This window comes from Noviherbaspirillum malthae (assembly GCF_015352985.1).
GTDB classification, from domain to species: Bacteria; Pseudomonadota; Gammaproteobacteria; order Burkholderiales; family Burkholderiaceae_D; genus Noviherbaspirillum; species Noviherbaspirillum malthae.
Genome location: NZ_JACYXF010000001.1, coordinates 613,692 through 726,864 on the forward strand (window position 1 = coordinate 613,692; position 113,173 = coordinate 726,864).

The 113,173-nt window shown below is 62.2% G+C and carries 106 protein-coding genes and 1 tRNA gene (1 of these 107 running past the window's edge); 61 read left to right on the forward strand and 46 right to left on the reverse strand.

Features of this window, described 5'->3' with window-relative positions; genetic code table 11:
- Positions 1-277: 277 nt before the first annotated feature.
- The 5 genes from IGW03_RS03105 to IGW03_RS03125 all read right to left on the reverse strand — a co-directional run bounded on the left by IGW03_RS03105 (position 278) and on the right by IGW03_RS03125 (position 2,747).
- Positions 278-418, reverse strand: coding sequence for a hypothetical protein (locus IGW03_RS03105; protein WP_194721021.1), 141 nt, complete (start codon positions 416-418; stop codon positions 278-280).
- 528 nt (positions 419-946) lie between these two features.
- Positions 947-1,258, reverse strand: coding sequence for a hypothetical protein (locus IGW03_RS03110; protein ID WP_194721022.1), 312 nt, complete (start codon positions 1,256-1,258; stop codon positions 947-949).
- Positions 1,259-1,570: 312 nt separating this feature from the next.
- Complete coding sequence (locus IGW03_RS03115) at positions 1,571-1,825, reverse strand: DUF1488 family protein (RefSeq protein ID WP_194721023.1); 255 nt, start codon at positions 1,823-1,825, stop codon at positions 1,571-1,573.
- A gap of 151 nt (positions 1,826-1,976) precedes the next feature.
- Positions 1,977-2,207, reverse strand: a complete 231-nt coding sequence (locus tag IGW03_RS03120; RefSeq protein ID WP_194721024.1) for a hypothetical protein — start codon at positions 2,205-2,207, stop codon at positions 1,977-1,979.
- 129 nt (positions 2,208-2,336) lie between these two features.
- Complete coding sequence (locus IGW03_RS03125) at positions 2,337-2,747, reverse strand: hypothetical protein (protein WP_194721025.1); 411 nt, start codon at positions 2,745-2,747, stop codon at positions 2,337-2,339.
- A gap of 258 nt (positions 2,748-3,005) precedes the next feature.
- Between IGW03_RS03125 and IGW03_RS03130 the strand changes: the two genes are divergently transcribed.
- Both IGW03_RS03130 and IGW03_RS03135 read left to right on the forward strand, forming a co-directional pair.
- Complete coding sequence (locus IGW03_RS03130) at positions 3,006-3,212, forward strand: hypothetical protein (protein ID WP_194721026.1); 207 nt, start codon at positions 3,006-3,008, stop codon at positions 3,210-3,212.
- Between the two features lie 210 nt (positions 3,213-3,422).
- Complete coding sequence (locus tag IGW03_RS03135) at positions 3,423-3,929, forward strand: glycine zipper 2TM domain-containing protein (RefSeq protein WP_194721027.1); 507 nt, start codon at positions 3,423-3,425, stop codon at positions 3,927-3,929.
- Between the two features lie 24 nt (positions 3,930-3,953).
- On the opposite strand, the gene IGW03_RS03140 is transcribed toward IGW03_RS03135, so the two are convergent.
- Complete coding sequence (locus tag IGW03_RS03140; protein WP_194721028.1) at positions 3,954-4,226, reverse strand: hypothetical protein; 273 nt, start codon at positions 4,224-4,226, stop codon at positions 3,954-3,956.
- A gap of 122 nt (positions 4,227-4,348) precedes the next feature.
- Between IGW03_RS03140 and IGW03_RS03145 the strand changes: the two genes are divergently transcribed.
- Positions 4,349-6,568 carry a family 1 glycosylhydrolase gene (locus IGW03_RS03145; protein ID WP_194721029.1) on the forward strand — a complete coding sequence of 740 codons (2,220 nt, stop codon included), beginning with the start codon at positions 4,349-4,351 and terminating at the stop codon, positions 6,566-6,568.
- A 118-nt stretch (positions 6,569-6,686) separates the two neighbouring features.
- Entirely contained in the window at positions 6,687-8,474 is a 1,788-nt protein-coding gene (locus IGW03_RS03150; protein WP_194721030.1) for a glycoside hydrolase family 2 protein, read from the forward strand.
- Positions 8,475-8,881: 407 nt separating this feature from the next.
- Here the strand turns inward: IGW03_RS03150 and IGW03_RS03155 are convergent, their stop codons facing one another.
- Positions 8,882-9,577: a UPF0149 family protein gene (locus tag IGW03_RS03155; protein WP_194721031.1), complete on the reverse strand. Its 696-nt coding sequence runs from the start codon at positions 9,575-9,577 to the stop codon at positions 8,882-8,884.
- Between the two features lie 126 nt (positions 9,578-9,703).
- On the opposite strand from IGW03_RS03155, the gene IGW03_RS03160 reads away from it, so the two are divergent.
- Entirely contained in the window at positions 9,704-10,729 is a 1,026-nt protein-coding gene (locus tag IGW03_RS03160; RefSeq protein ID WP_228534925.1) for a serine/threonine protein kinase, read from the forward strand.
- Between the two features lie 12 nt (positions 10,730-10,741).
- Here IGW03_RS03160 and IGW03_RS03165 read toward each other — a convergent pair whose 3' ends face one another.
- Together IGW03_RS03165 and IGW03_RS03170 are read right to left on the reverse strand one after the other, a co-directional pair.
- Entirely contained in the window at positions 10,742-11,080 is a 339-nt protein-coding gene (locus IGW03_RS03165) for a hypothetical protein (protein ID WP_194721032.1), read from the reverse strand.
- Between the two features lie 76 nt (positions 11,081-11,156).
- The gene (locus tag IGW03_RS03170; protein WP_194721033.1) at positions 11,157-11,603 is read right to left on the reverse strand and encodes an Lrp/AsnC family transcriptional regulator; all 447 of its coding nucleotides are present in this window, start codon (positions 11,601-11,603) and stop codon (positions 11,157-11,159) included.
- Between the two features lie 184 nt (positions 11,604-11,787).
- Between IGW03_RS03170 and IGW03_RS03175 the strand changes: the two genes are divergently transcribed.
- The 7 genes from IGW03_RS03175 (at position 11,788) to IGW03_RS03205 (ending at position 20,952) form a co-directional block, all read left to right on the forward strand.
- Positions 11,788-12,879 carry a saccharopine dehydrogenase family protein gene (locus IGW03_RS03175; RefSeq protein ID WP_194721034.1) on the forward strand — a complete coding sequence of 364 codons (1,092 nt, stop codon included), beginning with the start codon at positions 11,788-11,790 and terminating at the stop codon, positions 12,877-12,879.
- 20 nt (positions 12,880-12,899) lie between these two features.
- Entirely contained in the window at positions 12,900-14,405 is a 1,506-nt protein-coding gene (gene amaB / locus IGW03_RS03180; RefSeq protein WP_228535002.1) for an L-piperidine-6-carboxylate dehydrogenase, read from the forward strand.
- 615 nt (positions 14,406-15,020) lie between these two features.
- Entirely contained in the window at positions 15,021-16,040 is a 1,020-nt protein-coding gene (locus IGW03_RS03185; RefSeq protein WP_194721036.1) for an arginine N-succinyltransferase, read from the forward strand.
- Positions 16,041-16,048: 8 nt separating this feature from the next.
- Positions 16,049-17,089, forward strand: coding sequence for an arginine N-succinyltransferase (gene astA, locus IGW03_RS03190; protein WP_194721037.1), 1,041 nt, complete (start codon positions 16,049-16,051; stop codon positions 17,087-17,089).
- A complete protein-coding gene (gene astD / locus IGW03_RS03195; RefSeq protein ID WP_194721038.1) occupies positions 17,082-18,545 on the forward strand; it encodes a succinylglutamate-semialdehyde dehydrogenase in 1,464 nt (487 codons plus the stop codon). The genes astA and astD overlap by 8 nt, the downstream gene beginning before the upstream one ends.
- A 33-nt stretch (positions 18,546-18,578) precedes the next feature.
- Positions 18,579-19,919, forward strand: coding sequence for an N-succinylarginine dihydrolase (gene astB, locus IGW03_RS03200; RefSeq protein WP_194721039.1), 1,341 nt, complete (start codon positions 18,579-18,581; stop codon positions 19,917-19,919).
- 19 nt (positions 19,920-19,938) lie between these two features.
- Positions 19,939-20,952: a succinylglutamate desuccinylase gene (locus IGW03_RS03205; protein WP_194721040.1), complete on the forward strand. Its 1,014-nt coding sequence runs from the start codon at positions 19,939-19,941 to the stop codon at positions 20,950-20,952.
- A 274-nt stretch (positions 20,953-21,226) separates the two neighbouring features.
- Here the strand turns inward: IGW03_RS03205 and IGW03_RS03210 are convergent, their stop codons facing one another.
- Genes IGW03_RS03210 through IGW03_RS03220 form a run of 3 tightly spaced genes read right to left on the reverse strand, consistent with a single transcriptional unit; the run spans position 21,227 to position 24,250 of the window.
- The gene (locus IGW03_RS03210; protein ID WP_194721041.1) at positions 21,227-21,892 is read right to left on the reverse strand and encodes an endonuclease III domain-containing protein; all 666 of its coding nucleotides are present in this window, start codon (positions 21,890-21,892) and stop codon (positions 21,227-21,229) included.
- A 36-nt stretch (positions 21,893-21,928) separates the two neighbouring features.
- Positions 21,929-22,321 (reverse strand): response regulator transcription factor, encoded by a 393-nt coding sequence (locus IGW03_RS03215; protein ID WP_194721042.1) that lies wholly within the window; start codon positions 22,319-22,321, stop codon positions 21,929-21,931.
- A gap of 6 nt (positions 22,322-22,327) precedes the next feature.
- Positions 22,328-24,250: a response regulator gene (locus IGW03_RS03220; RefSeq protein WP_194721043.1), complete on the reverse strand. Its 1,923-nt coding sequence runs from the start codon at positions 24,248-24,250 to the stop codon at positions 22,328-22,330.
- A 294-nt stretch (positions 24,251-24,544) separates the two neighbouring features.
- Between IGW03_RS03220 and IGW03_RS03225 the strand changes: the two genes are divergently transcribed.
- From IGW03_RS03225 to IGW03_RS03260, 8 genes are all read left to right on the forward strand, one after another.
- Positions 24,545-27,886 carry a hypothetical protein gene (locus tag IGW03_RS03225; protein ID WP_194721044.1) on the forward strand — a complete coding sequence of 1,114 codons (3,342 nt, stop codon included), beginning with the start codon at positions 24,545-24,547 and terminating at the stop codon, positions 27,884-27,886.
- A 305-nt stretch (positions 27,887-28,191) separates the two neighbouring features.
- Positions 28,192-29,325, forward strand: a complete 1,134-nt coding sequence (locus IGW03_RS03230) for a nuclear transport factor 2 family protein (protein WP_228534928.1) — start codon at positions 28,192-28,194, stop codon at positions 29,323-29,325.
- Positions 29,292-30,572, forward strand: a complete 1,281-nt coding sequence (locus IGW03_RS03235; protein ID WP_228534929.1) for a L,D-transpeptidase family protein — start codon at positions 29,292-29,294, stop codon at positions 30,570-30,572. Before IGW03_RS03230 ends, IGW03_RS03235 begins: the two co-directional genes overlap by 34 nt.
- Positions 30,573-31,078: 506 nt before the next feature.
- On the forward strand, positions 31,079-32,221 hold the full coding sequence (locus tag IGW03_RS03240) for a hypothetical protein (RefSeq protein WP_194721046.1): 1,143 nt from the start codon (positions 31,079-31,081) through the stop codon (positions 32,219-32,221).
- Positions 32,222-32,531: 310 nt separating this feature from the next.
- A complete protein-coding gene (locus tag IGW03_RS03245) occupies positions 32,532-32,786 on the forward strand; it encodes an AbrB/MazE/SpoVT family DNA-binding domain-containing protein (RefSeq protein WP_194721047.1) in 255 nt (84 codons plus the stop codon).
- Positions 32,780-33,100 (forward strand): type II toxin-antitoxin system PemK/MazF family toxin, encoded by a 321-nt coding sequence (locus IGW03_RS03250; protein ID WP_194721048.1) that lies wholly within the window; start codon positions 32,780-32,782, stop codon positions 33,098-33,100. The genes IGW03_RS03245 and IGW03_RS03250 overlap by 7 nt, the downstream gene beginning before the upstream one ends.
- A 16-nt stretch (positions 33,101-33,116) precedes the next feature.
- Complete coding sequence (gene flhD, locus IGW03_RS03255; protein WP_194721049.1) at positions 33,117-33,431, forward strand: flagellar transcriptional regulator FlhD; 315 nt, start codon at positions 33,117-33,119, stop codon at positions 33,429-33,431.
- A 154-nt stretch (positions 33,432-33,585) separates the two neighbouring features.
- Positions 33,586-34,680, forward strand: coding sequence for a hypothetical protein (locus tag IGW03_RS03260; RefSeq protein ID WP_194721050.1), 1,095 nt, complete (start codon positions 33,586-33,588; stop codon positions 34,678-34,680).
- A 254-nt stretch (positions 34,681-34,934) separates the two neighbouring features.
- Here IGW03_RS03260 and IGW03_RS03265 read toward each other — a convergent pair.
- The 4 genes from IGW03_RS03265 to IGW03_RS03280 form a co-directional block, all read right to left on the reverse strand.
- Positions 34,935-35,010: transfer RNA gene (locus tag IGW03_RS03265), tRNA-Lys, on the reverse strand.
- 314 nt (positions 35,011-35,324) lie between these two features.
- Positions 35,325-37,139, reverse strand: a complete 1,815-nt coding sequence (tfpB, locus tag IGW03_RS03270) for a type IV pilus assembly ATPase TfpB (protein ID WP_194721051.1) — start codon at positions 37,137-37,139, stop codon at positions 35,325-35,327.
- A complete protein-coding gene (locus IGW03_RS03275) occupies positions 37,136-37,993 on the reverse strand; it encodes a spermine/spermidine synthase domain-containing protein (protein ID WP_194721052.1) in 858 nt (285 codons plus the stop codon). Before IGW03_RS03275 ends, tfpB begins: the two co-directional genes overlap by 4 nt.
- Before the next feature lie 60 nt (positions 37,994-38,053).
- Positions 38,054-38,527 (reverse strand): DNA-deoxyinosine glycosylase, encoded by a 474-nt coding sequence (locus IGW03_RS03280; protein WP_194721210.1) that lies wholly within the window; start codon positions 38,525-38,527, stop codon positions 38,054-38,056.
- A gap of 129 nt (positions 38,528-38,656) precedes the next feature.
- Here IGW03_RS03280 and IGW03_RS03285 point away from each other — a divergent pair, with 129 nt between their 5' ends.
- The 4 genes from IGW03_RS03285 to IGW03_RS03300 all read left to right on the forward strand — a co-directional run bounded on the left by IGW03_RS03285 (position 38,657) and on the right by IGW03_RS03300 (position 41,762).
- Entirely contained in the window at positions 38,657-39,406 is a 750-nt protein-coding gene (locus IGW03_RS03285; RefSeq protein ID WP_194721053.1) for an SDR family oxidoreductase, read from the forward strand.
- Positions 39,407-39,443: 37 nt separating this feature from the next.
- Positions 39,444-40,190: an AraC family transcriptional regulator gene (locus IGW03_RS03290; RefSeq protein WP_194721054.1), complete on the forward strand. Its 747-nt coding sequence runs from the start codon at positions 39,444-39,446 to the stop codon at positions 40,188-40,190.
- Between the two features lie 62 nt (positions 40,191-40,252).
- Positions 40,253-40,696, forward strand: a complete 444-nt coding sequence (locus IGW03_RS03295; RefSeq protein WP_194721055.1) for an Mpo1 family 2-hydroxy fatty acid dioxygenase — start codon at positions 40,253-40,255, stop codon at positions 40,694-40,696.
- A 22-nt stretch (positions 40,697-40,718) separates the two neighbouring features.
- Positions 40,719-41,762: a 2-dehydropantoate 2-reductase gene (locus IGW03_RS03300; protein ID WP_194721056.1), complete on the forward strand. Its 1,044-nt coding sequence runs from the start codon at positions 40,719-40,721 to the stop codon at positions 41,760-41,762.
- 12 nt (positions 41,763-41,774) lie between these two features.
- Here the strand turns inward: IGW03_RS03300 and IGW03_RS03305 are convergent, their stop codons facing one another.
- Positions 41,775-42,362 carry a TetR/AcrR family transcriptional regulator gene (locus IGW03_RS03305; protein ID WP_194721057.1) on the reverse strand — a complete coding sequence of 196 codons (588 nt, stop codon included), beginning with the start codon at positions 42,360-42,362 and terminating at the stop codon, positions 41,775-41,777.
- A gap of 159 nt (positions 42,363-42,521) precedes the next feature.
- Between IGW03_RS03305 and IGW03_RS03310 the strand changes: the two genes are divergently transcribed.
- Together IGW03_RS03310 and IGW03_RS03315 are read left to right on the forward strand one after the other, a co-directional pair.
- Positions 42,522-42,956 carry a hotdog fold domain-containing protein gene (locus tag IGW03_RS03310; RefSeq protein WP_194721058.1) on the forward strand — a complete coding sequence of 145 codons (435 nt, stop codon included), beginning with the start codon at positions 42,522-42,524 and terminating at the stop codon, positions 42,954-42,956.
- 22 nt (positions 42,957-42,978) lie between these two features.
- Positions 42,979-43,458: an acyl-CoA thioesterase gene (locus tag IGW03_RS03315; RefSeq protein WP_194721059.1), complete on the forward strand. Its 480-nt coding sequence runs from the start codon at positions 42,979-42,981 to the stop codon at positions 43,456-43,458.
- A gap of 120 nt (positions 43,459-43,578) precedes the next feature.
- Here the strand turns inward: IGW03_RS03315 and htpG are convergent, their stop codons facing one another.
- Both htpG and IGW03_RS03325 read right to left on the reverse strand, forming a co-directional pair.
- Positions 43,579-45,492 (reverse strand): molecular chaperone HtpG, encoded by a 1,914-nt coding sequence (gene htpG / locus IGW03_RS03320; RefSeq protein ID WP_194721060.1) that lies wholly within the window; start codon positions 45,490-45,492, stop codon positions 43,579-43,581.
- A 529-nt stretch (positions 45,493-46,021) separates the two neighbouring features.
- Complete coding sequence (locus tag IGW03_RS03325; RefSeq protein ID WP_194721061.1) at positions 46,022-47,488, reverse strand: aminotransferase-like domain-containing protein; 1,467 nt, start codon at positions 47,486-47,488, stop codon at positions 46,022-46,024.
- 108 nt (positions 47,489-47,596) lie between these two features.
- Here IGW03_RS03325 and IGW03_RS03330 point away from each other — a divergent pair, with 108 nt between their 5' ends.
- The 6 genes from IGW03_RS03330 (at position 47,597) to IGW03_RS03355 (ending at position 52,861) form a co-directional block, all read left to right on the forward strand.
- Positions 47,597-48,586: a threonine dehydratase gene (locus tag IGW03_RS03330; protein WP_194721062.1), complete on the forward strand. Its 990-nt coding sequence runs from the start codon at positions 47,597-47,599 to the stop codon at positions 48,584-48,586.
- A gap of 17 nt (positions 48,587-48,603) precedes the next feature.
- Positions 48,604-49,194 carry a LysE family translocator gene (locus IGW03_RS03335; RefSeq protein ID WP_194721063.1) on the forward strand — a complete coding sequence of 197 codons (591 nt, stop codon included), beginning with the start codon at positions 48,604-48,606 and terminating at the stop codon, positions 49,192-49,194.
- 9 nt (positions 49,195-49,203) lie between these two features.
- Positions 49,204-50,097, forward strand: a complete 894-nt coding sequence (locus IGW03_RS03340; protein ID WP_228534930.1) for a DMT family transporter — start codon at positions 49,204-49,206, stop codon at positions 50,095-50,097.
- Between the two features lie 51 nt (positions 50,098-50,148).
- Entirely contained in the window at positions 50,149-50,607 is a 459-nt protein-coding gene (locus tag IGW03_RS03345) for a RidA family protein (RefSeq protein ID WP_194721064.1), read from the forward strand.
- A 21-nt stretch (positions 50,608-50,628) separates the two neighbouring features.
- Positions 50,629-51,462: a PhzF family phenazine biosynthesis protein gene (locus IGW03_RS03350; protein WP_228534933.1), complete on the forward strand. Its 834-nt coding sequence runs from the start codon at positions 50,629-50,631 to the stop codon at positions 51,460-51,462.
- 205 nt (positions 51,463-51,667) lie between these two features.
- Positions 51,668-52,861: an aminotransferase-like domain-containing protein gene (locus IGW03_RS03355; protein WP_194721065.1), complete on the forward strand. Its 1,194-nt coding sequence runs from the start codon at positions 51,668-51,670 to the stop codon at positions 52,859-52,861.
- A gap of 179 nt (positions 52,862-53,040) precedes the next feature.
- Here the strand turns inward: IGW03_RS03355 and parC are convergent, their stop codons facing one another.
- Genes parC through IGW03_RS03370 form a run of 3 tightly spaced genes read right to left on the reverse strand, consistent with a single transcriptional unit; the run spans position 53,041 to position 58,157 of the window.
- On the reverse strand, positions 53,041-55,356 hold the full coding sequence (gene parC / locus IGW03_RS03360) for a DNA topoisomerase IV subunit A (protein ID WP_194721066.1): 2,316 nt from the start codon (positions 55,354-55,356) through the stop codon (positions 53,041-53,043).
- Between the two features lie 13 nt (positions 55,357-55,369).
- Positions 55,370-56,158, reverse strand: coding sequence for a lytic transglycosylase domain-containing protein (locus IGW03_RS03365; RefSeq protein ID WP_194721067.1), 789 nt, complete (start codon positions 56,156-56,158; stop codon positions 55,370-55,372).
- 10 nt (positions 56,159-56,168) lie between these two features.
- Positions 56,169-58,157 (reverse strand): DNA topoisomerase IV subunit B, encoded by a 1,989-nt coding sequence (locus tag IGW03_RS03370; RefSeq protein ID WP_194721068.1) that lies wholly within the window; start codon positions 58,155-58,157, stop codon positions 56,169-56,171.
- A 328-nt stretch (positions 58,158-58,485) separates the two neighbouring features.
- On the opposite strand from IGW03_RS03370, the gene IGW03_RS03375 reads away from it, so the two are divergent.
- Positions 58,486-59,316 (forward strand): response regulator, encoded by an 831-nt coding sequence (locus IGW03_RS03375; protein WP_194721069.1) that lies wholly within the window; start codon positions 58,486-58,488, stop codon positions 59,314-59,316.
- Positions 59,317-59,356: 40 nt separating this feature from the next.
- Here the strand turns inward: IGW03_RS03375 and IGW03_RS03380 are convergent, their stop codons facing one another.
- Genes IGW03_RS03380 through IGW03_RS03390 form a run of 3 tightly spaced genes read right to left on the reverse strand, consistent with a single transcriptional unit; the run spans position 59,357 to position 62,057 of the window.
- The gene (locus tag IGW03_RS03380; protein ID WP_194721070.1) at positions 59,357-60,526 is read right to left on the reverse strand and encodes a vWA domain-containing protein; all 1,170 of its coding nucleotides are present in this window, start codon (positions 60,524-60,526) and stop codon (positions 59,357-59,359) included.
- Positions 60,516-61,163: a GNAT family N-acetyltransferase gene (locus IGW03_RS03385; RefSeq protein ID WP_194721071.1), complete on the reverse strand. Its 648-nt coding sequence runs from the start codon at positions 61,161-61,163 to the stop codon at positions 60,516-60,518. The genes IGW03_RS03380 and IGW03_RS03385 overlap by 11 nt, the downstream gene beginning before the upstream one ends.
- A gap of 39 nt (positions 61,164-61,202) precedes the next feature.
- Positions 61,203-62,057, reverse strand: coding sequence for an AAA family ATPase (locus IGW03_RS03390; protein WP_194721072.1), 855 nt, complete (start codon positions 62,055-62,057; stop codon positions 61,203-61,205).
- 128 nt (positions 62,058-62,185) lie between these two features.
- Here IGW03_RS03390 and IGW03_RS03395 point away from each other — a divergent pair, with 128 nt between their 5' ends.
- The 6 genes from IGW03_RS03395 (at position 62,186) to IGW03_RS03420 (ending at position 67,089) form a co-directional block, all read left to right on the forward strand.
- Complete coding sequence (locus IGW03_RS03395; RefSeq protein WP_228534936.1) at positions 62,186-64,348, forward strand: transporter-like protein; 2,163 nt, start codon at positions 62,186-62,188, stop codon at positions 64,346-64,348.
- 287 nt (positions 64,349-64,635) lie between these two features.
- On the forward strand, positions 64,636-64,956 hold the full coding sequence (locus IGW03_RS03400; protein ID WP_194721074.1) for a c-type cytochrome: 321 nt from the start codon (positions 64,636-64,638) through the stop codon (positions 64,954-64,956).
- Positions 64,957-64,968: 12 nt separating this feature from the next.
- Complete coding sequence (locus IGW03_RS03405) at positions 64,969-65,310, forward strand: c-type cytochrome (protein ID WP_194721075.1); 342 nt, start codon at positions 64,969-64,971, stop codon at positions 65,308-65,310.
- 323 nt (positions 65,311-65,633) lie between these two features.
- Positions 65,634-66,074 carry an Hsp20/alpha crystallin family protein gene (locus IGW03_RS03410; RefSeq protein WP_194721076.1) on the forward strand — a complete coding sequence of 147 codons (441 nt, stop codon included), beginning with the start codon at positions 65,634-65,636 and terminating at the stop codon, positions 66,072-66,074.
- 26 nt (positions 66,075-66,100) lie between these two features.
- Complete coding sequence (locus IGW03_RS03415) at positions 66,101-66,484, forward strand: Hsp20/alpha crystallin family protein (RefSeq protein ID WP_194721077.1); 384 nt, start codon at positions 66,101-66,103, stop codon at positions 66,482-66,484.
- Between the two features lie 98 nt (positions 66,485-66,582).
- A complete protein-coding gene (locus tag IGW03_RS03420; protein ID WP_194721078.1) occupies positions 66,583-67,089 on the forward strand; it encodes an Hsp20/alpha crystallin family protein in 507 nt (168 codons plus the stop codon).
- Between the two features lie 22 nt (positions 67,090-67,111).
- On the opposite strand, the gene IGW03_RS03425 is transcribed toward IGW03_RS03420, so the two are convergent.
- From IGW03_RS03425 to IGW03_RS03445, 5 genes are all read right to left on the reverse strand, one after another.
- Complete coding sequence (locus IGW03_RS03425) at positions 67,112-67,534, reverse strand: DUF1841 family protein (protein WP_194721079.1); 423 nt, start codon at positions 67,532-67,534, stop codon at positions 67,112-67,114.
- A gap of 125 nt (positions 67,535-67,659) precedes the next feature.
- Entirely contained in the window at positions 67,660-68,310 is a 651-nt protein-coding gene (gene nth, locus IGW03_RS03430) for an endonuclease III (RefSeq protein WP_194721080.1), read from the reverse strand.
- Complete coding sequence (rsxB, locus tag IGW03_RS03435; RefSeq protein WP_438943618.1) at positions 68,307-69,140, reverse strand: electron transport complex subunit RsxB; 834 nt, start codon at positions 69,138-69,140, stop codon at positions 68,307-68,309. The genes nth and rsxB overlap by 4 nt, the downstream gene beginning before the upstream one ends.
- A 107-nt stretch (positions 69,141-69,247) precedes the next feature.
- On the reverse strand, positions 69,248-70,483 hold the full coding sequence (locus tag IGW03_RS03440; RefSeq protein ID WP_194721082.1) for a polyhydroxyalkanoate depolymerase: 1,236 nt from the start codon (positions 70,481-70,483) through the stop codon (positions 69,248-69,250).
- A gap of 158 nt (positions 70,484-70,641) precedes the next feature.
- Positions 70,642-70,878, reverse strand: coding sequence for a hypothetical protein (locus IGW03_RS03445; RefSeq protein ID WP_194721083.1), 237 nt, complete (start codon positions 70,876-70,878; stop codon positions 70,642-70,644).
- A 467-nt stretch (positions 70,879-71,345) separates the two neighbouring features.
- On the opposite strand from IGW03_RS03445, the gene IGW03_RS03450 reads away from it, so the two are divergent.
- Positions 71,346-71,834 (forward strand): redoxin domain-containing protein, encoded by a 489-nt coding sequence (locus IGW03_RS03450; protein WP_194721084.1) that lies wholly within the window; start codon positions 71,346-71,348, stop codon positions 71,832-71,834.
- Here the strand turns inward: IGW03_RS03450 and IGW03_RS03455 are convergent.
- Positions 71,797-72,168 carry a hypothetical protein gene (locus IGW03_RS03455; RefSeq protein WP_194721085.1) on the reverse strand — a complete coding sequence of 124 codons (372 nt, stop codon included), beginning with the start codon at positions 72,166-72,168 and terminating at the stop codon, positions 71,797-71,799. The genes IGW03_RS03450 and IGW03_RS03455 overlap by 38 nt on opposite strands.
- On the opposite strand from IGW03_RS03455, the gene aroG reads away from it, so the two are divergent.
- Positions 72,167-73,231: a 3-deoxy-7-phosphoheptulonate synthase AroG gene (aroG, locus tag IGW03_RS03460; RefSeq protein WP_194721086.1), complete on the forward strand. Its 1,065-nt coding sequence runs from the start codon at positions 72,167-72,169 to the stop codon at positions 73,229-73,231. The genes IGW03_RS03455 and aroG overlap by 2 nt on opposite strands.
- 396 nt (positions 73,232-73,627) lie before the next feature.
- Here the strand turns inward: aroG and IGW03_RS03465 are convergent, their stop codons facing one another.
- Both IGW03_RS03465 and IGW03_RS03470 read right to left on the reverse strand, forming a co-directional pair.
- The gene (locus IGW03_RS03465) at positions 73,628-74,305 is read right to left on the reverse strand and encodes a retropepsin-like aspartic protease family protein (protein WP_228534938.1); all 678 of its coding nucleotides are present in this window, start codon (positions 74,303-74,305) and stop codon (positions 73,628-73,630) included.
- A gap of 7 nt (positions 74,306-74,312) precedes the next feature.
- Complete coding sequence (locus IGW03_RS03470) at positions 74,313-74,798, reverse strand: YajQ family cyclic di-GMP-binding protein (RefSeq protein WP_194721087.1); 486 nt, start codon at positions 74,796-74,798, stop codon at positions 74,313-74,315.
- Positions 74,799-74,941: 143 nt separating this feature from the next.
- Here IGW03_RS03470 and murB point away from each other — a divergent pair, with 143 nt between their 5' ends.
- Positions 74,942-75,970, forward strand: a complete 1,029-nt coding sequence (gene murB / locus IGW03_RS03475; RefSeq protein ID WP_194721088.1) for a UDP-N-acetylmuramate dehydrogenase — start codon at positions 74,942-74,944, stop codon at positions 75,968-75,970.
- Between the two features lie 271 nt (positions 75,971-76,241).
- On the opposite strand, the gene ppnP is transcribed toward murB, so the two are convergent.
- From ppnP to IGW03_RS03500, 5 genes are all read right to left on the reverse strand, one after another.
- On the reverse strand, positions 76,242-76,562 hold the full coding sequence (gene ppnP, locus IGW03_RS03480; protein WP_194721089.1) for a pyrimidine/purine nucleoside phosphorylase: 321 nt from the start codon (positions 76,560-76,562) through the stop codon (positions 76,242-76,244).
- A gap of 25 nt (positions 76,563-76,587) precedes the next feature.
- A complete protein-coding gene (gene argG, locus IGW03_RS03485; RefSeq protein ID WP_194721090.1) occupies positions 76,588-77,925 on the reverse strand; it encodes an argininosuccinate synthase in 1,338 nt (445 codons plus the stop codon).
- A gap of 80 nt (positions 77,926-78,005) precedes the next feature.
- A complete protein-coding gene (gene argF / locus IGW03_RS03490; protein WP_194721091.1) occupies positions 78,006-78,920 on the reverse strand; it encodes an ornithine carbamoyltransferase in 915 nt (304 codons plus the stop codon).
- Positions 78,921-79,034: 114 nt separating this feature from the next.
- On the reverse strand, positions 79,035-79,925 hold the full coding sequence (rsgA, locus tag IGW03_RS03495; RefSeq protein ID WP_194721092.1) for a ribosome small subunit-dependent GTPase A: 891 nt from the start codon (positions 79,923-79,925) through the stop codon (positions 79,035-79,037).
- A gap of 8 nt (positions 79,926-79,933) precedes the next feature.
- Positions 79,934-81,193: a M48 family metallopeptidase gene (locus tag IGW03_RS03500; RefSeq protein ID WP_194721093.1), complete on the reverse strand. Its 1,260-nt coding sequence runs from the start codon at positions 81,191-81,193 to the stop codon at positions 79,934-79,936.
- 44 nt (positions 81,194-81,237) lie between these two features.
- Here IGW03_RS03500 and orn point away from each other — a divergent pair, with 44 nt between their 5' ends.
- The 4 genes from orn to IGW03_RS03520 all read left to right on the forward strand — a co-directional run bounded on the left by orn (position 81,238) and on the right by IGW03_RS03520 (position 86,175).
- The gene (gene orn / locus IGW03_RS03505) at positions 81,238-81,825 is read left to right on the forward strand and encodes an oligoribonuclease (RefSeq protein ID WP_194721094.1); all 588 of its coding nucleotides are present in this window, start codon (positions 81,238-81,240) and stop codon (positions 81,823-81,825) included.
- Between the two features lie 98 nt (positions 81,826-81,923).
- Complete coding sequence (locus tag IGW03_RS03510; RefSeq protein WP_194721095.1) at positions 81,924-83,591, forward strand: peptide chain release factor 3; 1,668 nt, start codon at positions 81,924-81,926, stop codon at positions 83,589-83,591.
- A 459-nt stretch (positions 83,592-84,050) separates the two neighbouring features.
- A complete protein-coding gene (locus tag IGW03_RS03515; RefSeq protein WP_194721096.1) occupies positions 84,051-84,620 on the forward strand; it encodes a hypothetical protein in 570 nt (189 codons plus the stop codon).
- A 175-nt stretch (positions 84,621-84,795) separates the two neighbouring features.
- Positions 84,796-86,175, forward strand: a complete 1,380-nt coding sequence (locus IGW03_RS03520) for a TAXI family TRAP transporter solute-binding subunit (RefSeq protein ID WP_194721214.1) — start codon at positions 84,796-84,798, stop codon at positions 86,173-86,175.
- Between the two features lie 19 nt (positions 86,176-86,194).
- On the opposite strand, the gene IGW03_RS03525 is transcribed toward IGW03_RS03520, so the two are convergent.
- On the reverse strand, positions 86,195-86,647 hold the full coding sequence (locus tag IGW03_RS03525; protein WP_194721097.1) for a rhodanese-like domain-containing protein: 453 nt from the start codon (positions 86,645-86,647) through the stop codon (positions 86,195-86,197).
- A 412-nt stretch (positions 86,648-87,059) separates the two neighbouring features.
- Between IGW03_RS03525 and glnA the strand changes: the two genes are divergently transcribed.
- From glnA to cls, 5 genes are all read left to right on the forward strand, one after another.
- A complete protein-coding gene (gene glnA / locus IGW03_RS03530) occupies positions 87,060-88,475 on the forward strand; it encodes a type I glutamate--ammonia ligase (RefSeq protein ID WP_194721098.1) in 1,416 nt (471 codons plus the stop codon).
- A 183-nt stretch (positions 88,476-88,658) separates the two neighbouring features.
- Complete coding sequence (locus tag IGW03_RS03535; RefSeq protein WP_194721215.1) at positions 88,659-89,186, forward strand: DUF4124 domain-containing protein; 528 nt, start codon at positions 88,659-88,661, stop codon at positions 89,184-89,186.
- Positions 89,187-89,263: 77 nt separating this feature from the next.
- Positions 89,264-90,346 carry a nitrogen regulation protein NR(II) gene (gene glnL / locus IGW03_RS03540; RefSeq protein WP_194721099.1) on the forward strand — a complete coding sequence of 361 codons (1,083 nt, stop codon included), beginning with the start codon at positions 89,264-89,266 and terminating at the stop codon, positions 90,344-90,346.
- 60 nt (positions 90,347-90,406) lie between these two features.
- Positions 90,407-92,014: a nitrogen regulation protein NR(I) gene (ntrC, locus tag IGW03_RS03545; protein ID WP_194721100.1), complete on the forward strand. Its 1,608-nt coding sequence runs from the start codon at positions 90,407-90,409 to the stop codon at positions 92,012-92,014.
- 337 nt (positions 92,015-92,351) lie between these two features.
- Entirely contained in the window at positions 92,352-93,632 is a 1,281-nt protein-coding gene (cls, locus tag IGW03_RS03550) for a cardiolipin synthase (RefSeq protein ID WP_323744919.1), read from the forward strand.
- A gap of 38 nt (positions 93,633-93,670) precedes the next feature.
- Here the strand turns inward: cls and IGW03_RS03555 are convergent, their stop codons facing one another.
- The gene (locus IGW03_RS03555; protein ID WP_194721102.1) at positions 93,671-93,856 is read right to left on the reverse strand and encodes a DUF1289 domain-containing protein; all 186 of its coding nucleotides are present in this window, start codon (positions 93,854-93,856) and stop codon (positions 93,671-93,673) included.
- A 123-nt stretch (positions 93,857-93,979) separates the two neighbouring features.
- Complete coding sequence (prpR, locus tag IGW03_RS03560) at positions 93,980-95,599, reverse strand: propionate catabolism operon regulatory protein PrpR (protein ID WP_194721103.1); 1,620 nt, start codon at positions 95,597-95,599, stop codon at positions 93,980-93,982.
- A 5-nt stretch (positions 95,600-95,604) separates the two neighbouring features.
- On the opposite strand from prpR, the gene IGW03_RS03565 reads away from it, so the two are divergent.
- The 7 genes from IGW03_RS03565 to IGW03_RS03595 all read left to right on the forward strand — a co-directional run bounded on the left by IGW03_RS03565 (position 95,605) and on the right by IGW03_RS03595 (position 105,118).
- Positions 95,605-95,787 carry a hypothetical protein gene (locus IGW03_RS03565; protein WP_194721104.1) on the forward strand — a complete coding sequence of 61 codons (183 nt, stop codon included), beginning with the start codon at positions 95,605-95,607 and terminating at the stop codon, positions 95,785-95,787.
- A gap of 20 nt (positions 95,788-95,807) precedes the next feature.
- Positions 95,808-96,698, forward strand: coding sequence for a methylisocitrate lyase (gene prpB, locus IGW03_RS03570; protein ID WP_194721105.1), 891 nt, complete (start codon positions 95,808-95,810; stop codon positions 96,696-96,698).
- Between the two features lie 72 nt (positions 96,699-96,770).
- Positions 96,771-97,925 (forward strand): bifunctional 2-methylcitrate synthase/citrate synthase, encoded by a 1,155-nt coding sequence (gene prpC, locus IGW03_RS03575; protein WP_194721106.1) that lies wholly within the window; start codon positions 96,771-96,773, stop codon positions 97,923-97,925.
- Positions 97,926-98,001: 76 nt separating this feature from the next.
- Positions 98,002-100,617 (forward strand): Fe/S-dependent 2-methylisocitrate dehydratase AcnD, encoded by a 2,616-nt coding sequence (gene acnD, locus IGW03_RS03580; RefSeq protein WP_194721107.1) that lies wholly within the window; start codon positions 98,002-98,004, stop codon positions 100,615-100,617.
- Between the two features lie 244 nt (positions 100,618-100,861).
- The gene (prpF, locus tag IGW03_RS03585) at positions 100,862-102,052 is read left to right on the forward strand and encodes a 2-methylaconitate cis-trans isomerase PrpF (protein ID WP_194721108.1); all 1,191 of its coding nucleotides are present in this window, start codon (positions 100,862-100,864) and stop codon (positions 102,050-102,052) included.
- A 279-nt stretch (positions 102,053-102,331) separates the two neighbouring features.
- Entirely contained in the window at positions 102,332-103,033 is a 702-nt protein-coding gene (locus IGW03_RS03590) for a hypothetical protein (RefSeq protein ID WP_194721109.1), read from the forward strand.
- Positions 103,034-103,231: 198 nt separating this feature from the next.
- On the forward strand, positions 103,232-105,118 hold the full coding sequence (locus IGW03_RS03595; protein WP_194721110.1) for a propionate--CoA ligase: 1,887 nt from the start codon (positions 103,232-103,234) through the stop codon (positions 105,116-105,118).
- A gap of 92 nt (positions 105,119-105,210) precedes the next feature.
- On the opposite strand, the gene xth is transcribed toward IGW03_RS03595, so the two are convergent.
- Positions 105,211-105,975: an exodeoxyribonuclease III gene (gene xth / locus IGW03_RS03600; RefSeq protein WP_194721111.1), complete on the reverse strand. Its 765-nt coding sequence runs from the start codon at positions 105,973-105,975 to the stop codon at positions 105,211-105,213.
- A 107-nt stretch (positions 105,976-106,082) separates the two neighbouring features.
- Positions 106,083-107,591: a leucyl aminopeptidase gene (locus tag IGW03_RS03605; RefSeq protein ID WP_194721112.1), complete on the reverse strand. Its 1,509-nt coding sequence runs from the start codon at positions 107,589-107,591 to the stop codon at positions 106,083-106,085.
- 39 nt (positions 107,592-107,630) lie between these two features.
- Here IGW03_RS03605 and lptF point away from each other — a divergent pair, with 39 nt between their 5' ends.
- Genes lptF through IGW03_RS03620 form a run of 3 tightly spaced genes read left to right on the forward strand, consistent with a single transcriptional unit; the run spans position 107,631 to position 110,308 of the window.
- Positions 107,631-108,779 carry an LPS export ABC transporter permease LptF gene (gene lptF, locus IGW03_RS03610; protein WP_194721113.1) on the forward strand — a complete coding sequence of 383 codons (1,149 nt, stop codon included), beginning with the start codon at positions 107,631-107,633 and terminating at the stop codon, positions 108,777-108,779.
- Positions 108,776-109,903, forward strand: coding sequence for an LPS export ABC transporter permease LptG (gene lptG / locus IGW03_RS03615; RefSeq protein ID WP_194721114.1), 1,128 nt, complete (start codon positions 108,776-108,778; stop codon positions 109,901-109,903). The genes lptF and lptG overlap by 4 nt, the downstream gene beginning before the upstream one ends.
- Before the next feature lie 27 nt (positions 109,904-109,930).
- Positions 109,931-110,308 (forward strand): sirohydrochlorin chelatase, encoded by a 378-nt coding sequence (locus IGW03_RS03620; RefSeq protein WP_194721115.1) that lies wholly within the window; start codon positions 109,931-109,933, stop codon positions 110,306-110,308.
- Positions 110,309-110,794: 486 nt separating this feature from the next.
- Here the strand turns inward: IGW03_RS03620 and cobA are convergent, their stop codons facing one another.
- The 3 genes in view from cobA to cysD are tightly spaced (at most 12 nt apart) and all read right to left on the reverse strand, a layout consistent with a single transcriptional unit that may run on beyond the window.
- Positions 110,795-111,523, reverse strand: coding sequence for a uroporphyrinogen-III C-methyltransferase (cobA, locus tag IGW03_RS03625; RefSeq protein ID WP_194721116.1), 729 nt, complete (start codon positions 111,521-111,523; stop codon positions 110,795-110,797).
- A 12-nt stretch (positions 111,524-111,535) separates the two neighbouring features.
- On the reverse strand, positions 111,536-112,861 hold the full coding sequence (locus tag IGW03_RS03630; RefSeq protein ID WP_194721117.1) for a sulfate adenylyltransferase subunit 1: 1,326 nt from the start codon (positions 112,859-112,861) through the stop codon (positions 111,536-111,538).
- Positions 112,861-113,173, reverse strand: partial view of a sulfate adenylyltransferase subunit CysD gene (gene cysD / locus IGW03_RS03635; protein ID WP_194721118.1) — the 3' portion only. The gene runs 623 nt beyond the window's last position; only the last 313 of its 936 coding nucleotides appear in the window; its start codon lies off the right edge, out of view — the gene reads right to left on this strand; its stop codon occupies positions 112,861-112,863. The genes IGW03_RS03630 and cysD overlap by 1 nt, the downstream gene beginning before the upstream one ends.

Consider the following 113,173-nt stretch of genomic DNA (forward strand, 5'->3'; position numbering starts at 1 on the left):
GTTATTGCCGTGAAGCGTTCGGGAATATCGAAGGTGAAGGGCGCAGGCCGTTGCCGTTGCTGGTATCTGGCCGCGGTTGTGCAGGCGGTAGTGGAATCGGTATGCGCAATGCCGGCCGAGTCGAGCGGCGCGGCTCGCCTTGAATCAAGGATGATCACCCAAGCGGGCAGGGCCGTTCAGGCGACAGGCATTTCAAACTGACAGGTTGAAACAAAGGCGCGCAGTACAGGACTGTGCACCCGAGGTGAGCGCTGCGGCGCTGCGCGCAATAGCCGGATCAATCCTTTTGCTTGTCCGGAGCGCTAACCGGATTATGATCGGGAACCGGATTCTGGTCCGGCGTCGGGCTCTGGTCCGGCGTCGGAACGTCGCCCGGGACTGGATCGGGTGGTACCTGGTGGTCGTCTAACAGTGACATGTCGGGCTCCCATGCGAATAGGCAGATGCTACACCGCCTCGTCCGGTCGAATTTGAGCGAAGTCAGCGACCAATGAAACGGCCAGGATGACCGAGAGGGGGAATGTGGAAAATGGCGAGATGAACTGTGAAGACAGTCATATAAGTTGAAGACATATCAGTCATAAGAAAAATAAAGCGGACTGATAAGGAGGCTTTCGCTATAGTGCTCCTGTCTCCTCCAACTCTTCTTGAATTGGATTCGCCCGCTACCGAAAGGTCCGCGGGCTTTTTTTCGTCCAATGAGACGGGTGCGGCTCAGCGTCATCGCACGGGCGATGAAGCAACACCCCCTCTGGCGGCAGCTTCGCTGCCGGCATGACCGGCATTGTGTGCCTGAAACGGGTGCCGCTGCAGCGCAGCCAATGAAGCAGCAGCGTTTTTGCGTTGCGAATCAACGACTTCCGGCGTCATGCACAACCTTATCCACACGGTTGACCACAGAAGATGTGGGTAAGTGCTGCCGGTGTCGGCAGAAGCAGCTTCAGCTTCAGGATGCGGGATTGCTTGCCTTCGGCTTGAACTGCTTGTCGCTGATCCTGAACTTGTTGCGGCGATCGCCCATCAGCTGGCGCAGGTCGCGGATGCTCAGATCGGAGACTTCATGCATGCGGATCAGCAGCGATGCACCGACAGGCAGACGGCGATGGCGGATCTTGCTGATCAGCGGCGGGGCGACTTCCAGTGCGCGTGAAAGAGCAGCGTCATTCTTCAGATTCAGCTTCTCGATCAAGGACTCCAACAGATTGTTGGGATCGTATTGGAACTGCTCTGTCGCGTTGGTTTCTTTGGCTTGGCTCATGTGGATTTATCCCCGTGTCTTTGGTTCAATCTGGGTTTTATTCTGACCAATCGCCCAGATGTATTTTTGATAATTCTCAGAGGTGCTTAGTTCTGAGTTCTGCGATGGACCTTCATTGAACTGCTGCTGCGGTGATGCGTGATGAATGCTTCTCGATGCATGTTTGCGACGTGCATCAAGCCGCGGTGAATGCGCAGTGAGTTGTTGCGCATTCACCGCCGCCTCATGCGGAGATGGCGGAAATGATGGAAGCGCCAGGAGTGACGAAACAAGAGACACGCGCAAGCGTGTCTCTTGTTTCGTCAAACTTTGTCAGACGAAGTAGGCCGCTCCCAATACCAGCGGCGTGCCGCTGACGCCGGCCACGACGAGGCGCCGGGCCACGCTGTGAATCTGGTCTTCGAACGCGCGGTAGATTTCCATGTAATCCTGCTGTCCGCCTTTCATGCGGCGCAAATGCGCAAGCGCGTTTTTCGACACCAGGCATTCGCGGTCAGCGAAGCCGACTTCCACTGTGAACGTAACGCCGTCTTCGGCTACGCGCGGTTCCGACATGGTTTTGTGCATGCTTGTCTCCGATGTTGAATTTGCAGGGTCGAACATTGATGTGCTTGATGGTAATGAGTCAAAACGGCAATGTCTTGACAGCACTCAATGGTTGCGATGTGCCGCATCGAGATGGCGCAGGCAATGCATGCATAGGCAGAACCGCTGCACTTCAGGGCTGCTCCGGGGCCTTGTAAAGCTTCATTTGCCACTCGCGCGAGGCGCCGGCATAGCGGAGGATGTAGGTTGCGCCGTCCGACGCGGCGACTTTGAAATAGCTGTGTTCGAGGGCGAGCCAGCGGTCCAGGATATCGATGACGTCCACTCTGCGCGAGCCCAGCAGGAAGGCGCGCGGCTCGATGTCGCCGTGCAGTCCCGGTGTGCTTTCAACCTGCAGCTCCATGTCGTGTTGTCCAACGATCTCGCTAGTCAGGCGCCTCTGGCGCCGATACCGGATTGGGCACGGGATTCCTCATTCCGTTCACGGCACCGGGCATCGTCCCGGCGATGGCGTCGTTCGGCAGGATCCCGATTATCTTGCCGCCGGCACCAGCGTGATGACATTGGTGGTCGAAATCTGGTCCTGAATCAGTTCGATTTCGGCAAGCAGATTCATCAGGGTGCGCAGCCATGGATAGCGCGCATAGCGCGCGGCGCGGTTGCTTGATTCCAGATCGGCGATGAACTGCGGGGTCATGATATGCGGATGGCGGTTGCTGCAAACGCCGCCATGAAGCTGCGCGCGGCGGCCGAGATAGGCGAGGGCGCAGGCGCGCTGGTAGGCCGCGATGCTGCCGTACTGCTCAAGGATGAGCGTCTTCTTGTCCTTGCATTGGCCTATGCTTTGGAGATAAGCCTTCCAGTCTCCCTCGCGTATCTGAATCGTGCCCGGGGCCGGGCTCTCTTGGGATGCTGCTTCATTGGATTCAAGTACGGCTGACACACTACCTCCCGGGCGTCGCTAGCGGGGGTTGACCCCTGAAATTTAACAGCTCGGTTTGACGCAGATGACTCGCCAAAAGTTCATCAGGGAAACATCGAGTTTTTCATGCCGCAGCGAGGGCGCATTGCGGCGACCTGTTGCCGGCGGAGGGAGTGAAAAAGAAATTTTAAAGCAGTGCGAGCACGCTTTTCCGATAAGGCTATACTGGATCGAGATTGGCACCACGGCAACCGTTGTAAGAAGAAGGGCGGCGGAATCATGCATGATGCGAACCACAACGAGGAACAGGGCGACCCTCCCGGTCGGATCGAGGTTGTCGGGAGAACCGCGATGGCGGCGCTCAAGCCCAAGGGAGCGTGCTGGTATTGCAATCAGCCGCTGGACAATGTCCGGCGCTTCTGCAGCAAGACCTGCGCCGACGATTACCGCGTCGAAGAAGAAGTGTTCAGCAATCCTTCCCCTTGAATGCCGGTTACCGGCGGGCGCTGCCAGTGCCCGGCGAGGCCTTGTTTGCCATCTATCCGGAGTAAAGGCGTGGCGCGCAGGCAGGTGCGGAAACTGGAAATCCGCGCATGTTGCTCCTGATACACGCCGATACATATGTCTGTATGACATTTATTTGCTTCAAGCGTTGAACGACGTAATATCTGACGTCGTCTTGTTTGGAGGCAATCCATGTCCGCATTTCGCATCCCCGTTTTCCTCGCCTTAGTTGCCGTCACCGCCGTGCCTGCGGTGCAGGCGGCCGATTTCGATGACTTTGCCCGGGTTGTCAGCGTGGCGCCCCAGCTGGAGCAGGTCAATTATCCCCAGCAGGAATGCCGGACCGAGTATGTGCCGGTGCAGCGCCAGCAGCAGCGCGGCGTCGGCGGGTCCATTGTCGGCGGGCTCGCCGGCGGCATTCTCGGCAACCAGGTGGGCGGCGGCAACGGCCGCACCGTGGCCACGGCGGCCGGCGCGATCGCCGGCGCCATCGTCGGCGACCGGATGGAAAACAGCAATGCCGGCGCAGTGGTCGAGCAGCAGCCGGTGCGCCAGTGCCGCACGATCGACAATTGGCAGACCCGCACCAACGGCTATGCGGTCACTTATGAATACCACGGTCATACCTATACCAGCGTCATGCCCTACGATCCGGGCGAGCGCATGCGCGTGCGCGTTTCCGTGATGCCGCGTCCGTAAGCTGCTCTCGGCTTCGCCGCATCGTCATTGCTCCCTCAACCCGGCAGCCTGCCGGGAATGCCGCTTTTCCATCGGGAAGGCGGCATTTTTCCATCCGCAATCAAACCGCTCACTTGGCCCGCCCTGCAGCCGGACGGCTAGGCGAAGATCAAGAAATCCGTCAATCGGCGCTCCTTGTCGAAATATAAAGGGAACATTTTCTTTTGTTGCCCGGTCACGGTAGTAAGTCAACCGATAAGACGCTACGACGTCGCCTAAAAGCCTGATGGATAGGCGTTCCCATTGCGTTTCCATCATTCATTCGAGATTGATCCGTTCCGCGCGAAGGGGCACAGCCCTTCGTGACTTTGACCGTTGTCACAACGCCTTGCAGGCGGGACCGGATCATGTCACCGATTTCTCTTCCACGACTTCCAGCGATGACTTCATCTACTACGAGCAGCAATTCTTCCACTCTTCCTGAACAGCCTTCCCTCACGCCCCTCGAAGTATGGGGCGGCATCGAATGCACGATCGTGCGCATTCAGGACAAATTCCGCAACCAGAGCGAAGAAACCGGGCATTCCCGGCGTCCCGATGATCTCGATGCCATTGCAAAACTGGGCATACGCACCCTGCGTTACCCCGTGCTGTGGGAGACCATTTCTCCCGAGCATCCCGACGAGTGCGACTGGTCTTGGCATGATGAAAGAATGGAGCGCATGCGCCGGCTCGGCATCGCGCCGATTGCGGGCCTGGTGCACCATGGCAGCGGTCCGCACTACACCAGCCTGATCGATCCGAAATTCCCCGAAATGCTTGCCGTGCATGCCGAGCGTGTCGCACGGCGCTATCCATGGGTCAAGCTGTTCACTCCGGTCAACGAGCCGCTGACGACCGCGCGCTTCTCCGGGCTTTACGGTCACTGGTTTCCGCATGGACGCAGTCAGGAGACCATGCTCAAGGCCCTGTACTATGAATGCCTCGGCGTACTGCTTTCCATGCGCGCCATCCGGCGCGTCATTCCGGATGCCAAGCTGGTGCAGACCGAGGACATGGGCAAGACCTTCAGCCTGCCGCGCCTGCAGCACCAGGCCGATTATGAAAACGAAAGGCGCTGGCTGTCGTTCGATCTGCTGTGCGGACGTATCGTGCCGGGACATGCCTGGTATCAGGGCTTCCTCGATGCCGGCATCGGCAAGGAAAAGCTCGCCGTGTTCATCGACGAGCCCTGCGTTCCGGACATCATCGGCATCAACCACTACGTGACGAGCGAGCGCTTCCTCGACAATCGAGCGCGCGACTATCCGTCTGTGTTTCATACCAGCGAAGTGCCTTACGTCGACGTGCATGCGACGCGCGTGCCCCACGCGCATGGCCTGCTGGGCCCGGAGGCGCGCCTGCGCGAAGTTTGGGAGCGCTACCGGCTGCCGATGGCCATTACCGAAGCCCACCTCGGCGGCACCCGCGACGATCAGCTGCGCTGGCTGAACCAGATGTGGCAGGCTGCGCAGAACCTGCGCGCAGAGGGCGCCGACATCCGCGCGCTGACGGTATGGTCGCTGTTCGGCTGCGTCGACTGGAACACGCTGCTCACCCAGGAGCACGGCTTCTATGAGAGCGGCGTGTTCGATGTGCGCGGCGGCACCATCCGGCCGACCGCGCTGGCCAAGGCGGTCGAGGGGCTGGCCGGCGAAGGCCGCTTCGACCATCCGGTGCTCGACGGGCATGGCTGGTGGCATCGTCCCGACCGCTTCTTCACGCCGCCCACCAAGCCCATCGTCATGCCCGCGCTGGTCGAGTCGCCGCGCAAGCTGGTGATCACCGGCGGCAGGGGCACGCTGGGGCGGGCACTGGCCCGGGTCTGCGAGCAGCGCGGCATGGCGCACGATCTGCTGACGCGCGACGAAATGGACATCGCCGACCAGGCTTCCGTGGAGGCGGCCTTGAGCCGTCACCGTCCCTGGGCCGTCGTCAATGCCGCCGGCTATGTCAGGGTAGCGGATGCGGCGCGGGAATCCGACCGCTGCTTCCGCGAAAACTCGGCCGGCGCGGAAATGCTGGCGCGCGCCTGTGCCCATCTCGGCATTCCCTACGTGACCTTTTCATCCGACCTGGTCTTCGACGGCAGCCTCGGCCGCGCCTATGTCGAGAGCGACGCGGTGTCGCCGCTGTGCGTCTACGGCAGCAGCAAGGCCGAAGCCGAGAAGCGGGTGCTGGAAGCGTTTCCAGACGCGCTGGTGGTGCGCACCAGCGCCTTCTTCGGACCGTGGGACCGCTACAACTTCGTGTATGCGGTACTGCGCGACCTGTCCGCGGGAAGAACCGTGCATGCGAGCGACGCCCTGCATGTCTCGCCCACTTATGTGCCCGACCTCGCCAATGCCACGATCGACCTGCTGATCGACCGTGCCGGCGGCATCTGGCATCTCGCCAACCAGGGCATGGTGTCGTGGTACGAGTTCGCCGAGCGTGTTGCACGCCAGGCCGGCATCGATGCGTCGTCGCTGGTAAAGATCGACGACAGCGGGCGCGGCATCACCGCGCTGACCAGCGAGCGCGGACTGATCTTGCCCAGCTTCACCAGCGCCATCGAGCGCTACATGCATGAGAACACCATGGCATGGAATGACGGACCCGAGGATAGGGAAGCCGCCTGAGGCAGAGCAGGTGCGCCAGCTGCGGCAGCGCGGGGCAGTGTCGGCAGGGCATTTCGGGGAACAGCCTCGTTCGGATTTACTCCAAGCGGGGTAACGCCGATCAATTAAAGGAAAAAGAATGTCTGATACTGCATACCCGCGCCCGCAGCTGGTGCGAGAGCATTGGCAATCGCTGAACGGCCAGTGGAAATTTACATTCGACAACGAGAGAAAATACGAACATCCATCGGATGCCATCCAGTGGACGCATGAGATCAAGGTGCCTTTCCCGCCGGAATCGGAGGCCAGCGGCGTGGGTGATCGCGGCTTCCACCGCGGCTGCTGGTATCAGCGCGAATTCGACATCACGCCGGAAGGCGGCCGCGTTCTCCTGCACTTCGGCGCGGTCGACTACCACGCGACGGTCTGGGTGAACGGCCACCGCGTGACCGAGCATGAAGGCGGGCACAGCTCTTTCTATGCGGACATCACCAATGCGCTGGGCGAGCAGAGCCGCCATGTGGTGACCGTCCATGTGGAAGACGATCCGCAGGATCTGGGCAAGCCGCGCGGCAAGCAGGACTGGCAGCTCGAACCGCATTCCATCTGGTACCCCCGCACCACCGGCATCTGGCAGGCGGTCTGGCTGGAAAGGGTGCCGCACACCTATATCCGCAAGCTGCGCTGGACGCCGCATTTCGAAGGCTTCGAAATCGGCTGCGAAGCCTTGGTGGCGGGCGAACTCGAGGAAGACCTGTCGGTGGAAGTGAAGATCAGGCATGGCAGCAAGATGCTGGCCGACGATCATTACAAGGTCATCGGCGGCGAGGCGCATCGCAAGATTGCGCTGTCGGACCCGGGCATTGATGACTCGCGCAATGAACTGCTGTGGAGCCCCGAGCATCCGACGCTGCTCGATGTCGACGTCACGCTGTGGCACAAGGACCAGGTGATCGACAAGGTCAAGTCCTACACCGCGCTGCGCTCGGTGAACATCAACCGCGACCGCTTCATGCTCAACGGCCGCCCCTATCATTTGAGGCTGGTGCTCGACCAGGGCTACTGGCCCGATACGCTGCTGTCGGCGCCGTCGGACGATGCGCTGCGCCGCGACGTGGAACTCGCCAAGGCGATGGGCTTCAACGGCGTGCGCAAGCACCAGAAGATCGAAGACCCGCGCTACCTGTACTGGGCCGACCGCCTCGGCCTGCTGGTGTGGGAAGAGATGCCGTCGTCCTACCGCTTCACGCCGCAGGCGATCCAGCGCATGGTGAAGGAGTGGAGCGAAGTGATCGACCGCGATTACAGCCATCCCTGCATCATCGTCTGGGTAGCGTTCAATGAATCGTGGGGCGTGCCGAATCTGACATCGATGCAGGCGCACCGCAACGCGGTCGAGGCGCTGTATCACCTGACGCGCACCCTGGATTCCACGCGCCCGGTGATCGGCAACGACGGCTGGGAGGCATCGGCGACCGACCTGCTTGGCATTCATGATTACGACGGCGACCCTGAGCGTCTGGCGGCCCGCTATTCAACCGCGGCATCGCAGGAACTGTTCGACCGCCGGCGTCCCGGCGGCCGCATCCTGACGCTCGACGGCTATCCGCATCGCGGACAGCCCATCATCCTGACGGAGTTCGGCGGCATCACCTATGCGAAGGTGCCGGAGCCGGGCGTCAAGAATGTATGGGGTTATTCGATGGCCGACAGCGACCAGGAATTCTTCAACAGCTATCGGCGCCTGCTGGAAGTAGTGAACGAGACGCCGATGTTCAGCGGCTTCTGCTATACGCAGTTTGCCGATACCTTCCAGGAGGCGAATGGTTTGCTGCGGGCCGATCGGTCGCCAAAGCTGCCGCTGGAGGATATCTATGCGGCGACGCGGAATATCAAGCCGAATGCGAAGGCGCAGTATGGGGTTTGAGGGTAGGGGATGATGCGGCGTTTTTACAGGCGGTGAGGTCAGAGAAAAATGCCGCATGAGGTCTTGGCGCGCCCCCTCACCCCCGGCCCCTCTCCCGCTTGCGGGAGAGGGGAGTGGCCAAGCTTGCGCATAGAGGCTGTTGAAAATCCCCTCTAACGACGCCAAAAGAGCGGGCGGCAAAGCGGATAAAGAAGCGCAGACTGTCTGAGCCGAAGGCGAGTTTCTGCGCTTCCCGCTTTGCCGCCCGCTCTTTTGGGAACCCCGCAGGGGCGGCGATAGGGGTGTCGCCTTTTTTGCCTACTTTTTTGGCGAAGCAAAAAAGTAGGTGGCTCGCCGGGGCCAGACCCGGCAAAGCAAGCCTCTGCGGAGAGACAACCGTGTAGGCAAAGCGGCTAGAATTTCTTGCTTCACTCCCCCTGATCCGCCCCGCAACACTTCTTGTACTTCTTCCCGCTCCCGCAAGGACAAGGATCATTCCTCCCCACCTTAGGCGCATCCCGCTGCACCTGCTGCACCGCAGACTTCCGAAGCGGCTTCCAATACCGATGAATATGCGGAATCGCAGCCTCAACCTCGATCGCCATCTTGTGCCGCTTGACCGGATCATCCACCAGCTGCATCTCCTCTTCCTCGATCTCTTCCGCGCCCAGCAGGTAGATCTTCTCCGCAAACTCGCCCACCTCCGACGACCAGATCGGCTCCCAGGCCTCGGCGCGCAGCTCGATGCCTTCCCAGAAACCCCAGGCCCAGGCCTCGCCGTCGATCAGCGTACGGCCGTCGACTTCGTGTTCGCAGTACAGCGGTTCGAATTCCTTGGGCGCCACATCGAAAGTCATCGCCACTTCATTCATGAAGCGGGCGATCAGTCCGGTGATGCGCTCGGCTTCCTTCTGGTTCTTGAACTCCGGCCCCTTGGCGCCGTGCGAGCCCCAGACCTTGGGCAGCCATTCCGCCATGAGCACTTCTTCCGGGCCGATGGCCAGCGCGGTCAGGTAGCCGTGAAGCGAGTCCATCGTCATGCCGTCCTCGGCACAGCGGTCGGAGAGAAGGAACTGATCCAGTTCCTGGAATTCCTTGTCGGAAAGCGGTTCGTCGAGATGCATCGAAATGAATGGTATGAACGTCGAAAGGCGACAGTGTAACCCGAGGCACCCGCGTTGGCATCGGTATGCTGGCGGGCAGACATTCGAAGCAGGGCCGGTATACTGGCTGCTTGCGCCGGCGCGCCGATGTGCCATCGTTCACTGTTTCCCTATCCCATGACCATGCATGCCTTCCAGCCCGAATCCTTCGCCGGCCTGACTCCCGATATCGTGATTGCCGCGCTGGAGGAGTGCGGCTTCTATTCCGACGGCCGCCTGCTCGCGCTCAACAGCTACGAAAACCGCGTCTACCAGGTCGGCATGGAAGAGGGGCCGCCGCTGGTCGTGAAGTTCTACCGCCCGCGCCGCTGGAGCGACGAGGCGATCCTCGAGGAACACCGTTTCGTCGGTGCGCTGGCGGAACAGGAAATTCCCGCCGTGCCGGCCCTGAAGCTGGGCGAAGGCACGCTGCGTGAACATGCGGGCTTCCGTTTCGCAGTATTTCCGCGGCATGGCGGCCGCGCGCCGGAAGTGGATGACAGCCAAACCCTGGAATGGCTGGGCCGCTTCATCGGCCGCATCCACGCGGTCGGCGCCGCGCAGTCCTATGCGCATCGGCCGGTGCTGGACCTGGATTCATTCGGAGAAACGCCGTACCGCTACCTTCTGGAGCAGGGTTTCATTCCGGGTGATCTGGTGGAAGCCTACCGCAGCGTCGCCAAGCAGGCGCTGGAAGGCGTGCAGCGCTGCTATGAGCGGGCCGGCGATGTCGCCATGCTGCGCCTGCACGGCGACTGCCATGTGGGCAATGTGCTGTGGACCGATGCCGGCCCGCATTTCGTCGATTTCGACGACAGCCGGACCGGGCCGGCGATCCAGGACCTGTGGATGCTGCTCTCGGGCGAACGGCAGGACATGGTGCGGCAGCTGTCCGATCTGCTGGCGGGCTATGAAGATTTCTGCGAATTCAACGAGCGCGAACTGCACCTGATCGAAGCGCTGCGCACTCTGCGGCTGATTCACTACTCTGCCTGGCTGGCCAGCCGCTGGCACGATCCCGCATTCCCGGCGGCGTTCCCCTGGTTCAACACCCAGCGCTACTGGCAGGACCGCGTGCTGGAATTGCGCGAGCAGGTGGCGCTGATGCAGGAGCCGCCGCTCTGGCCGCTGTGAACTTCAGAAATTTCAGATTTTTTGTCCGGCCGCCGCAAGCTTGTCGAGGTTTTCAATGATCCTGTCCATGGAAGGATCGCTGTTGGCAATCAGCACCGCCCGCTCGATCGCATCGTCGCGCGCGGTCTTGGCGAAGTAATTCAGCAAGTAGTCGGCATTTTCCACGCCCGGCACGCCGCGGCTGTCATCCCTGGCCAGCTTGCGCACGTACCAGACCGCATAACCGTTGGACTCTTCGCTGCAATACACCTCGACGGAATGGTAGGGGCCGAGCGGATGCTCGTCGGGATCGGTGTACCAGACCACCTTGCGCCACAAATGATTTTTCTTGGATTCCGGAATGGTATGCATGGGTTTCTCCCTGAAGCCGCCGCGCCGAAGCCTAACCGTGGCGCCGCGTAGCGAAGCTTAGAATATTTCGTTCCGATCAGACCGGACTTCTATCAATTCTCCTGGTGAGGATGATGGAGGTCGACGTCTGCCGCACGCCGTCGATGGAACCGACCTGGTCGAGCAGGCGGTCGAGTTCGCCGGTGGACTGGCAGCGTAGCGTCAGCATGTAATCGACCGGGCCGCTGACCGCGCACAGGGTTTCGACCTCCGGCATCTTCTGCAGCAGTTTCACCAGCGCCGCCGCCTTGCCCGGATCGACCGCGATGCCGACGTAGGCGCGCACGGCAGGCTGATAAAGCTCCTGGTTCAGGCGCACTCCGTAGCCGGCGATCACACCGCGCTTTTCCAGGCCGGCGATGCGTGCAATCGCAGTGGTGCGCGCGATATCGACCTTTTTCGCAATGGTCGCCACCGGCATGCGCGCGTCATCCATCAGCAGCGCAAGAATCTTGTTGTCGATGTCGTCGAGTACCGGTTTCATGTCGGTCGCCTGGTCGATTTGTCTCGTTGCTTCGTCATTATGTCGCGCAATCATACAATGTGACGACGCTTTGCTCTCTATTTTCTGACAGTCAAGGGACTTACACTTTTTGTACCGCCGCCGGCAGCGTGCAAGACGTGTTCAAGACGCATCCACAAGACCAGAACAGAAAAAGGAGGGCATCATGCAAACCAGAGTCATTCTCCTCGGCGCCGGCAAGATCGGCGACGCCATCCTCAACCTCCTGTCCCACAGCGGCGATTACCGCCTGACCGTGGCCGACCGCGATCCGCAGCGGCTGGCCCATGTGCAGGCGATGCAGTTCCCCGGCGTGACCACGGTCGAAGCCGACATCGCCGACGGCGGCGTGGTAACCAATCTGATCGACGGCCATGAGGTCGCGCTCTCGGCCTGCCCATATTTCCTGACGCCGGTCATCGCCGGCGCCGCGAAGAAGGCCGGCGCGCATTATTTCGACCTCACCGAAGACGTGGAAAGCACGCGCATCGTCAAGCAGCTGGCCGAGGATGCAGCTACGGCCTTCGTGCCGCAGTGCGGACTGGCGCCGGGTTTCATTTCCATCGTCGCCAACGATCTCGCCGGCCGCTTCGATGCGCTGCGCGACGTCAACATGCGCGTCGGCGCCTTGCCGACGTTCCCCAGCAATGCGCTGAAGTACAACCTGACCTGGAGCACCGACGGCCTCATCAATGAATACTGCAACCCCTGCGAAGCCATCGTCGACGGCCACCTGCGCGAAGTCTCGCCGCTGGAAGAGGTCGAGCATTTCTCGCTCGACGGCATCGATTATGAAGCCTTCAACACCTCCGGCGGCCTGGGTACGCTATGCGAAAGCCTCGGCGGCAAGGTGCGCAACCTGAACTACAAGACGGTGCGCTACCCGGGGCACCGCGACATCGTCAAGATGCTGGTGCGCGACCTGCAGCTCGGCCAGCTTGAGCGCCGTCCCATCCTCAAGGAAGTGCTCGAGGCCGCCATTCCGATAACGAGGCAGGATGTGGTGCTGGTCTTCGCCAGCGTCTGCGGCATGCGCGAGGGAAGGCTGGAGCAGGAAACCTATGCGAAGAAAATCTACAGCCGCGAGGTGAACGGGCAATTGCTGTCGGCGATCCAGATCACTACCGCGGCCGGCATCTGCGCGATGCTTGACCTGGTGATGCAGGGCAGGCTGCCCAGGCGCGGCCTGGTCCGTCAGGAACAGGCTAGACTGCAAGACTTCCTGGACAACCGTTTCGGCCGCTTCTATGCGGCATGAGGAGAACAGCGATGGCAGCGATGGAGACGATCAAGGACGTGCTCGCCCGGATGGGCGTCGATCTGCGGGCTTATGAGGGCGCCGACCTGCACGGCAGATCACCGATCGACGGCAGCATCATGGCCGGCCTGCGGGCAGATACGCCGCAGGATGCGGATGCCAGGATAGCACAGGCGCATGCCGCCTACCTGCAATGGCGCAACGTGCCGGCGCCGCGGCGCGGCGAACTGGTCAGGCTGTTCGGCGAGGAACTGCGCACGCACAAGGATGCGCTCGGCCGGCTGGTGACCTTGGAGGCCGGCAAGATCCTCCAGGAGGGCCTGGGCGAAGTGCAGGAAATGATCGACATCTGCGACTTCGCCGTCGGCCTCTCGCGGCAGCTGTACGGCCTGACCATCGCCTCCGAGCGGCCGGGACACCGGATGATGGAAACCTGGCATCCGCTCGGCGTGGTGGGGGTGATTTCGGCATTCAACTTTCCGGTCGCGGTGTGGTCCTGGAATGCGGCGCTGGCCTTCGTCTGCGGCGACAGCGTGGTATGGAAGCCTTCGGAAAAAACGCCGCTTGCCGCCATTGCCGTACAAGCCCTGTTCGACAAGGCGGCAGCCCGCTTCGGCAGCGACGCGCCGGCAGGCCTGTCGTCGCTGATCCTCGGCGCAAGGGAAGCCGGCGAAGCCCTGGTCGACGACAGGCGCGTGCCGCTCGTCAGCGCCACCGGCAGCACCCGCATGGGCCGCGCCGTCGCCGAACGCTGCGCCCGCCGCATGGCCCGCTCGCTGCTCGAACTCGGCGGCAATAACGCCATGATCGTCGCCCCCAGCGCCGACCTTGAACTGGCGGCGCGCGCCATCGTCTTCTCCGCAGTCGGCACCGCCGGCCAGCGCTGCACCACGCTGCGCAGGCTGTTCGTGCATGACAGCGTCTATGACAGCCTGGTACCGCGCCTGAAGAAGATCTATGCAAGCCTGCCTGTCGGCAACCCGCTGGAAAAGGGCACGCTGGTCGGCCCGCTGATTGACGCGGTTGCCCATGAAGCCATGCAGCGGGCGCTGGACCAGGCGCGCGCCGAGGGCGGGCAAGTGCATGGCGGAGACCGGGTGGGAGTGGCCGGGTGCGAAGACGGCTACTACGTGATGCCGGCAATTGCAGAAATGCCCGAACAGACCGGCGTGATGCATCATGAAACCTTTGCCCCGATCCTTTACATTGCACGCTATCAGTCGCTGGAACAGGCGATCGCCTGGAACAATGCCGTCCCGCAGGGCCTGTCGTCGAGCATATTCACCACCGACCTGCGCGAAGCGGAAACCTTCATGTCCGCATCGGGCAGCGACTGCGGCATCGCCAATGTGAACATCGGCCCCAGCGGCGCGGAGATCGGCGGCGCATTCGGCGGCGAGAAGGAGACGGGAGGCGGCCGCGAGTCGGGGTCGGATGCGTGGAAGGCTTACATGCGGAGGGCGACGAATACGGTGAACTACAGTCATGCGTTGCCGCTGGCGCAGGGGATCAGTTTTGATATTTGAAGATGCAACTTTCGATCAACAGGAAAGGATGCTTGGATAATTGACCAAGCAAATGCAAAGAGGCTTTTAAAGAATCCCCTCTACCGACGCCAAAAGAGACGACGACAAAGCGGATAAAGAAGCGCGGTTGTCTGAGCCGAAGGCGAGTTTCCGCGCTTCCCGCTTTGTCGTCGTCTCTTTTGGGAACCCCGAAGGGGCGGCGGTAGGGGTGTCGCACCTCGGCGGCCCCCTTTCTTTGCCTACTTTCTTTGGCGAAGCAAAGAAAGTAGGTGGCCGCCGGGCCACCCCCGGCAAATCTCTGCGGAGAGATGGACGTATCAGTAACGTTTAACGGTTCTGCGAGCGACGGTTTTTATAGGCCACCTCTGAGCATTGAACCCATCCCCACCCTAACCCTCCACCTCGCGGCTTGCAAGCCGCTCCGACTTCGCAGGCGCAACGCATGCGTTGCGAAACCCCTGCTACGTCCCCTTGAAGGGGAGGGAATAAAGCGCGGGCTTCCACTGCAGTTAAGAAGCAATAACATGCTCCACCGCAATAACCGGAACTCCCCCATGCCCCAACACATCCCCCAAGCAGGTACACTCTCAACCAAGGCCCCAACCGGAGCACCCCATGTTCCTAGTCCGCCCCGCAGACACGTCGGATATCCCGGCGCTGGAAACCCTGGCCGCCACGGCCACCCCCGGCGTGCACACGCTGCCGCGCACACGTAAGTCCATCGAAAAGGCGGTCGAACGTTCAAAAGCCTCCTTCGCAAGCCACCCCCAAGCCCCATCCGACGAAACCTACCAATTCGTCCTCGAAGCACCGGACGGCTCGCTGGCGGGCACTGCATCGATCTCCGCAACAGCCGGCGCCGCAGGCAACTTCTTCGCCTTCCGCAACGACGCACTGAACCAGGTCTCGCGCGACCTCGACATCAGCCACAGCGTGCATGCGCTGACCCTGTGCTCGGACCTCAGCAGCCATTCCCAGCTCTCCGGCTTCTACCTGCGCAACCGCAGCAGCGCCGGCCCCGAATCGGCCTTGCTGTCGCGCGCCCGCCTGCTGTTCGCCGCAACAGCGCCGCAGCGTTTCGCCGACAAGTTCTTCGCCTCCATGTCCGGCCTCACCGATGCCGGCGGCCGTTCGCCGTTCTGGGAAGCGCTCGGCCGCAAATTCTTCCGGATGGATTTCCTCGAGGCGGAGCGCATCATCGAAGGCGCGCGCAACCGCACCCTGATCGTCGAGCTGATGCCGCATTACCCGGTGTATGTGCCGCTGCTGCCGCAAGAGGCGCAGGCGGCGATGGGTCAGGTGCATCCCGACAGCGAACTGCCGTTCCGCATCCTGACGGAAGAGGGCTTCGCGCCGGACGAGTACATTGACATCTTCGACGGCGCCCCGGTGCTGCGCGCCCACAAGCATGCGCTGCGTTCCTTCTCCGCATCCGTCGCATGCAGCGCGGCCGCAGGCGAGCCCCATGCGGAGACGGCACTTTGCCTGGTGGCGACGCTGCGCGAGGAAGGCCTCCGCGCCGTCCTCTGCCGCTGCGGCCTGCATGAGTCCTCCGAACGCGCCGCGCTGCCGCCTGAGGCAATGCGCCGCCTCGGGATCGCCGAAGGCGATTCCATCCTGTGCGTCACTTTATGAGGCCGCCCATGCTAGTCGTACGCGCCATCAGGGAACATGATCTGGAAGGCTTGCTGGAACTGGCCATGCAGGTCGGCCCCGGCATGACCACGCTCAAGCCGGACCGCAAGACGCTGGGCCGGCGGGTCGAGATTGCCTGCGCATCGTTTGCCGGGCAGCTCGCGCCCGAGCAGCGCGATTATGTATTCGTGATGGAAGATACCGAAACGAAGCGCCTGGTCGGCGTTTGCGCGATCAAGGCCGCGGTCGGCCTGGATGAGCCGTTCTACAACTACCGCATCGGCACGCTGGTCCACTCCAGCAGCGAGCTCAGGGTATTTTCGCGCATGGAGACGCTCTACCTGTCGAACGACCTCACCGGCTGTGCCGAGCTCTGCTCGCTGTTCCTGCACCCGGATTACCGCAGCGGCAGCAATGGCCGGCTGCTGTCGAAATCGCGTTTCCTGTTCATCGCCCAGTTCCCTCAGCTGTTTCCGGAAAAGCTGATCGCCGAAATGCGCGGCTTCCAGCGCGCCGACGGCAGCTCGCCTTTCTGGGACAGCCTCGGCCGGCATTTCTTCAGGATGGACTTCAATCGCGCCGACGATCTCACCAGCCTCGGCCAGAAATCCTTCATCGCCGAGCTCATGCCCAAGCATCCGCTGTATGTCGCCTACCTGCCGGCGGAAGCGCAGCAAGTCATCGGATTCACGCATGTCGATACCGCGCCGGCGCGCCGCCTGCTGGAACAGGAGGGCATGCACTTCGAGGGCTATGTGGATATCTTCGACGCCGGCCCGGTGCTGCAGGCGCGCGTGATCGAACTGCGCGCACTGCGCGAGAGCGAACTTGCGGCCGTCGAGGTGAAGGCCGAACCGGAAAGCGCGGAAGATGAACCCTTCCTGTTGAGCTGCACGTCGATGGCGGACTTCCGCGTCGCCGCCGCGCGCATCCGGCCGGAAGAAGGGCGCATCGGCCTGACCGAAGCCTGCAGGCAAGGGCTTGCCGTCGGTGAGGGCGATGCCGTGCGCGCGATGGCGCTCAACCCGAAGAAGGTGCCTCATGCATAGTCATTACCTGAATGGACAATGGATCGCAGGCGAAGGCCAGCCGCTGCAGGTGATCGATCCCTCTACCGGCAGCATGATCTGGACCGGCGCCGAAGCCACGGCGGACGAGGTGGATGCCGCCTGCAGGTCGGCGCGCGCCGCCTTCGAACCCTGGGCGCTGAAGCCGCTGGAAGATCGCATTGCCGTCTGCCGGCGCTTCCGCGACTTGCTCAAGCAGGAGACCGAAACGCTGGCCGCGCTCATCTCCCGGGAAGTCGGCAAGCCGCTGTGGGAAGCGCGCACCGAAGTCGCGAGCATGGCCGGCAAGATCGATATCTCGGTGCTGGCCTACGGCGCGCGCACCGGCGAAAGCATGACCACGGTCGCCGACGGCAACGCAGTATTGCGGCACCGACCGCATGGCGTGTTCGGAATATTCGGGCCGTACAACTTTCCCGGCCACCTGCCCAACGGGCATATCGTGCCGGCGCTGATCGCGGGCAATACCGTTGTCTTCAAACCCAGCGAATATGCGCCGCAGACTGCCATCCTGACCGTACGGTTGTGGAACGAGGCCGGCCTGCCTCCCGGCGTGCTGAACCTCGTCAACGGCGGCCGCGATACCGGCGCGGCCCTTGCCGGGAATGCGGAACTCGACGGCATCCTGTTCACCGGCAGTTACCGGACCGGCGCTCTGCTGCATCGGCAGTACGCCGGCCAGCCGGGCAAGATGCTGGCGCTGGAAATGGGCGGCAACAATCCGCTGGTTGCCTGGGACGTGGAGCAGATCGATGCCGCGGTTCACCATGCCGTCTTTTCCGCCTTCGTCAGCGCCGGCCAGCGCTGCACCTGCGCCCGCCGCCTGATTGTCGAAGACTCGCCGCGCGGACAGATGCTGCTCGAGCGGCTGGTTGAGGTGAGCGGAAAAATCGGCGTGGGGCGCCATGATGCGACGCCTGCGCCTTTCATGGGGCCGGTGGTCTCCGCGCGTGTTGCCGGTCAGCTGCTGCAGGCGCAGACAGACCTGCTTGCGCGCGGCGGCCGCAGCTTGCTTGAAATGCGTTCGCTGCAGCAGGGCACCGGCTTTCTCAGTCCCGGCATCGTCGACGTGACCGAGGCGAACAATGTGCCGGACGAGGAATGGTTCGGCCCCCTGCTGCAGGTAATCCGGGTACGCGACTTCGACGATGCGATACGCGCCGCCAATGCGACGCAGTACGGCCTCGCCGCCGGCCTGCTTTCAGAGAACGAAGCGCTGTGGCAGCGTTTCAGGGTGCGCATGCGCGCGGGTATCGTCAACTGGAACCGTCCCACCACCGGCGCCGCCAGCACGGCGCCGTTCGGCGGCGTCGGCAATTCCGGCAACCACCGGCCGAGCGCCTATTACGCCTCTGATTACTGCGCCTATCCGGTTGCATCGATTGAAAGCAGCCGGCTTGAATTGCCAAAGCAGCTGTCGCCCGGCCTGCTGTTCTGACCGAGCACATGCAATGAAAATGCAAGGAGCATCATGAAGAATGCACGCGAATACAATTTCGACGGACTGGTCGGCCCGTCGCACAACTATGCAGGGCTGTCCTTCGGCAATGTTGCGTCCTTCAGCAATGTCAAGAGCGCGTCCAATCCGAAGCAGGCGGCGCTGCAGGGCCTGGCCAAGATGCGCTCGCTGGCCGCGCGCGGCTTTGCGCAGGCCCTGCTGCCGCCGCAGATGCGTCCCAGCTTCCGGCTGCTGCGCGGCATCGGCTTTACCGGAAGCGATGCGGACGTGATCACGAAAGCATACCGTGAGGCGCCCGTCATCCTGGCCAGTGCCTATTCCGCTTCGCCGATGTGGACGGCGAATGCCGCCACCGTCAGTCCGTCGGCCGATACCGCCGACGCCCGCGTGCATTTCACCGTGGCCAACCTGAACAACAAGCTGCACCGCTCCTATGAGCATGTGCAAACCGAAAGGACGCTGCGCGCACTATTCGGCGACGAGCGGCACTTTGCGGTGCATGAGGCGCTGCCGTCGACGCCGGCCTTCGGCGATGAAGGCGCGGCCAACCATACCAGGCTGTGCGCCGGCCATGGCAGCCCCGGCGTCGAACTGTTCGTCTACGGCCGCGTCGAGTTCGACCCGGATGCGCCCGCGCCGCAGCACTACCCGGCAAGGCAGACGCTGGAGGCGAGCCAGGCCGTGGCCCGCCTGCACGGCCTGGACGGTACGCGTACCGTATTTGCCCAGCAGGCCCCGGACACCGTCGACCAGGGTGTGTTCCACAACGACGTGATCGCGGTCGGCAACGATGACGTACTGTTCTATCACCAGCGCGCTTTCCTGGACGAGCATGGAACGCTGCACGCCCTGCGCCGTGCGATGGCAAATGTCCATGCGGAATTGCGCGCGGTGCGCGTCGACTCATCCGAAGTGTCGGTCGCCGATGCGGTATCGAGCTACCTGTTCAACAGCCAGCTGCTGAGCAAGCCCGACGGCCGCATGGCGCTGGTGGTGCCGCAGGAGTGTCATGAAAATCCGGCGGTATCGCGCTACCTGCAGAAGCTCACGGCGAGCGGCGGTCCGATCGACGAGCTGATCAGCTTCGACCTGCGCCAGAGCATGCGCAACGGCGGCGGCCCCGCCTGCCTGCGCCTGCGCGTCTCGCTGACGGACGAGGAAGCCGGGGCGATGCATCAGGGCGTGGTGATGACGGATGCTCTTCATGCCCGCCTGGTCGCCTGGGTGGAAAAGCATTACCGCGACCGACTCAGCCCCGCCGATCTCGGCGACCCGGCGCTGGCGATCGAGGTGCAGACGGCGCTGGACGAGCTCACCGGCATCCTCGGTTTGCCCGGTTTATATGAATTCTGAACCGGTGACACGAGTGACCATGGATGATCAATCTCGCCGCTGTGAAGCAAACCAGGCCGCAGCAGTACAGGCTCTGGCGGCTGGAGATCTTGCGCATCTCGCGCAGGCATTTGCGGATGCCGGATGCACGGTCGGGCTTCCGGCTCCCGGCATGCTGCAGCTGAGCCCTCCTTCCGCCGGAAAGCAGGCCATGCGGCTGCTGCTGTCGGTCGGCATCCACGGCGACGAAACGGCGCCGATAGAAATCCTGAGCCGGATACTGCACGACCTGGCGCAGGCACCGGGCCGGCTCGCACCAAATCTTGAACTGATGCTGGCGGTCGGCAACATGGATGCGATCGCTGCCGGCAGGCGCTTCGTCGAAGCCGATCTCAACCGCATGTTCCGCGATGAGCGGGGCGACCTCGAAGGAACCGCCGAAGCCCGGCGCGCCGACGAGATCATGCGGGCAACAGCGCAATTCTTCGACGGGGGAAGAGAAAATTGGCACCTCGACCTGCACACCGCGATCCGGCCGTCGCACTATCCCGCCTTCGCCGTCGTGCCGGATGCCATTCCCGCGCCGGCCAAGCGCGCCTTGCTCGGCTGCCTCGGTGCCGGCGGCATCGAAGCCGCGATATTGAATTCCGCCTCGGCCGGCACATTCAGCGCCTGCACCGCCGAGCGTTTCGGCGCGGTGTCGGCAACGGTCGAGCTGGGCCAGATCGGCAGGTTCGGCTGCAATGACCTCGAACGTTTCTCTGCAGCGTCCGGGATGATTGACGCTTTCCTGACGGCCGGCGTCCCGCCCTCGGGTGCGCCGCCGGCCGTATTTCGCGTCGCGCAGCAGCTGGTCAAGCACAGTGCCGACTTCCGCATGGCCTTCGACCGGACTACCTGGAATTTCACGAAGATGCAGCCCGGTGAGCTGATCGCCGAGGATGGCGATGTGGTTTATCGGGTGGGCAGCGAACCGGAGTATGTGGTCTTTCCCAATCCGGATGTGCGTCCGGGTCTGAGGGCCGGCTTGATGGTGGTGGAGAGCGACATCTGAGCAGGGCGGGAAAATTTGCTTGATTTGCTGCGTCTTCCCTTCCTTCTCCAGCAGGCGGGGGCGTAGGCAGGGTTTCGCAAACCACGGGTTTGCGCTGCCGTAGCCGACCTGGCTTGCAAGCCAGGTCGTGGGACGCAGCCAGGGAAGGGGATCAGGGGGGCTTGTCAAGCCGCCCTTCGGCACTATCACCCTCACCCCAACCCTCTCCCGCTTGCGGGAGAGGGAGTGAAAGACCAATGCACCTGGCTTTGCCGAGAAATTTCTTCGGATTTGCCTAGCGATGCGCTTCCACGCCGACCTGCTGGCACATGTCCAGCACCGGACAGGTCGAGCAATGCGGCCGGCTGCCGGTGCAGATGTGATTGCCGAAGGGCACCAGCAGGCGGTTGATCTCGATCCAGTAGGGGCGGGGGAGCTGGGCTTCCAGCGCCAGCAGGGATTTCTCGGGCGTGGATGCCTTCACATAGCCCCAGCGCCCGGTCACGCGATGCACGTGCACATCCACGCTGATGAACGGCTCTCCGCAGGCGATGCCGAGCACGAGATTGGCACACTTCGGTCCGACGCCCGCAAACGACAGCAGCACCTCGCGGTCGCACGGCAGTTCGCCGCCGAACTCGTCCCGCACGCGCTGCGCAATGGCAAGAATCTGGCTTGCCTTGCGTTCATGGAAGGTGCTCGCGCCGATCAGCGCATCGAGTTCTTCGTAGCTCAGTTCGCACATCGCGGCCGGCGTACGGGCGCGTTCGAACAGCTTGCGCGATACCGGCAGCGTGGTTTCGTCAAAGGTGCGAATGGAAATGATGCAGGCCACCAGCTGCTCGAAGGCGGTGGTGAAGCCTTCCTCTGCCAGCTGGAAGAGCGCGGCCTTCGGCCATGGCTCGACGGCGGTCCGGATGCGCCTGACCGCCACGCTGATGTCAAAGGGCTGTTTCTCCATGAGGCCGACCTCCGTTCCTGTCAGGCCTGAATCGTTCTAGCGCGCTGCAGTTTTCCTGTGCCGCACGCATTTCCCGATCGCATCCATGACCTTCATCGCATTGAAAGGTTTGACGACGAAACCCGCCGCGCCGGCTTCCAGCGATTTCTGGACGTTCTCCAGCGTGGGCAGGGCGCTGACGATGATGATACCGACATCCGGCGCGCCTTCCTTGATCTTGCGCGCGGCTTCGTGTCCCGACAGCTTCGGCATCTCGATGTCGAGGAAGGCGATATCCGGCTGATGCAGCAGGCAAAGCTCCACAGCCCTTTCGCCGTCGTGGGCTTCGCCGAGCACGCTGTAGTCGTGTTCCCGCAGGAGCAGGCGCAACACGCTGCAGGTTGTGCTGTCATCATCGGCAATGATGATTTTCAGATCTTTCGCCGGCATGGAATGTCAGTTCCGCATGGACTGGAGTTTGGCGTCGATGCGCCGGTACTCGGCTTCAATGCTTTCCATCCGTGCCGGAAAGTCGTCGAGCGTGCCGGCCTTGGCGGCGCTTTCGAGATCGCGGCACAGCGCGGACAGCGCGCTTGCCCCGATCGAGGCGCTGCTGCCGCCGAGCGCATGCGCCACCTTGGCCAGGCGGGCACTGTCGCCCGCCGCCTGCGCCTCGCGCATGGCCGCGATGCGCGGCGGACTGTCGTTGCGATAGAGCGCAGCCAGGTCTGCGAAGTCGGCGCCGAACATGTCCCTGACCATGTCCAGTTCGTCGCCAGCCCCGGTGCCGGGGGCTTCCGCCGGCAAGGCACGCGGCATCCAACGCACCAGCATGTCCTTCAGCGTCTGGGGGCGGATCGGCTTGGACAGGAAATCGTTCATGCCTGCGGCCGCGCACTTGTCGCGCTCGTCCTGCGTCGTGCAGGCGGTCAGGGCGATGACGGGCACATGCTTGACCGGGCCGTCGAGCCGGCGGATCAGGCCGGTCGCCTGGAAACCGTCGAGGACCGGCATGTCGCAATCCATCAGGATCAGGTCGTAGGCGCCGTCGCGCTGCATGTCGACCGCTTCCTGGCCGTCGCAGGCGACATCGGCGCGGCAGCCGATCTTTTCCAGCATGCGGATGGCCACCTGCCTGTTGACCGGGTTGTCGTCGGCCAGCAGCACGCGCTGGCCTTCGAGGGAGGGTGCCGACTCTGCGGCATCCTGCGCCCGCGGCGCGTAAGTCTGTGCCGCCGCATGTTCGGTGATGAGGCCGGCGAGCCTGAATGCGGCATGCATCAGCGCCGCATCGGGCATGGCCTGCGTGATGACGGCATCGAAACCGTCATGGCGGAGCCGTTCCGCTTCCTTTGCATCGGCGGCCAGCACGCCGATGCCGCGCTTCGCATGGCCGGGTTCGCTGCGTACTGCGGCGCGCAGCGTGCCGGCGTCGATGCCCTGCACCGACGAGGCAAGCAGCAGGAATGCATGGGGAATGCCTTCGGCTGCGGACCGTTGCAGCGCCTGCATGCCGGCGGCAATGCTGTCTGCGGTCTCGATATGCGCGCCCGTTTGGACGAGCGGCGCCAGCGTTGCATTCCAGCGGTCGGCATCATCATCGAGCAGCAGGATGCGCATGCCGGCAACGGTGCCGGCGGCGTGCGGAATATCGAGCAGCAGACGGAAGTCGGCCCCGCGGCGGGGCGCGCAGTCGACGCTGATGCTGCCGCCCATCAGGCGCGCGAGGCGCACGCACAGCGCCAGTTCGACGGCATTCTTTCCATGCACCTTGAGCGCCGCCATGCCGGTGCGCAGCGGCTGGTTGAGCGCCGAGGTCAGCTGTTCCCCGGCCTGCGACGGGCCGCTGGCGTGAACGGCCATGCGCAGCTTGCCGATGCCGCCGTCGAGGTTCATCTCATGCCTGACCGTGATCTCGCCATGGTCGGCGATGCGGATGGCGGTATTGACGAGGATGCCGACGACCTGACGCAGGCGCGCCGGATCGCCGACCAGCAGGGCCGTCTGCGGATAGCTTACCGTCAGGCGCAGGCCTTTCTCGGCGGCGGACGTCTGCGTTTCGTCGCAGGCGGCATGCAGCACCGACAGGAGATCGAAGGGCGTGCGGGTCAGGCTGAACTGATTCGATTCCAGCAGCGATAGGTCGACGATGCGCTCGATCACTTCGAGCAGGGTGTCGACGCTGTTCTGGGCCACCCGCGCATACTCGTGCTGGGCGTCGGTGAGATCGGTCTCCAGCAGCAGTTCCAGCATGCCGACGATGCCGTTCATCGACGTGCGGATGTCATGGTTCATGTCGGCCAGCAGGCTCCCCATCGCCACGGTGGTGAGATCGCCGCCTGCGGCAGCGGAGTGGGGTGTCCTGTCATCGGTCTGCATAAGGTACTGGCCTTTCCTGCGGTTATTCCCTGAGTTTCCTGGTTCTGCCGGATTCATGCGTGTTGATGCCTTGCAAGTGTTGCATGAGGTGAATCCGCCAGGCGCTCTAATGTAATACGATTCGCGGTCCCTGTCCGTCCCACATATTGGGGAATTGGCTGTCGATTTCCCGCCTGTTCGGCGGCTGGCTTTCGTTCCGTAACGGGATAATGCATGGTATGAAATTCCGGCTGCCAACTTGACAGCAGTTTGGCTGCAGATTGCCGGAAAGGCCCATCGAGCGGGAGCAGATCAATGGATGACAAACAGGCATGGCGCAGCAGGCCCGGCTCCGCGGAAGCGGAACTGGATGATGCCGGCTCGGCGGGCGCCGATAAGGCAGGCGCGGACGGTGACGACGTCCATGACCGCAGCGCCGCCGTCGACCTGAAAGCCATCCGCGAAGCGATTGCCCGGGTCGAGGCGGAAGCCCGGGCCACGGTCGCTGCGGAGAACCGCGCCAATGCCGAAGCCCGTGCGCGCACCCTGGCGGAAGAGAAGGCGCGCCTCGATGCAGCCGCTGCTGCCGAGGCTTACCGCCATGCCCGCGCTGCCGAAGAAGCCGTCCAGGCCAGCCGCGCCCGTCTCGAAGCCGAACAGCAGGCGCGCGAAGCCGGCGAAGCGCGGGTTGCCGCCGTCAAGCGCGAGACCGAAGAATTGCGCGCCCGCGCCGAAACCGAAGCCGAAGCGGCCCGCGCCGCTGCCGAGCGCACCCGTGCCGAGCAGGCTGCCCGCCGGCGTGCGGAAGAACATGTCGCTTCCCAGACCGAGATCGCCGCCCGCATGGCATCGCTCGCGGAAGAGCTTGAGCAGGAAACCGAGCTCGCCCGCCAGCAGGCCGCGCAGCGCATCACCGCAACCGAAGCGGCGCGCCAGGAAACCGAGGCGCGCGCACGCGCCGATGCCCGCATCGCTGCGCTGGCACGCGAACAGGAAAACCGCGAAAAAAACGCGCGCAAGGCCGCCGAACAGCTGGCCAAGGCGCGCAGCGAAGCGCTCGACGCGGCCCGTCAGCGCGAACTGGCCGAGTCGATGGCGCTGCAGGCGGCGCTCAGCCGCGCTCCGGCCGAAGTGCAGGCCCGCGAGGAAGCCCAAGCGCGGGCACTGGTGGAACGGGAAAGCGAAGCCGCCGCCCAGGCCCGCATCGAATTCGAGCGCAAGGCAGCGGAAGCCGTGCGCATCCGCCTGCAGGCGGAACTGGAAATGCGCGATGCAGCCGCCCGCCGGGAACATGCCGAATCCGGTGTTGCCGCCGCAGCACAGGCAAGGCGCGATGCCGAAGCGCGCATTCTCGCCGCCACCGAATCGCGCATCCGCGCCGAGCGTGAACTGCAGCAGCAGGCGCTGAGCCGCGCCGAAGCGGAACACCGCGCCGACCTGCAGGCGCAACGCCGCGCCGAGGCCGAAGCGCGCGCCGCCGAAGAGGCAAGCGGGCGTGAGCGGGCCGAGCAGGCAATCGAAGACGCGGCCAGGTTGCGCGCCGACGAAGAGCAGCGCGCCCGCGCCTTGGCCGAGGAGCGGCTGGAACTGGAGCGCGGCGCGGCAAAACTGGCCGCCGACAAGGCAGCCGCAGAACAGCAGGCTTACGAGCGTGCGGCCGAGCACGCCGAACTGCAGCGCAAGGCTGCCGACATGGCGGCGCGCAGGGCCCATGAAGCCATGCAGCATGCGCAGGCCGAACGCAGGCGTGCCGACGCCGAGCAGCAGGCTGTGGCCGCACTGCAGGAAAGAATGCGCGCCGACCAAGATGCCGCTGCTGCCGCGCTTGCCCGTGCTGAAGCGGAGCAGGAGCACGCCGGCCTGCTGCGCATGCAGGAGCAGGCCGAACAGTCCAGGCGAGCCGCGAAAGAGGAAGAGATCGCCGCCGGCAAGCTCGCCCTCGCCAAGGCGGTCGAGAGCGCCGATGCTCAGCGCCGGGCCGCCGCGGCGGCCGTGCAGCGGGCGCGCGAGGCAGCCGAGCTTGCAAGGCTGGAACGCCAGCGTGCCATTGATGAGGAAGCGGCGCTGGCCGCACTGCGCGAGAAGCTGGAAGCCGAACGGAAAAAAGCGTCTGCCGCGCAGCAAAGACTGGCGGCGGAGCAGGCAGCGCTCGCGCAGGCCCGCCAGCTTGCCGAGGCCGAACTGCAGCATGCCGGCGAACTGAGGGCGCGCGAGGAACTCGACCGCGCCGCCCAGGCAGCGGCTGCTTCGGAGGCGAAGGCGCTGCTTCACGCCAATCAGCAGCTCAGGGCAGCGGCGGACAGCAAGCGCAAGGCAGCCCAGGCCGCGCTCGTCAAAGCGCGAGAAGCCGTGGAACTGGCCCGTGTGGAAATGGAAAGGGAAGCTGCAGAGCAGGCGGCGCTTGCCGCGATCGACCAAAAGCTCGCGGCGGAAAAGACATTGCGCGATGAAGGCGAGGCGCGCCTGCGCTCGGAGCGCGAACTGGCTGCTGTGCTGGCGGAACGCGAAGCCGCCGAGCGCACCGCCCGCCAGGCGATGCAGGCGCAGGCTGCGGCAGAAAAGGCCCGCCTGGAGAAAGCGCTGGAGCAGGCCGAAGCGCAGCGCCGGGCTGCCCAAACCGCGATTGCCCGCGCCCGGGAAACGGTCGAACTGGCGACTGCGGCGCGCCGGCGCGCCCAGGCCGAGGAACAGACGCTGGCCGCGCTGCAGAGCAAGCTCAAGCTGGAACAGGAACGTACTGCCGCAGAGCAGCAGGCGCAGGCTGGAATCGATGCCGCCATGGAGATCGAACGCCGGGCGCATGCCGAGGCGCAGGCTGCTGCATGCGTAGCCGCCGAGCAGTCAGGAATCGTCCGGGCCCGGGAAGAGGCGGCACGCAAGGACCGGCAGGCCGGCGAAGCGCGGCTCGCTGCGGAACGGCAGTTTCTGGAAGCCGCGGCTGAGCAGGCCCGCCTCAGTAAAGAGGCTGCCGATGCCGCGGAAGCCAGGGCGCGCGAGGCGACCGAGCTGGCGCGCGTCGAAAGCGCCCGCGCCAGGGCGGAACGGGAAGCCCTGGCCGCGATTCAGGAAAGGATGCAGGCGGAATCCGCCGCGTGCGAGCATGCCGAGCGGCGCGCAGCCGCCGAGCGTGCAGCGGCAGAGCTGGCGATGCAGCGCATGAAGGCCGACGCCGAAGCGCATGCGGCCGAGACCCGGCATGCGGCTGCCGAACAGCGCGCCCTCGATGCGGCCCGCAGCCGCAAGGCAAGCGCCGAGAACGGTGCCGCCGCGGCGGAAGAGCGCCGCCGCACCTGCGAACGGGAACGTGAGGCAGCGCAAGCGCTTGCCGATGCCTTGCTCGACCGCCTTGCCGCCGATGCCGGCAGTCTGGGCGACTGGAGGCGGCGTGCCGAAGCGGTGCTCGCGGAATCGCCGGTTCCCGCCCGACGAAGATCATTCGTGCGCCGTCCCGCCGCGGCATTGATGAGCGGCGTGGTCTTCGCCGCAGGCGTTGCGGCCGCCGGGTGGATGCTTGCCGACGCCGACCCCGCCGGGGCGCCTGCTACCGGCCAGCCCGTTCCGGCTTCCGCTGCAGCAGCCGGGAATCGCGGCGCCATGGTCATTCCCGCAGGCCAGCGCATGACGCATCAGATTCAGCCGGGCGCCACGGATCGCTGAAGGCCGGGCCGTTCGCGCCTCTATCATCTTCTCCCGCGTCTCTCTGAATGCGGGTGCAGCGCGCATGCCGCTGCACCCGCCGGCATGGCGTGCCGCCGGGTCTGAGGTTAGAATTGCTCCGGTTTGCCGCGGCCGCAATCCGGTTTCTGCATTGCGTTGCCTCTCTGGCAAAGCCTGTCTTTGTTGACAATCTGGCTGTTGTAGCGGCAATCGCATCGCAGCCGGATGCGCGAACTCTTGTTTCGCGTGCCCGGTTTTTGCTGCAAAATAACGCCCATCGATTCATGATCCTCTCGTCCCGTCGCATGTCCAAGTTCCGTTTGCGTCCTGCCATCAATACAAGCATCGTTCTGTCAGGACTGCTCGCTGCACTCTGTGCCGCGCCCGTGCTGGCGGATGACGCAGCCGATATCAACAAGCTCATGCGCGCCGGCCAGTATGGCGAGGCCTTGGGCAAGGTCGATGCCTCGCTCGCCCGTACGCCCCGCGATGCGCAATTGCGTTTTCTGAAAGGCGTGATCCTGGCCGAGCAGAACAAGTCCGCCGAAGCCATCGCCGTCTTCAGCAAGCTGACGGAAGATCATCCGACCCTGCCGGAACCGTACAACAACCTCGCCGTGCTGTATGCGGCATCCGGCCAGTATGACAAGGCGCGGGCCGCGCTCGATTCGGCGATCCGCACCAATCCAACCTACGCCACCGCCTACGAGAATCTCGGGGACGTGCATGCGAAGCTCGCCAGCCAGGCTTACGACAAGGCGCTGCAGCTCGATTCCGGCAATTCGGCGGCCAAGTCCAAGCTGACACTGATGCGCTCGCTGGTCAGCGTCAACGGCCTGGCCGGCAACGTCAAGCCGTCAGCCATTCCGCAGAAGCAGCCCGAGCCGATCGTGGCATCGGCACCCAAGCCCGCACCGGCGCCGGCCGCAACGCCGGCTCCGGCGCCCGCACCTGCGCCAGTTCCTGCGGCCAAGCCGGCGGAGCAGGTCGCCGCTGCCAAGCCTGTCCCCGCGAAGCCCGAGAAGCAGGACAAACAGGAGAAGCAGGAAGCTGCCAAGGAATCGAAACCGGCAGCCAAACCTGCGCCTGACAACAATGGCGAGCGCGACGACGTCATCGATGCCGTGCGCGATTGGGCAAAGGCCTGGAGCGCACAGGACGTGAAGGGATATCTGGCCGCTTACGGCAGTGATTTCCAGGTGCCGAACGGGCAGGCCCGCAAGGCATGGGAAGAAGAGCGCCGCAGCCGCATCGCCGGCAAGGGACGCATCAACGTAAAGATCGAATCGCCGCAGGTCAGCGTCAGTGGCAACACGGCCACCGTGAAATTCCGGCAGGTCTACCTGTCGGATCAGCTGACCGCCAATACCCGCAAGACCCTGGTGCTCACCAAGCAGGCCGGGAAATGGAAGATCAAGCAGGAAAGCACGGGCGGTTGATGTTCTGCTTTCGACCTCATCAGCCGCTCATCCGGCGCGGAATGCTCGTCGGCCTGTCCTTCGCGCTTGCGACCGGCTGGAGCCTGTCCGGCCCTGCAGCGGCCACCAGCCCTGCGGTGCGGGAGGCAATGCAGGCGCTGGCTTCCAAGCCGAACCCCGAAGTTCTTCTGATCGAAGTCTACAAGGAACTCGGCGCCAATCATCTGCGCACCGCCCTTGAGAAGGCCGACCGGCTGGTCGAAGCCTATCCGAACTTCCGCCTCGGCCATCTGATCCGCGGCGACCTGCTGCTGATGCACAGCAGGCCGGTGACCACACTGGGCGCCGTGGACGGCCCCGAGGACAAGCTCAAGAATCTTCGCGAAGAAGCGATGGTGCGTCTCAAGTCCCTGCGCGAACGCCCCGACCCGGATCTGATTCCGCGCCAGGTGCTTCAGCTGCGCGACGACCAGAAGCATGTGCTGCTGGTCGATGCCAAACGCTCCCGGCTCTATGTGTATGCCCACCAGGCAGGAAAGCTGAAGCTGGTCAGCGATTACTACATCAGCCAGGGCAAGTACGGCGTCAACAAGCTCAAGGAAGGCGACCAGAAAACCCCGATCGGCATCTATTACATCACCAGCCGGCTTTCCGGCGCCCGCCTGCCGGACTTCTACGGTTCGGGCGCGCTGCCCATCAACTATCCGAACGAGTGGGATAAGCTGAACGGCCGCAGCGGTTCCGGCATCTGGCTGCACGGTACGCCTTCCGACAGCTTCAGCCGCCCGCCGCTGTCGTCGGACGGCTGCGTCGTGCTGACCAATCCCGACCTGCACAGGCTGTCGAACTCGGTCGAGATCGGCAAGACGCCCGTCGTGATCAGCGAGACGATCGACTTCGTCAACAAGACCAAGTGGGACAATGACCGCGCCGCCGCCGCCCGCATTCTCGAAGGTTGGCGCCAGGACGTGGAAAGCATGGATTCCGCGCGCATTGCCCGCAATTATTCGCGCCAGTTCAAGTCCGACCGCGGGGAAGACGTCGATGTCTGGCTCGGCAAGCACCAGCAGTCGCTCGGCAATGTCAAGGCATTGAAGCTGGTCCTGCGCGACATGACGCATTTCTTCTATCCCGGCCGCGATGACATGATCGTCAGTACGTTCACCCAGGAAACAATGATAGGGAAGAGCAAGAGCACCCTGCGCAAGCGCCAGTACTGGACAAGGGAAGGCGCAAGCTGGAAAGTCCTGCATGAAGTGACTTTGTGATGCCGATAGGAAGGGTTCGTCCGCATCATGCGGAATCGTGTCTTTTTCCTGCGGCCATGTTGCCTGGCATCCATCTTCTCGCTGCCGGTTTCTGATCGGCTGACTCCTTTCTGGCCAAGTCCGCAGTTCCATCCGGTGCCATGCCTTGGCCGGATATGAGCCAACTCAAGCGCCCGAGCGATTGCGCATCGGAGACATGGCAAATCGCAACTCTCTCCTCTATGCTGTTGAACCACTGAAGTACCACGTTGTCTTTCCTGACATAAGTAACCGTTACATCAGGCGAGTTCAACATGCGGTGCCCATATTGCGGAGCGGAAAAAACCGCCCAGATCTGCGCGCGGTGCGACCGTTCGCATGCCGCCCGCACTGTGTCGATAAATACATCCAGTCCAGCGGCTGCCATGTCCCGGCCGAGCCCCATGCGCCCGCCTGACAGGAGAGCCGTTCCAGCAGCGTCACTGCCGGGAACGGCGGTCGCTGCATTGCTTCGGAGGACACGTTACTTGACCGGATTTTCTTCACCGATTCCCAAACCGGATGCTGCGGCGCCAGGCCGCAATGCGCCACATGCGGAAACTCCGCATGTGGGCGCGGCGCAGCCGTTGAAGGAAGGTAATCCGGTCCATACGGAAGAGCGCCCCAAGCGGGAAGCTTTCGATGCGTCCGCATACCGCGCCAACCCCCTGCCTCCGAATCCGGCTTATGAAGAATTCCAGCGCGAGTACGCGGCACGCTATGCCGCCTACAGCGAACCCATGGCCAGCCGGCGGCGCAGGGGTTTCCGTGCAATTCATATGGCGCTGATTTTCACGCTCGGTGCCGCGGCCGGCCTGGGAGGTGCTTGGTGGGCAGATTCCGCTGACCGGCACTCGGCTCAGTCCTCGCCGGTGCCTGGCATCGTTGCAGCCAAACCCGACTTGCCGCCGTACGAAGAATTGCTTCGCCGGAAAAATACGCAGGCGCCGCAAGAGGTGCAAGGAGCATCGGGCGCAACCGCCGCATCAGAACCGCAGGGCGTGCGCGGGATCCGTTCCAGCGAGTTGCCATATGACGGCAGGCCGCCCGAGGCGATGGAGGAATCGCTTGCCTCGGCAGCGCCGGCGTTGACTCCGGCACCGCTATCGTCGGCAGCAGTATCGTCAGGCGGCAGCGACACGGAAGAAAGCGTGGCACCGGCACCGACACCAGCCAGAGGCGCATCGAGTTCGGCTGCGGCGCCGGAGGCATCGCGCAAGCCCGCCGTATCGCCTGATGCGGCGTCGGCAAGCCGGGCCAAGCAGGCCGATGACAAGGCATCCGCTGCAGCCGCGTCTTCCAAGCGGACGACAGTGGCGAAGAATGCGAAGAGCCAGGAGATTGAGCGCATCCGGCGCCAGGCTGACGAGGAGTTGAAAAAGAAGAACGGCACGGCGCGGCGCGGCGACGATGAACGCAATACATCTCAAGCGGCGCAGAAGAAAGAAAGCGGCAACCCGCCGGCCAGCACGCTGGCTTCGGCTACCAACTACAAGGCCTTGCTCGCGCAATGCGAAGCGGCGTCGAACATCTTCCGGCGCGAACAATGCAAATGGAAGCTCTGTAACGGCATGTGGGGCAAGAACGGCTGCCCGTCCTACGCCAAGCCGAACAGTGTTTACAACTATTGATTGTTAGAACAAAGTATTCACTTCCATGCGTCCCGCGAAGACCGGGAAGCGGCAGTGTGCACTGCCACTATTGCTTCTTCATCTGCCTTCGGCATCCCGAAGCGCATCATCGTTAACCACGTCCTTGCCGAATTCTCCAAACCACTTTAAGCGGTCTGTTAAGACTTGTTGCGCCGTTTGTACATCGTATGTACATCGGTAAATACTAAGTAGCATTTCCTGCTGAAAAGTTCGAACATTGTTTAAATAAACATTTGCCGTCAGGGAAGTTTGTTGTACTATGTTCGTACATTCTGTTAAAGGAATTTCTATGAAGACTGCAATACGCAAGATGGGTAATTCACAGGGAATATTGATTCCCAAACCGTTCTTGTTGCAGACCGGTCTTGATATCGGCGAGGTGGACATCGACGTGGAAAACGACACGATCGTGATCCGCAAGCCGAAGAAAAAATCGCGTGAAGGCTGGGCCGAGGCCTGCCAGAAAATCGCGGCGAGCACGGCGGAACAGGCAATTGCATGGCCGCTGATCACGAATGACGCAGAAGCTGGATTTACATGGTAAAGCGCGCCGATGTATGGCTGGTTGACTTCGAAAAACCGGTCGGTAGTGTGACGCAGCAGCGCTGGCCCTGCGTCATCGTGTCCCCCGAAGAAATGGACGAATACCTGAGCACGCTGATCGTGGCGCCGATGAGCACGCACGACATGCCGGCGCCGTTCAGGATTCCCGTCATGTTCATGGGCAAGCAGGGGCTCATTATGCTTGACCAGATCCATACGCTGGAAAAAGCGCGGTTGATAAGGAAGCTTGGTGTGATCGGCGATGACACCATGGCTAAGACTCTCGAAGTATTACAAGAAGTTTTCGCTTATTAAGATAAGGACGACTCACATGGCCAACGACTACCTGTCCGAGATTCGCGATGTCAATCTCAGCTACCTGATGATTGCTCAGCAGATGATCCGCGACGATCGCGCCGAAGCCATTTTCCGGCTCGGCATCAGCGGCGAAATCGCCGACCTGATCGCGGGCATGAGCAATGCGCAGGTTCTGAAGATGGCGAGCTGCAATGTCATGCTTTCCCGCTTCCGCTTCAACGATACCGCCATCCTTTCCACGCTGCTGCGCGACAAGGCGGGTGCGGCGGCGGCTCCTGTGCATGCATCGATCATCATGGCTTCGCAGGCGCCGGAAGCTCTGGTCTGACGAGCGACTGGCGTGACCATCTGCAAGCGCCGCGGCCGAATGTCCTTATCGCCTCTTTCCGCCGAATGCGGAAAGAGGACGGTAACGCACACGCGTGCTTGTGCATGGTCTCTCCGGGATTCCGATTTCAACGCCGGCTGGCACGGAGGTTGAAATGCATGCCCTGGATGTCGTCGACAATCCTCTGCAATGGGAAACCGAACGTCAGAACCGGATTCTCCAGGAAGCCGCTGAACAGAGAAAGAAGCTCGCCCCCGGAGCCGCGGGACATGCTCCGCAGCGCAAGGACGGAGCAGCCGTCAGGAAGGAAGCGGCGGCGCCGAACGACGGCGCGCAGAAGAGCTTCATCGGCGACGTCGACCGTCTTCGCGACTACTGGATCGACAAGGTCCTGCGCATTCCGCGCATCCGTTCCGCACTGATCCCTCTTGATGATGAAAGCGAAGGCGAACTCTGGAGCAAGCCGCTTTCGCTGAGGAAAGCGGATATCGAACCCTTTGCCTCGTTCTTCCGCGGTTATTGCCGCTCCCGACTGTTCCTCGAGCCGGTGACCCTGCGTGGCGGGCAAATTGAAGGCAGCGAAGCGCTGCAGCTCGATTTCCCGGTGCGTGCGCTGTTTGAACTCAGGGGCTTCAACCCCGCGCTCATCTTCGATCCGCCGGTGCAGATCGATGCGCAGATCGAATTCCACGACCTTGAAGAGGACCTGCGCGATTGCCGTGATCATGCGCGGATGCGCCTCTTGATCGAGACGGCGGAAAACATGCACGACAAGCAGCTCGAGCAGGCTGTCGCCAAGGGGCGTGAGATGGGCGATGCGCTGCATGATGCCCTGATGGGCGAGGGGCATGTGAATCTCATCCGCGCATGGGAGCGCGTGCACCAGCGCAAGCCCAGCATTCAGGAACTGCACCTCATGCTGACGACCGGGCGCATCAATGTCGAGCAGCGGCAGGAGGCGACATCCCCCAGGCCGCGTCCGGCACCTGTGGCTGAAGCAAGACCCGTGGAAACGGCGCCGGTAAAGTCGATTCCGGTTCCGCGGCGGACCTTTGCGTCCCAGGCGCCTGCCATTCCCGTTGAAGTTGATGTGCTGGAGCAGGAAGCGGGCGCCCTCGCTTCTGGAAGCAAGGCTTCGTCAAAAGACGGCAAGGCATCCTCATCGTCCCGTACCCGCCAGATCCTTCTCTATCTTCTTCATGCAGCGGTCGGCACGGCCGCGCTGGCTGCCTATACCTGGTATTTCTAGGTCGGTGAACTGAACAGGTTTGATGCGGTAATCAGTGCGTTCCCGCCCTTTCAAGGGCGGCCGGCGAGGTGGAGGAGCAGGGTGGGGATGGGTTTAGCGACCCGCGTCAAACCCATCCCCACCCCAACCCTCCCCTTGAAGGGGAGGGGGCAAGGGTTTCGTGGTGCATGAGGCGCCTACGGACTCGGAATGCCTCGAAATACGGGGAACAAAACAGAAAAGGGTCTAAGCTTTCACTTAGACCCTTCTAATTCTGGTAGGCCGTGCGGGACTCGAACCTGCGACCAACGGATTAAAAGTCCGCTGCTCTACCAACTGAGCTAACGACCCAACGAGGCCCGCATTATAGCAACAATCTCCGGATTTGGAAGGCCAAGAGGGAAAAAGTTTTCGCGTGGTAAGAATTTTCGCTGTGGGGACATGTGCCGCTGCCGTGTGCGTCGGTTTGGGCAATGAACTCGCGGCAGCGATTCTGCGCATTCGCTCGCAGCATGAAAACGCCTTGGAGCCTGTTCAAGACAGTAGCGAGCGGCTTGAGTTCGGTACGAGGAGCGCTCGCATACGCGAGGAACGCAGGGCACCGCAGTAAATCTTCAAACAGGCTCTTCGGCGCCGGTTCCAATTTTGTTGTTACATGGCACTGATCAGCTTGATGCCGATGTCACCTTCAGCACCTCGTCGGCAGTGGTGAGGCCTTCGGCGATCTTCAGCGCGCCGGCGATGCGCAGCGGCTTCATGCCGTCGCTGATGCTCTGACGGCGCAGCGCATGGATGTCGGTTGCTTCCTTGATCAGCTTGGAGAAGGGCTGGGTGATGGTGAGAAGCTCGTACAGGCCGGTGCGGCCGCGATAACCGGTCTGGCGGCATTCCGGGCAGCCGACCGGGCGGTAGACCGTCTTGGGCCTGGGCAGCGTCCAGCCTTCGGACAGTCCGTTCCAGACGTCGTCGTTCAATTCACCATCCGGCTTCTTGCAGTCCGGGCACAGCGTGCGCACCAGCCGCTGGGCCATGATGCCGATCAGGGTCGCTTCCAGCAGATAGTAGGGCACGCCGAGTTCGAGCAGACGCATTACCGCCGAGGGCGCATCGTTGGTATGCAGGGTCGACAGCACGAGGTGGCCGGTCAGCGCCGCCTGGATCGCCATCTCGGCCGTTTCCAGGTCGCGGATTTCGCCGACCATGATGATGTCAGGGTCCTGCCGCATCAAGGCGCGCACGCCGTCGGCAAAGGACAGGTCGATGCCGTGCTGGACCTGCATCTGGTTGAAGCTGCCTTCCACCATCTCGATCGGGTCCTCGACGGTGCAGACGTTCACTTCGGAGGTGGCCAGCGCCTTCAGCGTGGTGTACAGCGTGGTGGTTTTGCCGGAGCCGGTAGGGCCAGTGACGAGGATGATGCCATGCGGCCGGGCTGTCAGCGCATCCCAGCGCTTTGCGTCATCCGGAGGAAAGCCAAGTTCGGGCAGCGTCTTGACCACGACCTCGGGATCGAAGATACGCATCACCAGCTTTTCGCCGAAGGCGGTGGGCAGCGTGGACAGGCGCAGCTCGATCTCCTGTCCGCCGGCGGTGCGCGTCTTGATACGGCCATCCTGCGGACGGCGCTTTTCAATCACATCCATGCGGCCGAGCAGCTTGACGCGCGCGGTCATCGCAATCATCACCGCGATCGGCACCTGGTAGACCTGGTGCAGCACGCCGTCGATGCGGAATCGGATCGCGCCGAGGTCGCGCTTGGGTTCGAGATGGATGTCGGAGGCGCGCTGCTCGAAGGCGTACTGCCACAGCCAGTCGACGATGTTGACGATGTGCTGGTCATTCGCATCGAGCGTCTTGTTGCTCTTGCCGAGTTCGACCAGCTGTTCGAAATTGCTGCGCAGGGACACATCCTGGTTGCCGAACTTGTTGGCGCCCTTGATGGACTTGGCCAGCGTGAAGAACTGCGCGGTGTACTGCGCGATGTCGAGCGGATTGGCGACCACCAGCCGCACGCTGCGCCGGGTGATCTTCGCAATCTCGGCTTCCCATTCGACCGCCAGCGGCTCGGCGGTGGCGATCACCACGTCGGTGGGCGTGAGTTCCACCGGCAGGATGTTGAAGCGGCTTGCATAGGTGGCCGACATCACATCGGCCACCTTGGTGAAGTCGATCTTCAGTGGGTCGATGCGGAAGAACGGCAGCTTCACCTTGCCGGCCATCCATTCGCTCAGCCAGTCGAGCGTCAGCAGCCGGTGGGGCGGCGCGGCCGACTGCAGCTTGCACTGCGCCACCGCGGTCAGCGGATGCATGGCGACGGTGGCGTTGCGCAGCAGCGCCTGCGCCTGGTTGAAGAGCGCTTTCGCATCCGCCTTGGCCACGATGCCGTCGGCAAGCAGCCAGCTGAAAATCTGCTGCAGGTCGATGGCGCGGGCCGCGGGCTTTGCCGCCGGGGCGCCGGCCTGATCGAGTCTTGCGTTCATGGCTTTTCCAGTTTTTCCAGGCGCAGCTTGTGCCAGGCCTGCATGCCGTTGACCCAGGACTTGGTCGGCAGCCTGGTGGCGGCGGTGATTTGCGCGGCGCGCTCGTGCAGGACCTTGAAGTCGAGTTCCGGCTTGGTCTTGAAGGCGACCACCACCACGTTGCCCTCATGGACGGGCGCCAGGCACAGCGTATCCGCGAATGCGTAGCGCATCGCCTTGTAATTCTTGTTGTAGCTGGGATGGTCGCCGAACAGGTTGACCGTCATGATGCCGTGCGGCTTGAGGCAGGCGGCGCAGGCTTCGTAGAATTCCGGCGTATCCAGCACCGGTCCTTTGACGGTGGCATCGTAGAGATCGACCTGAAGCGCATCAAGCGTGCCGTGGTTGGCCGGATCGGTGACGAATTCCATTGCATCCATTTCGCGTATCGACAGCCGCTCGTCTTCCTGCGGCAGCTTGAACATGGAATGGCAGACCGTGATGACGCCGGGATTGAGTTCGACCGCCGTCACCCGCGCTTCCGGAAACTGCCGGTAGCAGAACTTGGTGAGCGCGCCGGTGCCGAGGCCGAGCTGGGCGATATGGGCGGGCTGCTCGATGAACAGCATCCACGACATCATCTGCTGCGCATATTCCAGCTCGATCCAGTCGGGCTTGCGCTTGCGCATCGCGCCCTGTACCCACTCGGTGCCGAAATGAAGGAAGACCACGCCGTTCTGTTCGGACAGGGTGATGGGTGCGAACTTGGGTTTGCGCGGGGCCTTGGCCTTGGCGGCAGTTTCCGGTTTCCCGGACTTGCCGGGGCCGGCCTTGCGGTTGGCTTGCGCTTCCATGGAATTGCGTTTGATGAGCATGGCGATCAGGTAATCTGCCGTGCGCCGGGAAGGCGGACGGTAAAAAATGTTTCTGTCATTCTACAGAATGATGTTCTTCCATTGCGCCAGTTTTTCCTCGAAGGAAAGCTGGGCGTTGGCGGGCGAGGACGAAGGCAGCACCAGTGTTTCAAATCCGGCCTCGGCGAAGTAGGGTGCGTACTTGCCGGACGTCTTGCCATTGAAGCAAACCCGGTGCAGCTCCGGCGCCTCATGCCTGAGCATGGCGAAGTCGTTGGCCTGGGCCTGCCGGATGTCGGCATCGAGGCTGCCTTCGCGCTCGCACAGGGCGATGACGTCCCACAGGCCGATGCGATGGCCCAGCAGCCGGGCCAGCCGCTGCTCGTAGGGCAGGCCGGCAATCGGATCATCCAGCACGGCTGAAAGCAGGCGCCAGAACTGGTTGCGCGCGTGGGCATAATATTGCTGCGCCGCAAGCGAGGCGGCGCCGGGGAAGCTGCCGAGGATCACGATGCGCGTGGACTGGTCGAGTACTGGCGGAAAGCCGGCCAGCAGGGCGCCCTGCGTCATCGGAATCGGGGTCGGAGTGAAGGGCATGCCTGCATTGTAGCCGCTGCGGCACGACCGCCGCCGGGACGCTGGTTTAATATGTCGTTATCGGAAAGACCACTACCGGGAGAAAACATGTCCAGAAAGGTCATCCTCATCACCGGCGGCAGCCGCGGGATCGGCGCCGCGACCGCCCAGCTGGCCGCTACCCAGGGGTATGCGGTCTGCATCAGCTATCTCAACAATCGCGCTGCAGCGGACGAAGTCGTGCAGGCCATCCTCAATGCGGGCGGCGAGGCGATCGCGGTGCAGGCGGACGTCTCCTCCCAGGAAGACGTCATCCGGCTGTTCGGCGCGGTCGACCAGTCGCTCGGCGACATCGGCGCGCTGGTCAACAATGCCGGCATCCTCGAACACCAGATGCGCCTGGAAGACATGGATGCCGGGCGGCTGGCCCGGGTCTTCGCCACCAACGTGACAGGCAGCTTCCTCTGCGCGCGCGAGGCAGTCCGCCGCATGTCGACCGCGCGCGGCGGCAATGGCGGCGCCATCGTCAACATATCGTCGATTGCCGCCAAGCTGGGCGCGCCGAACGAATATGTCGATTACGCCGCATCGAAGGCCGCGATCGACGCAATGACCATCGGCCTGGCCAAGGAAGTGGCGAACGAAGGCATTCGCGTCAATGCCGTGCGGCCCGGCGTCATCTATACGGAAATCCATGCAAGCGGCGGCGAGCCAGGGCGGGTCGACCGCGTGAAGGAAGCCGTGCCGATGAAGCGCGGCGGCGATGCGCTCGAAGTGGCCAATGCCATCCTTTGGCTGCTGTCCGATCAGGCTTCCTACACCACGGGTTCGTTCATCGATGTCGCCGGCGGCCGTTAGCAGCGGTAATGGCGGTAATGGGGCCGACCGTGCCTGCATGTTCCTCTGGCATGGCAGGGCGCTGATCGTCGGGCCGGGCATCGATTCCTCGCCGCATGCGCATTTCGCGGTGCAGCTGACCCTCGGTCTGGACGGGCCCTTCCGCGCCCGCCTGGGAGAAGATCAGCCCTGGCTGGAAACCAGCGCCGCGGTCTTTGCACCCAACCAGGCGCACCAGCTCGACTGCGGCGGTGCGACGCTGGCGCACCTGTTCGTCGAGATGCCGCTGCGCCAGCGGGCGATCGGCACCGTCATGCCTGCGCAGTATCATGCCTTGCCGCATTTTGCGTCGATTCGCAGCGCGCTCGATGCCGCGCGCAGGGGCGGACTCGGCGTGGAAAACGCGGCGCAGGCGGCCGAGCAGTGGATCGCCTGCGCGGTGCCGCAGGCGTTTTCGCCGGCCGCTTGCGATGCCCGCATCGCGGCCGTGCTGGAGTGGATTGCCGCGCATCCCGGCAGCGAGCCGAGCGGTGCCGAGCTGGCCGAGCGGGTGCATCTGTCGGAGAGCCGCTTCACGCATCTGTTCCGCCAGCAGACCGGCATGTCGCTGTCGCGCTACCTGCTGTGGACGCGCCTTCTTGCCGGGGTGGCGGCCGTGGCCCGGGGCGACAGCGTGACCGCCGCTGCCCATGAAGCCGGCTTTGCCGACCTGGCGCACATGAGCCGCAGCTTCCGCAATACCTTCGGCGTCATGCCGTCGGAACTGCAAAAGATGACGATTGCGTTCAAGCAGATTGCGCAGTGAAGTCCTAAGATGATGATGAGCGGGCAAAGAGAACCGCCTTACATTAGAACTAGGAGACTGTCATGGAAACTGTTGCGCAACGTCAGGTCGATGCCCTGCTGGACAAATACGGCGAGAGCCACCGCCATCCCGTCAATGAAGTGATTCACTGCATCTGCATCCCGGCCATCATCTTTTCCTTTCTCGGCCTGCTGTGGGCCCTGCATCCGCTGGCAGCGCTGGCCGTCTCGGCCGTTTCCCTTGTTTATTACCTGCGTCTGTCGGTGTCCTTCGCGCTCGGCATGCTGCTGATGTCGGGCGTCATGCTGTGGATACTCTCGCTGCTGCCGCAGTCGCAGGTGCTGGCCGTTTCGCTGGCGGTATTCGTCGTGTCCTGGATCGGCCAGTTCATCGGCCACAAGATCGAGGGCAAGAAGCCGTCATTCTTCGACGACCTGCGCTTCCTGCTGATCGGCCCGCTGTTCGTGCTGGCCATCCTGTACCGCCGCATGCGCATTGCTTACTGACTGCTGCATTCTCCCGAACAAGATGAAGATCGCAATCTTCGGCGCCGGCTCGATCGGCGTCTACGTCGGCGTTTCCCTGCTGGCGGCCGGCGCGGATGCCGTTCTGATAGGGCGCTCGCGCATGCGCGAGCGCATTGCTCGCGGCGGCGTGCGGCTGACCGGTCTGCGCGGCACGGATCTGCATGTCGAGGCCGGGCGCATTACCTTCGAAGAGAATGCACAGGCACTGGGTGATGCCGACCTGATCCTGGTCACGGTCAAGAGCGCCGATACGGCCGACGCGGCCGAAAGCATTCGGCTCCATGCTCATCCCGATGCACTCGTGATCAGCCTGCAGAACGGCATCGGCAATGCCGATGTCCTGCGTGCCGCGCTGCCGGGACAGCGCGTGCTGGCCGGCATGGTGCCTTTCAATGTCGTGCAGATGGACAGCAGCCGCTTTCACCGCGGCACCGAAGGCGAACTGATGGTGGAGGCGTCGCCGAGGCTGGCGCCCTGGCTGGAGCTTTTCCGAAAGGCTGGCCTGCCGCTGCTTGAACGCGAGGATTTCACCGCCGTGCAGTGGGGCAAGCTGCTGCTGAACCTGAACAATCCCGTCAATGCGCTGTCCGGCCTGCCGCTGAAGGCGGAATTGTCACAGCATGATTACCGGCGCTGCCTGGCGCTGCTGATCGGCGAGGCGCTGTCGGTGCTGAAGGCGGCCGGCATCAGGCCGGCCAAAATAGCGAAGGTGGCGCCCGGCATGCTGCCCGTGCTGCTGCGGCTGCCGGATTTCCTCTTCACCCGGGTTGCCGGCGCCATGCTTAACATCGATCCGCAAGCGCGTTCATCGACGTGGGAAGACTTGCAGGCCGGACGGCGCACCGAGGTGGATTACCTGAACGGCGCGGTGGTGAATCTGGCGCAGGCTCACGGACGGCAGGCGCCGGCGAATGCGCGCATTGCCGCGCTGGTCCGCGAAGCGGAGCAGGGCAGCGGGCGGCAGTTCAGCGGCAGGGAGTTGCTGGCGGCGTTGCGAACCATGCCTGATGCCGCAGGAAATGTCGTCCATGCCGCCGAGCGGTGACAGCGCCGGCGCTCATGCCGGCTTCATCGCCGCCCATGCGGCATCCGCAAATATCTCCCGATAGGCCTTGATGTCGGTTTTCGCCCGGCCCGACAGCCACAGCCGCGCGTAGTCGTGCGCCGGGCCGGTCATCAGCGAGCCGTAGAGCTCCACCGGCAGTTTCCTGATCCGGCCGGCCTCGATATGCGGCTGAAACCATTGCAGTACCGATTGAAGATGCGCACGCGTCTGCTCGCGCAGTTCCTCGGCCATGCCGCCTCTGGCCAGCGCGCTGCGCCCGTAGAGCACGAAGCGCGCCTTGTCGGGGTTGGCGGCGACCCAGTCGACATAGGCATGGGTGATTGCGCGCACCCCCTGTTCGGCCGTGCCGGCTGCGTCCAGCAACTCCTGCTGATAGGCATGATGCTCCGTCAGCGCCGCCACATAAAGCGCCGCGGCGATGCTCTCCTTGTTGCCGAAGTGATGGTACATGCTGCCGATGCTGGCGCCCGAGCGCTCGCGGATCATGTCGATGGTGGTGGCCTCGATGCCGTGTTCGGTGAAACAGGCGAGGGCGGCATCAAGGATTTCCTGCTTTCTGCTTTTCTTTTCGACGGACATTTCCAGCTCTGCATGACGTGGTGAATTCCGGATTGACTAGAATATTATTCTAGAATACGATTCTAGAGCGGTATTCTGCCAATGCGACGAACTGGAACCATACCGCGACTGCGCGGCAGCGGCAATTTCTGCCGTCATCCCATTCATGAAGGAGCAGAAATGAACAACACCCTGGCCCTGTATCAGCAGATGGGCAAAGAGGCTTTCGGCAAGGCGGTAACGCAGTTCGCCCCTTACTTCTCGACCATCGCGCCGAGCTTCACCGACCTGCGTCCCGGCTTTGCCGAAGTGCGCTTCGCCAATCGGCGCGAAGTGCACAACCATATCGGCACGGTCCATGCGATCGCCTTGTGCAACGCCGCCGAACTGGCCGCCGGCACCATGACGACGGTGTCGCTTGCGGAGGGGCGGGAATGGATACCGGTCGGCATGAACGTGCAGTACCTGGCCAAGGCGAAAACCGACATGCGTGTCGTGGCCGACGGTGCCGGGGTCGACTGGAACCATACCGGCAATGTCGAGGTGCCGGTGGATGCCTTCGATACCGAAGGCAAGCGGGTCCTCACCGCGACCATCACGATGAATTTAAGATAAGCGACCACGACTGGAAGACATCATGAATCTGCTGTTTCGCATGCTGTACGTGCTGCTGTCCACGCTGTTCCGGCCGCGCATCGGGACCGATGAATTTGGAAGCCGGCTTCGCCTGCGCACCTTGCCGAACGATCTCGACATCAACCTGCACATGAACAATGGCCGCTACCTGACCATCTGCGACTTGAACCGCGTGGACCTGTTCATCCGCTCCGGACTGGCGAAGCAGATGCTCAAGCGCAAATGGATGCCGATGATCGCCGACCACACCATGACCTACAAGAAGCCGTTGAAGCTGTTCGAGCCCTTCGAGGTCGAACTGGCCGTGACGCACTGGGATGCGAAGTACTTCTACATGACGCATACCTTCACCGCGGGAGGCAGGGTAGCGGCGGTGGGAACGTCGAAAGGCGTGATCCGCTCGCGCGAGGGCGTGGTGGATCCGGGGCTGGTGATGGAAGCGGTGGGACTGGCGGGCCGGATGCCGGGTACGGCGGCCTGAAGGGCCGAAGTTCGAAAGCACCATGCCAAAGTAAAAATCAAGCTGCACAAAGAAAAAGGAGCGGGCCATCGGCGCCGCTCCTTTTTTCATCAGGCATTTGGCAGCATGCGCTGCCGTGATTTACTTGCCCGCCATGCCGAGCAGCATGTCGTTGAGCCGCTTGACGAAGCCTGCCGGATCGGCCAGGTTGCCGCCTTCGGCCAGCGTTGCCTGGTCGAACAGGATATGCGACCAATCGTCGAACTTGGCTTCCTCATACTTCAGGCGCTGCACCAGCGCATGGTCGGGATTGATTTCCAGGATGGGTTTGGATTCCGGCGCATTCTGGCCGGCGGCCTTCAGCATGCGCAGCAGGTTGCCGGACAGTTCATGCTCGTCCGCCACCAGGCAGGCCGGTGAATCGGTCAGGCGGAAGGTCACTCGCACATCCTTGGCCTTGTCCGCCAGCGCGGTCTTCATCTTCTCGACCAGTTCCTTGTACTGGGACTCGGTTTCCTCATGCTGCTTCTTCTCGGCTTCGTCTTCCAGCTTGCCGAGATCGAGGTCGCCCTTGGCCACAGAGGCGAGTTCCTTGCCCTCGACTTCATGCAGGAAGGACAGCATCCATTCATCGACTCGGTCGGTCAGCAGCAGGACTTCGACGCCCTTCTTGCGGAAGATCTCCAGGTGCGGGCTGTTCTTCGCGGCCGCATAGTTGTCGGCGGTGACGTAGTAGATCTTGTCCTGGCCTTCCTTCATGCGGCCGATATAGTCGCCAAAGGACACGGTCTGCGCGTCGCTGTCGTTGTGGGTCGAGGCAAAGCGCAGCAGCTTGGCGATGCGCTCCTTGTTGCCCTGATCCTCGCCGATGCCTTCCTTGAGCACCTGGCCGAACTCGGTCCAGAAGGTCGCGTACTTGTCCTTCTGTTCCTGCTCGTCGCCGTTGGCCAGTTCTTCCAGCAGGCCGAGCACGCGCTTGGTCGAACCTTCGCGGATGACCTTGACGTCGCGCGACTCCTGCAGGATTTCGCGGGACACGTTGAGCGGCAGGTCGGCCGAGTCGATCACGCCCTTGACGAAGCGCAGGTAGACCGGCATCAGCTGTTCGGCATCATCCATGATGAAGACGCGCTTCACATACAGCTTGATGCCGCCGCGCTTGTTGCGGTCCCACAGGTCGAAGGGTGCGCGCGCCGGGATGTAGAGCAGCTGGGTGTATTCGCTGCGGCCTTCCACGCGGTTGTGGGTGTAGGCGAGCGGCGCCTCGAAGTCATGCGAGACGTGCTTGTAGAACTCTTCGTACTGTTCCTTGCTGACGTCGGACTTGCTGCGCGTCCAAAGCGCGCTGGCCTGGTTGACGGTCTCGAACTCGTCCCTGACCACGGTCTCCTTTTTCTCCTCATCCCACTCCTCCTTCTGCATCAGGATGGGCAGCGAGATGTGGTCGGAGTACTTGCGGATAACGGACTTGATCTTCCAGATGGAGAGGAATTCATCCTCGCCTTCGCGCAGGTGCAGGGTGATGTCGGTGCCGCGGCCCGGCTTGTCGATCTGCTCGACGCTGAAGTCGCCTTCGCCGGTCGACTCCCAGCGCACGCCCTGGTCGGCCGGCAGGCCGGCGCGGCGGCTGTCGACGGTAATTTTGTCGGCGACGATGAAGGCGGAATAGAAGCCCACGCCGAACTGGCCGATCAGCGCCGCATCCTTCTGCTGGTCGCCGGAGAGACGGGAAAAGAATTCCTTGGTGCCCGACTTGGCGATGGTGCCGAGATGCTCGATGGCCTCGTCGCGGCTCATGCCGATGCCGTTGTCGGAGATGGTGATGGTGCGCGCCGCCTTGTCGAAGGTGACCTTGATCTTCAGTTCGGGATCGTCTTCGAACAGTGCATTGTTGTTGATTGCTTCAAAGCGCAGCTTGTCGGAGGCGTCGGAAGCGTTGGAGATCAGTTCGCGCAGGAAGATTTCCTTGTTGGAGTACAAGGAGTGAATCATCAATTGCAGCAGTTGCTTGACTTCTGCCTGAAAACCCAGGGTTTGCTTTTCGGCTACGGCCATTTTCACCTCGAGAATCTATGTGATGGAGTGGAATAGGCAGCCGGCTCGGATGCCGGTCTGACAATTCCTGCGAGGTGGGGGCTGCCGTGGGGATTTCAAGAGGGAATTTTGGAGATCGTTCGTTGCAGATGATGGCTGTCTTCTCCCCACACGGAGTGAAAGAGAGCTTCGCAAACCATGGTGTGCGCTGCCGTAGCCGGCTCGTCCTGCAATGCAAGCCGCGTCGTGGGTTGCGGAGTAAGGGCTGTTGCGAGGGCGCCTGGCTTGGCAATCCCCCTCACCCCAACCCCTCTCCCGCCTGCGGGAGAGGGGCTATGGAAGCCGAAACGCCTGCTCTAGTCTTAAAAGCGGAGATCGCTCCCTTCTCCCGCAGGCGGGAGAAGGGTTGGGGATGAGGGGGATTGCCAAGACCTCCGGCTGTCGTATGAACCGTCCTTACCCCCTGGCCCCTCTCCGCCTGCGGGAGAGGGGGAGGAAGGTTTCCGCGGCAAACAACGTCGTTAGCTTGGTAGCCAGCCAGAAAAACCTTCTAACCCCTCCCCAACTCCCGCTCCAGAAACCGCAGTACCTCCACATCCCCCATCGACGCCACATTCACCCGCATCCTCGTCGAAGGCAGCTGGCTAGGCGAAAACAAGCTCCCCGGCGCCAGCAGTATGCCTTCGGACATCGCTTTCTCAGTCAGGACATTGGTGTCGCGGCCCGCATCCGCCCACAGGAACATGCCGGCCGGCGTGCTGATGTCGATGGTCAGCCCGACCCGCTCCAGCTGCTTGATCATCTTGTCGCGCGTGCCGTCGAGCTTGCCGCGCAGGCGGTCGACATGCTTGCGGTAATGGCCTTCGGACAAAATCTTGTAGACGATGCGTTCGCCGAGGTCGGAGGTGGTGAGAGTCGAGAGCATCTTGCGGTCCGACAGCCGCTTGGCCATGTCTTCGGTGGTGGCGATGAAACCGACCCGCAGGTTGGCGGCCAGGGTCTTGGAAAAGCCGCCGAGGTAGATCACGCGGTTGAGCTGGTCGAGCGAGGCGATGCGGGTTGCCGGCTGGACCGAGCTGCCGGGATGCAGGTCGCAGTAGATATCGTCCTCGACGATGGTGAAATCGTGCTGCTCGGCGATCTTCAGGATCTGGAAAGCCTTGGCGGCCGACAGCGAGGTCGAGGTTGGATTGTGCAGCACGGAATTGATCACGTAGAACTTCGGCTTGTGCAGCGCTGCGAGTTCGCTCAGCCTGGCGATGTCCGGTCCGTCGGGCAGGCGGGGGATGCCGATCACGTTGGCGCCGAGCGTGGCGAAGGAGCCGAACATCAGGAACCAGGCCGGGTCGTCGACGAAGATCGTGTCGCCCGGACGGGTGAAATGCCGGGCCACGATATCCAGCCCCTGGGTGATGCCGGAAGTGGTCACGATCTGTTCCGGCGTGGCGGCGATTTCCAGTTCGGCCAGCTTGAGCTGCAGCTGCTGGCGCAGCGGCAGGAAGCCTTGCGGATTGCCGTACTGCAGAAGCTGGCTCTGGTTCTGCCGGCTGATCGCCCGCAAGCCGTTGGCGATCAGTTCGCCGTCCAGCCAGTCGTTCGGCAGCAGGCCGGAACCCGGCGTGCGGTGCGCCGGATACTGGCGGAACATGTTGCGCACCAGCCAGACCACGTCGAGCCGCTGCGGCGGGACTTCCTCGGAGCGGACATTGCCGGCGGCCGTCATCATCGGCGCGCGCTCGCGCACATAGAAGCCGGAGCCGCGCCGCGATTCCAGGAAGCCCTGCGCCACCAGCCTGTCATAGGCTTCCACCACCGTAAAGCGCGACACGCGGTGGGTTTCCGCGAACTGCCGGATCGACGGCATGCGCGCGCCGCTGCGCAGCAGTTTGTCGTCGATGCGCGCCTGTATCGAACGGACGATCTGGTCGACCAGCGATTCGCCGGCCTCCCTGGAGAGAACCGGGGCGGCGGCAAGACTGAGGGCGGCTGCCTTCGCATAGCGTGCTGTATTGGTCATTTTGCCGTGACAGTGGTCAGAATTATTTAAAAAAGTGTACTGGTACTGTATTGGTTTTGTCGATTAGCATAGTCCAACATTCAAACCGAATCAACTTGAAAGGCCGCCATGATGTCTTCCCTTCCCGCGCTCGAACAGCTTGAAGCCGCAGCCGGCACCGTTTATCGCGCCATGCCGGCCACGCCCCAGTACAGCTGGCCGCTGCTCAACGAGGCGCTGGGAACCGAAGTCTGGGTCAAGCACGAGAACCATACGCCGACCGGCGCCTTCAAGGTACGCGGCGGCCTGGTCTACATGGAGGCGCTGGCCCGGCGCGCGCCCGGCATCGCCGGCGTGATATCGGCAACGCGCGGCAACCATGGCCAGTCGGTCGGATTTGCCGCACGCAGGCAGGGCATGCAGGCGACCATCGTGGTCCCGCACGGCAATAGCCGGGAAAAGAATGCGGCGATGCGCGCCCTTGGCGTCAACCTCGTCGAACACGGCGGCGAATTCCAGGAAAGCCGCGAACATGCGATCCGGCTCGCCGAGGAGCGCCGCCTGCACATGATTCCCTCCTGCCATCCCGACCTGGTGAGCGGCGTGGCCACCTACTGGATGGAACTGTTCACCGCCCAACCTGACCTGGACATCGTGTTCGTGCCGATCGGGCAGGGTTCGGGCATCTGCGGCGCGATCGCCGCCCGCCGCGCGCTGGGCCGGCCGCTGCGCATCGTCGGCGTGGTGTCTGCCCATGCGCTGGCCTACAAGCTGTCGTTCGAACAGAAGCGCAAGCTCGAATCGCCCGTCACCACCGTGACCGCCGACGGCATGGCCTGCCGCGTGCCCGACGACTGGTCGCTGGAAATCATCATGAAATACGCGGACGACGTCGTTGCCGTCAGCGACGAGGAAGTCGAAGCGGCCATGCGCCTCTATTACGTCGCCACGCATAACGTTGCCGAGGGCGCGGGTGCTGCGGGACTCGCCGCGGCGATGCAGCAGAAGGACCGGCTGGCGGGACTCAAGGTCGGCGTGCCGCTCGGCGGCGGCAATGTCGACCACGACCAGTTCGCGCGCATCCTGACGGCGCATTCCGGCAATCAGCCGCTCTGTTAAAGAGTAAAGGACCCATCATGGAATCGCTGCTGCCACTGGCCTTGTTCGCATTCGTTTCATCCATCACGCCCGGCCCCAACAACATCATGCTGACCTCGTCCGGCATCCTGTTCGGTTTCCTGCGCTCGATCCCGCACATGCTCGGCATCACGGTCGGCTTCGGCGCCATGCTGGCGCTGTGCGCGGCCGGCATCGGCAGCCTCGTTCTCGCCGTGCCGGCGATTCATGTCGTGCTGAAGGTGATCGGCTCGGCCTACCTCGTCTATCTTGCCTGGAAATTGCGCAGCATGGCGTTTCGACAGGAGGAGCAGTCCCATGCGCGGCCGATGTCCTTCCTCGGCGCCGCGCTGTTCCAGTTCGCCAACCCCAAGGCCTGGGTGATGGCGGTCACGGGCGCCTCGGCCTTCCTGCCGCTGCTGCAGCCGGCCTGGCTTGCGGTTGCCGTATTCTGCATCGTTTTCTGCGCGGTCAACCTGCCGTGCATCGGCCTGTGGGCCGGCACCGGCGCCGTGCTGCGGCGCTACCTGTCGCAGCCGCGCTGGCAGCGCCTGTTCTGCGGCATCATGGTGCTGCTGACCTTGTATTCGGCCGTCGCAATCTGGCTTTAGGGAGAACACATGAACACGAACATGAACGCAAGCATGACCCAGGAAAGCCGCGGCATGTGGCTCGGGCTGGTCGGCGTGGGCATCTTCAGCCTGACGCTGCCTTTCACCCGCATGGCGGTGGCCGAACTCGATCCGGTGCTGGTGGCGCTCGGCCGCGCGGTGGTCGCCGCCATCGGCTCTGCGGCGCTGCTCTGGTGGATGGGGGCGCCGCGTCCGACACCGAGGCAGTGGCGCGCGCTGGCCGTGACCGCCCTCGGCGTAGTCGTCGGCTTCCCGGTATTTTCCTCGATCGCCATGCGCTACGTTCCCGCATCGCATGGCGCCGTGGTGATCGGCATCCTGCCGCTGGCCACCGCGCTGTTCGGCGCGCTGCGTTTCGGCGAACGTCCTTCCACCGGCTTCTGGGCCGCGGCCGTCGCCGGCAGCGCGCTGGTGATCGGATTTGCGCTGTGGCAAGGCGGCGGAGAGTTTCACATGGCCGACTTCGCGCTGTTCGCCGCCGTGGTCGCCGCAGCCATGGGCTATGCCGAGGGCGGCCGCCTGTCGCAGGACATGGGCGGGCAGCAGGTGATCTGCTGGGCGCTGGTGCTGTCGATGCCGGTGCTGCTGCCCGTCACGCTGTGGCTGTGCTGGAACCATGGCCTGGAAGCATCGCCGCGCGCCTGGATAGGATTCGGCTATGTGTCCTTATTTTCGATGTTTATTGGGTTTTTCTTTTGGTATAAAGGTCTCGCGCTCGGCGGCATCGCACGCGTCGGGCAGGTGCAGCTGCTGCAGCCCTTCATGACGCTCATCGGCGCCTCGCTGATCCTCGGCGAATCATTGGACCCGCGCAACATTCTGTTCGCGCTGGCGGTGATCGCGGTGGTTGCCGTCGGCAGGCGCATGAGCATACGGCGCTGAGCGGCTGACCGGTAAAATGAGCGCCTCACCTCACTACCATTGGAGTCCATCGTGTCCTTTTACGACAAACTGAAAGCCCTCAACATCGAACTGCCCGCCGTCGCCGCGCCCGCCGCCGCCTACGTGATGTTTGCGCAGACCGGCAATACCGTCTATCTGTCCGGCCACATCGCCAAGAAGGACGGCAAGCCTTGGGTCGGCCAGCTCGGCAAGAACATGACGACCGACGAAGGCAAGCAGGCCGCGCGCGCCGTCGCCGTCGACCTGATGGCCACGCTGCAGGCAGCCTGCGGCGGCGACCTCAACCGCGTCAAGCGCATCGTCAAGGTGATGAGCCTGGTGAACTCGACATCGGAATTCACCGAGCAGCATCTCGTCACCAACGGCGCGTCCGAACTCCTCGGCGAAGTCTTCGGCGAACAGGGCAAGCATGCCCGTTCCGCATTCGGCGTTGCGCAGATCCCGCTCGGAGCCTGCGTCGAGATCGAGCTGATTGCCGAACTCGCTTAAACCTTCACTCACGACACCGACATGATCCAGCGCCGCTTCAAACAGGTCGACGTATTCACCACCGTGCCTTACCAGGGCAATCCGGTCGCCGTGGTGCTCGACGGCGACGGCCTGACCACCGAGCAGATGCAAGCTATCGCGCGCTGGACCAATCTGTCGGAAACCACCTTCGTCTGCGCGCCGACGCTGCCGCAGGCCGATTACCTTCTCCGCATCTTCTGCCCGGGCAGCGAGCTTCCCTTTGCCGGGCATCCGACCATCGGCAGCGCGCATGCGATGCTGACGTCAGGCTATGCTCCGAGGCGACCCGGCGAGCTGGTCCAGGAATGCGGCGTCGGCCTGGTGCGTCTCCGCACCGGCGATGACGGCATCTCGCTCCCCCTGCCGCAGGCGCGCATGCGGCAAGCGCAAGACAGTGTGCGGACGGCAGTCGAACAGGCGATCGGCGCGCCGCTGCTCGAAGCGCCCGTCGCGGTCGATCTCGGCATCGTCTGGCTGACGGGGCAGGTCGCCAGCGGTGAACTGCTGCGCTCCCTGAAGCCGTCGATGGATGGCATTGCGGCTGCGGCACGGCAGATCGGCACCAATGGCATCACGTTGTTCGGCATGGATGGCGATACGCCGGAAGTGCGCTCCTTCGCGCCGCATGAAGGCACACCGGAAGATCCGGTGTGCGGCAGCGGCAACGGCGCGGTGGCGTTCTACCTGCGCGAGCGCCGCGGTGCTCGCGACTACCGCGCTCGCCAGGGGCGCTGCCTGGGACGGGACGGACATATCCGCGTGTCGCATGACGGCGAGACCATCTGGCTCGGCGGGCAGGCGGTCAGTTGTATTGAAGGCAGCATCGTTGCTTGAAAAAGAGGCAAGCCGAAGTAAAGGCAGTACGGTTTAATTGAAATGAACACCGCCCATTCGGGCCGCATGCACTACAATTCTCAGTTCCGGCCGGCGTCTACCCGATGCCGGTTTGATAAAAGTCCGCCACAAGCGGGTCTTGATAAAGGCGAATGTGTGTACGGTAAATGCGAGCGCCATTTGCCATCAACCTAGTGAGACAAGTATGAAAATGGAAAACCCGACCCCGATCCAATGGCAATTCTCCGAGCGCGCTGAACAGCTGCAGAGCTCGGCCATCCGAGAAATCCTGAAGGTGACCGCGCGTCCCGAGGTGATCTCCTTCGCGGGCGGCTTGCCTTCGCCTGAAACCTTCCCGGTCGAGCGCATGCGTACCGTTTTCGACAGCGTCCTGTCGAAGCAGGGCAAGGTGGCGTTGCAGTACGGCCCGACCGACGGCTATCTGCCGCTGCGCCAGTGGATTGCCGATTCCTTGTCCACCGATGGCGCCAAGATCATTCCCGAACAAGTGCTGATGGTGTCCGGTTCGCAGCAGGGCCTCGATCTGCTGGCCAAGGTGCTGGTCGATGAAGGAAGCCGCGTGCTGGTCGAGACGCCGAGCTACCTGGGCGCCTTGCAGGCCTTCTCCGTCTACCGCCCCGAATTCGTGTCGGTGCCCTCCGATGAAAACGGCATCCAGCCGGAACAGGTCCCCGGCCTCGCGCAGGGTGCGCGCCTGCTGTACGCATTGCCCAATTTCCAGAACCCGACCGGCCGCACCATGCCGATCGAGCGCCGCATCGCGCTGGTCGAAGCCTGCGCACGCCTCGGCCTGCCGCTGATCGAAGACGATCCCTACGGCGCGCTCAGCTACCGCGGCGAGCCGCTGCAGAAGCTGCTGACGATGAACCCGAACGGCGTGATCTACATGGGCTCCTTCTCCAAGGTGCTGACGCCCGGCATCCGCCTCGGCTACGTGGTCGCGCCGGTGCCGCTGATCCGCAAGATGGAGCAGGCCAAGCAGGCCGCCGACCTGCATACCGCGACGCTGACGCAGATGGTGGTCTATGAAGCGATCAAGGACGGCTTCCTCACCGAGCACATCCCGACCATCCGCAAGCTGTACGCCGACCAGTGCCAGGCGATGCTGGATGCGCTGACCGAGTTCTTCCCGTCTTCGGTGACATGGACGCGTCCGGAAGGCGGCATGTTCATCTGGGTGACGCTGCCCAAGCATATCGACAGCATGAAGCTGCTCGACGAATCGATCGAACAATTGGTCGCCTTCGTGCCGGGCGCGCCGTTCTACGCGAACGCGCCGGAGCAGAACACGCTGCGCCTCTCCTTTGTGACGGTGCCGCCGGCGAAGATCCGCGAAGGCGTGGAGAAACTCGGCAAGCTGATCGCTGCGAAGCTTTGATTTGCACTGGCGGGTGGTGCAGGCACGACAGCCTGCACGACTTGTCGGCCCGATGTGATGCAGATGTGAAAGCGCCCCGGTTCTCGGGGCGTTTTGCTTTTCGTCGAAGGTTTGACTATGAAAAACGGGCGTCTTCCCGCAAGAGAAGACGCCCGTTGGCGTATGGAAGCCCTGCGTGTTTACTGATTCGACGCCAACGCCGCAGGCTTGATCCTCGTTCCCTCCAGGCTCTTGCCCTTGCGCGCCCGCTTGCCGATATGCGGCGCCAGAGCGGATGCCGACAGGCTGAGTTCCTGCGCCTTGCCGCCGCGCCCCATGCCGAGCACGGTCACGCCTTTCTGGCTGATCGGCTGGGCCGCCAGCAATTTCTCGTTGGGCTCCAGCTCCATCAGAATCACGCCGCGTCCGCCGCCCGGCTGGTTCTTGATTTCATCCATCCCGAACACCAGCAGGCGTCCTTTCTCGGACAAACAGGCAAGCGCGCTGGCATTGCTTTCCACCACGCGCGGGGCAACCGGTTCGTCGCCGGCGTCGAGCGTCAGGAAGGCCTTGCCCGCCTTGATGCGGCTGACCATGTCGCCGGCCTTGGCGGTAAAGCCGTAAGCCGCGGTCGATGCGATCAGCAGCGTGGTGTCGGCCGGACCGGCGAAGTAATGCAGCAGGCGCGAGCCGCTGGCCAGCTCGATCAGCGTCGTTACCGGCACGCCGTCGCCGCGCGCACCCGGCAGCGAAGTGACCGGCACCGAGTAGATGCGGCCGTTGGAGCCGAAGGCGAGCAGGGTGTCGACGGTGCGGCATTCGAAGGTGCCGTACAGGCTGTCGCCCGCCTTGAAGGTGAACTGCGACGCATCATGGCCATGGCCGCCGCGAGCGCGTACCCAGCCTTTCTGGGAAATTACCACCGTCACCGGCTCGTCGATCACCTTCTGCTCGACGCTGGCGCGCTCGGCTTCCTTGATCAGCGTGCGGCGCGCATCGCCGAACTGCTTGGCATCGGCTTCGATTTCCTTGATCACCAGCCTCTTCATCGAAGCCGGGTTGTCGAGCAGATCGTGCAGCGTGGTCTTTTCCTTGCGCAGCTCGGCCAGTTCCTGCTGGATCTTGATCGCTTCCAGTCGCGCCAGCTGGCGCAGGCGGATTTCAAGGATGTCCTCGGCCTGGCGGTCGGACAGCTTGAAGGCCTGCATCAGCGCCGGCTTCGGTTCGTCCGATTCGCGGATGATCCTGATCACCTTGTCGATGTTGAGCAGCACCGCCTCGCGGCCTTCCAGGATATGGATGCGGTCGTCGACCTTGCGCAGTCGGAACTGGGTGCGCCGGGTAATGGTCGCGAAGCGGAAGTCGATCCATTCGCGCAGGATGTGGCCGAGGCCCTTCTGGCGCGGACGGCCGTCGCCGCCGATCATCACCAGGTTGATCGAGCTGCCGCTCTCCAGCGAGGTATGGGCCAGCAGGATGTTCATGAACTCCGTCTGGTCCTGGTTCTTCGATTTCGGCTCGAACACCAGGCGCACCGGCGCATCCTTGCCGGATTCGTCGCGCACCGTATCCAGCACGCCCAGCACCATCTGCTTCAGCGCCAGCTGGTCGGGCAGCAGCGATTTCTTGCCGGCCTTGACCTTGGGATTGGTGAGCTCTTCGATTTCCTCGAGCACCTTCTGCGCCGACGTGCCAGGCGGCAGTTCGGTGACGACCGCCTGCCACTGGCCGCGGGCCATGTCTTCGATCTTCCAGCGGGCGCGCACCTTCAGCGTGCCGCGGCCGCCTTCATACATTTCCGAGATGGCCGAGGTCGGGGTGATGATCTGGCCGCCACCCGGGAAGTCGGGGCCGGGGATCAGCTCCATCAGTTCCGCATGCGTGATCTTCGGATTGCGGATCATCGCCACCGCCGCCTTCGCCACTTCGCTCAGGTTGTGGGAGGGGATTTCCGTCGCCAGGCCAACCGCAATACCGGAAGCGCCGTTGAGCAGCACGAAGGGCAGGCGCGCCGGCAGCAGCTTCGGCTCTTCCGAGGTGCCGTCATAGTTGGCTGCGAAATCGACGGTACCCATGTCGATCTCGTCGAGCAGCAGGCGCGAGATCGGCGTCAGGCGGGCTTCGGTGTAGCGCATCGCCGCCGCGCCGTCGCCGTCGCGGGAGCCGAAGTTGCCCTGGCCGTCGATCAGCGGATAGCGCAGCGAGAACGACTGCGCCATGCGCACCAGCGCGTCGTAGACCGACTGGTCGCCGTGCGGATGCAGCTTGCCAAGCACGTCGCCGACCACGGCCGCCGACTTGCGCGGCTTGGCGGTGGCGTTCAGGCCGAGTTCATGCATCGCATACAGGATGCGGCGCTGCACCGGTTTCTGGCCGTCGCTGACATCGGGCAGGGCACGGCCCTTGACCACCGAGATCGCGTAATCGAGATAGGCGCGTTCGGCAAACGTCGCCAGCGTCAGCGCTTCGCCGTCGCCGGAGGGCATGTTTTCAAACAGGTTCGCTTGTTCTGTCATCGTGGTTCTTGAGTCACTCTAGTACGGACGCCGGCATGTTGCGGCGCCCGGGAATCGTCATGTGAATGCGTTTTGCGGTACTTATCTCGCTTTCCAGTGCCGCGACCGTCAGCGCTTGCGCCGCCGGCTTGTAGATCTGATAGAACTGCTTGACGATCTGCACGTAATTGCGCGTTTCCGCATAGGGCGGAATGCTGTTCCGGTACTTCTGCACCGCGCCTTCGCCGGCGTTGTAGGAAGCGATCACCAGTTCAGGCCGCGACGGGAACAGCTTGTGCAGATCACGCAGGTAGCGCGCCGCCAGCCGGATATTGATTTTTGGGTCGGTCAGCTTCTGCTCCAGCGAGCGCTTGCGGTCGCCCTGCAGACCGTAACGGGCAGCGGTGGCCGGCATGATCTGCATCAGGCCGATCGCGCCCTTCGGCGATACCGCATTCGGATTGAAACCCGACTCCGCAGCCATCACCGCCTTCAGCAGTGCCGGGTCAATGGCGAATTCCTCTGCCGCGGCTGCCAGCAGAGATTCGACCTTCGCCAAGCCGGGATGGCGGGAAAGGTAACGCGACAGGGGCGTGTCGCTGTTCTCCGTTGCCGTTGCCGTTGCCTGGGGCGCGAGCCGCGCGGAATCGAAGGCGACATTCCCGCGCTGGAACAGCTGATAGCGCTCGTCGAGCTTTTCGGTGGAAAAGTGCGCAATACCGTCCGCATCGACGTAGCCGTAGATGTCCGCCCTGGCCGGTGATACGGCAAGGGCGGCGCATAGTGCGGCAAAAGCGGCGATGGCGGCGGCCGGTCTTTTCATGCGTCTCCGTTCAGATATCGGCTTCCGCCTCGTTGCCGTGCTCTTCCAGCCAGGCGCGGCGCGCAGCAGCCTCGCCTTTGCCCATCAGCATGTTGAAGCGCGATTCCGATGAGGCAAGGTCGAAGTCTCCCAGAGACACCGGCAGCAGGCGGCGGGTATCCGGATTCATCGTGGTTTCCCACAGCTGCTCGGCATTCATCTCGCCCAGGCCCTTGAAGCGGGAAATGCTCCAGGCGCCGTCCTTCAGCCCGTCTTTTCGCAATTTGTCCTCGATGGCTTCCAGCTCGCCGTCGTCCAGCGCATAGAGCTTCTGCGCCTGCTTCTTGCCGCGCGCCGGGGCATCGACCCGGTACAGCGGCGGTCGCGCGACGCAGATGTGGCCGCGCGCCATGAGCTGAGGGAAATGCTTGAAGAACAGCGTCAGCAGCAGCACCTGGATGTGCGAGCCGTCGACGTCCGCATCGGACAGGATGCAGATCTTGCCGTAGCGCAGGCCGGACAGGTCGGGCGTGTCGTTCGGGCCGTGCGGATCGACGCCGATCGCCACCGCGATGTCATGGATCTCGTTGTTGGCGAACAGGCGGTCGCGCTCGGTTTCCCAAGAGTTGAGCACCTTGCCGCGCAGCGGCAGGATGGCCTGGAATTCCTTGTCGCGGCCCATCTTGGCCGAACCGCCGGCGGAGTCGCCCTCGACCAGGAACAGTTCGTTGCGGGTCACGTCATCGGACTCGCAGTCGGTCAGCTTGCCTGGCAGCACCGCTACGCCGGACGACTTCTTCTTCTCGACCTTCTGCGCCGAACGCAGGCGCGACTGCGCCTGCTTGATCACGAGTTCCGCCAGTTTCTTGCCGTAGTCGACATGGTGGTGCAGCCACAATTCCAGCGCCGGCTTGGTGTAGGTGGAAACCAGGCGCACCGCGTCGCGCGAATTCAGGCGCTCCTTGATCTGGCCCTGGAACTGCGGGTCGAGCACCTTGGCCGACAGCACGAAGGACACGCGGGCGAACACGTCTTCCGGCAGCAGCTTGACGCCCTTGGGCAGCAGCGCATGCATTTCGACGAAGCTCTTGACTGCGCTGAACAGGCCTTCGCGCAGGCCGGCTTCGTGCGTGCCGCCGGCCGGGGTCGGAATCAGGTTGACATAGGATTCCCGCACCACGTTGCCTTCCTCGGTCCAGGCGACGACCCAGGCCGCGCCTTCGCCCTCGGCGAAGCCTTCGGTATCGGCGCCGGCGTACTGCTGGCCTTCGAACAGCGGAATCAGTGGATCGGCGTGCGACGCCTGGGCCAGCGATTCGATCAGGTAGCCGCGCAGGCCCTGGTCGTACTGCCAGGTCTGGGTATCGCCGTTCTTCTCGTTGACCAGCGTGACCTTCACGCCCGGCAGCAGCACCGCCTTGGAACGCAGCAGGCGCTGCAGTTCGCCCATGGGGATGGCGGAAGAATCGAAATACTTGGCATTGGGCCAGACGGTGACGCGGGTGCCCGACTTCTTTTCATCCCGGGCGAGCGGACGCGACTTCAGCTTCTGCACGACGTCGCCGTCGGCGAACACGATCTGGTGAAAGCCGCCTTCGCGCCACACCGAAATTTCGAGGCGGGAGGAGAGCGCATTGGTGACCGACACGCCCACGCCGTGCAGGCCGCCGGAGAAGGAGTAAGCGCCGCCCGAACCCTTGTCGAACTTGCCGCCCGCATGCAGGCGGGTGAAGACGATTTCCACCGTCGGCACTTTCTCTTCGGGATGCAGGCCGACCGGAATGCCGCGGCCGTCGTCCTCGACGCTGATGCTGCCGTCGGTGTTGAGCGTGACGATAATGTTCTTGCCGTAGCCGCCGAGCGCTTCGTCGGAAGCATTGTCGATGACTTCCTGGATGATGTGCAGCGGGTTTTCGGTGCGGGTGTACATGCCCGGCCGCTGCTTCACCGGCTCCAGGCCTTTCAGGACCCGGATGGACGATTCGCTGTAATCGGACACGGAGGTTTTTTTAGTGGCCATGCAATGAAGACATCAAAAAAGGGGAATTGCCAAAGGGAAGGTATTTAAACATAAGTCCCCCAGCATTCTAATGAAAATTGAAGGCGGCGAGGGGCCTGGTGCACGCAGGCCTTCGAGGAGCCAGCCTACGGTATGTGGGGATAATTCCCTCTTATGCAACCTGAAACGGGCATCCTTTGTCAGGCAGTTTGTTGCAACGCTGCCAACAGCTCAGCCTCGGCAGCGCCACCCGGGTGCGGACCTGAAAAGGCAGGCAAAAATTCCTTGAAAACGACAGCAAACGGATCAGGTATTGCGTTATGGAAAAATATTTATAAAATGCAACTCCATGTCCGCTCAACTATTTCCATTCGCCGTACGCTTGCTGGGATTCGGTCCGCAGGAAGCCGCTGCCTTCGATGCCGCCTTCGCGGCCAGGCAAGGCCAGGGTTTCGGCTACGTCCGTCTGGAAGACGACAACCTGCAGGACCCCGATCTCCATATCGCAGCAGCCTCCCATCTCGGTGCGCTTGCCGCGCTGGCGCACTGGCGTCCTTCGGAGCTGCGGCCGGCGCTGCTGATTGGGCGTCCGGCTGTTCCGCTCGACTATCCGCGCATCGAGATGCCGGTACTCTGGCCCGACCTGTTCAATGCGCTCGACAGGCTGGTCGAGCGGCGGGCCGATGCCCTGTCCCGCCTCGAAGCGTCGGATGTGGTCACGGTGACGGAGCGCCGGCGGCGCCCGAGGCCGGACATCGATCTCACCGACCCGGCCGACTATGAGAAATTGCGGGGCACGATTCCCGAGAACGGCGCCGTCCTGGTCATCGACAGGAACAGCGCTTCCCGCGATTACCTGGCGGAACTGCTGGCGCGGCAGCGCATTCCGGTCCTGTGGGCCGGCGATGAATCGACGGCAGTCGAACTGTGCAGGACGATCCCGATGGCGGCGGTCCTGATCAATACATCCACTCCCGGCATCGATCCCTACCGCCTGTGCTGGGGAATCAAGGAAAAGAATTCGCCCGTCAGGACGACGGTGATTCTCCTGCTCGGCAATGCATCGGAATACGACAGGCAGCAGGCCCGCTATGTCGGCGTGGAAGGCTTCCTCACCAAGCCGATCGCCAACCACCACCTTGTCACGGTACTGAAGAAATACCTGCCCGACAGCCGCTGAGAGGTAAAGGCTGTCGGTTTCGCAGGCGGAATAGAAGTGCCTACTTGCTCAGCATGCGCATGCCGCGCTCGAGTCCTTCGATGGTGACCGGGAACATGCGGTTGTTCATCAGCTGCCGTATCACCGAGATCGATTGCCGGTACTGCCACAGGCCTTCCGGCTCCGGATTGAGCCAGATGAATTTCGGGAAGGTGCTGGTGAAGCGCTGCAGCCATTCCGCACCGGCTTCCTCGTTGTTGTATTCCACCGATCCGCCCGGCTGCAGGATTTCGTAGGGACTCATGGTCGCATCGCCGACGAAGATCAGCTTGGTGTCCGGCGGATACTTGCGCAGGATGTCCCAGGTCGGGAAGCGCTCCGCATGGCGGCGGCGGTTGTTCTTCCACAGGTAATCGTAGACGCAGTTGTGGAAGTAGAAGAACTCCATGTTCTTGAACTCGGTCTTCGCCGCGGAGAACAGTTCTTCGGTGCGCGCGATGTGGTCGTCCATGGTGCCGCCGACGTCGAGCAGCATCAGCACCTTGATGTTGTTCTTGCGTTCCGGCTGCATCTTGATGTCGAGGTAGCCGGCATTGTTGGCGGTGGCGCGGATGGTATCGTCGAGCGCCAGCTCTTCCTCGGCGCCTTCGCGCGCGAACTTGCGCAGGCGGCGCAGCGCCACCTTGATGTTGCGGGTGCCGAGTTCGCGCTCGTCATCGTAGTCGCGGAAGGAACGGGCTTCCCAGACCTTGACCGCCGTGCGGTTTCCGCCTTCGCCGCCGATGCGGATGCCTTCCGGATTCTGGCCGCCGTTGCCGAAGGGCGAGGTGCCGCCGGTGCCTATCCACTTGCTGCCGCCTTCGTGGCGCTCCTTCTGCTCCTTGAGCAATTCCTTCAAGCGGTCCATCAGCTTGTCGTAGCCGAACTTCTCGATGGCGGCTTTCTGTTCCGGCGTGAGCTCGCGCTCCATGCGCTTCTGCAGCCATTCGAGCGGAATCTCCGGATGTTTCTCGAAGATGGCGTCGATGCCGCGGAAGTAGAGGCCGAAGGCCTTGTCGAACTTGTCGTAGTGCGCCTCGTCCTTGACCAGGGTGGTGCGCGACAGGAAATAGAATTCGTCGAGCGAAGGATTGATGACGCTCTTCTGCATGGCTTCCAGCAGGATCAGGAATTCCTTGATCGAGACAGGAATCTTCGCATCCTTGAGCGTGAAGAAGAAATCAATCAGCATGGTTGTCTCCGCTCGCTGTTGCTATCGTTGTTGCCGTTGCCGTTGCCGTTGCCGCATCGAGCATGAACTGCAGGTTGGTTTTCACGCCCGGCCATTCGCTTTTGATGATGCTGTACACCACCGTGTCGCGAACGCGGCCGTCGGCCATGATCATGTGGTTGCGCAGCAGGCCGTCGCGCTTGGCGCCGAGCCGTTCGATGGCAGCCTGCGAGCGCTTGTTGAACCAGTCGGTGCGGAATTCGACTGCAATGCAGCCGAGCCGCTCGAAGGCATGCCCGAGCAGCAGCAGTTTGCACTCGGTGTTGACGGCGGTGCGCTGCATGCGCTTCGCATACCACGTGCCGCCGATCTCGACGCGGCGGTTGGCCGCATCGATGTTCAGATAGCGCGTTCCGCCGATGACCTTGCCGCTCGCGCTGTCGAGCACCGCGAAGGGAAAGGCCAGTCCGCGCTCGCGCAATGCCAGCAGCTGCGAAATATAGTCGGCCACGCCTTCGGGTTTCGGCACCGTGGTGAAGAACAGTTTCCACAGTTCGCCGTCGCACACAGCTTCCCGGATGCCTGCTTCATGCTGGGGCGACAGCGGCTCCAGCGTGGCATGCCTGCCTTGCAGCGTGACTTGTTCGACGAAACTCATTGGCAGCGGCCCTGTGCCTTGTGTGTCATGTGGCGGGAATCAGCGGTTGGTGCGCGACATGAACACCAGGCGCTCGAACAGGTGCACATCCTGTTCGTTCTTCAGCAGCGCGCCGTGCAGCGGCGGCACGATGTTCTTCGCATCCTTGCTGCGCAGGGCTTCGGCGGGAATATCCTCGGCCAGCAGCAGCTTGAGCCAGTCCAGCAGTTCGGACGTCGACGGCTTCTTCTTCAATCCCGCCACTTCGCGCACTTCATAGAAAGTCTGCAGCGCCTGGGCCAGCAAATCCTTCTTCAGTTGCGGGAAGTGGACGTCGACGATCTGCTCCATCGTGTCCTTGTCGGGGAATTTGATGTAATGGAAGAAGCAGCGGCGCAGGAATGCGTCCGGCAGCTCCTTCTCGTTGTTGGAAGTGATGATGACGAGCGGGCGGTTCTTTGCCTTGACCATCTCGCGTGTCTCATACACATAGAATTCCATGCGGTCGAGTTCGCGCAGCAGGTCGTTGGGGAATTCGATGTCGGCCTTGTCGATCTCGTCGATCAGCAGAACGACCTGCTGGTCCGAGGTGAAGGCCTGCCACAGCACGCCCTTGACGATGTAGTTGTGAATGTCCTTGACGCGCTCGTCGCCCAGCTGCGAATCGCGCAGGCGCGACACCGCATCGTATTCATACAGGCCCTGCTGGGCCTTGGTGGTGGACTTGATGTGCCACTGCAGCAGCGGCATGCCGAGCGCCGCCGCGACTTCCTCGGCCAGCATGGTCTTGCCGGTGCCCGGTTCGCCCTTGATCAGCAGGGGGCGCTGCAGTGTCAGGGCGGCGTTGACTGCCAGTTTCAGATCCTGCGTGGCAACGTAATTCTGGGAACCTTCGAAGCGCGTTTCTTGTCGCATGGCATGTTATTCATCAGGAAGAAGATAGAAACAAGTATAAGCGAGAAACCGCAGCCCGGCAGTCAGCCGGATATAAGGCGCTTTACGGCCTTTTCATTTCAAATAGCCACACGATGAAAATAACCCTCATGAAGTTCAGGGTGATGTGGCGTCGGTTTCGGCGCACTTCACCGCAGCACAACGAGCATCAGCTTCGCTACATTCCCCAAATCGAGGCGCTCATGCGCCGGGCAAGTCCTTTCGCTTCCTGGAGCGAACGCGCCAACTGGATGATCGACATCGGCATCTGGCTGCGCCGCCCGCCGTCGCATATCCGGCCGGGCAGGGAGGTTGCCGACGTGGTGCGCCGGGCCAAGCAGCAGCGCACCCAATTCCTGCTCGACTGGCTCGACAGCAACCGGGATGTCAAGCGCATCGTGCAGACCACGCTGCAGAAAACCCTGCGCGAAGCCATCGGCCCCGAACTCTTCTGCGCCACCGGCCTGCCGCGCGAGCCGGCCTTCTTCAGCGAACTCGGCGAGCGCGTCTCCCGCTTCGCATTTCCGAAGACCGCGGTGAAGCAGGATCTGTCGACCCTGTTCGCGGCGATGTTCCCGGATGCCGCCGATGCGGAATGGCTGCTCGGCCTCGACCAGGCAACCCTCCACCGCATCTGGAAGCTGTGCGCCGATGACGGCATATCCCACGGCGTGCAGCAGCAGGTCGACGAAGCGCTGATCTACCTCGTGACCATGATCATTTCGACCGGCATCGGCACCGAATTCCGGCAGCGGCTTGAGCCGCACATGCCGTTCCGCGCCACGCCTTTCATGGCGCTGCGGCGCGAACTGGAAAAATACCTGGTCGCCAGCCCCAACGACGCGGCGGCATTGCGCAGCGTGCGCATGCTGATCGCCGTCTGCCAGGCGCAGACCGACCGCATCTATGCGCATCTCGACGAGCACGGCGTGTCGGTCGGACTGGTGTACAAGGTGGAGCGGATGCGGGCCCAGCTGGTGCGCATGAGCCTGCTGATCGACCTGCGCTCTGGGCTTTCTGTCGAGCAGTCCTCCGACCAGATCCACGCGCTGCTGGTCGACCTGATCGATGCCCACCACCGGCGTTCATCCGTGCAAGGCCTCGTCAACCGCAGCTTTTCGCTGCTGGCGAGGAAGATGGTGGAGCGCAATGCCGACCGCGGCGAGCAATATGCCGCGCGCAACGACGGGGAATACCGTACGGTCTTCCGCTCGGCCTGCCGGGGTGGGGTGATGGCCGCCATTCCCGTCGTGGCCAAGAACTTTCTTCCGGCCGGCGGGGCGGCACGCTTCTTCGAGGGCGCGTTCTCTTCCATGAACCATGCCGCCGGCCTTGTCGCCATTTCCGCCGCCGGCGGCACGCTGGCCGCGACGCAGCCGGCCGTCACCGCGCCGGCCCTGGCGGCCAGGATGCACTCCCTCGATACGGTCGACGGCCTGCGCCGGCTGCTGGAAGACATCGCTTCCATGCTGCGCTCGCAGGCGGCTTCCGTCCTCGGCAACCTCGCCACCGTGATTCCGACCGTGCTGGTCATTGCGCTGGGATGGATGCTGATCGCCGGTGCGCCGATGGTGCCGGCGGACAAGGCAGCGGCGAACATCGACGCCCTGTCTCTGATCGGACCGAGTCCGCTCTACGCCGCATTTACCGGCGTGCTGCTTTGGCTGTCAGGTCTGGCGGCGGGTGTTGCCGACAACTGGTTTGCGCTGAGCAGGCTGCGCGACGTGCTTGCGCACCATCGCCGCCTGGTCCATGTATTCGGACCAATGCGTTCGGAACGGTTTGCCCGCTGGCTGGAAGCCCGCTTCGCGCGTTTTGCCGGCATCCTGTCGCTGGCCGTGCTGCTGGGCCTGTCGCCGGTGCTGCTGCAGTTCTTCGGCATGCCGCTTGACGTCAGGCATGTGACGCTGGACGCCGGCGCGCTGGCGGCGGCTTCGGTCAGCCTCGGCTGGGAAGCCTTGCTTCAGCCCTCGTTCTGGCTGGCGGCCTCGGGCATCCTCGTCACCGGGATGCTGAACGTAGGCGTGGGCTTTGCCTGTTCGCTCGCCCTCGCGATGCGCGCGCGCGACGTTCCGCTGCGCATGCGGCGCATCGTGGCATGGGCTGTGCTGCGCAGGCTGGGCGCGGCGCCCTGGAAGTTCATGTTCCCGGAACGGGCCCGTATCGCGAGCGCACCGGTGGAAATGGTGAAGCCGGCGGAACCCGAACTGGAGCCGCGACTGCCGATGCGGGACGCCGGCGAGAGCGAAAGGCGGACCGGTTCCGACCGCTGACCGCCAATCGCCAACTTCGGAGCGGAGCAGTTCATTTCATCCGGTTGTATGGACGACATGGACTGCTCCAAAGTCTTAATGTAGAATTAAGCGGTTTTGGTGCGTGAAAGCAACACCCGGCGGAGACGACGGTGTCGCATGCAAAATTTATCCGTAAGCGATCCGGTTTGACCGGTCCGGCGTGTTCCGCTGTTTCCCTCTCGCCCTTTTGCGTGCGGCAGAGACGGCATGGCAAGCCATCCCTTGCGGATAAGTTTTGAAAATTCCTATTAATTACCCCTGCTACTATGAAAAAAATCTTTGCGCTTCTCGCGCTCGCGGGTATGGCTAATGTCGCTGCTGCGGCTGACGTGGTAGGCAATCCCAAGGCGGCGGAAAACAAGGTGGCAATGTGTATCGGCTGCCACGGCATTCCCGGCTACAAGGCGACATTCCCCGAGGTCTACCAGGTGCCGATGATCGGCGGCCAGTCGGCCAAATATATCGAGAGCGCATTGAATGCGTACAAGAAGGGCGAGCGCAAGCATCCCAGCATGCGCGGTATCGCGGCCGGCCTGACCGACCAGGATATCGCCGATGTCGCGGCCTACTACGCTCAGCAGAAATAAAGGGGACGGATAATGAAAAGGATTTTTGCAGTCGCTGCCGTGCTGTTGTCTTGCAATGCGATCGCCGGCGGCAACGTCGAAGCAGGCAAGGCCGCTGCCGAAAAATACAACTGCGCTTCCTGCCACGGCAAGGATTACAACACGCCCATCGATCCCAGCTATCCCAAGCTGGCCGGCCAGCACCAGGATTATCTGGAGCATGCCTTGCTCGCCTACAAGCGCGGCGGCGACGGCGCAAATGGCCGCGGCAATGCGATCATGGGTGCACAGGCGAAACCGCTGTCGCGCCAGGACATTCAGAACATCGCCGCCTACCTGCACAGCCTGCCGGGAGCATTGGTCCTGCGCAAGTAAGCCGGGCCTGCGATCCTCCGGCGATACACGCGCCGGAAACGACATCGGCAACGCATCGGAAGGCGATGTCCACCGAAAAGCCACGGAAACGTGGCTTTTTCATTTGGTGCCTGCAGGTGTCTGCCTATGCCTGCCGCGTGCCTGCTTCCATTCCCCGCATGATGGCAGCACACGCCGTCCCCGATTGTCCTCTCCGTAGTCATCACGTGCATCGGCGAGGCTTATCCGGCTGTTGAAATCCGAATCTCCCGTCCGCATATCGAAGCTGCGATCGGGCCGACAAGGCCCGGGTGAATCATCCATCATTCACGGAGGACATCATCATGTATCGATCCATGTTTCCTCGCGACCTGTTCGCTGAATTCGACCGGCTGCAGCGCGAGATCCAGCAGGCCTTCGACAATGTGCCGAACATACGCGGCGCCGGCGCGGGAAGTTTTCCGGCGCTCAATGTCGGGCGCACTCCGCAATCCCTTGAGCTGTATGCATTCGTTCCCGGAATGGATCCTAAATCCATCGAGGTCAATCTCGAACGCGGGGTCCTGACCATTGCAGGCGAAAGGCAGGCCGATCTGCCGCCGCGCGAAGAGCGCTCATCCGTGCATATCAATGAACGCTTTGCGGGCCGTTTCAGGCGCGTTGTCAGCCTGCCCGACGATGATGTGAACCCCGACGGCGTGACCGCGCAATATCGCGACGGCGTGCTGCAGATCAGCATCAAGCGGCGGACAGCCCCGCAAGCGCGCCGCATCAACGTTCAGTGACATCGGAACTAGCAGGAGGATGCATCATGAATGCCAGCAACAGCATGACCAATCGATCGCAGGAGAATTCGTCGCCGGAAGCCGCACTCCTGCCGCCGGTGGACGTTTTCGAGGATGCCTCTGGCATTACCCTGTTCGCCGATCTGCCGGGCGTGACGAAAGAGGGTTTGAATCTGCAGCTGGAATCCGACAGCCTGACCATCGAAGGCGAAATGCGGTTGACTACCCCGGAAGGCATGGAATCCAGTCATGCGGAAGTGCGATTGCCGCGCTACCGGCGCGTCTTCTCGCTTTCCCGCGAACTCGACAGCGAGCAGGCGGTGGCGGAATTCAGGAACGGCGTACTCAAGCTGCGCATTCCGAAAGCGCAGCATGCGCAGCCGCGCAAGATTGAAATTTCCGTCGACTAGCGGAAGGGCCGGCCCACGGCGATGAAGCCGTGCCGCTGCAAGGCTTGCGCGCCTGCGGCGGCACGGCAGACGGCGAATCAGCAGGAAAGGAAATCCAAATGAAACTGGATGAACTCAGGCAAGGCCTCACAAGTTTTTGGGATTCGGTGGCGGAGGGCTGGCAGCATCTAAGGCGTTCGGCTTCCTCCGCCCTGACCGGCTTCAAACCCGGCAGCAATACCAACATGCCGCAGAAGACACAGGTCGACGACGCCTTCTACATTCCGTCGGGCACCTGGTCGATGCTGGGCGGCGACCTGTTCGAGGATGAGAACAGGGTCGTGGTCAGGCTGGAAGTGCCGGGCATGGACAAGAACGATCTGGATATCGGCGTGCAGGACGGGGCCCTGGTTGTCCACGGCGAAAAGCGCTTCGAGCAGGAGAATACCGAGGGAAGGTACCGGGTGCTGCAATGCGCCTACGGCAGCTTCCGCCGGGTAGTGCCTCTGCCGGTCGCGGTGCTCGCGGACAGGGCGCAGGCGACCTACCGGAACGGCGTACTGCGGGTTGAACTGCCCAAGGCGGAACATGAAATGCCACGCAAGACGGCCATTCGGGTGGACTGAGAGGCGAGGCGTGCTGCGGGGTTCAGCGCCGCTTCACGCATTCGATATACGCCGCGCCGTCCGGCGGCAAGCCGCTGCGCTGCGAATTCCAGATCATTTCGCCGAGGCACTCCATCATCTCGTGATGGGCATCGTGCTCGGACCCGAGGCGCTGCGCCAGGCCAAGAAATGCGGCGCGGATGCCGGGCGGCTGGTCGATGGAAATCTGTTCTGCGATCGACAGGTGCATGGATAGATGCAGGAAGGGATTGGACTGCCCGCGCTCGACGGAATAGTCGGCGGCCAGCGCCTCGTCCACATTGCCGAGCGCATCCGCATATTCCTCGTGCTGAATGATCCAGTCGCGCGCAATCGCTTCCAGCGGGGTCAGAATTTCATTGGCGCGGACCTTGCGAAAGGTTTCGCAGAAGAAGCGGCGCACATCGTGCTGGGAGGGGGTAAACATGGGAATTCGATTCAGGCTGTAACGGTTAGACCGCAGATGGGTCCGGGAAAGGGATATGCAAGGGAGGCCCGCCGTTTCGCAACTCGCGATATCGCGTTTCGGCATATTCCCGGCAGACCGCCTTGCTAAATGCCTTTCTCGGGCAGCGGCGTCTTGTCCTTGTGTTCACACAGATCGGCGATGATGCAGTTCCAGCACTGCGGCTTGCGTGCGATGCAGGTATAGCGGCCGTGCAGGATGAGCCAGTGATGGGCATCATGCCGGAAATCCGCCGGCACGAATTTCAGCAGCTTGCGCTCGACTTCATCGACATCCTTGCCGGGCGCGATGCCGGTCCGGTTGGAAACGCGAAAGATATGGGTGTCGACCGCAATCGTCGGCTCGCCGAAGGCGGTATTGAGCACCACGTTCGCGGTTTTCCGGCCGACGCCGGGGAGGGCTTGCAAGGCCTCCCGCGAGCGCGGCACTTCGCCGCCGTGCTGCTCGACGAGAATGCGGCAGGTCTCGATCACGTTCTTTGCCTTGGTGCGGTACAGGCCTATCGTGCGGATATAGCTTTCCAGGGTTTCCACGCCGAGCGCATGGATTGCGGCCGGCGTATTGGCCGCCGGATAAAGCCGCCGCGTCGCCTTGTTCACCGAGACATCGGTTGCCTGTGCCGAGAGTATCACGGCGATCAGCAGTTCGAAGGGCGTCGTGTATTCGAGTTCGGTCGCCGGATGCGGATTCGCTTCACGAAAGCGTCTGAAGATTTCCAGGCGTTTTTCTGCATTCATTGCTTGTCTTTGGCTTGAGGGGCTTGCGTGGCCTGCGTGGTTTGTGCTTCCAGCTTCTGATTGGTGTCGGCGATCTGCCTGCGCACTCCCGCGGAGACATCCTCCAGGCCGGCCGGGCGGGTCGGGGAAGCAGCAGCCATCTTTTCCTTCTGCAGGCGGGCGCGTTCCATGGCTGCCCGGATGATGGCCTTCTTGCGCTCCTGCGCAGCCTTTTCTTCCGGCGACAGCGTCGGCTCGTTCTCGACGGCCTTCAGCTTTGCCGCCGCCTTTGCCGCGAGGCGTTCATCGTTCTCCTGTTTTTCACGGCGCAGGCGGAAGGTGCGGAACTGATGGCGCTCCCTTGCCGCATCGGCGTCCGCCTGGGACCAGGCATCCCAGCCGGTGCGCCCTGGCGTGACATCGACCATGGAGATGCAATCGACCGGGCAGGGCGCAACGCACAGGTCGCAACCGGTGCACAGCGCAGGCACGACGGAATGCATCTGCTTGGCAGCGCCGATGATGGCATCCACCGGGCAGGCCTGGATGCACAAGGTGCAGCCTATGCACAGGTTTTCGTCGATCACCGCTACCGGCCGCGGACGTTCGATCCCATTGGCGGGATTGAGCGGAATGACCGGCTTGTCCAGCAGCGCCGCCAGGCGCGCAACGCCTTCCATGCCGCCGGGCGGGCACTGGTTGTAACCGGCTTCGCCGCCGGCGACCGCTTCGGCATACGGCCGGCATGCCGGATAGCCGCATTTCGTGCATTGCGTTTGCGGCAGCAGGTTTTCGACTTGGTCGGCGAGAGTAGGTAAGGAAGACACGGCGGGAACGGCAGGTTCTGCAATAAAAAACAGGATTATCCGGGGAAACCGGTCACGCTACAAATAAAAAGCCGTCCACCAGGTGGACGGCTTTGTCGAAGCGAATGAAAGGAATGTATCGGAGGAAAGGATCAGGCGTTGGCCCTGATAAATTCCCCGATCTTCGGGCAGATCACTTCGCGCCAGCGGCGGCCCGAGAAGATGCCGTAGTGTCCGCACTTGGGCGCGGTGAAATGCAGCTTCTTGGCTTTCGGAATGCTGGAGCACAGGTCATGCGCCGCCTGGGTCTGGCCGGCGCCGGAAATGTCGTCCAGTTCGCCTTCGATGGTGAACAGCGCCACCGACTTGATGTCCTGCGGACGCACCAGCTTGCCTTCGACTTCCCATGTGCCCTTCGGCAGGTTGAATTCCTGGAACACGGTCTTGATCGTTTCCAGGTAATACTCGGCGGGCATGTCGAGCACGGCATTGTATTCATCGTAGAACTTGCGATGCTCTTCCGCCGACTCGTTGTCGCCTGCGCGCAGGTGCATGTAGAAATCCCAGTGGCTTTGCGCATGGCGACCCGGATTCATCGCGACGAACCCTGCGTGCTGGAGGAAGCCGGGATAGACCTTGCGTCCGAAGCCGGGATAGTTGGCCGGCACGCTGTAAATCACCTTGGTTTCGAACCAGGAGAAGGGTTTCTTGGTTGCCAGGTCGTTGACCGCAGTCGGCGACTTGCGCGGGTCGATCGGGCCGCCCATCATGGTCATGGTCTTGGGCAGTTTGGGATCGTTCGCGCTGGCCATCAGAGAGATGGCGGCGAGTACCGGAACGGTCGGCTGGCAGACGGAAATGACATGCACGTCCGGGCCGAGGCGGCGGATGAAATCCTGCACGTAATAGATGTAATCGTGCAGGTGGAACGCGCCTTCGGCCAGCGGCACCATGCGTGCGTCGGTCCAGTCGGTGATGTAGACGTCATTTTCGGAGAGCAGGGCACGCACCGTGTCGCGCAGCAAGGTCGAATGATGTCCCGACAGCGGCGCCACCAGCAGCACGGTCGGCTGCTTGAGACCGTCGAACTGCTTGTCGCTCAGGTCCTTCTTGAAGTGGATCAGCCGGCAGAACGGCTTCTGTTCCGCGATCTCTTCGAATACGCCGACGGCTTTGCCGGCGACCGGAACCGTCTTGATGCCGAATTCGGGCTTTTCGTAATCTTTCCCGAGGCGATAAAGCAGCTCGTAACCTGCCGCAATGCGCTGGGCAAACGGAGTATGTGCAAGAGGCGAGACCGGATTCGTGAACAGCTTGGCAGACGCTTCCGCCCATTGGATGAGCGGGTTCAGGAAAGTACGGTTTAATTCGTGAAATTGGTAAAGCATATTGGCCTCTTCGAGGTATGACCGGTGTCGCTAGATTCTGAATAGAAATTTTCCACGCTGCAATGCATCAAAAGCAATTTTGGCGATTTTTGAGTAAAAAAATAGTTCGCTCGTTCGTATGTAAGACAACCTATGTACACACACAACGCCTGCTGCCATCACGAATTCAAATTTCCGTTAAGTAACATAGCATAAAACCGAAGAGCCGCAGCTTTTACATTCCACCGGTTGCTGCCTTCTTTCCTGCATATGGTGGCACGCTGCGACTCTGCAACAACCCTTTTCTGAAGGCTTGTTGTTTTGCCTATATCAAGCAACCAAATTTGTAGTATGTCCGCAACGCCGGAATGCTTGGAGCGGCATTCGATGTTGTCTTTAACGGTGATCGCCAGCAAGTTCGACAATCGTGTGAAGTGAAGTCTTTGAAACTCCTATTGTCTTTCTACAAGATGAAGGTATAGAAGCAGAAGCCGTGCCATGCGGCCAAGTGCCTGCTTGACGGGCGTTAAATGGTGAAATTCACTACATCCGGTTGAGGGATTGCGAATATTGCTGCTGGAGTGCAACTTGCCGACAGCAATATGGACGAGCATGCGTGTAATTTTTACTGAGGCGCGGGAAGGAAAATGGTCCGCAATTGAAACAGTATTGCTTGCAGGCGCAAACAGCCTGTTCGGCGCAGACCGACAGCTGCTGCCACGGTACCGATGTGTCCAAACCAACTCGCGCCGCATCATCGATAATGATGCTTGTGACATGGTCGCTGAACCATCAATATGAATGCATGGCGAAGTGTTTTGGCAGGATTCGTGCTCCGGCATGGTCGGACTTGCGGGCATTGCCGCATAAAAGGATGAATAAAATGAAGATTTTCTGGATGAGCGCCTGGAGCATGGTACTGCTCCTGTTGACGGGCAGTCCTTCCATGGCATCCACGATCAGGGCATTCGAGCCCGATTCGCTCAATCGCATCGTCGAGAGCCAGCAGGGAAAGCCGTTTGTACTGGTGGTGTGGTCGCTCGACTGCGTGTACTGCCAGACAAGCCTGAAGAACTTGAGCGAGGAAAAGAGCCGGCGCAAGGGCAAGGACTTGAATGTCATCACGATCTCCACGGATTCGAGCAATGATCCCGAAGCCGTGGCCATGATGAAACAGCGGCTGGAATCCCTGGGCCTGGCCGGCAACGCATGGGCATTCGGCAATGCGGCGCCAGAGCAGTTGCGCTATGCCATCGACCCGAAGTGGCACGGCGAAAAACCGCGCAGTTACTGGTTCAATGCCGAAGGCGCCAGGGTCGCGAATTCCGGGGTCATCACGTCGAAGACGATAGAACGCTGGGGTGCAAAATAAGCCCAGTATGCCTGTCCGCGCCTGTCCGGATGGAATGCCGTATGAACATGGCAAGCTTCACGCCGTGCATGCGGCTGAAATGATTTATGCCGTATCGCTTGCCAAATCCCTTGAATTGCTGCACCATTGCTCGCAACCAGTCCCAGAGCAGCCCCAACAAATGACTTTCGCGCGCTTCCACTTTTACTTTTACTTTAGCTATTCCAGCCCAAAGGCGGTGGAGAAGCGGTAAGCGCACGAATAAAAGAGCCAAACCGAATCCTAGAAAAACCGCCAGAGATGGCGGTTTTTTCGTTTGTACAGTCTTGAAAACTTTAACCTGGAGAATGACCATGCCGCGCACCGATGACCTTCGCATCCGAGAGATGAAAGAACTGATTCCTCCTTCACATCTCATTCGCGAGTTCTCCTGCTCCGACAAGGTGGCCAACACCACGGCAAGCGCGCGCACTGCGCTGCACCGCATTCTCCATGGCCAGGATGACCGCGTGATGGTCGTCATCGGACCCTGCTCGATTCACGATCCCAAGGCGGCGATGGAATATGCGAACCGCCTCGTCAAGGAACGCGAGCGCTTCGCCGGCGAGCTCGAAATCATCATGCGCGTCTATTTCGAGAAGCCGCGCACCACGGTAGGCTGGAAAGGCCTGATCAACGATCCCTACATGGACAACAGCTTCCGCATCAATGACGGCCTGCGCATGGCGCGCGAGCTGCTCATGAACATCAATGAGCTCGGCCTGCCGGCAGGTACGGAATTCCTCGACGTGATCAGTCCGCAGTACGTCGCGGACCTGATCAGCTGGGGCGCGATCGGCGCGCGCACCACCGAATCCCAGGTGCATCGCGAACTGGCTTCCGGCCTGTCGTGCCCGGTCGGCTTCAAGAACGGCACCGACGGCAATATCAAGATCGCCGTCGATGCCATCAAGGCGGCTTCACAGCCGCACCACTTCCTGTCCGTCACCAAGGGCGGCCATTCGGCCATCGTCTCGACCAGCGGCAACGAGGATTGCCACATCATCCTGCGCGGCGGCAAGGCGCCTAACTATGATGCCGCCAGCGTTGAAGCGGCCTGCAAGGAAATCGCCGCCAGCGGCCTGGCTTCGCGCCTGATGATCGATGCCTCCCATGCAAACAGCTCCAAGAAGCCGGAAAACCAGGTGCCGGTATGCGCCGACATCGCGCGCCAGGTTGCCGAAGGCGACACCCGCATCGTCGGCGTGATGGTGGAGTCGCATCTCGTCGCCGGCCGCCAGGATCTGGTTCCCGGCAAGGAGCTGACCTACGGTCAGTCGGTGACCGATGGGTGCATCGATTGGGATGCCAGCGTCAAGGTGCTGGAAGGACTGGCGGACGCCGTGAAGCAGCGTCGCCTGAAGGAAGATCGGGAGTGATTGCGGGGTAGTGGATTCACTCTTGTTTGCAAAGCGAAGCCCAAAGGCTTGCACGCCTGGTTTGCGTTGCTGTATTGAGCGGAAATGCAGGCCAGTTCGTTGGGCGGAATGGGGAGATGTTTGAAGTCTAATGTGGCTTTGCTACCGCCCTCATCCCCAACCCTTCTCCCGCTTGCGGGAGAAGGGAGCCGGACAGCACCGGTGAAATCATGGTGCGGGGAATAGCACCCCTCTCCCGCAAGCGGGAGAGGGGCAGGGGTGAGGGGAATCGCCAAGGCCGCAGCAGGTCTTGCGGTCCCCCTCATCTCCAACCCTTCTCCCGCTTGCGGAAGAAGGGAGTAGTCAGGTTCTGCGAATGAAGGTCATTATTGAATTAGACCCTCCTAGACCCTAAACCTAAAACCGCTTCGTCAGCACCATCTGCTGCCCGTCGCGCCGCATCTCGGTCCTGTTAAGAAACGACATGCCGAGCAGGATGATCGGCAACCCCTGTTCCTGCACCACCGCATCCACCTGGTTGATCTCGATATCGCCGACCTTCACCGTATTGAGCTTGACCTGGTAAGCCGGCACCGTTCCGTTTGCGGTATTCAGATAAGCCACCTGGCCCTTGCGGTAATCGATGCCGAGCCGAACCGCCTCCGATGCCGGCAATGCAATCATCGTGGCGCCCGTGTCCAGCAACATGCGCACGCTGCCGCCGTTGATCTGTCCCGCCACCATGTAATGCCCGCGGCTGTCGGCCTGCAGGGTGGTGCTTGAGCGCCCGGAGGAGGCGGGAGCGCGGCTGACATGGTCGCCGATGGCGATGGTCTGGCGCCTGCCGTTGTTTTCGATAGTGGCGCTGGAATCTGTGGCGGCAACGAGCTTGATGCCGTCGACGATGGTGGCGCCGACGGAATAGGTCTTGGGCGAACCTCCATCAATGACCAGCACCGCCTTGTTCGGGAAAAGCCCGACCACGCTGATGTCCGCCGCATGAGCAGTCGGCGTGGTCGCCAAGGCAGTTGCGCCGGAAAGCAGGCTGGCGGCGAGGAAGAAGGCGCGCATGATGTCGATATCCAACGATGGCAAGTGAAAATCAGTCGCGGAAGTTGTTGAATTCCAGCGGCAGATCGGTCATCTCCTTGCGCAGCAGCGCCATCGCGGACTGCAGGTCGTCTCGCTTGGCACCGGTGACGCGCACCGCATCGCCCTGGATGCTGGCCTGGACTTTCATCTTGCTGTCCTTGATGATGCGCACGATTTTCTTGGCCATGTCGGATTCGATGCCGTTGCGGATCTTGATGACCTGCTTGACCTTGTCGCCGCCGATCTTCTCGATCTTGCCGAGATCGAGGAAACGCACGTCCACGTTGCGCTTGACCATCTTGCCGGTCAGGACGTCGCGCACCTGCCCCAGCTGGAACTCGCTGTCGGCATACGCGGTCAGTTCACGCTCCTTCTGTTCGACGCGGGCATCGCTGCCCTTGAAATCGAAACGGGTGGTGATCTCCTTGTTCGACTGGTCGACCGCATTTTTCACTTCAACAATATTGGCTTCGGAAACAACGTCAAAAGATGGCATGGCAAATCCTTCGTGCAAAATTGGTTGGAAAACATGCCTGATATTCTTGTTCTTTTCAGGCTTGTCATGCTGAAAACACCGGGCCATTCTAGCCGACAAAAAATCGGGTGGCTAGATTGCGCACCCTCTATAATGCCAGCCCTATGAGCGCAGACATTTCGATCCAGAGCAATTTCCCGCTTCGCGGTCTCAACACCTTCGGCATCGATGCCAGCGCGTCGGCTTACCTGAAAGTCACATCGGCGGCGATGCTGGAAGCGGTTGCAAGCGATGCATCATGGGCATCCATGCCGCGGCTGGTGCTTGGAGGCGGCAGCAACCTGCTGCTGACCGATGATTTCCATGGCTTGGTACTGCATATGGCCACCAGCGGAATCGAGCTTGTCGGTGAAGACGATGATGCCTTCTACGTCAGGGCAGAGGCGGGAGAGAACTGGCACCGTTTCGTGCTGTGGACGCTGGAGCATGGTTTTCCGGGGCTGGAAAATCTTTCCCTGATTCCGGGCAGTGTCGGCGCATCCCCGATTCAAAACATCGGCGCCTACGGCGTCGAACTCAAGGACCGCTTTCATTCCCTGACCGCTTTCGACCTGATCGACAAAAAGACTTTCGTCCTTGACCGGGAGGCATGCGGCTTCGGTTACCGCGACAGTATTTTCAAGCATGCATTGCGCGGCCGCGCGGTGATTCTCGATGTGACGTTCGCCTTGGCGAAGCGCTGGCAGGCAAACATCCGCTATGCCGATGTCGCACAGGAGCTCGCGGCAGGCGGCATCCATTCACCTTCCGCGCGGCAGATCAGCGACGCCGTCATTGCGGTACGCACGCGCAAGCTGCCGGATCCTGCGGTCATCGGCAATGCGGGCAGCTTCTTCAAGAATCCGGTTGTGTCGCAGGACGCGCGCGACGCATTGCTGGCGCGCTGTCCCGATCTTGTCAGCTATGCGCAGCCCGATGGCAGCTTCAAGCTTGCCGCAGGCTGGCTCATCGACAGGGCGGGTTGGAAAGGCAGGAGCCTGGGCGCCGCCGGCGTCTATGAGAAACAGGCGCTGGTGCTGGTTAACAGGGGCGGTGCGAAGGGGGGCGAGATTGCGGAACTTGCCGCGGCGATACAGGCCGACGTGCAGGAAAAATTCGGCGTGGCGCTCGAACCCGAACCGGTATTCGTCTAGAGCGCTTTCGGGTTGACTGTACTGTCGATGCCGGTCGATTTGCCAGCGGCACTGCGTTGTATGGGGACGCCGAGTCCTCCTTGCCATGGCCCGGGGGCGCCGAGCTCGCCATGTCGCGTCACCACGCCTTGTTCCACAGGCAAATCACCTCGGCCTCGTCGAGTCCAGTCAAGCCGAAAGCGCTCCAGCGCGCTTGTTAAGCGCTTCCGTTCTGAAAGAGGGCACAAAAAAGGCGATCATCCGATCGCCTTTTTTATTGCATGGGACTGGCTCAGGCTGCAACGAAGTGGCAGACGTAGTCGAGCGTTTCCAGCGTTTCGATATCGAAGCTGGAGTTGCCCGGCACATTGAAGCTCTGGCCGCCTTCATAGGTGTTCCAGGTGTCTTCACCCTTGAGGCGGATGCGGCATTTGCCGGCATTCAGTTCCATGATTTCCGGTGCGCCGGTATTGAAGGTCAGCGAGGACGGGAAGATCACGCCGATGGTCTTGCGGGTGCCGTCCGCGAACAGCACGGTATGGGAGACGCACTTGCCGTCGAAGTAGAGGTTGGCCTTCTTGACGACGGAAACGTTGTCGAATTGTGTGGTCATGGTGCTTTGTCGGTAATGGTTGTCGTTATTCGCCGCTGTTCTTGCCGAGGCGCGGCAGGCCGACGGCAGAGTTCGAGCCCAGCAGGCCGACATCGCTGTAGATGCCGAGCTTCTCTCGCGTGTCGGTGATGTCGAGATTGCGCATGGTCAGCTGGCCGATGCGGTCTTGCGGCGTAAAGGCGCCTTCGCCTTTTTCCATCGTCAGGCGTTCCGGCTTGTAGGTGAGGTTGGCCGACTCGGTATTGAGGATGGAGTAGTCATTGCCGCGGCGCAGTTCGATCGTGACTTCGCCGGTGATGGCGCGCGCCACCCAGCGCTGCGAGGCTTCGCGCAGCATGATGGCTTGCGGATCGAACCAGCGGCCCTGGTACAGCAGGCGGCCGAGCTTGCGGCCGTTGTCGCGGTATTGTTCGATCGTGTCTTCGTTGTGGATGCCGGTGACGAGACGCTCGTAGGCGATGAACAGCAGCGCAAGGCCGGGAGCTTCGTAGATGCCGCGGCTCTTTGCTTCGATGATGCGGTTTTCGATCTGGTCGCTCATGCCCAGGCCGTGGCGTCCGCCGATGCGGTTCGCTTCCATCATCAGGTCGACCGCGTTGGAGAAGGTGATGCCGTTCAGTGCAACCGGGCGGCCTTCCTCGAAGCGGACGCTGACTTCCTCGCGCTTGACTTCGACGTCATCACGCCAGAAGGCGACGCCCATGATCGGCTCGACGATCTTCATGCCGCTGTTGAGGTGTTCGAGATCCTTCGCCTCGTGCGTTGCGCCCAGCATGTTGGAGTCGGTGGAGTAGGCCTTTTCGACGGACATCTTGTAGTCGAAGCCGGACTTGATCAGGAATTCGGACATCTCCTTGCGGCCGCCGAGTTCCTGGATGAAGCGGTCGTCGAGCCAGGGCTTGTAGATGCGCAGCGACGGATTGACCAGCAGGCCGTAGCGATAGAAGCGCTCGATGTCGTTGCCCTTGAAGGTGCTGCCGTCGCCCCAGATGTCGACTTGGTCTTCCTGCATGGCCGCAACCAGCATCGTGCCGGTCACTGCGCGGCCGAGCGGCGTCGTGTTGAAGTAGGTGATGCCGGCGGTCGAAATGTGAAATGCGCCGCTCTGCAGCGCGGCGATGCCCTCGGCGACCAGCTGTTCGCGGCAGTCGATCAGGCGCGCCTGTTCCGCACCGTACAGCTTCGCCTTCTTCGGAATTGCTTCATAGTCCGGCTCGTCCGGCTGGCCCAGGTTTGCGGTGTAGGCATAGGGAATGGCGCCTTTCTGGCGCATCCAGTGCAGGGCGGCGCTGGTATCGAGACCGCCGGAGAAGGCGATGCCCACTTTCTGATTGACGGGTACGGACTGAAGTATGGTCGACATGATTTCTGCTTCGCTAGATGAGACTGGGATGATTTATAAGGGTTGGGGCGTCGGGTCGATTGCGCTGCGTTGTCGGTTGGTCAGGCAAGCTTGCCCACGACCAGGTATTCAAGCAGCGCCTTCTGCACATGCAGGCGGTTTTCGGCTTCGTCCCACACGACCGACTGCGGGCCGTCGATCACTTCGGCGGCGACTTCCTCGCCCCGGTGCGCCGGCAGGCAGTGCATGAAGAGGGCGTCGGCATTGGCACGCTTCATTTTCTCGCCGTCGACGATCCAGCCGTCGAAGGCCTTCAGCCGCGCCGCGTTCTCTTCCTCGTAACCCATGCTGGTCCAGACGTCGGTCGTCACCAGATCGGCGCCTGCGCAGGCGTCTGAGGGATTGGCGAAGAAGGTGTAGTTGCTGTTGCCGGGCGCGACCAGGGCCGGATCGATCTCATAGCCCTTGGGTGTGGATACGTTTACGTGGAAGCCGAACACCTGCGCCGCCTGCAGCCAGGAGTAGAGCATGTTGTTGGCGTCGCCTATCCATGCCACCGTCCTGCCCTTGATGGAGCCGCGATGCTCGATGTAGGTGAAGACATCGGCCAGCACCTGGCAGGGATGGTGTTCGTTGGTCAGGCCGTTGATGACCGGCACGCGGGAATGGCTGGCAAAACGTTCGATGATGTCCTGGCCAAAAGTGCGGACCATGATGATGTCGCACATGCGGGACATGACCTGGGCCGCATCCTCCACCGGTTCGCCGCGGCCGAGCTGGCTGTCGCGGGTATTGAGGTAGATCGCCGCGCCGCCGAGCTGGTGCATGCCGGCCTCGAAGGACAGGCGCGTGCGTGTCGAATTCTTTTCGAACACCATTACCAGCGTGCGGTCGACCAGCGGATGGTACGGCTCATAGTTCTTGAACTTTTGCTTGATGATGCGGGCGCGTTCGATCACGTACTCGAATTCGTCAAGCGTAAAGTCAGAAAACTGCAGGAAATGTTTGATGGACATAAATGAAAACGGCGGCAAGTGCTGGGTTGGCTCTTGCCGCCGGATTGTTGTAACCCGTTCAATTATAAGAGATTTTGTATTGAAAAGATAACCGGCTGCGGGCCATGGACAAGTTCAGTACAGCTTTTGCGAGGATTCATGCACCAGCTGCTGGTAGAGCGCATGCCGCAGCGGAGCGATTTCGCCGGCCTCGACCGCGCCCAGCACCGCGCAGCCCGGCTCCGTCAGATGATGGCAGTTGTAGAACCGGCAATGTCCCAGATGCGGGCCGAATTCCCGGAAGGCACGTTCCAGCATGCCTTCGGTCAGATGGTAGAGGCCGAATTCCTGGAATCCCGGCGAATCGATGATGGCCGTGTCGGGCCCGGTCATGAACAGGCGGGTGAATGTGGTCGTATGCTTGCCGGAATCGAGCGCCGCGGAAATTTCCCGTGTTGCCAGTTCGGCATCTGGCACCAGAAGATTGATCAGCGAAGACTTGCCCATGCCCGACTGGCCGATAAGGATGCTCGACTGGCCCTGCATCAGCGGCTGCAGCAATGCCTTGGTCTGCTCCGGCTGGCTCCTGGCGGAAACTTCATGGATGGGGTAGCCGAGGTTGCCGTACAGGGCGAGCCGCTCGCGCGTCTGGGGCAGCAATTCCTCGATATCGACCTTGTTGAGGATGATATGGGCAGCGATGCCGCCGGCCTCGGCCGCGACCAGGGCGCGCGACACCAGGTCATCGGAGAAGCCGGGCTGGGTGGCGACCACGATGAACAGCTGGGTGACGTTGGCTGCGAGCAGCTTGGACTTGTACTGGTCGGAGCGATAGAGCAGGGTCTTGCGCTCCGCGATCGATTCAATGACGCCCTGATCCGCGGAAGTGCGCTTCCAGTGCACGATGTCGCCGGTCGCGACATCGCTTTTCTTGCCCCGGGTTACGCACTGCACTTTTTGTTCACCGGCCTGCACCAGGTAATGCCTGCCGTGCGCCGCGATGACGGTTCCTTGTTCTCCTGTCATGAGTGCGCTCAGCGGCTTGCCAGAAGATGATGAATCCGTATGCTGGCAGGCGGATGCGAGTCGTAGAAGGCCGAATGCAGGGGATCCGGCGTCAGGGTCGATGCATTGTCTTCGTACAGCTTGACCAGCGCCGAGACCAGATCCTGTGCATTCGTGTGCTTCGCCGCAAAGGCGTCGGCTTCAAATTCATGCTTGCGCGAGGTGATCGAGGTCAGCGGCGACAGCAGGAAAGTGAACACCGGCAAGGCCAGCATGAAGAGAATCAGCGCCATTGCGTCGTTGCTGGTCAGCAGCATCGGATCGACGCCGAGGCCGGTGTAGAACCATGCCTGCGTCTTCAGGTAGCCGAGCAGCGCCAGCAGGCCGAGCGACACGGCGAACATCACGACGATGCGCTTGATGATGTGCTTGAGCTTGAAATGGCCGAGCTCATGGGCGAGGACGGCTTCGATTTCCTGCGGGCCGAGGCGGGCCAGCAGCGTATCGAAGAAGACGATGCGCTTGGCCGCGCCGAAGCCGGAGAAATAGGCATTGCCGTGCGCGCTGCGCTTGGAACCGTCCATCACGAACAGGCCCTTGGAAGCAAAGCCGACGCGCTGCATCAGGTTCTCGATGCGGGAGCGCAGGCTTTCATCCTGCAGCGGCGTGAACTTGTTGAACAGCGGGGCGATAACGGTCGGATACAGCACCAGCATCAGCAGCTGGAAGCCGCTCCACACCAGCCAGGCATAGAACCACCACAGGCTGCCGGCCTTGTCCATCAGGGTCAGGATGATCCAGATCAGCGGCAGGCCGACGATGATGCCGACCAGGGTGTTCTTGACCATGTCGGAGATGAACAGGCCCAGTGTCATCTTGTTGAAGCCGAATTTCGCTTCCAGCACGAATTGCCGGTAATAGTCGAACGGCAATTCCACCAGGCCGGAAATGGCGCCGAAAGCGGCCAGCAGCGCAAGCTGGTGCAGCATTCCGGGACCGGTCAGGTTGAACAGGTTCACCGACAGCCATTGCAGGCCGCCGAGCAGAGTAAAGCCGACCAGCACTGCGGCATTGACGAACAGCGTAACCAGGCCCAGCTTGGTCCGGGCCACGGTATAGTCGGCCGCCTTCTGGTGGGCATGCAGGGGTATCTTTTCGGCGAATTCGGCCGGCACTGCGCCGCGATGCGCCAGCACATGGCGAATGTGACGGGAACTCAGCCAGAAGCGGACGATCAGCGTCACAACCAGAAAACCGACGAACAATACCGAAAACGCGAGTGAAGACATGCTGTGCCTGTGAGAAAATGGCAGATTACTGAGGAATTTAGATTATGTCACAAGCTATTGAAACAAATGCCGCGCCCGCGGCGCCGGTTCGCCCGAACGAGTTCAATCTGGTCTGGGTGGACATGGAAATGACCGGGCTGGATCCGGACAGCGACCGCATCATTGAGGTCGCCTGCGTGGTGACCGACGCGGAACTGAACGTCCTGGCCGAGGGGCCGGTATTTGCCATTCATCAACCCGACGAAGTGCTGGACAAAATGGATGCCTGGAACAAGGGTACGCACGGACGCTCCGGCCTGATCGACCGGGTCAAGGCATCGACGGTCAGCGAGGCCGATGCGGAAGCAGCGCTGATCGAATTTCTCAGGCGTTACGTTCCTGCCGGCAAATCGCCGATGTGCGGCAATTCCATCTGCCAGGACCGCCGTTTCATGGTGCGCGGCATGCCCAAGCTTGAAGCATTCTTCCACTACCGAAACCTCGACGTGTCGACGCTGAAGGAACTCTGCCGCCGCTGGAAGCCGGAAATCGCTTCGGGCTTCAAGAAGCACCAGAAGCATACCGCGCTGGCCGACATCGTCGAGTCGATCGAAGAGCTGCGCTATTACCGCGAGCATTTCATCAAGGCGTAACGGGACTTCGCTTCCCGCGCCCGACTCCAGACATCCGCGCGCCTGCCTTCGCAGGCGTGCTCCGATACACCGTTCAACCTGTTTTTAAGAGCCGCAACATGGCCTCAGCACCAGATACTTCGTCGACCGACACCGTCGACAACGTTGCCGACACCCGCAAGGTCCCGAGCGACCTGATCGCAAGGGAAGTCGCGCGCCGCCGCACCTTCGGCATCATTTCCCACCCGGACGCGGGCAAGACCACGCTGACCGAGAAACTGCTGCTGTTCTCCGGCGCGATCCAGCTGGCGGGCACCGTCAAGGCGCGCAAGAGCGGCCGGCACGCGACATCGGACTGGATGGAAATCGAGAAGCAGCGCGGCATTTCCGTCGCCAGCTCGGTCATGCAGTTCGAATACCGCGACCATGTGGTCAACCTGCTGGATACACCGGGTCACCAGGACTTTTCCGAAGATACCTATCGCGTTCTCACCGCCGTCGACTCGGCGCTGATGGTGATCGATGCGGCCAAGGGCGTGGAAGAGCAGACCATCAAGCTGCTCAACGTCTGCCGCATGCGCGCTACGCCGATTCTGACTTTCATGAACAAGCTGGACCGCGAAACGCGCGATCCGCTGGAACTGCTCGATGAAGTCGAATCGGTCTTGAAGATCCAGTGCGCACCGGTCACCTGGCCGATCGGCATGGGCAAGAATTTCCGCGGCGTCTATCATCTCCTGCGCGACGAGATCCTGCTGTTCAAGGCCGGCGAGGAGCGGGCCGACCAAGAGTTCGAGGTGGTCAAGGGCATCGACAATCCCCGCCTGGCGGAAATGTTCCCGCTCGAAATCGAGCAGCTGAAGATGGAAGTCGAACTCGTGCACGGCGCATCGCACCCCTTCGATCTGGATGCCTTTTTGGCCGGCACGCAGACACCGGTCTTCTTCGGCTCGGCGATCAACAACTTCGGCGTGCGGGAAATCCTGAATGCCTTGCTCGACTGGGCGCCGGCGCCGCGTTCGCGCGATGCCAGCGTTCGGGCCGTCGAGCCGGTGGAAGCGCCGTTTTCGGGTTTCGTATTCAAGATCCAGGCCAACATGGACCCGGCGCACCGCGACCGTATCGCCTTCCTGCGCGTCTGTTCGGGACGCTTCGAGCGCGGCATGAAGGTCAAGCATCTGCGCCTGAACCGCGAGATCAAGGTGTCGAGCGTGGTGACCTTCATGGCGTCGAGCCGGGAGCAGGTGGAAGAAGCCTATGCCGGCGACATCATCGGCCTGCCCAACCACGGGAACATGCAGATCGGCGACAGTTTCTCCGAAGGCGAAGTGCTGCAGTTCACCGGCATTCCGTATTTCGCGCCGGATTTCTTCCGCGTGGTGCGCATCCGCAACCCGCTCAAGATCAAGCAGCTGCACAAGGGGCTGCAGCAGCTGGGCGAAGAAGGTGCGGTGCAGGTGTTCAAACCGGTGCACGGCGGCGACCTGATTCTGGGCGCGGTCGGCGTGCTGCAGTTCGAAGTGGTCGCCAGCCGGTTGCTGAATGAATACGGCGTCGACGCGGTATTTGAAGGTACCAGCATCAGCAGCGCGCGCTGGATTTCAAGCGATGACAAGAAAGCGCTTGCGGACTTCGAAAAGTCATCGGCAGGCGCCAATATCGCCTACGATGCCGCCAACAACATGGCCTATCTTGCCACTTCAGGCGTCAACCTGAAGCTGACGCAGGAGCGTTGGCCGCAGCTGACTTTCCATGCGACCCGGGAGCATGCGGTGAAAGTCGGCTGATTATCCTGCCGCTCTCCCGCAAAGCCGGCGTATCGATGATCGCCGGCTTTTTCTTTTGTTTTCTGCTTTTCGAACCGTTTTGGAGAAGGTGCAGCAGTCGGAGGGCCAAGCTGGCGTCCAATAAATGCGTTCGCGGGAGATGGCAGTTGTTGAATGGAATATGCCGAAAGATCGGCCCAACTTGGCGCAGAGTTTGTGGCAAATCAAACAAGCCGGAGGGTGGCCCCCTATACTCACCGCACGATTTCAGCCCCGTCTTCCAGTCTCGTTTCCCTGCAGCCTGACGGCTCTGGCGATGACTCGGTAATGACACGGGATGCCGTCACGCTTGCATTGAATTTGCGGCGCCTTCGCCGGTCTTTCTCTTAACCGGTTATTCAACTTGCCACATCAGTCGGCATCCTTATTGCTAGAAGCGCAGGTCTTTCCGTTTTTTACGTTTTACATTCAGAGGTGCTCATGCTGACCGCAACCTATTCCATCATTGCTATCGCTGCCGAGCAGGACAAAGCACGCCATATGCTGGGGCGGCTGCAGCAGCACATGGAAGCGGCCTGGAGGGGATTGCAGCGGCTCGATTTCGCGAGTCTCGATTCGGCATTCAACAGGCTGATGCATTTCGACCAGTTCTGCCGCGGGCGCAAGATCGAACGCTATCTCATGCCTACCCTGCGCCGCTTCGGACGCGATGCCGAGCTGCTTGTCGCCGAACTGGAAATCATCAGTGCAAAGGCAAGCGGCATTCTGCGCCTGGCAGGGGAGCAGCTATCCTCGGCGTTCGACCTGGGAATCGCCAAGGCGGGTGAGCTATGCGATTCCTTTGAACTGTACTGCCGGCATGCATCGGTTCGTCTGGATCGGGAAGAGCGCGAATTGCTGCCGCTGGCGCGCCGGCTGCTCACGGTCGAGGACTGGTTCGGCATTGCTGCGCAATGCCTGTCGGAGACTTCCCGCCCGTCGAAAGGGCGGCAGGCGCGAAACGGCGTGCAGCCGCTGCATGCCGATCGGTCATCGGCAAATTATCACTAACTCTACTTAACGGGCATGCGGTCCGGGGGCAAGCGTGGGCTCCTTGCCTCTCTCGCAACAGCGCATCGTCTGAGCGCTGAAGGCATGCACCGGCCGGCTTGGATGAAGCTCCGGTGCTTGCATCGGAAGGGGTTTCTTGGCATGGTGTCGCACCATGAAATCCTTCCGCTCACGCATGCCCAAGATGCTCAAGTTCACGCGCTTTTCACTGCGTGATTTTCTTATCGCGGCCGGGCCCGCAGCCCTTGCAGTCCTTGCAACCTGTCTGCTGGCCTATTGGCTGGTTGATCCTTCGCCGCCGAGCACGGTGACCCTGTCGACCGGACAGGACAATAGCGCCTATGAGACGCTAGGGAAGAAGTACGCGGCTGCGCTGGGCCGCTATGACATTCGCGTCGTTCAGAAGCCCTCGCTGGGATCACATGAAAACCTGCAGCGCCTTAGCAATCCGGACTCTGGTGTGGACATTGCCTTCGTCCAGAGCGGATCGACCGAGCACGAAGCCGCCGAACGCAGCGGCCTGGTGTCCCTCGGCAGTCTGTTTACCGAGCCGGTGTGGCTGTTCATGCGCAGCGCGAAAAACGTCCAGCAGCTCACCCAGCTCAAGGGCTTGAAGATCAATGTCGGTCCGGAAGGCACCGGCGTGCCGGAGCTGTTCAGGCGAATCCTGGAGGTGAACGGCATGGAGCCCGGAGACGTGCGTCTGGGCGCACTGGAAAATACGCCGGCCACCGTGGAACTGCTGGCCGGCCGCATCGACGGGCTGGTATTCAGCTCGGCGCCGGACGCGCCGCTGATCCAGATGCTGCTGCAGACGCCGGGCATCAAGCTCTTCGATTTTTCCCAGGCCGAAGCCTACACGCGCCGTTTCCCCTTTCTTTCGCATGTCGTTCTGCCGCGGGGCATCGTGGATCTGGGCCGCGACCTGCCGCCCAAGGACTATCACCTGATCGCGCCGACGGCGACCCTGGTGGCGCGGCAGGACCTGCATCCGGCGGTGGTCAATCTCTTCGTGCAGGCGGCATCGAACATTCACGGCAATGCCGGCTGGTTCAACAGGCGAGGGGAATTTCCCACGGCCAGCTTCACCGAAATACCGGTTTCGCCCGCAGCGGAGAAGTTCTACAAGAACGGGCCGCCGCTGCTGCAGCGCTACCTGCCGTTCTGGCTGGCGAACTTCCTGGAGCGCATGTGGGTGGTGGTGGTCGCGCTGGGCGCCCTCATCCTGCCGCTTTCCCGCATCATCCCGCCTCTCTATGTATGGAAGGTGCGGTCGCGCGTCTACCGGTGGTATGGCCAGCTGCGCGCGGTGGAGCAGGAAATCGAGGACGTGCCGCCGGAGAAGCATGAGCAGGTGTATCCGGCCCAGCTGCAGCGCCTCAACGACATCGAGGAGCGTGTCAACCGGATTTCAATACCGCTGTCGTTCGCCGACGAGCTCTATGGCCTGCGCAGCCATATCAATTTCGTCAGGCGGCGCATCGTCGGCCTGATGGAGAAGGCGGAGGCGCCGTCAATGCCGATGCCGCCGGATCAGACCGCGGCGCCGGGCTGACACCTGCACGTCAGGCTGGTCAGGCACCGGCCCAGGGCAGGCCGGCCTTGCACCAGCCGCCGACGGTCTTGCGGTGTCCGTCCGCATCCTTGTCGCCCTCGAATCCCTCGAGGATGTCGAAGCAGTTCGCGTAGCCGTTTTCCGTAGCCAGCTTGGCGGCATGCCGCGAGCGTACGCCGGAGCGGCAGAGAAAGAGCAGCACGTTCTCCTTGTCGGCCGCGCGCGACAGTTCCTCCAGGAAGGCAGGATTCTGCACGCTGCCGGGATAGGTATTCCATTGCACGGCCGCATGCTGGGTTTCCGGGATTGCTACCCGTCCCACCCAGTCGCGTTCCGCGTTTGTACGAACGTCGATCAGTTTGACCCGCGGGTTGGAACGCAGAAGCTCATAGGCTTCGCTCGGCGTCACCGCGCCTGCATAAGGCAAAGAGTTTTCCTGGCCGCGTTCCCGGGCCTTGGCAAGAATGTCCATGATGTTCGACCTTGATTGACTGGAAAGGGAATGTAGTTATTTTAGCCAAACGAGCCGGGTGAGCATCGAATTTGTAAGTGCACATAAAAGGTGCAAAAATGAGAGGCCAAGGCTTTTGTATCACCAATATGGTGCATCATTCCAAAACCGCCCCTTTTTGGTGAATTTCCATTTTACAAAACTGCCGGGAAAAAGCTTGAAAATGCGCACTATTTTCACTATGTCGCCTGCATCATACGGGTGCGGCCGGTTTGTGATTTCTCAAGTTGGTGGCATGGAATCTGCTATCATTCCGGCCTGAGTTCTGGTCCCACTTCGATGTGTACCCCGGCCCCTCGCGTCACCGCGAACTTAGTCGGCTCAACCCAATTGCATAACCAACGCATCAATTTGCTCAATTTAGGAGATTCGCATGGCACGTACGGCCGCAGAGGTCTTGAAGATGGCGAAAGAAAACGAAGTCAAATTCGTTGATTTTCGTTTTGCAGACACCCGAGGCAAGGAACAGCACGTCACAGTTCCCGTCTCGCAGTTCGGTATGGACAAGTTCGAATCAGGCCATGCATTCGACGGTTCCTCCATCGCAGGCTGGAAGGGCATCGAAGCCTCCGACATGCTGCTGATCCCCGATCCGAACACAGCCAACATCGACCCGTTCATGGAAGAGACCACGCTGTTCATGCAGTGTGACGTCATCGAACCCGCCGACGGCAAGGGCTACGACCGCGATCCGCGCTCCATCGCCAAGCGCGCCGAAGCCTACCTGAAGTCCTCCGGCCTGGGCGACACCGCCTACTTCGGCCCGGAACCCGAATTCTTCATCTTCGACAGCGTCCGCTGGAAAGTCGACATGTCGGGCTGCTTCGTCAAGATCAATTCCGAAGAGGCTTCCTGGAGCACAGGCAAGGATCTCGAAGGCGGCAACACCGGCCATCGTCCGACCGTCAAGGGCGGCTATTTCCCGGTTCCCCCGGTCGACAGCTTCCAGGACATGCGTTCGGAAATGTCCCTGATTCTCGAAGCCATGGGCATCCCGGTCGAAGTTCACCACCACGAAGTCGCAGGCGCCGGCCAGAACGAGCTCGGCACCAAGTTCTCGACGCTGGTCGAGCGCGCCGACTGGACACAGAACATGAAGTACGTGATCTGGAACGTGGCCCACACCTACGGCAAGACCGCGACCTTCATGCCGAAGCCGCTGGTCGGCGACAACGGTTCGGGCATGCACGTCCACCAGTCGATCTGGAAAGACGGCCAGAACCTGTTCGCAGGCGACGGCTATGCCGGCCTCTCCGAATTCGCGCTGTACTACATTGGCGGCATCATCAAGCATGCACGCGCGCTGAACGCGATCACCAACCCGGGCACCAACTCCTACAAGCGTCTGGTTCCCGGCTTCGAAGCCCCGGTCAAGCTGGCTTACTCGGCGAAGAACCGTTCCGCGTCGATCCGTATTCCGCACGTCGCGAATCCGAAGGGCCGCCGCGTGGAAGCGCGCTTCCCGGATCCCCTGTCCAACCCGTACCTCTGCTTCTCCGCACTGATGATGGCCGGCCTGGACGGCGTCCAGAACAAGATTCATCCGGGCGAGGCAGCATCGAAGGATCTGTACCACCTGCCGCCGGAAGAAGACAAGCTGATCCCGACCGTGTGCTCCTCGCTGGAACAGGCGCTCGAGTACCTCGACAAGGATCGCGAGTTCCTGACACGCGGCGGCGTGTTCAGCGACACCATGATCGATGCCTACATCGAGTTGAAGATGCAGGAAGTCCAGCGCTTCCGCATGACGACTCACCCGATCGAATTCGACATGTACTACTCGCTGTAATCAGGCGTTGATCAATCTCTGATTGAGTATTGATCAAGTGTTGTATCAAAGGGAAAGCTTCGGCTTTCCCTTTTTTGTTTGCAGGAACTGTTGTGCTATAAACCGTTCTGAGTCGGATGTTTGTAAAGGCTAGTTTCTTATCCTAAACTTATCCCTGCCTTTACTGTTTGAAACAGAAAGATGATGAAACGACAAATTTTGGGTCTGCTGATGGCTGCAGGCATTGCCGGCGCCGCCGGAACCGCCGCAACTGCATTTGCGCAAAGCGAGGTCTATCTCTGCGTCGACGAAACCGGCAAGAAGGAATACAAGAACACGGGCTTGACCAAGGGCTGCAAGAAGATCGACCTGCCGGGCATTACCATGATTCCGGCTCCGCCTTCCGCCTCCACTGCGGCTCGCAAGCCGGTCGTGCAGACGACGGCCGCCGCCAAGCCGTCGAACTCGCCTTCCGATTTTCCCCGCGTCGACAGCGACACCCAGAAGGCCAGGGACAACGACAGGCGCCAGATATTGCTCGACGAGATGCGCAGCGAAGAACAGAAGCTTGCCGGCCTGAAGAAGGACTTCAACAACGGCGAGCCTGAGCGGCGCGGCGACGAGCGCAATTTCGCCAGGTATCAGGAGCGGGTGGCGGCGATGAAGGACGACATCGGCCGTACCGAAAAGAATATCGAAGCACTCAAGCGCGAGATCGGCAACCTGAGGTAGCGGTCGTGGTTGCGTATCGCATATCAGGTACAAGGTTTGCATAACAAGGGGTTGCGCAAGCAGCCCTTTATTTTTCAATGACCCCAAAACTCACTTCCCGCAATTCACTGGACGGACTTGAACTGCTGTCCTCGGCAGTCATCATCCTCGACCCGGACAGCCGCATCGTGTATGCCAACGCCGCGGCCGAAAACTTGTTTGAAACCTCGGCCAAGTCGCTGGTCTCGCAGCGGCTTGACGATCTCTTTCTCAACGGCGAGCATCTGGCCGAGGTATTCGAGGAGGCCATCCAGCACCGCTTCGCCGACAAGCGCCTCGATCTGACCCTGGAGCGGGCGGGGCGGGAAGCGCTGCAGGTGCATGTGATCGTCACCGCCGTCGACAAGCCCGAGATGCCGGTGCTGATCGAACTGCGGGAAAACGTCCAGCAGCTCAAGCTCGACCGCGAAGAGCGCATGCTCGACCAGAGCCAGGCCAACAAGGAATTGATCCGCAATCTCGCGCACGAGATCAAGAATCCGCTCGGCGGCATCCGCGGCGCGGCGCAGCTGCTTGAATTCGAACTGCCCGAACGGCAGCTCAAGGAGCTGCGCGAATACACGCAGGTCATCATCAAGGAAGCCGACCGCCTGCAGACCCTGGTCGACCGCCTGCTGGCGCCGCATCGTCGGCCGCATATCGTCGGCGACGTCAACATCCATGAGGTCTGCGAGCGGGTGCGCAGCCTGATCGTCGCCGAATTCCCGCAAGGCCTCACCATCAAGCGCGACTATGACCTGTCGGTGCCGGAATTCCGCGGCGACAAGGAGCAGCTGATCCAGGCCGTGCTGAACATCACGCACAATGCCGCACAGGCGCTGTCGCGCCGGATCAAGGACGGCGACGCGCAGATCACATTGCAGACGAGAGTGGCGCGCCAGGTGACGCTGGCGAAGATTCGTTACAGGCTGGCATTAGACTTGCATATTATCGACAACGGACCGGGCATCCCGCCTGACATCCAGGACCGCATCTTCTATCCGCTGGTATCGGGACGCGAGGGCGGAAGCGGATTGGGCCTGACGCTTGCGCAGACATTCGTTCAGCAGCACATGGGAGTGATCGAATGCACGAGCAAGCCGGGATGCACCGACTTCAGGATTTTGATACCGCTGCCTTGAGTCCGAACGATCGGGGCCGGCTTTGATTAATGCCTTACCATGCGAAACGCATAGAACTATATGAAGCCAATCTGGATTGTCGACGACGATGAATCAATTCGCTGGGTACTGGAGAAGGCCCTTGCCCGCGAAAACCTCGCCACCAAGAGTTTTCCCAACGCCCGGGAGGCACTCGACGCGCTGCAGACCAGCGTGCCGCAGGTGCTGGTCTCAGATATCCGCATGCCCGGCGAGTCGGGCCTGGAACTGCTGCAGGCGGTCAAGGCCAAGTATCCCGGCCTGCCCGTCATCGTCATCACCGCGTTCTCCGATCTGGATTCGGCCGTCGCCGCGTTTCAGGGCGGCGCTTTCGAGTACCTCGCCAAGCCGTTCGACATCGACAAGGCCGTCGAGCTGATTCGCCGGGCCCTTGAAGAAAGCCTGCGCGAGTCGGGCGTCGAACAGGTATCGGCCGAAACCCCCGAGATCCTGGGGCAGGCGCCTGCGATGCAGGATGTGTTTCGCGCCATCGGCCGTCTTTCGCAATCCAACGTGACGGTGCTGATCACTGGCGAATCGGGCTCGGGCAAGGAGCTGGTGGCGCGCGCGCTGCACAAGCACAGCCCGCGCGCGGCCCAGCCCTACATCGCGCTCAATACTGCGGCCATTCCGAAGGACCTGCTGGAATCCGAGCTGTTCGGCCATGAGCGTGGCGCCTTCACCGGCGCACAGGCGACGCGCCGCGGGCGCTTCGAGCAGGCCGAGAACGGCACGCTCTTCCTCGATGAAATCGGGGACATGCCCTTCGACCTGCAGACGCGGCTTCTGCGCGTGCTCTCTGACGGGCATTTCTACCGCGTCGGCGGACACCAGCCGCTGAAGGCGAATGTGCGCGTCATCGCAGCCACGCACCAGAATCTTGAGCAGCGCGTCAAGGAAGGCCTGTTCCGCGAGGACTTGTACCACCGCCTCAACGTGATCCGCCTGCGCCTGCCCAGTTTGAGGGAGCGGCGCGAGGATATCCCTCTTTTGACGCGCCACTTTTTGGCGCAGAGCGCCAAGCAATTGGGCGTCGAAGCCAAGCGCATGTCGGACAGCGCGATGCAGTTCCTCTCCAATCTGGAATTGCCGGGCAACGTGCGCCAGCTGGAAAACCTGTGCAACTGGATCACGGTGATGGCGCCCGGCCAGACGGTGGAAGTCAAGGACCTGCCGCATGACCTGACCCATGGGCAGGAAAGCGCGCCGCCTGCGGTGACTTCACTGAGTATGGCTGCGGCGTCCTTGCCGTCGATGCCGTCTCCGGTTCCAGCGTCGCCCCAGCCGCAGATGCCGGCCGCGCCGCTGTCCCCGGAAACGGCAACGACCACGCCGCAGTTCAGCGCCGGCGCTTATATTCCCGCGCCGGCAGGGCCGCTCAACGGCCATGCAGCCAATGGCGCCGGCAACGGAGCGGAAAAGTCCGGCTGGATCGCCCTGCTGGAATCCGAGGCCGCCAGCATGCTAGCGGCGGGCCAGCCGGAAGTCATGGACGCCTTGGGCCGGCAGTTCGAATCCGCGCTGATCAAGACCGCATTGAAGCATACCCATGGACGCAAGAACGATGCGGCCATCCGGCTCGGCATCGGCCGCAATACGATCACGCGGAAAATCCATGAACTCGGTATCGATGGCGCGAAGGATGAGTAGGGCGGATGCACCGGTCCATCGCGCCTAGCCGTTGATAACCCGCCGTTATCCCTCTCCGGCCACAGACGGACTGTCTGCGGCCGGATATTCCCCTTCATTGCGGTTTCCCTTCGCCTCCCTTTCCGGGTCTTGAAAGCCAGTTGCGGCGTTGCGCCGGCCATGGTTCCGCAGACATCACCCTTTATCAAACGCAAGGCCGTCTGCCGCCGCGCAGAATAAGATGGCCTGACAGCAGGCTTTGCTGTCTTGAAACAAGAGCCGCTTGATGAGAGGGCAGGGGGATTGGGCCAATTGCCCGTGCCCAAGTCTCGTCGCGGCATTCCGGAGACCCGAGCTGGTGAAGACACGTTTCAACATCCTTCACATCGTTATTGCCGTTTTGCTGACGCTTGCCGCCACGCTGGTTATTGCCAACTTCAACGCCGGCGAAAAGAAAATCCAGACGCAGGTGGAAAGCCTGTATGCCGTCACGGACCCGCAGTTCCTGCGTTCCATGGGTGTGCTGCTCGGTCCCACCATCATGGAGGGCAACCGCGTCGAGCATCTCGAAAACGGACACGAAATCTTTCCATCCATGCTGGAGGCGATCCGCGCAGCAAAGAAAACCATTACTTTCGAAACCTATATCTACTGGTCGGGAAATATCGGCAAGGAGTTCGTCGAAGCCTTGAGCGAACGCGCCCGCAGCGGCGTGAAGGTGCATGTGCTGCTCGACTGGGTAGGCAGCGCGAAGATGGACGACGGCATGCTCGACCAGCTTCGCAAGAGCGGCGTGCAGGTGGAGCGCTATCACGAGCCGCAATGGTACAACCTCACTCGTTTGAACAACCGCACCCATCGCAAGCTGCTGGTGGTCGATGGACGAGTTGCCTTCACCGGCGGCGTCGGCATTGCCGATCAGTGGGCCGGCGATGCGCAGGACAAGGAACACTGGCGCGATTCGCATTTCCGCGTCGAAGGCCCGGCGGTATCCGAATTCCAGGCGGTGTTTCTCGACAACTGGATCAAGGCGACCGGCCACGTCCTGCATGCATCGGAGTATTTCCCCGAACTGCAGCCGGTGGGGAATACGCCGGCCCAGATGTTCAGCAGTTCACCGACCGGCGGCAGCGAAAGCATGCACCTGATGTACCTGCTGTCCATCGCGTCGGCGCAGAAATCGATCCTGCTGGCGAACTCGTATTTCGTGCCAGACGAACTGGCCATCGATGGACTGGTGGCAGCGGCACGCAGGGGAGTGAAAATACGCATCATCACGCCGGGCGAGCATATCGATACCGAGGTGGTGCGACGTGCCTCGCGGGCGCGCTGGGGGGAACTGCTCGAAGCCGGCATCGAGATCTATGAATACCAACCGACCATGTTTCACTGCAAGATCATGGTCGTCGACGGCTTCCTGGTGTCCACCGGCTCGACCAATTTCGACAACCGCTCATTCAGGCTGAACGACGAAGCCAATCTCAACATCTACGATGCGAAGTTTGCCGAGGAAATGACGCGGGAATTCAACCAGGATCTCAGCAAGTCGCGCCGCATCACGCTTGAGCAATGGCAGACGAGGCCGCTGCAGGAAAAGCTGTTCGAGCATGCGATGTCGCTGTTCGGAAAACAGCTGTGATGAAAACGGCAAGCCGCTGAAGCCAAGCAGGGCGCGTATCAGGATTGGCGCCGCGGATAACCCTCGGCGGTGATGCGCACCCAGACCTCTTCCTTTTCCTCCTCCGTCATGAAGACCCAGTTCGCCACCTCCGCGACCGTACGGCCGCAGCCGCGGCAGACGTCGTCGAAGGTGGTGGAGCAGACGGCGACACAAGGCGTGTCGGGACGGGATTTGCTTTGCATGAAAAACGCCTGAGAACATCAAGCTGCAATGATAGCTTGCTCGGGCGATCGGCGTCACGCCCGACCTTGCATGACAGACAGGCATGAAGAACGATCATGGCCGGTGCCGGTCGAAATCCTTGTTCATGCGTCGCGATTGAGCTTGCGCCAGAGCGTCGTGCGGCTGATGCCCAAGTGCTTCGCCGCCGCTTCGCGGTTGCCGTCGAAGCGCGCCAATACCTGTTCCAGCGATTCCCCGGCTTGCGTCGGCTGCTTCGGCGGCGTTATCGTCCGCATCGGCATCGCCGCCTGGGCCGGCGCCGCCAGCTCCGGCGCGATGGAGGCGATGAAGCCGGGCGACAGCGCCTGCAGCGGTTCGGCGGCGAGGAACAGGGCCAGCCTTTCCATCAGGTTGCGCAGCTCGCGCACATTGCCCGGCCAGGCATAGGCTTCGAGCAGCCAGGCGCAGGCCGACAGCTCTGCATGCAGGTTCGCATGCGGACGGGCGCCGAGCGAAGCCAGTGCATTCTTCAATCCCCATTCGGCCAGCGCAACGAGGTCTTCTCTGCGTTCGCGCAACGGCGGAACCGTCACCCGCAGTACCGCGAGACGGTAGAACAGGTCGGCCCGGAAGCGCCCGTCGCGCACGCGCTGGTCGAGGTCGCAATGCGTGGCGCAGATGATGCGCACATTGACCGGGACCGGGCGCGTGCCGCCGACGCGCACGACTTCCCTTTCCTCAAGCACGCGCAGGAGCCGCGTCTGCAGCTGCAGCGGCATTTCGCCGATCTCGTCGAGAAACAGCGTGCCGCGGTTGGCCGCCTCGAACAGGCCGGCATGGCCGCCGCGGCGCGAGCCGGTGAATGCGCCTTCCTCATAGCCGAACAGCTCGGATTCCAGCAGCGATTCCGCCACCGCACCGCAGTTGATGGCGACGAAGGGCTGGCGGGCCCGCTGGCTTTCGCGGTGGATCGCCTGCGCGACCAGTTCCTTGCCGGTGCCGGTCTCGCCCTGGATCAGCACGGTGGCCGGCGACTTGGCGAACAGCACGATCGCCTGGCGCACGCGCTGCATCGCCTCGGACTCTCCGCGCAGGTCGTTCAGGCCATGCTTGGCACGCAGGGCTTCGGCAAGCGGATTGGCGCGGGCGCGTCCCGATTCCAGGTGGGTGAAGCGGGCAATCTCCAGTGCATCTTCGAATGCCTGGCGTATCGAAGCCGACGAGTACACGAACACGCCGGCAAGACCGGCTTCCTCGGCCAGATCGGTGATGAGGCCCGCGCCGACGATGGCCCGGATGCCGGCGGCCTTCATCTCGTTGATCTGGGCGCGCGCGTCTTCCTCCGTCGCATAGGTGCGCTGGAGGATCTGCAGGCCGAAGGTCTCCTGGAACTCGCTCAGCTCCGGCATGGTTTCCTGGTAGGTAATCATGCCGATGCGGGATGTGATCTTGCGGGCGCGCGCCAGTGCCTGCATCACGTCGAAGCCGCTGGCCTTGGCGATGACCACCGGCAGCGAGAGCCGGCTCTTCAGGTAGGCGGCATTGGAGCCGGCGGCAATAACGGCATCGCAGCGCTCGGTTTCCAGGCGTTCGCGGATATGACGCACCGCTTCCTCGAAGCCGAATGGGATGGGCTCGATGCTGGCGCGTTCATCGAATTCCAGGGTGATGTCGCGGAACAGGTCCGACAGGCGAGAAATTGCCACCGTCCAGATGACCGGCTTGTCGGCATGATCAGAAATGGGATGGCTGCGCGTTCGCATGTTTCATGTCTCGTTTCAGTGTTTCAATTGTAACGCTGATTGAAACGAATCGTTGCTTTCGGGAAGAAAAGGTGCCTTGGCACTACGCAAACAAGTTATTGAAAAAAAAGAAAAATCCACTTCTCAAGCGCGATGCGTTACCTCGTGGCACACGCCTTGCAATTCACCCTGCCAGTGCAGTTTCATGAAACATCCATAAGGTCATTCCATGAGCATACAATCCGCAGGCGCCGCCTTCCGCAAGGCAGTCAAAGAAGAATCCCCGTTGCAAGTGGTCGGCGCCATCAATGCCAACCATGCATTGCTGGCCAAGCGTGCCGGCTACCGTGCCATCTATCTGTCCGGCGGCGGCGTGGCGGCCGGTTCGCTCGGCTTGCCCGACCTCGGCATCTCCAACCTCGACGACGTGCTGACCGACGTCCGCCGCATTACCGACGTCTGCGACCTGCCGCTGCTGGTCGATGTCGATACCGGCTTCGGCTCTTCCGCCTTCAATGTCGCCCGCACCGTGAAGTCGATGATCAAGTTCGGCGCGGCGGCAATGCATATTGAAGACCAGGTCGGCGCCAAGCGCTGCGGCCACCGACCCAACAAGGAAATCGTGTCCAAGCAGGAAATGGTCGACCGCATCAAGGCGGCCGTCGATGCCCGCACCGATGAAAATTTCGTCATCATGGCCCGCACCGATGCGCTCGCCGTCGAGGGCCTGGAAGCCGCGCTCGACCGCGCCCAGGCCTGCGTCGAAGCCGGCGCCGACATGATCTTTCCGGAAGCCATCACCAAGCTGGAGATGTACAAGACCTTCGCCGATGCGGTGAAGGTACCGGTGCTGGCCAACATCACCGAGTTCGGCGCGACGCCGCTGTACACCGTGGAAGAATTGAAGAGCGTGGACGTCGGCCTGGTGCTGTATCCGCTGTCGGCCTTCCGCGCGATGAACAAGGCGGCCGAGAACGTCTATACCGCGATCCGCCGCGACGGCTCGCAAAAGAACGTGGTCGACACCATGCAGACCCGCATGGAACTCTACGATCGCATCAACTACCACGACTTCGAGCAAAAGCTCGACGCGCTCTTCGCGCAGCAGAAAGCCAAGTAAGAGCCAAGCAAGAGGCGAGCAAGCGCCAAGCAAGCAAACAATCACGTACCACTTTTCCCTGGAGACTAACGTATGAGCGAGCAGCAAGCCACAGGTTTCAAGCCGAAAAAATCCGTCGCACTGTCCGGCGTCACCGCGGGCAACACCGCGCTCTGCACCGTTGGCAAGACCGGCAACGACTTGCACTATCGCGGCTATGACATTCTTGATGTCGCCAATGCCTGCGAGTTCGAAGAGATTGCCTATCTGCTGGTGCACGGCAAGCTGCCCACCACGGCCGAACTGAAGGGCTACAAGGCCAAGCTCAAGTCGCTGCGCGGCCTGCCGGCGAACGTGAAGGCGGCGCTGGAAACCCTGCCGGCTTCGTCGCATCCGATGGACGTGATGCGCACCGGCGTCTCGGTGCTCGGCTGCGTGCTGCCCGAGAAGGATGACCACAACACGCCCGGCGCGCGCGACATCGCCGACCGCCTGATGGCATCGCTGGGTTCGATGCTGCTGTACTGGTATCACTACAGCCACAACGGCAAGCGCATCGAGACCGAAACCGACGACGATTCCATCGGCGGCCATTTCCTGCACCTGCTGCACGGGCAGAAGCCGTCGGCGTCGTGGGAGAGGGCGATGCACACTTCGCTGATCCTGTATGCGGAGCACGAGTTCAACGCCTCTACCTTCACCGGCCGTGTCATCGCCGGCACGGGCTCGGACATGTACTCCGCGATCACCGGCGCCATCGGCGCGCTGCGCGGTCCCAAGCATGGCGGCGCCAATGAAGTCGCCTTCGAGATCCAGAAGCGCTACGACAACCCGGACGAGGCGGAAGCCGACATCCGCCGCCGCGTGGAAAACAAGGAAGTCGTGATCGGCTTCGGCCATCCGGTGTACACCATCTCCGATCCGCGCAACAAGGTGATCAAGGAAGTCGCACAGAATCTGTCGAAAGAAGCCGGCTCGACCAAGATGTACGACATCGCCGAACGTCTTGAAACCGTGATGTGGGACATCAAGAAGATGTTCCCCAACCTCGACTGGTTCTCCGCCGTGTCGTATCACATGATGGGCGTGCCGACTGCGATGTTCACGCCGCTGTTCGTGATCTCGCGGACTTCAGGCTGGGCGGCGCACATCATCGAGCAGCGCATCGACAACAAGATCATCCGCCCGAGCGCCAACTATGTCGGTCCGGAAGACCTGAAGTTCGTACCCATCGGCGAACGCAAGTAATGCGCTAACCAGCGAACGGGCGCCTGCGATGCATGTTGCAGGCGCCGATCATTGAACCCATTCACTCAGCACAGCCATGAACACCGCATACCGCAAACCCTTGCCGGGTACATCACTGGACTACTTCGATGCGCGCGCTGCGGTCGAAGCCATCCAGCCGGGCGCCTGGGAAAAGCTGCCCTACACCTCGCGCGTGCACGCCGAAAACCTGGTGCGCCGCTGCGACCCCACCATACTCGTCGACTGCCTGAAGCAGATCATCGAAGTCAAGCGCGAGCGCGACTTTCCGTGGTTTCCCGCACGCGTGGTCTGCCACGACATTCTGGGCCAGACCGCGCTGGTGGATCTGGCCGGCCTGCGCGATGCGATCGCCAAGCAGGGCGGCGACCCTGCCAAGGTCAATCCCGTCGTGCCGGTGCAGTTGATCGTCGACCATTCGCTGGCAGTCGAATGCGGCGGATATGATCCGCAGGCCTTCGAAAAGAACCGCGCAATCGAGGACCGCCGCAACGAAGACCGTTTCCACTTCATCGAGTGGACCAAGCTCGCCTTCAAGAACGTGGACGTGATCCCGGCGGGCAACGGCATCATGCACCAGATCAACCTGGAAAAGATGTCGCCCGTGATTCACGCCATTGACGGCGTGGCATTCCCTGACACGCTGGTCGGCACCGACAGCCACACGCCGCATGTCGATGCGCTGGGCGTGATCGCCGTCGGCGTCGGCGGCCTGGAAGCCGAGAACGTCATGCTCGGCCGCGCCTCCTGGATGCGCCTGCCGGAAATCATCGGCGTCGAGCTTTCCGGCAAGCGCCAGCCCGGCATCACCGCCACCGACATCGTGCTGGCGCTCACCGAGTTCCTGCGCAAGTCCAAGGTGGTGGGTGCGTATCTCGAGTTCTACGGCGACGGCGCGAAATCGCTGACGCTGGGCGACCGCGCCACCATCTCCAACATGGCGCCGGAATACGGCGCGACGGCGGCGATGTTCTCCATCGACGAGCAGACCATCGAGTACCTGAAGCTGACCGGCCGTCCCGACGAGAATGTGAAGCTGGTCGAGCTCTATGCGAAGGAAGCCGGCCTCTGGTCGGATACGCTGGCGAATGCGCAGTACGAGCGCGTGCTGAAGTTCGATTTGTCGTCGGTGGTGCGCAACATGGCCGGCCCGTCGAACCCGCACGCGCGCGTGGCGACCTCCGATCTCGCCGACAAGGGCATCGCCGGCAAGTGGGAAGACGTTCCGGGCCAGATGCCGGACGGCGCGGTGATCATTGCGGCGATTACCAGCTGCACCAACACCAGCAATCCGCGCAACGTGATAGCCGCCGCTCTGCTGGCGCGCAACGCCAACCGTCTCGGCCTGACCCGCAAGCCCTGGGTGAAGAGCTCGCTGGCGCCGGGATCGAAGGCCGTGGAGCTGTACCTGGAAGACGCCGGCCTGAAGGGCGAGCTGGAAAAGCTCGGTTTCGGCATCGTAGCCTTTGCCTGCACTACCTGCAACGGCATGTCGGGCGCGCTCGATCCGAAGATCCAGCAGGAGATCATCGACCGCGACCTGTATGCAACCGCAGTGCTCTCCGGCAACCGCAACTTCGACGGCCGCATCCATCCGTATGCGAAGCAGGCCTTCCTCGCTTCGCCGCCGCTGGTAGTGGCCTATGCGCTGGCCGGCACCATCCGCTTCGATATCGAACGCGATGCCTTCGGCACCGATGCCGGCGGCAAGCCCATTCTGCTCAAGGACCTGTGGCCGACCGATGAAGAGATCGACGCCATCGTCAAGTCCAGCGTCAAGCCGCAGCAGTTCCGCAACGTCTACATCCCGATGTTCGAGAAGAAGGCTGCGGTTACCGAAGGCGTGACGCCGCTCTACGACTGGCGTCCGATGAGCACCTACATCCGCCGTCCGCCGTACTGGGACAAGGAAGGGCAGGGCGCGTTGGCGGCCAGCCCGCGTACGCTCCAGGGCATGCGTCCGCTGGCGGTGCTCGGCGACAACATCACCACCGACCACCTGTCGCCGTCGAATGCGATCCTGCCGAGCAGCGCGGCCGGCGAGTATCTGGCGAAGATGGGCTTGCCGGAAGAAGACTTCAATTCCTACGCGACGCACCGCGGCGACCATCTCACCGCGCAGCGCGCCACCTTCGCCAATCCGACGCTGAAGAACGAGATGGTGCGCAATGCCGACGGCACGGTGAAGGCCGGTTCATTGGCCCGCATCGAGCCGGAAGGCCAGGTCACGCGCATGTGGGAAGCGATCGAAACCTACATGGAACGCAAGCAGCCGCTGATCGTGATCGCCGGCGCCGACTACGGCCAGGGCTCTTCGCGCGACTGGGCTGCGAAGGGCGTGCGCCTGGCTGGTGTGGAAGCGATCGTAGCCGAAGGCTTCGAGCGCATCCACCGCACCAACCTGATCGGCATGGGCGTGCTGCCGCTGGAATTCAAGCCGGGCGAAAACCGCCTGAGCCTGGGCATCGACGGCACCGAGACCTTCGACGTGATCGGCGAGCGCAAGCCGCGTGCAGATCTGACGCTGGTCATTCACCGCAAGAATGGCGAGCGGGTGGAGGTCGCGGTGACCTGCAGGCTGGATACGGCCGAGGAAGTGTCGATCTACGAGGCCGGCGGCGTGCTGCAGCGGTTTGCGCAGGACTTTTTGGAGTCGGAGGCGAAGGCTGCTTGATCTGTTAGGTGTTTCCATCCTCATCAAGAGGATGATGCTTATCCATGATTCGCCAAGACCTTGAAGTTCCCTCCCTTTCAAGGGGAGGGCTAGGGTAGGGATGGGGTTTAATTACCCAGATTAAACCCATCCCCATCCCAACCTTCCCCTTGAAGGGGAAGGAGCGACAGCGGCCTTGCAGACTTCCGAGTCAGATCAGGCCGCGCAGGACGAATAAAAGCCAGCTTCATCAAGGACAACATTCATGCCCCACGTACCCCAAATCAAAATCCCCGCCACCTACATGCGCGGCGGCACCAGCAAAGGCGTGTTCTTCCGCCTGCAAGACCTGCCCGAAGCGGCGCAGGTCCCCGGCGCGGCGCGCGACGCGCTGCTGATGCGCGTCATCGGCAGCCCGGACCCCTATGGCAAGCAGATCGACGGCATGGGCGCCGCGACATCCAGCACCAGCAAGACCGTGATCGTCGCCAAGAGCACCAGGTCCGACCACGATGTCGATTACCTGTTCGGGCAGGTTTCCATCGACAAGGCCTTCGTCGACTGGAGCGGCAACTGCGGCAACCTGTCCTCAGCGGTCGGACCGTTTGCCATCAGCAACGGCTTGATCGATCCCGAACGGATTCCGCAGAACGGCATCGCCACCGTACGCATCTGGCAGGCCAATATCGGCAAGACCATCATTTCGCATGTGCCGATCACCAACGGCGAAGTACAGGAAACCGGCGACTTCGAACTCGACGGCGTCACCTTCCCGGCGGCGGAAGTGCAGCTTGAATTCATGGACCCGGCCGCGGAAGAGGAGGGTGCCGGCGGCTCGATGTTCCCGACCGGCAATCTGGTCGACGATCTCGAGGTTCCCGGCATCGGCACGCTGAAGGCAACGATGATCAATGCCGGCATCCCGACCATCTTCGTCAATGCGGAAGCCATCGGCTACACCGGCACCGAACTGCAGGACGCCATCAACGGCGACACGAAGGCGCTGGCGATGTTCGAAACCATCCGTGCCTACGGCGCGCTGCGCATGGGCCTGATCAAGAACGTCGACGAAGCGGCCAGACGCCAGCACACGCCGAAGGTGGCATTCGTCGCCAAGCCGGCTGAGTATGTCTCCTCCAGCGGCAAGCAGGTCAAGACGGAAGACGTCGATCTTCTGGTGCGCGCGCTTTCCATGGGCAAGCTGCACCACGCGATGATGGGCACCGCGGCGGTGGCCATCGGCACTGCCGCGGCGATTCCCGGCACGCTGGTCAACCTCGCGGCCGGCGGCGGTGAGCGCAATGCGGTGCGCTTCGGCCACCCTTCAGGCACGCTGCGTGTCGGTGCGGAGGCGGCGCGGGTCGGTGAGGAATGGAGCGTGACCAAGGCCATCATGAGCCGCAGCGCCCGGGTGCTGATGGAGGGGTGGGTGCGCGTGCCGGGCGATGCGTTCTGAAACGGACCCGGGATAGGTCAAGACGCTGACTGTCGAATTATTTTTGAGGATGAACGAGCGAACCAAGCAGACGATGCTGCCACGTATGTAATACCAGCCCCAAGTAGTATTCCAACACTTGGGGCCGGTACAAGAAGTGATCAGTTTTCAGCTGGATTAAATCACCAGGCATTCGGATATGAACTGTATTCCCAAGGAACAGCGTGGGCTACGGTTCGTATCCGGAAGGGCAAGGCGGGATGATTTTCCACATAACTAAACTACATACAGGAGAAAACCTTGGCAACAGTCACTGCAAATGCTGCGGGCGCTCATCGCAAGTTTGACCCGACCCAATACAATGAGTCCGAGATGTCGAAGCAGAATGGCAAGTACTCTGCATCGGATTATCAAGCGGCACTCGAAGCCAGAAAATTCATGAAGGACAATGAAAAGAACCTTCCTGATGGCAAGCTGAATTACCAGAATATTTGGGAAGGTGCCTCATCCGGAAATGTTGGCGGGAACGGCAAGGTTCTCAACCTGACCGAGAAGCAGAAAGCCGCCTTTGAAAAGCTGGCGGCAGATGACTTTGCTCTCTTTCACCGACTCAGTGAAAACAATCAGTTATCAATCCCTAGCATCGAAAAAGGCATTAAAGATCCAAAAGCACTCCATGGTTCCCGTAAGCCGGAAAATGATGACTACACCGATCCTACCAAGGGTTTGAACGGCCCGGATTCAAAGAAGGCCTTGTCAAGTTACTTCAATCAGCAGTTTGGCGACGATTGGAAACAAGTCTCTACCAGAAACATTTCACAAATCGCCAATAACGGCCGGTACTACGACGACGAGAAAAAGAACTGGGTCACTGTCGATGATCCCAAAGTGGTCGATGCAGCAGTCTGGCTGGTCAACAACAGCGGCGAAGTTGACAAAGGCGGCGCGAACAGCCTCGGGTGGATTTCCAGGAGCGAATTCGACAACTGGAATGACGTGTAAGGCAGCAAAGCGATCGGTATAAAGTACGCGTATGGCTGGACTTTCATTTCTGCAAATCGCGGACTTGAGAGTAATGGCCTGAACTCTTCCAGGCCATGGAACGCGCAGGCGGCGCGGAACTCCGGCACCCTGCCGCCGTAAGTCCGCAGTAAGCCAAGTCATCCAAACTCGTTCCAATAAAACGATGATGGAGACGCCATGAACTTTGCAGATTTCTATCAGCAGTCCGTCGATCACCCGGAGCAATTCTGGGCCAATGAAGCGAAGCGGATCGACTGGCAGCAGGCCTACACCCAGGTACTTGATTACTCCCGCCCGCCGTTCACCAGATGGTTCGTCGGCGGCACGACCAACCTGTGCCACAACGCGGTCGATCGCTGGGTCGACACCCAGGGCGACAAGCCGGCCCTCATTGCAATTTCGACCGAGACCGACAGCGAAAAAGTCTACAGCTTCCGCGAACTCCAAGGCGAAGTCATGCGCGCGGCGGCAATGATGCAGTCGCTCGGCGTGGGCAAGGGCGACCGGGTGCTCATCTACATGCCGATGATTGCCGAAGCGGCGTTTGCGATGCTGGCCTGCGCGCGCATCGGCGCCATCCACTCGGTCGTCTTCGGCGGGTTCGCTGCCAACAGCCTGGCAACCCGCATCGACGATGCAAAGCCGGCGCTCATCGTGTCGGCTGACGCCGGTTCGCGCGGCGGCAAGGTGGTGGAGTACAAGCCGCTGCTCGATGACGCGATCCGCCTCGCCCAGCACAAGCCGGCGCATGTGCTGCTCGTCAACCGCGGCCTGGCGGCCATGCAGATTACCGAAGGCCGCGATGTCGATTATGCGGCGCTGCGCGAGCAGCACATAGAGGCGCAGGTGCCGGTGACCTGGCTGGAATCGAACGAGACGTCCTACATCCTGTACACCTCCGGCACCACGGGCAAGCCCAAGGGCGTGCAGCGCGACGTGGGCGGCTATGCGGTCGCACTCGCAGCGTCGATGAAGCACATCTTCTGCGGCAACCCCGGCGAAACCTATTTTTCCACCTCGGACATCGGCTGGGTGGTCGGCCACTCGTATATCGTCTACGGCCCGCTGATCGCCGGCATGGCGACGGTGATGTACGAAGGCTTGCCGATCCGGCCCGACGCCGGCATCTGGTGGAGCATCGTCGAGAAATACAAGGTCACGCGCATGTTCTCGGCGCCCACCGCGGTGCGGGTGCTCAAGAAGCAGCCGACCGAATTCATGCGCAAGCATGATCTGTCTTCCCTGAAGGCGCTGTACCTTGCCGGCGAACCGCTGGATGAGCCGACCTCGTCCTGGATTGCCGCCGAACTCGGCGTGCCCGTGATCGACAATTACTGGCAGACCGAAACCGGCTGGCCGATCCTGTCGATCGCCAAGGGCATCGAGGACAAGCCGACCCGGCTCGGCAGCCCAGGCGTGCCGATGGCCGGCTACAAGGTCAAGCTGCTCAACGAATCCACCGGCGCCGAATGCGGGCCCAATGAAAAAGGCGTCGTGGTCATCGAAGGTCCGCTGCCGCCGGGCTGCATGCAGACGGTCTACCGGGATGACGAGCGCTTCGTGAAGACGTACTGGTCCAATTTCCGGGAGCAGGTGTATTCCACCTTCGACTGGGGCATCCGCGATGCCGACGGCTACTATTTCATCCTTGGCCGCACCGACGATGTGATCAACGTTGCCGGCCACCGCCTCGGCACGCGCGAGATCGAAGAAAGCATTTCCAGCCATCCGAACGTGTCCGAAGTCGCGGTGGTCGGCGTCGAGGACAAGGTCAAGGGACAGGTGGCAGTCGCGTTTGCGATTCTGAAGAATGCCGACGCCGCGGCGACGCCGGAAGGCCGCAAGGCGCTGGAGGCGGAGGTGATGGGTGTGGTCGACAAGCAGCTAGGCGCGGTCGGCCGGCCGGCGCGGGTGCATTTCGTCTCGCTGCTGCCCAAGACCCGCTCGGGCAAGCTGCTGCGCCGCTCGATACAGGCGATCTGCGAAGGGCGCGATCCGGGCGACCTGACCACGATTGAAGACCCGGCCAGCCTGCAGCAGATCCGCGCCGCTTTGGCGGACTAGCATTTTCAAGGTCGTGCAGGCCTCCGTGCCTGCACTTTCTCCGGCCGCGAGACTTTGTGCAGGCGCACAGGCCTGCACGACCCCGGCATGGCCTATTCGATGGTCGCTACCACCGGCGTATGGTCGGAAGGCTGTTCCCACTTGCGCGGCACCTTGTCGACGATGCAGGCGGTGCAGCGTGCCGCCAGCGGCGGCGACAGCAGGATGTGGTCGATGCGCAGGCCCATGTTGCGGCGGAAAGCCATCATCCGGTAATCCCACCAGCTGAATATCTTTTCCGGCTGCTCGAACAGCCGGAACGAATCCTTGAATCCGAGCTCGAGCAGGCGCTGGAAGGCGGCGCGCTCCAGGTCGGATACCAGCACCTGCCCCTGCCATGCGACCGGATCATGCACGTCGCGGTCGTCGGGGGCGATGTTGTAGTCGCCGAGCAGCGCGAGGTTCTCGTGCGCCTTCAATTCATCGGCCAGCCAGTCATGCAGCGCATCGAGCCAGCGCAGCTTGTACTGGTACTTGTCCGAGTCGACGGCCTGTCCGTTCGGGATGTAGGCGCACACCACGCGCACGCCTTCGATGGTGGCGGCGATGATGCGCTGCTGCTCATCCTCGAAGCGGGGATTGTTCTTCACCACGTCGCTCATCGGATGCTTCGACAGGATGGCGACGCCGTTGTAGGTCTTCTGGCCCGTAAAGGCCACCTGGTAGCCGGCCGCTTCGATCTCGGCCACGGGGAACTTGTCGTCGGTCAGCTTGGTTTCCTGCAGACAGAGCACATCGACCGGATTCTCGGCCAGCCATTGCAGGACCTGCGGCAGGCGGACCTTCAGGGAGTTGACGTTCCAGGTGACTAGTTTCATGGAGTGCGGAGAAGAAGCGTGGAAAAGAGATGCCCGCGGCTTGGAGGCGGCGGGCATCGGGATGGTGTTGCCGGACGCGACCGGGGCAGCATGCCGCCCCGGACGGATCAGGCCTTGCCGTTGGCGCGGTTGATCAGGAAGGTCGTCAGCAGGGGCACCGGACGGCCGGAAGCGCCCTTGGCTGCGCCGCTCTTCCATGCGGTGCCGGCGATGTCGAGGTGCGCCCAGGTGTACTTGCGGGTGTAGCGCTCGAGGAAGCAGGCCGCCGTGATGGCGCCGCCGGGCGGGCCGCCGATGTTGGCCATGTCGGCGAAGTTGGACTTCAGCTGTTCCTGGTAGGCATCTTCGATCGGCATGCGCCAGGCCGTATCGCCGCTGGCCTTGCCGGCGCCGAGCAGTTCGTTGGCCAGGTTGTCATGCGCGTCGTCGTTGCGGGTGAACAGGCCGGAATTGTGGTGGCCGAGGGCGGTCACGCAGGCGCCGGTCAGGGTGGCAATGTCGACCACCGCTGCCGGCTTGAAGCGTTCGACATAGGTCAGCGCGTCGCACAGGATCAGGCGGCCTTCGGCATCGGTGTTGAGGATTTCGATGGTCTGGCCGGACATCGAGGTGACGATGTCGCCCGGCTTGGAAGCACGGCCGGAAGGCATGTTTTCGCAGGCTGGGATGACGCCGATGACGTTGAGCTTCAGGTTCATCTCGCCGATGGCGCGGAAGGTACCGAGCACGGATGCTGCACCGCACATGTCGTACTTCATCTCGTCCATGTTGGCGCCCGGCTTGAGCGAGATGCCGCCGGTGTCGAAGGTGATGCCCTTGCCGACCAGGACGACGGGCGCATCCTTGGCCTTGCCGTTGAGATGCTTCAAGACGATGAACTTCGGCGGCTCGTCGCTGCCCTTGGTCACCGACAGGAAGCTGCCCATCTTGAGCGCTTCGAGCTGCTTGCGGTCCAGCACTTCGACGCCGAAGCCGTAGTCTTTCGCCAGTCGCTTTGCGGTGTCGGCGAGGTAGGTCGGCGTGCAGATATTGGGGGGCAGGTTGCCCAGATCCTTGGTCAGGTCTACGCCGTTGGCCAGCGCGATGCCCTGGGCGACGGCGGTCTTGACTGCGCCGTCGGCCGCGGGAGCGAGGAAGGCGATCTTCTTGACGCCGCCCTGCGGGGCTTCCTTGTTGCTCTTGGTGGTGTCGTAGCGGTAGCCGGCATCGCGGACTGCCAGCACGGCGGCACGCGCCGCCCAGGCCGCGTCGCGGTTCCCGACCAGATCCAGCGGCAGGGCGATCGCGCCGTCGGCCGAGCCGAGGGTGGCGAAGGCGCGGGCGGTCGCCTGCACTGCGGAGACGAAATTCTTGTCCGAGATTTCCTGCTCCTTGCCGAGGCCGACCAGCAGGATGCGCTCGGCTGCCACGCCGTCGAGGCCGCGCAGGAGGAGGGTGGAGCCGGCCTTGCCGGTGATGTCTCCCGACTTCAGCGCCGCGGCGATCTGGCCCTTGCGGTCCAGCGACTGCGCGGCTTGAGAGAGTTTCTTGTCTTCAAATACCCCTACTGCGATACAGCCGGTTTTGACCCCGGCCAGTCCGGTTTTTGCGTCGATAGGTTTTATGCTAAAGTCCATAGTCACTCCTTTTGAGACGCAATTATAGTCTTCTATTCAATGATCTTTCAGCGCGCACTTCGACGCGAACTGGTAAGTACCGCCGGCGCTGTCTTCACCACGCTGTTCACAATCACGATCACTGTGATGCTCATCAAGATCCTCGGCCAGGCTGCCGGCGGTCGTGTCGCATCGCAGGACGTCATTGCACTCATCGGTTTCGCAGCACTCAAGTATCTGTCGATCATCCTCATCCTCACCGGTTTCATCTCGGTGCTGGTGGTCGTCACCCGAAGTTATCAGGACTCGGAAATGGTGGTCTGGTTCGCCTCCGGCCTCAGCCTGTCGAGGTGGATACGTCCCGTCATGAGCTTCGGCCTGCCGCTCGTCGTGGTGATCGGCCTGCTCAGCTTCTTCGTCACGCCCTGGGCCAACCGGCAGAGCGCGGAATTCCGCGAACGCTTCGAAAAGCGGGAAGACATTTCCCGCGTCTCGCCCGGCAAGTTCCAGGAATCGTCGTCGGCCGACCGCATCTTCTTCGTCGAAGGCATCAGCGGCGATTCGACCAAGGTGAAGAACGTCTTCGTCAACACCATCCAGAACGGCCGCACCAGCGTCGTCGTTGCCAAGGAAGGCACCGTGGCGATTGATGAGCGCGGCGACAAGTTTCTGCTGATGGACAAGGGCCGCCGCTATGACGGCGTGGCCAGCCAGGACGATTTCCGCCTGATCGAATTCGAACGCTACGGCGTGCTGGTGTCGAGGCAGTCGCAGGCGCTGGTCGGCGACATATCGGCCCGCTCGCTGCCGACGCCGATCCTGATTGCCAATCTGAACAATTTCAACAGCGGCGAACTGCTGTGGCGGCTGTCGCTGCCGATCATGGGCTTTCTGCTGATGCTGCTGGCCATTCCGCTCGGCTTTGCCAACCCGCGCGGCGGCCGTTCGGCCAACCTCCTGATCGCGCTGCTGCTCTACATCGTCTACAGCAACATGGTGAGCGTATTCCAGGCGTCGGTGGTGCAGAAGCGCATCTCGCTGGACATGGCATGGTGGCCGCTGCACCTGACCGCAGCACTGCTGATCGCCTTCCTGTTCTGCTGGCGGCTGTTCGTCAATCATCCGTATCATCCGGCCACGATGTGGGGCGCGTTCAAGCGCTCCCTGCGCTCGCGCAAGGCAGGCAAGACCGGCGAGGCAAGCCAATGAAGGTGCTCAATCGCTACGTCGCCAGGGAGATCGCGGCCGCGGTGGTGTTCGCGCTGATCGCCTTCCTTGCCCTGTTCGCCTTCTTCGACCTGATCGGCGAACTGCCGCAAGTCGGCCGCGGCAACTACCAGCTGCAGCATGCCTTTCTTTACGTGCTGATGGGCCTGCCCGGCTATGTGTACGACCTGATGCCGATCGCGGCGCTGATCGGCACCATCTACGCGCTGGCGCAGTTCGCAGCCCGCTCCGAGTTCACCATCATGCGGGCTTCCGGCCTGTCGACCGGCATGGCCGGCTGGATGCTGGCGCGCGTCGGCATCGTCATGGTGATCCTCACCTTCCTGTTCGGGGAATTCATCGCTCCGAAGACCAGCGAGATCGCCGAGCGCTGGAAGCTGCAGGCCCAGGGTTCGTCGATCTCGCAGGAATTCCGCACCGGCCTCTGGACCAAGGACGTCATCCGCGAGAACGGGCTGACCGGCGAGTCCATCGGTACCCGATTCCTGAACGTGAAGGATGTCAGCCCGCAGGGCCAGCTGCGCGGCGTGAGGCTGTTCGAATTCGACCGCGAGTTCAGGATGACGTCGATGGTGACAGCCGCGCATGCCGACTACCAGGGAAACAATACCTGGCGGCTGTCGGACGTGACGGAAACCATGTTTTCGGTGAACGTGGCCGACATTTCGGCCGGCACCACGACAAAGACCGTCCCCGCGCGCGACCTGGTGTCGGAAATCACGCCCAACATCCTGTCGGTGCTGTTCGCCGATCCCGACCGCATGTCCGCCTTCGGCCTCGCCACCTATACCCGCCACCTGGCCGAGAACAACCAGACCACCGAGCGCTACGAGATTGCATTCTGGAAAAAGCTGATTTATCCGTTTGCGGTGCTGGTGATGATGGCGATTGCGCTGCCATTCGCCTACCTGCATTTCCGGGCCGGCGGCGTCAGCCTCAAGATTTTCATCGGCATCATGATCGGCGTGAGCTTCCAGCTGCTCAACAGCCTGTTCTCGCACATCGGCCTGCTCAATACCTGGCCACCCCTGGCCACCGCGCTGATACCCAGCGTGATTTTCACGATGGTTGCGATTTCAGCGTTGTTGTGGGTGCAGCGGCATTAGATATTTTCAAGCGTCGGAGACGGCATCATGGCGAAACCATCCCTCATCCTGTTTGCCCACGGCGCGCGTGATCCGCGCTGGGCGGAGCCTTTCCAGCGGCTTCGGCAAATCCTTCAGGCGCAGTCGCCGGACATCGATGTGTCGCTCGCCTTTCTTGAGCTGATGTCGCCGCGCCTGCCGGAACGGGTTGCTCAGCTGGTGGCGGAAGGCTGCACCGAGGTGACGGTGGTGCCGGTGTTCTTCGGACAGGGCGGGCATGTGCTGCGCGATCTGCCGGTGATTCTCGAGCAGATCAGGAAGGATCATCCGCAGCTGGCGATCAAGGCGAGCCCGGCGGTGGGCGAGAGCGAGGAGGTGCTGAATGCGATTGCGGGGTACTGCCTGGGGCAGATGCGGGTACAGTAAATCCTCAGGCTGACACACATCTGCGATGACGGCGTTGCTGGATTAGAGGATGTTTCTTACCCTTCAAGGCGGGGATGAAAGAGGGATGGATTTAACGGTGTTTATCTAAACCCCATCCCCACCCCAACCCTCCACCTCGCCGGCCGCCCTTGAAGGGGAGGGAGTGTAACGCAGGTGTTTGCTTGCCAAGCCAAGATGTTTGGCCGCATAAAGAATATTCCTCCCCCTTCAAGGGGGAGGTTAGGAGGGGGATGGGTTTCATCGGCGCACATTGAACCATCTTCAGCCCTGCCCGTCGACCTCGCCTCTTGCGAGCGGCTACGACTCCGCAGGCGCAACGCAGTGCGTTGCAAGACCCCCTGCTGCGTCCACCTCGCCGGCCGCCCTTGAAGCGGAGGGAGCAGAGGTTCCACGACATATGAGTTTCACCTGCGGAACCTGAGCGACCGGGAATGTCAAGGCGCGAGATAGCGCGGGCATAGTCACTCAATCACCACGCCGCGCAAACGCCTCCCCGATCATCACCAGCACCGGACCTTCGCAATGCGGCAGTCCCTGTTCCAGTTCCGCCAGCGTCAGCCGCATTACCCGTTCATTCGGCCGGCTGCAGTTCTCCACCGCGACCACCGGCAACAAGGGCGAGCGCCCCTGTTCCAGCAGCTTGCGCGCCGTGATGACCGCTTCCTTGCCGCCCATGTACTGGATCAGCGTATCGCAGTCGGGCAGGGTGGTCTGTTCCGGATGATTCGGCGCGGTGCTGGAGGTGAAGAAGGCGACGCTGCGCGCAATGCCGCGCTTGGTCAGCGGCTGGCGGGTCGAGGCGGCCGCGGCCAGCGCGGTGGTGATGCCGGGGATGACTTCCACTTCGATGCCCTCGGCTTCCAGTGCGCGCAACTCCTCGTCGGCGCGGCCGAACATCATCGGGTCGCCGCCCTTCAGGCGTACAACCTGTTTGTATTTCTTCGCGCAGGCGACCAGCTTTTCATTGATGACGGTCTGTGCGGTCGAGCGCTGGCCCGAGCGCTTGCCGACGGAAATTTTTTCTGCCTGCGGGCACAGCGCCAGCATCTCCTCGGTGACCAGCGCATCGTAGAGCACGACATCGGCCTGGGAAAGGATGCGGGCACCGCGAACCGTGATCAGGTCGGCGGCGCCCGGACCGGCGCCGAGCAGATAGACCTTGCCGGTCGCCTGCGCGGCGGGGGATGACTGCATGCGGAGTCCTGATCAGGCCAGGCGGATCATGCCTGCGGCAACCGTCTGGTGCGTCACTTCATCGATCAGGATGAAGGAACCTGTGGAGCGGATCGCTTCATAGGCATCAGCGGCCAGCGGCTGCTGCACGTTGATCGAGACCGTGGCGATGTCATTGAGCTTGAGCGCATCCGCATTGCGGCGCTCCTGCGTGTTGATGTCGAGCAGAGTGTCGATCTTCGTCACGCGCGCAGCCACCTGCTTGGTGGTGTGCTTGAGCCAGTACTTGCGGCGCATGTCGAGCGGTTCTTCCGACAGCCAGCAGACGTCGGCGGTCACGGTCTTCTGCAATGTGGCCGGCGCATCCGCGGCGGCCAGCATGTCGCCGCGCGAGATGTCCAGGTACTCTTCCAGCAGCAGCGTGACCGACTGGCCGGCCGATGCCGTCTGCAGCGAACCGTCGAGCGTGAGGATGTCCTTCACGGTCGCGGTCTGGCCGCTCGGCTGCACCACCAGCTTGTCGCCCTTGCTGACCTTGCCCGCTTCGATGCGGCCCATGTAGCCGCGGAAATCGTTCGCCTCATGGCCGTTGTGGCGCGCCACCAGCTGCACCGGGAAACGCAGCGGCTCGACATGGGCGTCGTCGTAGACCGACAGCGACTCCAGCAGGCTGATCAGCGTCGGACCCTGGTACCAGGGCATCTTGTCGCCGGCTTCGACGACGTTGTCGCCCGCCAGCGCCGACAGCGGAATCGGACGTACATCCTTGAGGCCGAGCTGGTCGGCGAACTGCTGGTAGGCGCCGACGATGCGGTCGTAGACGGTCTTGTCGTAATTGACGAGGTCCATCTTGTTGACCGCGACGATCACATGCTCGATGCGCAGCAGGTGGGCGATGGTCGAGTGGCGCTTGGTCTGGGTCAGCAATTCGACGCTGCCGTCGTCGCCCAGCTTCACCTTCGATACGTCGATCAGGATGATGACGGCGTCGGCGGTCGAGGCGCCGGTGACCATGTTGCGGGTGTACTGCTCGTGACCCGGCGTGTCGGCGATGATGAACTTGCGCTTGGGCGTCGCGAAATAGCGGTAGGCGACGTCGATGGTGATGCCCTGCTCGCGCTCGGCTTCGAGGCCGTCGGTCAGCAGCGACAGGTCGACGGTGTCGCCGACGGTGCGCTTGTGCTTGGCGCGGGAAATCGCGTCGAGCTGGTCGGCGAAGATGCCCTTGCTGTCGAACAGCAGGCGGCCGATCAGCGTGCTCTTGCCGTCATCGACGGAACCCGCTGTGATGAAGCGCAGCAGGCCGCGCTCGGTGCCTGCACTGGTCGACAACACTTGATCTGCAACTACGGCGTTCATCAGAAATATCCTTCTTTCTTGCGTTTTTCCATCGAGGCTTCGGATGTCTGGTCATCCATGCGGGTCGCGCCGCGCTCGGTAATCTGCGTCACAGCGGTTTCGGCGATGATCGCGTCCACGTCGGCCGCGTCGGAGGCCACCGGGCAGGTGCAGGAGATGTCGCCGACGGTGCGGAAGCGCACGATGCGTTTCTCGACAGCCTCGCCTTCGCGCGGCGGGGTCAGCTCGGTCAGCGGCACCAGCAGGCCGTTGCGCGGGATGACTTCACGCTCATGGGCAAAGTAGATCGGCGGCAGTTCCAGCTTTTCACGG

Excerpts from the sequence above, each read along its gene's own strand:
- prpR (WP_194721103.1), bottom strand. The coding sequence starts at position 95,599 with ATGCGAACGCGCAGCCATCCCATTTCTGATCATGCCGACAAGCCGGTC.
- IGW03_RS03515 (WP_194721096.1), top strand. The coding sequence starts at position 84,051 with ATGCTGACCGCAACCTATTCCATCATTGCTATCGCTGCCGAGCAGGAC.
- IGW03_RS03630 (WP_194721117.1), bottom strand. The coding sequence starts at position 112,861 with ATGAACGCCGTAGTTGCAGATCAAGTGTTGTCGACCAGTGCAGGCACC.
- IGW03_RS03300 (WP_194721056.1), top strand. The coding sequence starts at position 40,719 with ATGAAGATCGCAATCTTCGGCGCCGGCTCGATCGGCGTCTACGTCGGC.
- IGW03_RS03230 (WP_228534928.1), top strand. The coding sequence starts at position 28,192 with ATGTCCAAGTTCCGTTTGCGTCCTGCCATCAATACAAGCATCGTTCTG.
- argG (WP_194721090.1), bottom strand. The coding sequence starts at position 77,925 with ATGTCGACCATACTTCAGTCCGTACCCGTCAATCAGAAAGTGGGCATC.
- IGW03_RS03555 (WP_194721102.1), bottom strand. The coding sequence starts at position 93,856 with ATGCAAAGCAAATCCCGTCCCGACACGCCTTGTGTCGCCGTCTGCTCC.
- IGW03_RS03375 (WP_194721069.1), top strand. The coding sequence starts at position 58,486 with ATGTCCGCTCAACTATTTCCATTCGCCGTACGCTTGCTGGGATTCGGT.
- IGW03_RS03105 (WP_194721021.1), bottom strand. The coding sequence starts at position 418 with ATGTCACTGTTAGACGACCACCAGGTACCACCCGATCCAGTCCCGGGC.
- IGW03_RS03175 (WP_194721034.1), top strand. The coding sequence starts at position 11,788 with ATGCAAACCAGAGTCATTCTCCTCGGCGCCGGCAAGATCGGCGACGCC.
- IGW03_RS03150 (WP_194721030.1), top strand. The coding sequence starts at position 6,687 with ATGTCTGATACTGCATACCCGCGCCCGCAGCTGGTGCGAGAGCATTGG.
- IGW03_RS03250 (WP_194721048.1), top strand. The coding sequence starts at position 32,780 with ATGGTAAAGCGCGCCGATGTATGGCTGGTTGACTTCGAAAAACCGGTC.
- IGW03_RS03160 (WP_228534925.1), top strand. The coding sequence starts at position 9,704 with ATGTGCCATCGTTCACTGTTTCCCTATCCCATGACCATGCATGCCTTC.
- IGW03_RS03340 (WP_228534930.1), top strand. The coding sequence starts at position 49,204 with ATGAACACGAACATGAACGCAAGCATGACCCAGGAAAGCCGCGGCATG.
- IGW03_RS03295 (WP_194721055.1), top strand. The coding sequence starts at position 40,253 with ATGGAAACTGTTGCGCAACGTCAGGTCGATGCCCTGCTGGACAAATAC.
- cobA (WP_194721116.1), bottom strand. The coding sequence starts at position 111,523 with ATGCAGTCATCCCCCGCCGCGCAGGCGACCGGCAAGGTCTATCTGCTC.
- IGW03_RS03455 (WP_194721085.1), bottom strand. The coding sequence starts at position 72,168 with ATGGTCATTCTCCAGGTTAAAGTTTTCAAGACTGTACAAACGAAAAAA.
- IGW03_RS03380 (WP_194721070.1), bottom strand. The coding sequence starts at position 60,526 with ATGCTGATTGATTTCTTCTTCACGCTCAAGGATGCGAAGATTCCTGTC.
- murB (WP_194721088.1), top strand. The coding sequence starts at position 74,942 with ATGAGCGCAGACATTTCGATCCAGAGCAATTTCCCGCTTCGCGGTCTC.
- lptF (WP_194721113.1), top strand. The coding sequence starts at position 107,631 with ATGATCTTTCAGCGCGCACTTCGACGCGAACTGGTAAGTACCGCCGGC.
- IGW03_RS03335 (WP_194721063.1), top strand. The coding sequence starts at position 48,604 with ATGGAATCGCTGCTGCCACTGGCCTTGTTCGCATTCGTTTCATCCATC.
- IGW03_RS03275 (WP_194721052.1), bottom strand. The coding sequence starts at position 37,993 with ATGCTCATCAAACGCAATTCCATGGAAGCGCAAGCCAACCGCAAGGCC.
- IGW03_RS03170 (WP_194721033.1), bottom strand. The coding sequence starts at position 11,603 with ATGAAACCGGTACTCGACGACATCGACAACAAGATTCTTGCGCTGCTG.
- IGW03_RS03565 (WP_194721104.1), top strand. The coding sequence starts at position 95,605 with ATGTCTCGTTTCAGTGTTTCAATTGTAACGCTGATTGAAACGAATCGT.
- IGW03_RS03220 (WP_194721043.1), bottom strand. The coding sequence starts at position 24,250 with ATGCAGACCGATGACAGGACACCCCACTCCGCTGCCGCAGGCGGCGAT.
- IGW03_RS03140 (WP_194721028.1), bottom strand. The coding sequence starts at position 4,226 with ATGATGGAAACGCAATGGGAACGCCTATCCATCAGGCTTTTAGGCGAC.
- IGW03_RS03155 (WP_194721031.1), bottom strand. The coding sequence starts at position 9,577 with ATGCATCTCGACGAACCGCTTTCCGACAAGGAATTCCAGGAACTGGAT.
- IGW03_RS03185 (WP_194721036.1), top strand. The coding sequence starts at position 15,021 with ATGTTCCTAGTCCGCCCCGCAGACACGTCGGATATCCCGGCGCTGGAA.
- IGW03_RS03410 (WP_194721076.1), top strand. The coding sequence starts at position 65,634 with ATGTATCGATCCATGTTTCCTCGCGACCTGTTCGCTGAATTCGACCGG.
- IGW03_RS03310 (WP_194721058.1), top strand. The coding sequence starts at position 42,522 with ATGAACAACACCCTGGCCCTGTATCAGCAGATGGGCAAAGAGGCTTTC.
- IGW03_RS03110 (WP_194721022.1), bottom strand. The coding sequence starts at position 1,258 with ATGAGCCAAGCCAAAGAAACCAACGCGACAGAGCAGTTCCAATACGAT.
- argF (WP_194721091.1), bottom strand. The coding sequence starts at position 78,920 with ATGTCCATCAAACATTTCCTGCAGTTTTCTGACTTTACGCTTGACGAA.
- prpC (WP_194721106.1), top strand. The coding sequence starts at position 96,771 with ATGAGCGAGCAGCAAGCCACAGGTTTCAAGCCGAAAAAATCCGTCGCA.
- IGW03_RS03225 (WP_194721044.1), top strand. The coding sequence starts at position 24,545 with ATGGATGACAAACAGGCATGGCGCAGCAGGCCCGGCTCCGCGGAAGCG.
- amaB (WP_228535002.1), top strand. The coding sequence starts at position 12,900 with ATGGAGACGATCAAGGACGTGCTCGCCCGGATGGGCGTCGATCTGCGG.
- IGW03_RS03450 (WP_194721084.1), top strand. The coding sequence starts at position 71,346 with ATGAAGATTTTCTGGATGAGCGCCTGGAGCATGGTACTGCTCCTGTTG.
- IGW03_RS03385 (WP_194721071.1), bottom strand. The coding sequence starts at position 61,163 with ATGAGTTTCGTCGAACAAGTCACGCTGCAAGGCAGGCATGCCACGCTG.
- nth (WP_194721080.1), bottom strand. The coding sequence starts at position 68,310 with ATGAATGCAGAAAAACGCCTGGAAATCTTCAGACGCTTTCGTGAAGCG.
- orn (WP_194721094.1), top strand. The coding sequence starts at position 81,238 with ATGTCACAAGCTATTGAAACAAATGCCGCGCCCGCGGCGCCGGTTCGC.
- IGW03_RS03425 (WP_194721079.1), bottom strand. The coding sequence starts at position 67,534 with ATGTTTACCCCCTCCCAGCACGATGTGCGCCGCTTCTTCTGCGAAACC.
- IGW03_RS03305 (WP_194721057.1), bottom strand. The coding sequence starts at position 42,362 with ATGTCCGTCGAAAAGAAAAGCAGAAAGCAGGAAATCCTTGATGCCGCC.
- glnL (WP_194721099.1), top strand. The coding sequence starts at position 89,264 with ATGACCCCAAAACTCACTTCCCGCAATTCACTGGACGGACTTGAACTG.
- IGW03_RS03330 (WP_194721062.1), top strand. The coding sequence starts at position 47,597 with ATGATGTCTTCCCTTCCCGCGCTCGAACAGCTTGAAGCCGCAGCCGGC.
- IGW03_RS03350 (WP_228534933.1), top strand. The coding sequence starts at position 50,629 with ATGATCCAGCGCCGCTTCAAACAGGTCGACGTATTCACCACCGTGCCT.
- IGW03_RS03605 (WP_194721112.1), bottom strand. The coding sequence starts at position 107,591 with ATGGACTTTAGCATAAAACCTATCGACGCAAAAACCGGACTGGCCGGG.
- IGW03_RS03420 (WP_194721078.1), top strand. The coding sequence starts at position 66,583 with ATGAAACTGGATGAACTCAGGCAAGGCCTCACAAGTTTTTGGGATTCG.
- rsgA (WP_194721092.1), bottom strand. The coding sequence starts at position 79,925 with ATGACAGGAGAACAAGGAACCGTCATCGCGGCGCACGGCAGGCATTAC.
- IGW03_RS03290 (WP_194721054.1), top strand. The coding sequence starts at position 39,444 with ATGTTCCTCTGGCATGGCAGGGCGCTGATCGTCGGGCCGGGCATCGAT.
- IGW03_RS03325 (WP_194721061.1), bottom strand. The coding sequence starts at position 47,488 with ATGACCAATACAGCACGCTATGCGAAGGCAGCCGCCCTCAGTCTTGCC.
- IGW03_RS03205 (WP_194721040.1), top strand. The coding sequence starts at position 19,939 with ATGGATGATCAATCTCGCCGCTGTGAAGCAAACCAGGCCGCAGCAGTA.
- IGW03_RS03115 (WP_194721023.1), bottom strand. The coding sequence starts at position 1,825 with ATGCACAAAACCATGTCGGAACCGCGCGTAGCCGAAGACGGCGTTACG.
- IGW03_RS03620 (WP_194721115.1), top strand. The coding sequence starts at position 109,931 with ATGGCGAAACCATCCCTCATCCTGTTTGCCCACGGCGCGCGTGATCCG.
- astA (WP_194721037.1), top strand. The coding sequence starts at position 16,049 with ATGCTAGTCGTACGCGCCATCAGGGAACATGATCTGGAAGGCTTGCTG.
- IGW03_RS03415 (WP_194721077.1), top strand. The coding sequence starts at position 66,101 with ATGAATGCCAGCAACAGCATGACCAATCGATCGCAGGAGAATTCGTCG.
- IGW03_RS03215 (WP_194721042.1), bottom strand. The coding sequence starts at position 22,321 with ATGCCGGCGAAAGATCTGAAAATCATCATTGCCGATGATGACAGCACA.
- ppnP (WP_194721089.1), bottom strand. The coding sequence starts at position 76,562 with ATGACCACACAATTCGACAACGTTTCCGTCGTCAAGAAGGCCAACCTC.
- IGW03_RS03525 (WP_194721097.1), bottom strand. The coding sequence starts at position 86,647 with ATGGACATTCTTGCCAAGGCCCGGGAACGCGGCCAGGAAAACTCTTTG.
- IGW03_RS03520 (WP_194721214.1), top strand. The coding sequence starts at position 84,796 with ATGCCCAAGATGCTCAAGTTCACGCGCTTTTCACTGCGTGATTTTCTT.
- IGW03_RS03245 (WP_194721047.1), top strand. The coding sequence starts at position 32,532 with ATGAAGACTGCAATACGCAAGATGGGTAATTCACAGGGAATATTGATT.
- flhD (WP_194721049.1), top strand. The coding sequence starts at position 33,117 with ATGGCCAACGACTACCTGTCCGAGATTCGCGATGTCAATCTCAGCTAC.
- aroG (WP_194721086.1), top strand. The coding sequence starts at position 72,167 with ATGCCGCGCACCGATGACCTTCGCATCCGAGAGATGAAAGAACTGATT.
- IGW03_RS03535 (WP_194721215.1), top strand. The coding sequence starts at position 88,659 with ATGAAACGACAAATTTTGGGTCTGCTGATGGCTGCAGGCATTGCCGGC.
- ntrC (WP_194721100.1), top strand. The coding sequence starts at position 90,407 with ATGAAGCCAATCTGGATTGTCGACGACGATGAATCAATTCGCTGGGTA.
- lptG (WP_194721114.1), top strand. The coding sequence starts at position 108,776 with ATGAAGGTGCTCAATCGCTACGTCGCCAGGGAGATCGCGGCCGCGGTG.
- IGW03_RS03500 (WP_194721093.1), bottom strand. The coding sequence starts at position 81,193 with ATGTCTTCACTCGCGTTTTCGGTATTGTTCGTCGGTTTTCTGGTTGTG.
- IGW03_RS03370 (WP_194721068.1), bottom strand. The coding sequence starts at position 58,157 with ATGGCCACTAAAAAAACCTCCGTGTCCGATTACAGCGAATCGTCCATC.
- IGW03_RS03285 (WP_194721053.1), top strand. The coding sequence starts at position 38,657 with ATGTCCAGAAAGGTCATCCTCATCACCGGCGGCAGCCGCGGGATCGGC.
- IGW03_RS03210 (WP_194721041.1), bottom strand. The coding sequence starts at position 21,892 with ATGGAGAAACAGCCCTTTGACATCAGCGTGGCGGTCAGGCGCATCCGG.
- IGW03_RS03165 (WP_194721032.1), bottom strand. The coding sequence starts at position 11,080 with ATGCATACCATTCCGGAATCCAAGAAAAATCATTTGTGGCGCAAGGTG.
- IGW03_RS03260 (WP_194721050.1), top strand. The coding sequence starts at position 33,586 with ATGCATGCCCTGGATGTCGTCGACAATCCTCTGCAATGGGAAACCGAA.
- prpF (WP_194721108.1), top strand. The coding sequence starts at position 100,862 with ATGCCCCACGTACCCCAAATCAAAATCCCCGCCACCTACATGCGCGGC.
- IGW03_RS03315 (WP_194721059.1), top strand. The coding sequence starts at position 42,979 with ATGAATCTGCTGTTTCGCATGCTGTACGTGCTGCTGTCCACGCTGTTC.
- IGW03_RS03395 (WP_228534936.1), top strand. The coding sequence starts at position 62,186 with ATGAAGTTCAGGGTGATGTGGCGTCGGTTTCGGCGCACTTCACCGCAG.
- xth (WP_194721111.1), bottom strand. The coding sequence starts at position 105,975 with ATGAAACTAGTCACCTGGAACGTCAACTCCCTGAAGGTCCGCCTGCCG.
- glnA (WP_194721098.1), top strand. The coding sequence starts at position 87,060 with ATGGCACGTACGGCCGCAGAGGTCTTGAAGATGGCGAAAGAAAACGAA.
- IGW03_RS03355 (WP_194721065.1), top strand. The coding sequence starts at position 51,668 with ATGAAAATGGAAAACCCGACCCCGATCCAATGGCAATTCTCCGAGCGC.
- astB (WP_194721039.1), top strand. The coding sequence starts at position 18,579 with ATGAAGAATGCACGCGAATACAATTTCGACGGACTGGTCGGCCCGTCG.
- IGW03_RS03595 (WP_194721110.1), top strand. The coding sequence starts at position 103,232 with ATGAACTTTGCAGATTTCTATCAGCAGTCCGTCGATCACCCGGAGCAA.
- IGW03_RS03235 (WP_228534929.1), top strand. The coding sequence starts at position 29,292 with ATGGAAGATCAAGCAGGAAAGCACGGGCGGTTGATGTTCTGCTTTCGA.
- IGW03_RS03440 (WP_194721082.1), bottom strand. The coding sequence starts at position 70,483 with ATGCTTTACCAATTTCACGAATTAAACCGTACTTTCCTGAACCCGCTC.
- IGW03_RS03365 (WP_194721067.1), bottom strand. The coding sequence starts at position 56,158 with ATGAAAAGACCGGCCGCCGCCATCGCCGCTTTTGCCGCACTATGCGCC.
- IGW03_RS03510 (WP_194721095.1), top strand. The coding sequence starts at position 81,924 with ATGGCCTCAGCACCAGATACTTCGTCGACCGACACCGTCGACAACGTT.
- astD (WP_194721038.1), top strand. The coding sequence starts at position 17,082 with ATGCATAGTCATTACCTGAATGGACAATGGATCGCAGGCGAAGGCCAG.
- IGW03_RS03145 (WP_194721029.1), top strand. The coding sequence starts at position 4,349 with ATGACTTCATCTACTACGAGCAGCAATTCTTCCACTCTTCCTGAACAG.
- parC (WP_194721066.1), bottom strand. The coding sequence starts at position 55,356 with ATGACAGAACAAGCGAACCTGTTTGAAAACATGCCCTCCGGCGACGGC.
- IGW03_RS03470 (WP_194721087.1), bottom strand. The coding sequence starts at position 74,798 with ATGCCATCTTTTGACGTTGTTTCCGAAGCCAATATTGTTGAAGTGAAA.
- IGW03_RS03130 (WP_194721026.1), top strand. The coding sequence starts at position 3,006 with ATGCATGATGCGAACCACAACGAGGAACAGGGCGACCCTCCCGGTCGG.
- htpG (WP_194721060.1), bottom strand. The coding sequence starts at position 45,492 with ATGGCCGTAGCCGAAAAGCAAACCCTGGGTTTTCAGGCAGAAGTCAAG.
- IGW03_RS03400 (WP_194721074.1), top strand. The coding sequence starts at position 64,636 with ATGAAAAAAATCTTTGCGCTTCTCGCGCTCGCGGGTATGGCTAATGTC.
- prpB (WP_194721105.1), top strand. The coding sequence starts at position 95,808 with ATGAGCATACAATCCGCAGGCGCCGCCTTCCGCAAGGCAGTCAAAGAA.
- IGW03_RS03120 (WP_194721024.1), bottom strand. The coding sequence starts at position 2,207 with ATGGAGCTGCAGGTTGAAAGCACACCGGGACTGCACGGCGACATCGAG.
- IGW03_RS03390 (WP_194721072.1), bottom strand. The coding sequence starts at position 62,057 with ATGCGACAAGAAACGCGCTTCGAAGGTTCCCAGAATTACGTTGCCACG.
- IGW03_RS03405 (WP_194721075.1), top strand. The coding sequence starts at position 64,969 with ATGAAAAGGATTTTTGCAGTCGCTGCCGTGCTGTTGTCTTGCAATGCG.
- tfpB (WP_194721051.1), bottom strand. The coding sequence starts at position 37,139 with ATGAACGCAAGACTCGATCAGGCCGGCGCCCCGGCGGCAAAGCCCGCG.
- acnD (WP_194721107.1), top strand. The coding sequence starts at position 98,002 with ATGAACACCGCATACCGCAAACCCTTGCCGGGTACATCACTGGACTAC.
- IGW03_RS03135 (WP_194721027.1), top strand. The coding sequence starts at position 3,423 with ATGTCCGCATTTCGCATCCCCGTTTTCCTCGCCTTAGTTGCCGTCACC.